This is a genomic window from Litoribrevibacter albus, assembly GCF_030159995.1.
Classification (GTDB): Bacteria; Pseudomonadota; Gammaproteobacteria; order Pseudomonadales; family Litoribrevibacteraceae; genus Litoribrevibacter; species Litoribrevibacter albus.
In genome coordinates, this window is record NZ_BSNM01000016.1 from 346,029 (window position 1) to 461,371 (window position 115,343).

At 48.1% G+C, this 115,343-nt stretch carries 91 protein-coding genes (2 of these 91 cut by a window edge); 34 read left to right on the forward strand and 57 right to left on the reverse strand.

Annotation, left to right across the window (positions count from 1 at the left end; genetic code table 11):
- The 4 genes from QQL66_RS16295 to QQL66_RS16310 all read left to right on the forward strand — a co-directional run.
- A protein-coding gene (locus QQL66_RS16295; protein WP_284382852.1) for a GNAT family N-acetyltransferase crosses the window boundary here: on the forward strand, window positions 1–449 show its 3' portion. It extends 616 nt beyond the left edge of the window; only the last 449 of its 1,065 coding nucleotides appear in the window; its start codon lies beyond the left edge, outside the window; its stop codon occupies window positions 447–449.
- Between the two features lie 19 nt (window positions 450–468).
- A complete protein-coding gene (locus tag QQL66_RS16300) occupies window positions 469–2,376 on the forward strand; it encodes an IucA/IucC family protein (protein ID WP_284382853.1) in 1,908 nt (635 codons plus the stop codon).
- Between the two features lie 76 nt (window positions 2,377–2,452).
- Complete coding sequence (locus QQL66_RS16305; RefSeq protein ID WP_284382854.1) at window positions 2,453–3,787, forward strand: lysine N(6)-hydroxylase/L-ornithine N(5)-oxygenase family protein; 1,335 nt, start codon at window positions 2,453–2,455, stop codon at window positions 3,785–3,787.
- A 312-nt stretch (window positions 3,788–4,099) separates the two neighbouring features.
- Window positions 4,100–4,594 (forward strand): HEPN family nuclease, encoded by a 495-nt coding sequence (locus QQL66_RS16310; protein ID WP_284382856.1) that lies wholly within the window; start codon window positions 4,100–4,102, stop codon window positions 4,592–4,594.
- A 215-nt stretch (window positions 4,595–4,809) separates the two neighbouring features.
- Here the strand turns inward: QQL66_RS16310 and QQL66_RS16315 are convergent, their stop codons facing one another.
- On the reverse strand, window positions 4,810–5,766 hold the full coding sequence (locus tag QQL66_RS16315) for a heme-binding protein (protein WP_284382857.1): 957 nt from the start codon (window positions 5,764–5,766) through the stop codon (window positions 4,810–4,812).
- Window positions 5,767–6,207: 441 nt separating this feature from the next.
- Window positions 6,208–7,833, reverse strand: a complete 1,626-nt coding sequence (locus QQL66_RS16320) for a GMC oxidoreductase (protein WP_284382859.1) — start codon at window positions 7,831–7,833, stop codon at window positions 6,208–6,210.
- Window positions 7,834–8,478: 645 nt separating this feature from the next.
- On the opposite strand from QQL66_RS16320, the gene QQL66_RS16325 reads away from it, so the two are divergent.
- The 3 genes from QQL66_RS16325 to QQL66_RS16335 all read left to right on the forward strand — a co-directional run bounded on the left by QQL66_RS16325 (window position 8,479) and on the right by QQL66_RS16335 (window position 12,034).
- A complete protein-coding gene (locus QQL66_RS16325) occupies window positions 8,479–9,339 on the forward strand; it encodes a hypothetical protein (protein WP_284382861.1) in 861 nt (286 codons plus the stop codon).
- An 81-nt stretch (window positions 9,340–9,420) separates the two neighbouring features.
- Window positions 9,421–10,167, forward strand: a complete 747-nt coding sequence (locus tag QQL66_RS16330) for a hypothetical protein (RefSeq protein ID WP_284382863.1) — start codon at window positions 9,421–9,423, stop codon at window positions 10,165–10,167.
- A gap of 163 nt (window positions 10,168–10,330) precedes the next feature.
- Window positions 10,331–12,034, forward strand: coding sequence for an amidohydrolase (locus tag QQL66_RS16335; protein WP_284382865.1), 1,704 nt, complete (start codon window positions 10,331–10,333; stop codon window positions 12,032–12,034).
- 16 nt (window positions 12,035–12,050) lie between these two features.
- Here the strand turns inward: QQL66_RS16335 and QQL66_RS16340 are convergent, their stop codons facing one another.
- Together QQL66_RS16340 and QQL66_RS16345 are read right to left on the reverse strand one after the other, a co-directional pair.
- Window positions 12,051–12,935: a LysR family transcriptional regulator gene (locus QQL66_RS16340; protein WP_284382866.1), complete on the reverse strand. Its 885-nt coding sequence runs from the start codon at window positions 12,933–12,935 to the stop codon at window positions 12,051–12,053.
- 29 nt (window positions 12,936–12,964) lie between these two features.
- On the reverse strand, window positions 12,965–13,843 hold the full coding sequence (locus QQL66_RS16345; RefSeq protein ID WP_284382867.1) for an alpha/beta fold hydrolase: 879 nt from the start codon (window positions 13,841–13,843) through the stop codon (window positions 12,965–12,967).
- Between the two features lie 230 nt (window positions 13,844–14,073).
- Here QQL66_RS16345 and QQL66_RS16350 point away from each other — a divergent pair, with 230 nt between their 5' ends.
- Window positions 14,074–14,961 carry a LysR family transcriptional regulator gene (locus QQL66_RS16350; RefSeq protein ID WP_284382868.1) on the forward strand — a complete coding sequence of 296 codons (888 nt, stop codon included), beginning with the start codon at window positions 14,074–14,076 and terminating at the stop codon, window positions 14,959–14,961.
- 125 nt (window positions 14,962–15,086) lie between these two features.
- Here QQL66_RS16350 and QQL66_RS16355 read toward each other — a convergent pair whose 3' ends face one another.
- The 6 genes from QQL66_RS16355 to QQL66_RS16380 all read right to left on the reverse strand — a co-directional run bounded on the left by QQL66_RS16355 (window position 15,087) and on the right by QQL66_RS16380 (window position 20,504).
- The gene (locus QQL66_RS16355) at window positions 15,087–15,404 is read right to left on the reverse strand and encodes a DUF1330 domain-containing protein (protein WP_284382870.1); all 318 of its coding nucleotides are present in this window, start codon (window positions 15,402–15,404) and stop codon (window positions 15,087–15,089) included.
- 48 nt (window positions 15,405–15,452) lie between these two features.
- Complete coding sequence (locus QQL66_RS16360) at window positions 15,453–16,205, reverse strand: SDR family NAD(P)-dependent oxidoreductase (RefSeq protein ID WP_284382871.1); 753 nt, start codon at window positions 16,203–16,205, stop codon at window positions 15,453–15,455.
- A 165-nt stretch (window positions 16,206–16,370) separates the two neighbouring features.
- Complete coding sequence (locus tag QQL66_RS16365; RefSeq protein WP_284382872.1) at window positions 16,371–17,978, reverse strand: methyl-accepting chemotaxis protein; 1,608 nt, start codon at window positions 17,976–17,978, stop codon at window positions 16,371–16,373.
- 208 nt (window positions 17,979–18,186) lie between these two features.
- Window positions 18,187–19,182, reverse strand: a complete 996-nt coding sequence (locus tag QQL66_RS16370; RefSeq protein ID WP_284382874.1) for a glutathione S-transferase family protein — start codon at window positions 19,180–19,182, stop codon at window positions 18,187–18,189.
- A 144-nt stretch (window positions 19,183–19,326) separates the two neighbouring features.
- Window positions 19,327–19,788: a DoxX family protein gene (locus QQL66_RS16375; RefSeq protein WP_284382875.1), complete on the reverse strand. Its 462-nt coding sequence runs from the start codon at window positions 19,786–19,788 to the stop codon at window positions 19,327–19,329.
- A gap of 128 nt (window positions 19,789–19,916) precedes the next feature.
- The gene (locus QQL66_RS16380; RefSeq protein WP_284382877.1) at window positions 19,917–20,504 is read right to left on the reverse strand and encodes a Tll0287-like domain-containing protein; all 588 of its coding nucleotides are present in this window, start codon (window positions 20,502–20,504) and stop codon (window positions 19,917–19,919) included.
- A 297-nt stretch (window positions 20,505–20,801) separates the two neighbouring features.
- Between QQL66_RS16380 and QQL66_RS16385 the strand changes: the two genes are divergently transcribed.
- Window positions 20,802–20,933: a hypothetical protein gene (locus tag QQL66_RS16385; protein ID WP_284382878.1), complete on the forward strand. Its 132-nt coding sequence runs from the start codon at window positions 20,802–20,804 to the stop codon at window positions 20,931–20,933.
- On the opposite strand, the gene QQL66_RS16390 is transcribed toward QQL66_RS16385, so the two are convergent.
- The 4 genes from QQL66_RS16390 to QQL66_RS16405 form a co-directional block, all read right to left on the reverse strand.
- Window positions 20,930–21,817, reverse strand: coding sequence for a DUF4382 domain-containing protein (locus QQL66_RS16390; RefSeq protein ID WP_284382879.1), 888 nt, complete (start codon window positions 21,815–21,817; stop codon window positions 20,930–20,932). The two genes, QQL66_RS16385 and QQL66_RS16390, sit on opposite strands and share 4 nt — an antisense overlap.
- 238 nt (window positions 21,818–22,055) lie before the next feature.
- On the reverse strand, window positions 22,056–25,217 hold the full coding sequence (locus QQL66_RS16395; RefSeq protein ID WP_284382880.1) for an efflux RND transporter permease subunit: 3,162 nt from the start codon (window positions 25,215–25,217) through the stop codon (window positions 22,056–22,058).
- Complete coding sequence (locus QQL66_RS16400) at window positions 25,214–26,464, reverse strand: efflux RND transporter periplasmic adaptor subunit (RefSeq protein ID WP_284382881.1); 1,251 nt, start codon at window positions 26,462–26,464, stop codon at window positions 25,214–25,216. Before QQL66_RS16400 ends, QQL66_RS16395 begins: the two co-directional genes overlap by 4 nt.
- On the reverse strand, window positions 26,465–27,928 hold the full coding sequence (locus QQL66_RS16405; protein WP_284382882.1) for an efflux transporter outer membrane subunit: 1,464 nt from the start codon (window positions 27,926–27,928) through the stop codon (window positions 26,465–26,467).
- A 283-nt stretch (window positions 27,929–28,211) separates the two neighbouring features.
- On the opposite strand from QQL66_RS16405, the gene QQL66_RS16410 reads away from it, so the two are divergent.
- On the forward strand, window positions 28,212–28,379 hold the full coding sequence (locus tag QQL66_RS16410; protein ID WP_284382883.1) for a hypothetical protein: 168 nt from the start codon (window positions 28,212–28,214) through the stop codon (window positions 28,377–28,379).
- 171 nt (window positions 28,380–28,550) lie between these two features.
- Here QQL66_RS16410 and QQL66_RS16415 read toward each other — a convergent pair whose 3' ends face one another.
- The 3 genes from QQL66_RS16415 to QQL66_RS16425 all read right to left on the reverse strand — a co-directional run bounded on the left by QQL66_RS16415 (window position 28,551) and on the right by QQL66_RS16425 (window position 30,927).
- Window positions 28,551–29,345, reverse strand: coding sequence for a thiazole synthase (locus QQL66_RS16415; RefSeq protein WP_431356926.1), 795 nt, complete (start codon window positions 29,343–29,345; stop codon window positions 28,551–28,553).
- Window positions 29,346–29,488: 143 nt separating this feature from the next.
- Window positions 29,489–29,683, reverse strand: a complete 195-nt coding sequence (thiS, locus tag QQL66_RS16420) for a sulfur carrier protein ThiS (RefSeq protein WP_284382886.1) — start codon at window positions 29,681–29,683, stop codon at window positions 29,489–29,491.
- Between the two features lie 107 nt (window positions 29,684–29,790).
- Window positions 29,791–30,927: an FAD-dependent oxidoreductase gene (locus QQL66_RS16425; protein WP_284382887.1), complete on the reverse strand. Its 1,137-nt coding sequence runs from the start codon at window positions 30,925–30,927 to the stop codon at window positions 29,791–29,793.
- A gap of 187 nt (window positions 30,928–31,114) precedes the next feature.
- On the opposite strand from QQL66_RS16425, the gene QQL66_RS16430 reads away from it, so the two are divergent.
- Window positions 31,115–31,489, forward strand: a complete 375-nt coding sequence (locus QQL66_RS16430) for a hypothetical protein (RefSeq protein ID WP_284382889.1) — start codon at window positions 31,115–31,117, stop codon at window positions 31,487–31,489.
- Window positions 31,490–31,507: 18 nt separating this feature from the next.
- Here QQL66_RS16430 and QQL66_RS16435 read toward each other — a convergent pair whose 3' ends face one another.
- A complete protein-coding gene (locus QQL66_RS16435) occupies window positions 31,508–32,641 on the reverse strand; it encodes an aminotransferase class V-fold PLP-dependent enzyme (RefSeq protein WP_284382890.1) in 1,134 nt (377 codons plus the stop codon).
- 313 nt (window positions 32,642–32,954) lie between these two features.
- A complete protein-coding gene (gene metE / locus QQL66_RS16440; RefSeq protein WP_284382891.1) occupies window positions 32,955–35,297 on the reverse strand; it encodes a 5-methyltetrahydropteroyltriglutamate--homocysteine S-methyltransferase in 2,343 nt (780 codons plus the stop codon).
- 136 nt (window positions 35,298–35,433) lie between these two features.
- On the opposite strand from metE, the gene QQL66_RS16445 reads away from it, so the two are divergent.
- The gene (locus QQL66_RS16445) at window positions 35,434–36,321 is read left to right on the forward strand and encodes a LysR family transcriptional regulator (protein ID WP_284382892.1); all 888 of its coding nucleotides are present in this window, start codon (window positions 35,434–35,436) and stop codon (window positions 36,319–36,321) included.
- A 3-nt stretch (window positions 36,322–36,324) separates the two neighbouring features.
- Here QQL66_RS16445 and QQL66_RS16450 read toward each other — a convergent pair whose 3' ends face one another.
- From QQL66_RS16450 to QQL66_RS16475, 6 genes are all read right to left on the reverse strand, one after another.
- Window positions 36,325–37,242, reverse strand: a complete 918-nt coding sequence (locus tag QQL66_RS16450) for a hydroxymethylglutaryl-CoA lyase (RefSeq protein WP_284382893.1) — start codon at window positions 37,240–37,242, stop codon at window positions 36,325–36,327.
- Window positions 37,242–39,278 (reverse strand): acetyl-CoA carboxylase biotin carboxylase subunit, encoded by a 2,037-nt coding sequence (locus tag QQL66_RS16455; protein ID WP_284382894.1) that lies wholly within the window; start codon window positions 39,276–39,278, stop codon window positions 37,242–37,244. The genes QQL66_RS16450 and QQL66_RS16455 overlap by 1 nt, the downstream gene beginning before the upstream one ends.
- Window positions 39,278–40,096 carry an enoyl-CoA hydratase/isomerase family protein gene (locus tag QQL66_RS16460; protein WP_284382896.1) on the reverse strand — a complete coding sequence of 273 codons (819 nt, stop codon included), beginning with the start codon at window positions 40,094–40,096 and terminating at the stop codon, window positions 39,278–39,280. The genes QQL66_RS16455 and QQL66_RS16460 overlap by 1 nt, the downstream gene beginning before the upstream one ends.
- A gap of 11 nt (window positions 40,097–40,107) precedes the next feature.
- On the reverse strand, window positions 40,108–41,652 hold the full coding sequence (locus QQL66_RS16465) for a carboxyl transferase domain-containing protein (protein WP_284383466.1): 1,545 nt from the start codon (window positions 41,650–41,652) through the stop codon (window positions 40,108–40,110).
- Between the two features lie 187 nt (window positions 41,653–41,839).
- Complete coding sequence (locus QQL66_RS16470) at window positions 41,840–43,006, reverse strand: isovaleryl-CoA dehydrogenase (protein ID WP_284382898.1); 1,167 nt, start codon at window positions 43,004–43,006, stop codon at window positions 41,840–41,842.
- A gap of 70 nt (window positions 43,007–43,076) precedes the next feature.
- Window positions 43,077–43,460, reverse strand: a complete 384-nt coding sequence (locus QQL66_RS16475) for a MerR family transcriptional regulator (protein ID WP_284382900.1) — start codon at window positions 43,458–43,460, stop codon at window positions 43,077–43,079.
- A 188-nt stretch (window positions 43,461–43,648) separates the two neighbouring features.
- On the opposite strand from QQL66_RS16475, the gene QQL66_RS16480 reads away from it, so the two are divergent.
- Window positions 43,649–45,310: a Na/Pi cotransporter family protein gene (locus QQL66_RS16480; RefSeq protein ID WP_284382901.1), complete on the forward strand. Its 1,662-nt coding sequence runs from the start codon at window positions 43,649–43,651 to the stop codon at window positions 45,308–45,310.
- On the opposite strand, the gene QQL66_RS16485 is transcribed toward QQL66_RS16480, so the two are convergent.
- Window positions 45,269–45,751, reverse strand: coding sequence for a thioesterase family protein (locus tag QQL66_RS16485; RefSeq protein WP_284382902.1), 483 nt, complete (start codon window positions 45,749–45,751; stop codon window positions 45,269–45,271). The two genes, QQL66_RS16480 and QQL66_RS16485, sit on opposite strands and share 42 nt — an antisense overlap.
- 105 nt (window positions 45,752–45,856) lie before the next feature.
- On the opposite strand from QQL66_RS16485, the gene QQL66_RS16490 reads away from it, so the two are divergent.
- Window positions 45,857–46,876 carry a GGDEF domain-containing protein gene (locus tag QQL66_RS16490; RefSeq protein ID WP_284382904.1) on the forward strand — a complete coding sequence of 340 codons (1,020 nt, stop codon included), beginning with the start codon at window positions 45,857–45,859 and terminating at the stop codon, window positions 46,874–46,876.
- Between the two features lie 86 nt (window positions 46,877–46,962).
- On the opposite strand, the gene QQL66_RS16495 is transcribed toward QQL66_RS16490, so the two are convergent.
- Complete coding sequence (locus QQL66_RS16495) at window positions 46,963–48,294, reverse strand: sphingomyelin phosphodiesterase (RefSeq protein ID WP_284382906.1); 1,332 nt, start codon at window positions 48,292–48,294, stop codon at window positions 46,963–46,965.
- 395 nt (window positions 48,295–48,689) lie between these two features.
- Between QQL66_RS16495 and QQL66_RS16500 the strand changes: the two genes are divergently transcribed.
- Window positions 48,690–48,962 (forward strand): acyl-CoA-binding protein, encoded by a 273-nt coding sequence (locus QQL66_RS16500; protein ID WP_284382907.1) that lies wholly within the window; start codon window positions 48,690–48,692, stop codon window positions 48,960–48,962.
- Between the two features lie 96 nt (window positions 48,963–49,058).
- On the opposite strand, the gene QQL66_RS16505 is transcribed toward QQL66_RS16500, so the two are convergent.
- The 9 genes from QQL66_RS16505 to QQL66_RS16545 all read right to left on the reverse strand — a co-directional run bounded on the left by QQL66_RS16505 (window position 49,059) and on the right by QQL66_RS16545 (window position 59,823).
- Window positions 49,059–49,661: a hypothetical protein gene (locus QQL66_RS16505; RefSeq protein ID WP_284382908.1), complete on the reverse strand. Its 603-nt coding sequence runs from the start codon at window positions 49,659–49,661 to the stop codon at window positions 49,059–49,061.
- Window positions 49,662–49,832: 171 nt separating this feature from the next.
- Window positions 49,833–50,243 (reverse strand): PaaI family thioesterase, encoded by a 411-nt coding sequence (locus QQL66_RS16510; RefSeq protein WP_284382911.1) that lies wholly within the window; start codon window positions 50,241–50,243, stop codon window positions 49,833–49,835.
- A 746-nt stretch (window positions 50,244–50,989) separates the two neighbouring features.
- Window positions 50,990–51,697 (reverse strand): sulfate transporter CysZ, encoded by a 708-nt coding sequence (cysZ, locus tag QQL66_RS16515; RefSeq protein ID WP_284382913.1) that lies wholly within the window; start codon window positions 51,695–51,697, stop codon window positions 50,990–50,992.
- Between the two features lie 783 nt (window positions 51,698–52,480).
- Entirely contained in the window at window positions 52,481–52,813 is a 333-nt protein-coding gene (locus QQL66_RS16520; RefSeq protein WP_284382914.1) for a DUF3392 family protein, read from the reverse strand.
- Window positions 52,814–52,908: 95 nt separating this feature from the next.
- The gene (gene phoU, locus QQL66_RS16525) at window positions 52,909–53,637 is read right to left on the reverse strand and encodes a phosphate signaling complex protein PhoU (RefSeq protein WP_284382915.1); all 729 of its coding nucleotides are present in this window, start codon (window positions 53,635–53,637) and stop codon (window positions 52,909–52,911) included.
- Window positions 53,638–53,776: 139 nt separating this feature from the next.
- A complete protein-coding gene (gene pstB / locus QQL66_RS16530) occupies window positions 53,777–54,622 on the reverse strand; it encodes a phosphate ABC transporter ATP-binding protein PstB (protein WP_431356920.1) in 846 nt (281 codons plus the stop codon).
- An 84-nt stretch (window positions 54,623–54,706) separates the two neighbouring features.
- Entirely contained in the window at window positions 54,707–56,386 is a 1,680-nt protein-coding gene (pstA, locus tag QQL66_RS16535; protein WP_284382918.1) for a phosphate ABC transporter permease PstA, read from the reverse strand.
- 29 nt (window positions 56,387–56,415) lie between these two features.
- Complete coding sequence (locus QQL66_RS16540) at window positions 56,416–58,689, reverse strand: ABC transporter permease subunit (protein WP_284382919.1); 2,274 nt, start codon at window positions 58,687–58,689, stop codon at window positions 56,416–56,418.
- 156 nt (window positions 58,690–58,845) lie between these two features.
- Window positions 58,846–59,823 carry a PstS family phosphate ABC transporter substrate-binding protein gene (locus QQL66_RS16545; protein ID WP_284382921.1) on the reverse strand — a complete coding sequence of 326 codons (978 nt, stop codon included), beginning with the start codon at window positions 59,821–59,823 and terminating at the stop codon, window positions 58,846–58,848.
- 236 nt (window positions 59,824–60,059) lie between these two features.
- Here QQL66_RS16545 and QQL66_RS16550 point away from each other — a divergent pair, with 236 nt between their 5' ends.
- Together QQL66_RS16550 and QQL66_RS16555 are read left to right on the forward strand one after the other, a co-directional pair.
- The gene (locus tag QQL66_RS16550; RefSeq protein WP_284382923.1) at window positions 60,060–60,605 is read left to right on the forward strand and encodes a TRAP transporter small permease subunit; all 546 of its coding nucleotides are present in this window, start codon (window positions 60,060–60,062) and stop codon (window positions 60,603–60,605) included.
- A complete protein-coding gene (locus QQL66_RS16555) occupies window positions 60,602–61,993 on the forward strand; it encodes a TRAP transporter large permease (RefSeq protein WP_284383470.1) in 1,392 nt (463 codons plus the stop codon). Before QQL66_RS16550 ends, QQL66_RS16555 begins: the two co-directional genes overlap by 4 nt.
- A gap of 123 nt (window positions 61,994–62,116) precedes the next feature.
- Here QQL66_RS16555 and QQL66_RS16560 read toward each other — a convergent pair whose 3' ends face one another.
- The 5 genes from QQL66_RS16560 to QQL66_RS16580 all read right to left on the reverse strand — a co-directional run bounded on the left by QQL66_RS16560 (window position 62,117) and on the right by QQL66_RS16580 (window position 69,944).
- A complete protein-coding gene (locus tag QQL66_RS16560; RefSeq protein ID WP_284382926.1) occupies window positions 62,117–62,902 on the reverse strand; it encodes a hypothetical protein in 786 nt (261 codons plus the stop codon).
- A gap of 278 nt (window positions 62,903–63,180) precedes the next feature.
- Window positions 63,181–64,860, reverse strand: a complete 1,680-nt coding sequence (locus QQL66_RS16565; protein WP_284382927.1) for an ATP-binding protein — start codon at window positions 64,858–64,860, stop codon at window positions 63,181–63,183.
- 47 nt (window positions 64,861–64,907) lie between these two features.
- Window positions 64,908–65,741: a winged helix-turn-helix domain-containing protein gene (locus QQL66_RS16570; RefSeq protein ID WP_284382929.1), complete on the reverse strand. Its 834-nt coding sequence runs from the start codon at window positions 65,739–65,741 to the stop codon at window positions 64,908–64,910.
- A 194-nt stretch (window positions 65,742–65,935) separates the two neighbouring features.
- Complete coding sequence (locus QQL66_RS16575) at window positions 65,936–68,689, reverse strand: DEAD/DEAH box helicase (RefSeq protein ID WP_284382930.1); 2,754 nt, start codon at window positions 68,687–68,689, stop codon at window positions 65,936–65,938.
- Between the two features lie 103 nt (window positions 68,690–68,792).
- A complete protein-coding gene (locus tag QQL66_RS16580) occupies window positions 68,793–69,944 on the reverse strand; it encodes a helix-turn-helix transcriptional regulator (protein WP_284382932.1) in 1,152 nt (383 codons plus the stop codon).
- A gap of 179 nt (window positions 69,945–70,123) precedes the next feature.
- On the opposite strand from QQL66_RS16580, the gene QQL66_RS16585 reads away from it, so the two are divergent.
- The 3 genes from QQL66_RS16585 to hemN all read left to right on the forward strand — a co-directional run bounded on the left by QQL66_RS16585 (window position 70,124) and on the right by hemN (window position 73,882).
- On the forward strand, window positions 70,124–71,509 hold the full coding sequence (locus QQL66_RS16585) for a hypothetical protein (protein WP_284382933.1): 1,386 nt from the start codon (window positions 70,124–70,126) through the stop codon (window positions 71,507–71,509).
- A gap of 262 nt (window positions 71,510–71,771) precedes the next feature.
- Window positions 71,772–72,401, forward strand: a complete 630-nt coding sequence (locus QQL66_RS16590) for a hypothetical protein (RefSeq protein ID WP_284382935.1) — start codon at window positions 71,772–71,774, stop codon at window positions 72,399–72,401.
- An 86-nt stretch (window positions 72,402–72,487) separates the two neighbouring features.
- A complete protein-coding gene (gene hemN / locus QQL66_RS16595; protein WP_284382937.1) occupies window positions 72,488–73,882 on the forward strand; it encodes an oxygen-independent coproporphyrinogen III oxidase in 1,395 nt (464 codons plus the stop codon).
- An 87-nt stretch (window positions 73,883–73,969) separates the two neighbouring features.
- Here hemN and QQL66_RS16600 read toward each other — a convergent pair whose 3' ends face one another.
- The 3 genes from QQL66_RS16600 to uvrD form a co-directional block, all read right to left on the reverse strand.
- Complete coding sequence (locus QQL66_RS16600; protein WP_284382938.1) at window positions 73,970–74,551, reverse strand: hypothetical protein; 582 nt, start codon at window positions 74,549–74,551, stop codon at window positions 73,970–73,972.
- A gap of 180 nt (window positions 74,552–74,731) precedes the next feature.
- The gene (locus QQL66_RS16605; protein ID WP_284382939.1) at window positions 74,732–75,841 is read right to left on the reverse strand and encodes a TRAP transporter substrate-binding protein; all 1,110 of its coding nucleotides are present in this window, start codon (window positions 75,839–75,841) and stop codon (window positions 74,732–74,734) included.
- 160 nt (window positions 75,842–76,001) lie between these two features.
- Window positions 76,002–78,158 (reverse strand): DNA helicase II, encoded by a 2,157-nt coding sequence (gene uvrD, locus QQL66_RS16610; protein ID WP_284382940.1) that lies wholly within the window; start codon window positions 78,156–78,158, stop codon window positions 76,002–76,004.
- Window positions 78,159–78,467: 309 nt separating this feature from the next.
- Here uvrD and QQL66_RS16615 point away from each other — a divergent pair, with 309 nt between their 5' ends.
- From QQL66_RS16615 to QQL66_RS16625, 3 genes are all read left to right on the forward strand, one after another.
- Entirely contained in the window at window positions 78,468–81,359 is a 2,892-nt protein-coding gene (locus tag QQL66_RS16615) for a putative bifunctional diguanylate cyclase/phosphodiesterase (protein ID WP_284382941.1), read from the forward strand.
- Window positions 81,360–81,635: 276 nt separating this feature from the next.
- Complete coding sequence (locus QQL66_RS16620) at window positions 81,636–81,827, forward strand: PA3496 family putative envelope integrity protein (protein ID WP_284382942.1); 192 nt, start codon at window positions 81,636–81,638, stop codon at window positions 81,825–81,827.
- Window positions 81,828–82,103: 276 nt separating this feature from the next.
- The gene (locus QQL66_RS16625) at window positions 82,104–82,655 is read left to right on the forward strand and encodes a DUF4136 domain-containing protein (RefSeq protein ID WP_284382943.1); all 552 of its coding nucleotides are present in this window, start codon (window positions 82,104–82,106) and stop codon (window positions 82,653–82,655) included.
- A gap of 91 nt (window positions 82,656–82,746) precedes the next feature.
- On the opposite strand, the gene ylqF is transcribed toward QQL66_RS16625, so the two are convergent.
- The gene (gene ylqF, locus QQL66_RS16630) at window positions 82,747–83,670 is read right to left on the reverse strand and encodes a ribosome biogenesis GTPase YlqF (protein ID WP_284382944.1); all 924 of its coding nucleotides are present in this window, start codon (window positions 83,668–83,670) and stop codon (window positions 82,747–82,749) included.
- Between the two features lie 246 nt (window positions 83,671–83,916).
- Between ylqF and QQL66_RS16635 the strand changes: the two genes are divergently transcribed.
- From QQL66_RS16635 to QQL66_RS16650, 4 genes are all read left to right on the forward strand, one after another.
- On the forward strand, window positions 83,917–85,050 hold the full coding sequence (locus QQL66_RS16635; RefSeq protein ID WP_284382945.1) for a DUF2156 domain-containing protein: 1,134 nt from the start codon (window positions 83,917–83,919) through the stop codon (window positions 85,048–85,050).
- Window positions 85,051–85,268: 218 nt separating this feature from the next.
- Window positions 85,269–87,971 carry a winged helix-turn-helix domain-containing protein gene (locus QQL66_RS16640; protein ID WP_284382946.1) on the forward strand — a complete coding sequence of 901 codons (2,703 nt, stop codon included), beginning with the start codon at window positions 85,269–85,271 and terminating at the stop codon, window positions 87,969–87,971.
- A gap of 2 nt (window positions 87,972–87,973) precedes the next feature.
- A complete protein-coding gene (locus QQL66_RS16645) occupies window positions 87,974–88,342 on the forward strand; it encodes a cupin domain-containing protein (RefSeq protein WP_284382947.1) in 369 nt (122 codons plus the stop codon).
- Window positions 88,343–88,388: 46 nt separating this feature from the next.
- On the forward strand, window positions 88,389–89,195 hold the full coding sequence (locus QQL66_RS16650) for a substrate-binding periplasmic protein (RefSeq protein WP_284382948.1): 807 nt from the start codon (window positions 88,389–88,391) through the stop codon (window positions 89,193–89,195).
- 46 nt (window positions 89,196–89,241) lie between these two features.
- Here the strand turns inward: QQL66_RS16650 and QQL66_RS16655 are convergent, their stop codons facing one another.
- The 6 genes from QQL66_RS16655 to QQL66_RS16680 all read right to left on the reverse strand — a co-directional run bounded on the left by QQL66_RS16655 (window position 89,242) and on the right by QQL66_RS16680 (window position 97,717).
- A complete protein-coding gene (locus QQL66_RS16655) occupies window positions 89,242–90,066 on the reverse strand; it encodes a substrate-binding periplasmic protein (protein WP_284382949.1) in 825 nt (274 codons plus the stop codon).
- 107 nt (window positions 90,067–90,173) lie between these two features.
- Window positions 90,174–91,124 carry a DMT family transporter gene (locus QQL66_RS16660; RefSeq protein WP_284382951.1) on the reverse strand — a complete coding sequence of 317 codons (951 nt, stop codon included), beginning with the start codon at window positions 91,122–91,124 and terminating at the stop codon, window positions 90,174–90,176.
- A 274-nt stretch (window positions 91,125–91,398) separates the two neighbouring features.
- Window positions 91,399–93,183, reverse strand: coding sequence for an acyl-CoA dehydrogenase C-terminal domain-containing protein (locus tag QQL66_RS16665; RefSeq protein WP_431356927.1), 1,785 nt, complete (start codon window positions 93,181–93,183; stop codon window positions 91,399–91,401).
- A gap of 256 nt (window positions 93,184–93,439) precedes the next feature.
- Entirely contained in the window at window positions 93,440–94,381 is a 942-nt protein-coding gene (locus QQL66_RS16670) for a sodium-dependent bicarbonate transport family permease (protein ID WP_284382954.1), read from the reverse strand.
- A gap of 3 nt (window positions 94,382–94,384) precedes the next feature.
- Window positions 94,385–96,202 carry a sodium-extruding oxaloacetate decarboxylase subunit alpha gene (gene oadA / locus QQL66_RS16675; protein WP_284382956.1) on the reverse strand — a complete coding sequence of 606 codons (1,818 nt, stop codon included), beginning with the start codon at window positions 96,200–96,202 and terminating at the stop codon, window positions 94,385–94,387.
- 99 nt (window positions 96,203–96,301) lie between these two features.
- The gene (locus QQL66_RS16680; protein ID WP_284382958.1) at window positions 96,302–97,717 is read right to left on the reverse strand and encodes an acetyl-CoA carboxylase biotin carboxylase subunit; all 1,416 of its coding nucleotides are present in this window, start codon (window positions 97,715–97,717) and stop codon (window positions 96,302–96,304) included.
- 171 nt (window positions 97,718–97,888) lie between these two features.
- Between QQL66_RS16680 and QQL66_RS16685 the strand changes: the two genes are divergently transcribed.
- From QQL66_RS16685 to QQL66_RS16695, 3 genes are all read left to right on the forward strand, one after another.
- Window positions 97,889–98,836, forward strand: coding sequence for a LysR family transcriptional regulator (locus QQL66_RS16685; RefSeq protein ID WP_284382960.1), 948 nt, complete (start codon window positions 97,889–97,891; stop codon window positions 98,834–98,836).
- A gap of 232 nt (window positions 98,837–99,068) precedes the next feature.
- Window positions 99,069–99,956: a hypothetical protein gene (locus QQL66_RS16690; protein WP_284382962.1), complete on the forward strand. Its 888-nt coding sequence runs from the start codon at window positions 99,069–99,071 to the stop codon at window positions 99,954–99,956.
- 260 nt (window positions 99,957–100,216) lie between these two features.
- Complete coding sequence (locus QQL66_RS16695) at window positions 100,217–102,241, forward strand: oxidoreductase (protein ID WP_284382963.1); 2,025 nt, start codon at window positions 100,217–100,219, stop codon at window positions 102,239–102,241.
- 103 nt (window positions 102,242–102,344) lie between these two features.
- Here QQL66_RS16695 and QQL66_RS16700 read toward each other — a convergent pair whose 3' ends face one another.
- A complete protein-coding gene (locus QQL66_RS16700) occupies window positions 102,345–102,779 on the reverse strand; it encodes an SRPBCC family protein (protein ID WP_284382964.1) in 435 nt (144 codons plus the stop codon).
- A gap of 317 nt (window positions 102,780–103,096) precedes the next feature.
- On the opposite strand from QQL66_RS16700, the gene QQL66_RS16705 reads away from it, so the two are divergent.
- From QQL66_RS16705 to QQL66_RS16715, 3 genes are all read left to right on the forward strand, one after another.
- A complete protein-coding gene (locus QQL66_RS16705; protein WP_284382965.1) occupies window positions 103,097–103,486 on the forward strand; it encodes an MAPEG family protein in 390 nt (129 codons plus the stop codon).
- 176 nt (window positions 103,487–103,662) lie between these two features.
- Window positions 103,663–104,511, forward strand: coding sequence for a DUF6502 family protein (locus tag QQL66_RS16710; RefSeq protein ID WP_284382967.1), 849 nt, complete (start codon window positions 103,663–103,665; stop codon window positions 104,509–104,511).
- Window positions 104,501–107,284: a hypothetical protein gene (locus QQL66_RS16715; RefSeq protein WP_284382968.1), complete on the forward strand. Its 2,784-nt coding sequence runs from the start codon at window positions 104,501–104,503 to the stop codon at window positions 107,282–107,284. The genes QQL66_RS16710 and QQL66_RS16715 overlap by 11 nt, the downstream gene beginning before the upstream one ends.
- 160 nt (window positions 107,285–107,444) lie before the next feature.
- Here QQL66_RS16715 and QQL66_RS16720 read toward each other — a convergent pair whose 3' ends face one another.
- Together QQL66_RS16720 and QQL66_RS16725 are read right to left on the reverse strand one after the other, a co-directional pair.
- Window positions 107,445–108,008 carry a hypothetical protein gene (locus QQL66_RS16720; protein WP_284382969.1) on the reverse strand — a complete coding sequence of 188 codons (564 nt, stop codon included), beginning with the start codon at window positions 108,006–108,008 and terminating at the stop codon, window positions 107,445–107,447.
- A gap of 2 nt (window positions 108,009–108,010) precedes the next feature.
- The gene (locus QQL66_RS16725) at window positions 108,011–109,018 is read right to left on the reverse strand and encodes a putative solute-binding protein (RefSeq protein ID WP_284382971.1); all 1,008 of its coding nucleotides are present in this window, start codon (window positions 109,016–109,018) and stop codon (window positions 108,011–108,013) included.
- A 243-nt stretch (window positions 109,019–109,261) separates the two neighbouring features.
- On the opposite strand from QQL66_RS16725, the gene QQL66_RS16730 reads away from it, so the two are divergent.
- Window positions 109,262–111,709 (forward strand): hypothetical protein, encoded by a 2,448-nt coding sequence (locus tag QQL66_RS16730; RefSeq protein WP_284382972.1) that lies wholly within the window; start codon window positions 109,262–109,264, stop codon window positions 111,707–111,709.
- A gap of 85 nt (window positions 111,710–111,794) precedes the next feature.
- On the opposite strand, the gene QQL66_RS16735 is transcribed toward QQL66_RS16730, so the two are convergent.
- The 3 genes from QQL66_RS16735 to aceF all read right to left on the reverse strand — a co-directional run.
- The gene (locus QQL66_RS16735; RefSeq protein WP_284382974.1) at window positions 111,795–112,397 is read right to left on the reverse strand and encodes a Crp/Fnr family transcriptional regulator; all 603 of its coding nucleotides are present in this window, start codon (window positions 112,395–112,397) and stop codon (window positions 111,795–111,797) included.
- A gap of 213 nt (window positions 112,398–112,610) precedes the next feature.
- Window positions 112,611–113,822, reverse strand: a complete 1,212-nt coding sequence (locus tag QQL66_RS16740; protein ID WP_284382975.1) for an iron-containing alcohol dehydrogenase — start codon at window positions 113,820–113,822, stop codon at window positions 112,611–112,613.
- A gap of 373 nt (window positions 113,823–114,195) precedes the next feature.
- Window positions 114,196–115,343 carry the 3' portion of a dihydrolipoyllysine-residue acetyltransferase gene (gene aceF, locus QQL66_RS16745; RefSeq protein WP_284382976.1) on the reverse strand. It continues 550 nt past the right edge of the window, so 1,148 of the gene's 1,698 nt are visible here — the last part of the coding sequence; its start codon lies beyond the right edge, outside the window; it ends in the stop codon at window positions 114,196–114,198.

Sequence of the window (115,343 nt, forward strand, 5' to 3'; positions counted from 1 at the left end):
TGGCTGAATTCTGGGAGTACCCATTCTCCCGTGAAAAGCTCGACGAATACTTACACAATTGCCGTAACGATGCCCACTCGGCACCGCTTATTGCCTGCTTCGACGGTGTCCCCTTTGGCTACATCGAAACCTACTGGGGCCAAGAAGATCGCCTTGGTCCGTATTACGATGCGCGCCCGTTTGATCACGGTTTTCACTTACTGGTGGGTGAGCCTGACTTCCTCGGCGGTGGCCGAGCTGAGTACTGGTTGAAAGCCGTCAGTCACTTCCTGTTCCTGTTAGATCCAAGAACCGATCGCTTAGTGGGCGAACCCCGTTCCGACAATAAGAACCTGTTGAAATGGACCGAAAAAGTCGGCTGGCGCAAAGACAAAGAATTCGACTTCCCGCACAAACGCGCGGCCCTAATGATCTGTGATAAAGCTCACTTCATTAAGCACTTTGAATAATCGCGACTCGAACAAAACCATGACGACTAACTTACTAGATCACAAGGCCATCTCTTCCCTCAACCTCCCGTTGTGGGAAGGTTGCAACCGCCGCTTAATCGCCAAGATCATTGGCGAGTGCAGCTACGAAGAATGCTTTTCGCCAACAAAGCTTAGCCCGAACCAGTATCAATTGACGCTGAAAGGCGAACATCACTATTTCTTTGAGGCCACCCCGAGCATTTGGAATTGGCTAAAGGTTCAACCCGACAGCATTCAATACCAAGGGCCGGAAACACCCTCAAGCGTTCAATCTCTGCTGGCGGCTCAGTTTCTGATTCATGCTCAGGAAGCGATGCAGCTGACCGACATTGTATTAGCCAATCTGCTGGAAGAAGTGCAAAACACCCTCTACAGCGACATGCGTTATTGGACTCGACTCAGCCAGTATTCGGCAGCGGATTTGATTCAACAAAACAGCGCGGTTCTACAAAGCTTGCTCGATGGCCACCCGAAAGCCATTGCCAATAAAGGCCGTATGGGCTGGGGCGAATCGGAACTGGCGCAATTCACGCCGGAATCCGGTGAAACCGTTCGCCCATTATTAATCGCGGTTAAAGGTGAGCTGTGCAACGCCGGTTTCTGGGCCAACGCAGAGCCCTGGGATTTAGTCTCCGAACTGCTGTCTCATGAACAACGCACTGAGATCTTATCCAGATTTGAACACCTTGATCTGGTTATGTCCCAGTATTTGCCTTTGCCGGTTCATCCTTGGCAATGGCAACGATTTATCGAGCCGCAATACCAGGCGTGGATCGCCAGTGGCGACATCCTGTTACTTGGTGAAGTGACTGACCAGTTCATGGCTCAACAGTCGATTCGCACCCTGACCAACATGGGAACGGATGGCAAGGCACCCACAGGTAAGTACGACCTCAAATTGCCACTGACTATTCTCAACACCTCCTGCTATCGCGGTGTGCCGGGCGAGCACATCGCCACCGGTGCAGCACTGTCGCAATGGTTATATGAATTAAGCCAGACAGATACTCTGCTAAAAGAGCGCGGTCTGATTGTTCAGCGCGAGATCTGCGGTGTGCACGTCAATCACCCGATGCAACAACAGATCGGCCAAGCCCCCTATCGTTATCACGAAATGCTCGGTGTGGTGTGGCGTGAATCTCTGGATCAGTTCACCCAAGCGTCCAACCAAGACAGCAAGCGCGCAGGTATTCTGATGTCGACGCTGATGCAAACCGACGCTCAGGGTCGCGCTCTGATTTCGGAGTACATTGAGGCTTCCGGCGTAACGGCCGAAGACTGGCTCACCAAACTGTTCAACACCGTGGTCGTGCCGCTGTATCACTTGATGGCGAAGTACGGCATTGGCTTAGTGTCCCACGGCCAGAACATCAGTTTGGTTTTGGATAACTACCTACCGGCACAGGCGTCCATCAAAGATTTCCACGGCGATCTACGCATGGTCGATGTCACGCAATATCCGGCGGAATTCTCAGAACTGGACGACATGCCAGAGGATGTCAATCAACGCTTAACCAAGCTGCCGGCGCACTACCTGATTCATGATCTGGTCACAGGTCATTTCGTCACTACCTTGCGGTTCATTTCGCCGTTAGTGGAAGCCCAATGTGGCGTCAGCGAAGTACGCTTCTATGAATTGCTGGCCAACGCACTCAAAGGCTATCAGGCGGAACACCCGGAATTGAGTAAACGCTTTGAGCTCTTCCCGATGTTTGACGACAGCATCCTGAAGATTTGCATCAATCGCGTGCGCTTCCGACTGGGTTACGAAGACAGTGCCGAACGACCGATCCCAGAACTCGGTACGCCGCTGCTGAACCCGCTGGCACTGACTGTACCGGCACAATCAACAAAAGCAACACAATCAGCAGAAGCAGATATTCAAGAACAACGAGAGCCGATGTAAGGCCCTGAACATAATCGCTCAACGCACATAAACACAACACTTATACGCTCAACGCACTTAGCTAACGGAAAACATCATGACACAACCACTCGACCTCGCAGGCTTGGGCGCTGGCCCATTTAACCTAAGCATTGCCGCCCTGATCGACGGCCTTAATCGCAAAGGCGAACAGATCAACAGCCGTTTCTTCGATCAAAAACAAGCCTTTAGCTGGCACCCGGGGATGCTGCTACCGGGTGTGCGTATGCAGACCTCCTACTTGAAAGACTTGGTGACCGGCATTGACCCGACCAGCGAATACACCTTCCTGAACTACTTGGTTGAGCACAAGCGCTTCTATCAATTTTTGACTGCCGAACTGTCTGCCGTCAGCCGTGTTGAATACGCCGACTACCTACGTTGGGCCGCTGAAAAATTGCCAATGATCGAGTACAACAGCAGCATCGAAGCCGTCGACTTTAAAGACAACGCCTTTGAACTACATTTCACTGACGGTCGTGAGCCAGTGAAAGCCAACAACCTCTGTTTAGGAACAGGCAAACGCCCGTACATTCCTGAGAGCGTTCGTCCTTATCTGGGCGGCAACGTTTTCCACGCCATTGGCATCGCTCAACGTGACATGTCGGTGGAAGGGCTAAAAGTCGCCATCATCGGCGGTGGTCAAACCGGCGCCGAAGTGTTTGAAAACATGATCGACCAGCTCTGGGGCAAACCGGCCAGCGTGCATTGGGTGTCTCGTCGAGCCAACTACGAACCGTTGGACGAAACCCCGTTCACCAACGAATTCTTCACCCCACAATACGTGAATGAGTTCTATCATCTGCCGGAATCAGTAAAAGCCAACATCGTTGCCAGCCAGAAATTGGCCTCCGACGGTATCTCGCCAGACACATTAAAAGCCCTGTATCAAAAGCTGTATGAGCTGTCACTGCAACAAGACATCAGCCATTTGGACATGCGCCCGAACCGTGAACTGACCGACATGAACTACCAAAAGGGTACGCATCAGATCACCGTTCAAAATGGCATGAATCACCAAACAGAAACCTTTGATGCCGACGTCGTGATTCTCTGTACCGGTTTTGAAACCGCACTACCAAGCTATCTCGATGGTTTCAGCAGCCGAATTACCACCGATGAAAACGGCCAGTTCGAATTGAACCGTGACTTCCAGGTCGGTTGGGATGGCCCACAACAAAACCGCATTTACGCCGTAAACGCCGGTCGCCACAGTCACGGCATCGCCGAACCACAAATGAGCCTGATGTGCTGGCGCTCCGCTACCATCATCAACAGCTTGTTAGGCAAAGAAGTCTACAACCTCAAACAAGCAATGAACCTGGTGAACTGGCAGCAATCACAGCCACAACAAACTCAAGCAGCACCGGCTCAGGAAGCCCTGACCGCGTAAACTCATCTCCCTGCCTCTGCGTATCTGAACTCGTTCACCCGGATCGGGTTCGGATATGCATTCTTCATCTTCTTCTATCTGCGCCTGAATTCAGAGAACAAAACTCTGCTTTTATCCCATTGCCGTCATTCGCTAAAACGTTATGTCGCTTCAGAAATAAAGCCTATTGATAAAATTAGTGGTTAACACACCTGCTGGTATGTATTAAGTTACTGTTTTAAAGATATGTGTGTGGGGTTGAGGACGCATTGTTGGAAGAAATGATATGCGTTTTAAAGATTTAGAATTAGCTGTTATGACTAAGGAAATATCATGAAGACGACGACAGACTGGAATATTTTAATACAAGGGTACATGAGCCTTATATGGTGCCAAGAAAGTACGAAACCTGAAAATCAAAATAAAAAGGTTTCAGAACTTCTTTCTGAATTTCAGAAAAGAAATAACGGAGTCCTCCCACTAAACATTGGATCAATGCTATCTGCAGCTTATATATGTTTTATGTACCCTCAGCAAAGCGAATTTGATGAACTGGACTTTTCAGCTATAGATACAAGCTGCTTTTCAATCAAGTTAGGAAAAAAAAATGATTCTAAGTATATATGCCGTAGGATAAGAAATTCTCTTGCTCATGCGCATTTCGAAATATTTAATAGTTCTTTTCGGTTTCTAGACCAAACATCTCAGGGTAAAGATCGTTTTGAAGCAGAAATTAAAATTAAAGATTTCGGAAGTTTTTTAAATGATTTTTTTCATATATCAAAGAACCAATCCTTTAATCAAACAGATAAAGGACAACCGCTTTAGAAAACGGCCAATCCATCACCTCAACCCCATCAAGCCTTTGTATAAACTCTCAACACAAACTAACCATTCCCTGAAAACCTCCTAAAACCACAGACTTCAGGCACAACAAAACCTCTGCGGTCGCCGAGCAATTAACTATTTGAAACATATGAGACAAGATCAAACAAAGCAAAGCTCAATGGCATAGCTTGCCATTGAGCTTCATTTGCAGTGCGTTACAGCTTGGTAACGGTATTGCAGGTGACGTGAGGGAAGAGGTATCCAGGCTGATCGTGAATCGTTAAGTTCATGAAAATACTTTGTGAGTACGATAAGAACGGGAAGGTTTGTCCGCCATCGGTGGATAACAACCAGTAGTCTGCCTCGTAATCATTCACGTTCGCACGACGCTGCTCGAATGGAATATTGGTGACGATGCCTTGGCCAGAAGGTAAAGGTTTCGTAGTAACCCGCCAATGAATGTAAGCGTTTGGACGTATCAGGTTCACGGCTTGCTGCAGGACACTGTTTGGGTTACGAGTAAGTTCCGGTTGAGGGTTTTGGTAGTTGTCGAAGCTATTAAGCAGTTCTTCGAACGGCGTACTGTCGAGGCCCGGTGGCGCAAACGGCGGTGGTGTGTCCGGTATTACCGGGCTTCCTGTTCCCTGAGTCACGCTCCCCAATGCCAATATGGAATTACCGTGTGGTACCGCAATTTGTTTGGCAATTTCGATGTCTTCAGGTTGTGGTGGTACAGGCCCTGGTTCTGTTCCATGTTGGGAATACGGTCCGATTGTTTGAGCGGCTGTGGTTAAGTACAGCCAAGCGCCGTTTTCCTCATGCACAATCTGTTCGATTGCCGGGCCTTCTGCAAAATGTACCTGCTGGTCATAAAACAGGGCGAATGAGTTTTGCGTGTAGTTGCCGCCACGGTTAGGTGCATTCACAGGGGTTGCTATTGCGGTACGATCGTTAAACTGTACCGTTTCGTAATAGGTGAAGTTTTTCAGAATGTAGCCATAGTCCGGTTGATTTGGCTGCGGCGTATTTTGTGGCAGTGGCATCACATTGTAAGAAAGCGGGTTACTTTGCCCCCCTTCATTATTACTTCCATTAGGAAGAGGGCGGTTTGTCCAGCGACCGACTAAGTGCTGAAATGGGTAGTTTGGCGGAAAATTTGAGCTGTATGGCATGATGGTTGATCTCCTTGAAGTAACATCACGGGTAGTTCTTTTATATTTCTTTGCCTGTACTGCTCGGCTAAAAATAATAAAAGGGATTAACTAAAAAGGCTCAAGTAAACTTTTTTAACTGAATTGTATTCAGGGGCCGCTGCAAGGCAGTGCTATTGGGCAAACCTCTAACTAACATATTCAGAATCAATAGGTTAAATTGAGCACTTTATTAGTAACGCGTTTACAGTTCTTGGTCGTATTAGGTGCTTATTTTGGCGTAGGAAAAAGATTACCCTCTGTAGTTCCCATTCCAATCACCTAACTCCATTTACAGTCCTCGAAACTAGGTTGCCTTTAGACAGCGGCAATACATGTTGATGGTGAGGACTGTTCCCTTACCGGGTCATTTAGAAGCCGAATAAAAACCTGGCCCGCTTAACGCTGGCCTGGTTTATTCAGTTAACGATTCTTAGGTGTATCCGGATCGTTTTCTTCCATTTCCCGGCCATGAATCATATGGAAGGCAACTCGCTCGGATAACGCACTGATAGTCGCAGTAGGGTTTACCGAGATGGCACTCGGCACGATAGAGCCATCAGCCACGTAAAGACCCGGATAACCCCAGACTTCGCCCCATTCATTGACTACGCCGTCTTCCTTCTTATCCGACATAACACAACCACCCAACGGGTGAGCGGTAAGCAATTTACGCGATGGCCAATCCCAAAGCGGACTATTGATAAAGTGCCCACCAGACTTCTTACTGATGTCTTTAAGGTGACCAATCATGTCATCAAACATCGCACGGCTTTTTTTGTGCTTCCAATCCAGCTTTAATCGCCCACGCCAGTCCAAATAGATTTTTCCGTCCGCAGCATCTGTGCCCATGCCCAAGTAAGGTAAGAACTTCGTCATGTAGCCGCCATTAAAAATACGTTCCGCTTCAAAGTTAGAGGTAAGACCCAGACTACGCAGTAAATAATTCTTAGCCTGATCGACCACATTCCAGAGACGCCCTGTCGTCGGCAATATTCCATTCAAATACCACATAAATGGGTCAGGAAAGCCCAAGTCTTCAATGTATATATGCTGACTGTCCCCTTTGGTATAACCGACGCCAGCCGTAATACTTGGCCCCCTGCCCGCATCAATTTCTTTATCTTTGTAATGCGTGCCGGCAAATAGAAAATCTCCGTTGCCAGAGAAGTGCTTTCCTAAACGATCAGAGAGATTAGGCAAGCTTTTGGTGCGATCACGGCACTCAAGCAATAATTGGTTGGAGCCTAGCGTCCCGCCGGAAACAACCACTTTTTTACCCTTAACAACACCGGCGACTGATGTACCTGAAACAGGATCTTCCGGTAGCTCCATAAACTCGACGTTATAGCCACCGTCGTGAGGTAAGATGTTGACGACCTGATGCAACGGATATACTTCTGCACCGTGCTTTTCAGCCAGAGGAATGTAATTTAAATCCAGGGTATTTTTTGCATTAACATGGCAGCCCAATAAACAGTTCCCACAATAGTCACATGGGCCTTGTTCCTGACCACCAGGGGATTTGGCTTCTTCGGAAAAGTGAACACAGATATCGATTTCTTCTGCTTGTTCAGACGTTGCAGCAACCGCCTCAATAAATGCACTGGTTCGCTTGGGAACCTCCCGGCCTTCTGGCGGCGTCAGCTTATTCGCTGCAAGCATGTCCTTTGCAACGTCATAGTATGGCTTCAAACTCTCTTTCGATATGGCTTTCGGCCAACGGGCCTGATCGAAGATCAACTCAGGCGGTTGAATATGTACATTAAAGTAATGCAGTGAACCGCCACCAACGCCTACGCCTTGAATCACATCCATGTTTTTAAAAGGCAAATACTCGATGAACCCTCGTCCTTCTTCTTTGTCTTTCTCATCCCAAAATGCATGATTGGCCACTTCACCGGTTGATCTGGGAAATTCTGTTTTAACCCAACGCCTGCCCTTTTCCAAAATACATACTGAGTTGCCCGCTTGCGCCAAACGGCACGCGGTAATAGCACCACCAAACCCAGAACCAATAACGACGACATCGTATTCTTCTTTCATCATTTCTATCCCTAGCAAGCCCTTTCAGAGGGTTTTGTTTTTTATCGATATGCACAGACGCACAACACAACAGGGATCAATGGAAAAAGCACGGAGAAGACAAAACTCGGATAACGCTCTTTAAAATCAATCAGGGGTACGACGATTCGTGATATACAGCCGACGATTCATTTCATGTTCATTGTAAGGTTCTCACTCAACCTTCGAACCATTGCCTAAGACCCAACGAATAACACCCAGAGGTAAAAGGCTGAACACTCGCAAATATGGCACAACACTTCGCGCTGTCACATTACACGCTATTACACGAACTTCAGTTATAAACGTCATTAGCTCCACGCAACGGCACGAACATAAGAACTATGTATGACATTGATTTTATTAACAAAATAATCAACAAGAGCGTAAACAAGAAACACATGGGCATGTATGAACTAAAATACCCTCTCTACAGTAAATGACGTGTTCACCTTATCTCGAACAATAGCCTTTGTTGGGGGCGTTGTTGGTTATCGCAACCTGTTGAAGAAATTAGTGGTTAACATACCTGTCAGCATGTATTAGGTTATTGTTTTAACGATATGTGTGTCAGGGCTTAAGACGCAGAATTAGGTGTTATGTGTAATTGTCATCTACTAAGAGCTATATATGGAATCGAGTAGCATTACAAAATTTAAGGAAGAACTAGTAAGAGTCCTGCCGTTTTTTCCGAATAACAAGGATACTCAGCAAGAACTCCTAGATCAGTCAATTTCATCTGTTATGTTTCACTACATTCATTGGGCATCTAGGTTTGTACCCAGCAGAAGGAGAAAGGTAATAATTGACCCACAAGTGACAAAGGACTCAAGGTGGAAGTTAGTAAAAGAGAGAATAAACATCCTTTTGGCCAAGGTAAGAGCAGGCGAAGACCTTACACCATACCTATCATTAAAAGCTCACACAAAAGGCTATACACCATCAGACAGAATACTAAGTGGTGAAGCGGACTGTTGGGATGATAAAGATTTTCTGCTAAACACAATGGGGTTTCACCATTTCCATTTAGGTAAAAGTATCAATGCGAAAGGAATCTCTGAACGTACGAATGAAGTAATCTTCGCGCGAGTATCAAGAGATGAGTTTCACGTCGCCGCAATCTTCGATCACTCAGTTTTTGACTCAGACAAAGACGAGCATGAGCGAATGAATGAAGAAAGAACTAGACTCTGGAAAATATATGATGACTTTTCCACTCAAGGACTTCCTCCTGGCACGGTCTACATGTCAAACCTTATTACGACATCCGGCCATCCTCTTCATATTCATGACATTACTAGAGAGTATACTCATGTACTAAACGAGCTAGACCACAAAATCAACAATAGAGAATTCGAGAACTCAGTTTATGAAGAAACTAAACTAATTAAGCCTAGAAAGAACAAGTTAGTATGGCATATCAACGACCTTGATCTAGGGCTCCTAGATAAAGCTAACCAGTTCTTCATCATTAGGTATGGCCCTGTATGAATAGCACCATTAACATAAGCGTAGGCAAGGTAACACTATAAGTACGTTTGCTGCAGGCGTTAACTATACAAGGTAATCGACATGGGTAGTCTTGATTCTTGGTCTGTTGAGTTTGAGAAAATTGGTTGGTTTATTCCTCCTTATGTGAGCATGAGCCAAATGGATAAAATCCTAAGCAAAAACGTTAAAAACCAAAGCTACATTACTCAAGCAGAGCTGGAAATAATATTGGCTGATCTATACTCTCCTCTCAATATGGCGAACCTATACGTAGAAAAATATTCCAAAACGCCTTTTATAAAAGACTATATAGAAGTCTTGGGCGATGGGCTGGAAGCCCATTTTCTTGGTTTGCATTATGCAGCTGTAGCAACCTTAATTCCGGTTGTTGAAGGTATTTCTAGAAGGTTGGCTAAAAAGAGGAATGTAGAGCATAGGTACATAAAGCAAACTATTAAAAACTTATGTGAAAGTTGTAAAACAGAAGTAAATAGCAGAAAACTAGGAGCATATGAAGAAGTAGAGTCAATGATTGATTCTTTCAAGGAATTCTCAACAAAGAAATTATATATCGATTCCAGCCAATACCCGCACAGTGACTATACTAACAGGAACGGTATTACACATGCTGCGTATGATGACTCAGATTACGGAACGCCTATTAACTTTTATAAAACAGTTGCAGCTATTAACTCGCTTTGTTTTTTATCCGAAATTGATTCCAGCTTATCTTGGTTTCCACCAAAAGAAAGTGAGTCCGGTTCGAAGATGTCTTTGTTTTTTTCTAAGTGTCAAGAGCAATCAAACATTAGAGAGAGAAGCTTTTAACAAGTACAGGTAGACTACTTCCCAACCCAGCCATCCCTAACCCCACCATCCCAAAACCCATATAGTGACTATTTTTTGCTCAGCTTTGAGCTATGGTAATTTTCAGCACGTCATTAATTCATCCTTACTACGCCCTGCTCGGTTGAGGGGTCAGGAACACTCCATGCATTTACCAACATCACTCAGTCTAATGGCTTGCTTAACTATGAGTCTCAATTCTTTTGCCAGCGATCACGCTGATACCCTGCTTACCAACGCCACGATTTACGGATACGAACAGGCCGATGCCATCGCTATTCGCAACGGGAAAATCCTCGATATCGGGGATAGCCAAACGTTGGCGGGCTATCGCACCGCCAACACCGAGGTCATTGATCTCGAACACGCCTTTGTGATGCCCGGTTTTATCGACAATCACAATCATGTCTTTGAAGCGGCGTCCGAAGCCGGGGGCAACTGTGAGTTGGATATGGATGCTCTTGCGGATGAGCAAATCCCCTATCTCAAAGCGTGCCGTCACCATGCCAACCCCGATGAGTGGCTGATGGGTTACGGTTTTTCGATTGATGCCGTACTGCATGAAGATAATCGTCATACGCCGCTGGAAGTGATCGACCGTATTTTTCCGGATCAACCCGTGGTGATCATGGAGCAGACCTCCCATTCAATGTGGGTCAATTCGGTTGCGCTGGCGGAGGCAGGCATCACCTCGCGAACGCCTGAGCCTCAAGGCGGGAAGATTCTGAAAGATGAAACCACCGGTGAATTGAACGGAATCCTGCTGGATAACGCCGGTGACATTGTGATGGAAATGGCCTGGAACAGCCTTAAGAATCAATTCGATCAGAGTTATAAAGGCTTAATGATCGGCTTGGCCGAAGCCGCTGCCCACGGCATTACCACTATTGGTGACGGTCGTTTGTATTGGAAACGCGGTTGGTATGAGGTGTGGAAAGAGGCGGAGAAAGCCGGTGATCTCACCGCGCGCGTTTCGCTTCGCCCGTGGATTTACCCGGCCGATACCATGACTCCTCAATTGGACTATCTGAAAACCATCCACACCACGGATCGCTCCGGCTTGCTGCTCACCAATCAGGTCAAAATGTACAGCGATGGTATCCTCATTAACGGCACCGCCAAAACGCTTGACCCTTACCATGATACTTACATTCCCGATGAACCGTACGGCATCAATTACATTCCGCCAAATCAGATGAAAACCTGGCTAAGTGAGTTGGCAACACTGGGCTACAGCGCCCATATTCATGCCATTGGTGACGGTGCCATTCGTGAATCGCTCAACGCCATTGAACATGTGAAACGCACACAAGAGAAACAACAAAGCACGAAACAACAAGCCACGAAATTACCCTACACTCTAACGCATGTGGAATTAGTGAACCTGAAGGATGTGCCGCGCTTTGCTGAACTGAATGTCACCGCCGATTTTCAGGTGGGTTCGGACTATGTAGCAGAACACGATCACAGCTGGGCCGAACCGTTTATTGGCAAAGAGCGCACTGATGCACTGATGAATCTTAAAGCCATTTATGACACCGGTGCTAACCTGTCGCTGAGCAGCGACTGGAATGTCCACAGCATTAATCCGCTGGTCGGCATCGCCAACAGTTTAAAGATGGGTGAGACTGGCTTACCCAATGTGCACGCAGCTATCGAGGCTTACACCATCAATGCCGCTAAGAGCCTGGGCATTGAGGACATCACCGGATCTTTGGATGTGGGTAAATCAGCAGACTTGGTGGTACTGGAAAACGATATTACTAAGCTATCGACCAGCCAAATTGCCAAAACCGAAATCTGGATGACGATGCTGCAAGGCAAGATAGTGTTTGATGTTGATAACTAGAGAAGCAACCTCTGCTCTAGATCAGAAGCTGGTGATGCTGCTGAAAAGCAGTGATCACCGCCTCGCCCCGCTTCGATAAGGCCAGTCCGTTGCGCCAGCACAGCTCCACTCGACGCTCGATGGCCTGAGTTTCAAAGTCGCAATCCAACGCCTTCAACTGACCGCTTTCGATCAGAGATGTCACAGCGTCTTTCGGCAAAAAGGCAAAGCCTTGGTTTTGGATGAGTAACTGAGTGACGGTGGAAACGTCTGAAAACACGCCATAGCTTGAGCTAAAACCATCATTCGAATCGACATCTGCGTCGCCCCACACTAACTCGCGGTACTGGCTCAATAGCGCGGTAGAGACCGTTTTCTCCTTGGCGAGCGGATGATCAGTACCGCACACCAATATCTCGTGATAACCGCCTAAACGACAATACTCAAACTGTGAGTGATGGACGATTTCCGACTCGTGAATCAGGATCAAATCCACTTCGCCAGAAACTAAGGCATCCACTAAGCCCGTTTTGTCATCACGATAGACCTCGACATTCAACGACGCCGTTTCCGAGGCTGAAAGAATCTCAGACACTGGCTGGATAAAGACGCTTTTAGGCAGGAAATGTTCAAGGCCGATGGTCAACACCGTCGGCTCTGAATCCGCCAAGGTATAAGCACTGTCGATGAAGTGATCCAGCTGACTAAGACTGTGGCTTAACGCGGGCAACAGGCGCTGCCCATCAGCAGTTAATGACGTCTTATTGCCACTGCGTTCAAAGAAGGTCACGCCAAGATCGCATTCCAAGTCCGAAATCCACTGGCTGACTTGAGGCTGCGTCTTACCTAACTTACGCGCCGCCGCAGAAATCGAACCGGTTTCAATGGCTAACAACAGGGCTTTCAGATGCAAGGTATTCATAAGCAATCAGTCTAGCGAACCATTGAGGATCAGCCCAATAACTGCTTACGCAAACGTTCAGCAATCTCTTCCGGGCGCTCTTGCATAAAGCAATGGCCGCCTTCCACTGTTTCCGCATGAAATGCCGTATGGCTTTTCAGTCGTTCAATGGAACGGGCTATGAACGGATAGGTTTTCTTCGCCGCCCAGATCTCTGTCGGTGTGGAAATGCGTTTCAACGACGGCCACAAACGTTTCGGGTAGGACGAGAATATATCGGCTTCGCGCTTCGGCGGGCACTTCAGGCTCACTCCGTCCTGGGTATCTTGCAGCGCATAATCCACATAGGATTGAAGGCATTCAGGTTGCCAGCCTTTGAAGGTGCCGCGTTCATGAAAATAGTCGTAGGCTGCCTGACGGCTTTCCCACTCTTGCGTACGAACACGCGCCTGCTTCGCCAGTGGTAGTTGTTGCAGTAAACCAAACAAGTCGATGGTCGCCATCACCCGTAACATGCCGGGCGGGAAAATCACCGGATCGAGCAAAATCGCCTGATCAAAACAGTGCTTGTCTTTGGCCATCATCAAGGAAGTAATCACGCCACCAAAGCTGTGCCCCACCGCATAAATCGGCACCGCTTGTGGTAATAAACCGGAGAAATGATGGACCACTTCCAAAGCCAAGCTCGCGCACTTGTTCCAGCCCATAAAACGGCCGCCGGTGTCGCTGTCGCCGTGGCCCGGCAAGTCGGTGATCAACAGATCGAAGTCGTTCAACAACGGCTTGAGCATAGGTAAGTAAGTGAGCCCACAAAATCCATTACCGTGCAGGAAATGAATGATCGGCTTGCCAGAAAAACGGGTTCGCCAACCTCGCAAATTAAATCCGCTACGGACTTGATACGACCACGGTTCTAATTCTGGAATCATGAAATACCCTACCTAATCACTGTTCTTGTTGGTTTGGAACATCTTAATAACTTTAAGAAGGAAATACATAACAATTGTTAAGGAACCACTGAACAGCATCCTTAAGCCAAAACAAATAACAAAATGTTCATCAGACATGTATATTACGACCAAAACATGTGAACTATTTGTTTGCATGAGTGAGATCGGGAAGATAATCGCTCAAAGATGGTTAATACGAAGGGAATGAGATGACGCTGGAACAACTTCGCGCATTGGACGCCGTGGTAATCTACGGTTCGGTGAGAGCCGCAAGTGCTCAATTGTATAAAACGGCACCGGCCATCAGTGCCTTGATTAAGAATCTGGAAACGGATGTAAACATTCAGATTCTCAGCCGCGACAGTTACCGCCCTAAGCTCACCCAGGCTGGGGAAGTCTTTTATGAAAAGGCGCGAAAAGTCCTCAACGAAGCAGAGCAACTCAAAGCCTTATCGCAACGGATTTCCGGCAACAGCGAACTGTTGATCAATATCGCCATTAACGCCATCTGCCCGATGCATCCTATTCTGAATACCCTAAAGCAGATCGAACAAAATCATCCGAATACCCAAATCAATGTATCCAGTGAACACATGGGCGGAGCCATCGAGCGGCTGAAACATGGTGAAGCCGATCTCGCCATTACCACCACCATGAACTTTGATTCCCGACTGATGGAAGCCAGCCATTTGATGGATGTCACCATCATTCCCGTTGCGCATCATTCCTATCCGTTAAGCCAAATGGAGATGATGATTCCAAGGTACGAAGTCCGAAAATACACCCAAGTGATTGTCAGTGATTCCAGCCGACACGATGAGAAGTTGTCGTTGGATGTGGTAGAAGATGGCAAACGCTGCCATGTCACTGACATTCCCTCTAAAAAGGAAATCATTCAGGCCGGGCTCGGCTGGGGCGGGCTACCCCAATACGTTGTTCAGGATGAACTTGACTCCGGTGAACTGGTGGCATTGAACGTCGAAGGCTATCCACCGCGCATTTCCCCTATCTGCCTGATCCGAAGAGGCCATGACCACGCAGGCCCGGTGGCTCAGGAAATCTGGGAAAACCTCAAGCTCCAGCTTAACGATGTATGAGCTTAGTGCGCTCATAAGGGCTGACTCTGAAAAGCAGATTCTCTAAAGAACACCAACACTGAAAAAAGCACAGAAAAACAAAAGCCCGCCGAATCAAGGCGGGCTTGCTCAAAGATATCCGGGAGTTAACCCTCGATACCAGACTCAACGTCATAGGCACGCAGCATCGCTGAATAGCCTACAGAAGGCTCGAAGTACTGTTGTCTCACCGCAAGATACTCGGGATCAGAGAAGAAGGCTTCTTTCTTCGCCTGGTCACAGAATCGGATGATGAACACCCGGTTCACCGCCTCTTCCAGCGGGCTCTTCAATAACTTATCCACAGACAGATCAAACACAAAATCGCCCTGATACTTCTGAAGAATCGGGTACATGCCTTCGCGATACGCCTGATAACCCGCTTCGTCTTCTACTCTCACGCCTACATGAATTTCATACGCCATAATCACTTTCTCCTAACAGTCTTTAATGATGAGTATCCTAAACCCTGGTTACCCTAAGTGGTGCCCGGCTACATGACCGCCATCGACATTTATGATGGTGCCAGACACAAAATCGTTCGAAATTAATTGCTCAACCATCGTCGCAATATGCTCACCTTCACCGATACGATTCAGTAAATGTAAGCCAGCCAAGCTGTCCGAATCATCAATGCCATTTCTGGCATGCATTGGTGTCCGAATGATGCCAGGTGCAATGGTGTTGACCCGAATGTTGTCCTTTCCAAATTCCGCCGCCAGCTGCACGGTCAATCCATGAATGCCGCCTTTACTGGATATCGGTGCCGTCGCCGGAACCCCGCCCAAGGCATGATTCACCAGCACTGTGCCCATGTTGATCACACTGCCACCGCCTTGTTGTTGAAGTAACGGAATAACCTTCTGTGTGAGGAAATAAGTGCCTTTTAGGTTGGTCGACAAGTACTGGTCAAGATCGGCTTCCGTCACCTCTAAAAAAGGTTTTGGTGAAAAAATCCCGGCATTGTTGACCAGCGCATCGACCTTACCAAAGGCTTCTAACGTCGCAGCCACCAACTTGGCGCGGTCGGTCTCTATGGCGACATCACCAGCTACAGTGATGACGCGTGACTTATCATCAAAACCGGCCGCAACGGCTGACAAACGTTGTTGATCTCTGCCATGCAGGGCAAGGGCATACCCCGCCTGATACAAGTGCTCGGCAATACTTACGCCCATTCCGCTGGACGCTCCGGTGACAATCACTACTGTATTTTTAATCGACATACGCGACTCCTCTCTTTGAGTTAACCGTCATTGGTTAAACCCAGAATAGAGAGAAAGCCGTGAGAGAGATATTTGCGAAATCTTTAGAGAACGTTAACTTTTAGTTAACAGGTTGAAGAGGCCCAGCATTGAACCTCTTCAGACATGAAATATTGATGAGACGGGTTACAGCTTGAATTTAGCCACCTGAACTTTCAGCTCATTCGCCAGCGCCAACATTTGCTCACTGACTTCTTTACCGCGAATGGCGTCTTTACTGGATTCATCGGCTACTTCACTGATGCGTTCAGTACTTTGGTTAATCTCATCCGCCGCCAGATTTTGCTGTTCCGCCGCGCTGGCGATCTGACAGTTCAATGCATCCAGCTCTTCGATCTGCCCTGTGATTTCCAACAACAGACTGGCCACATTGGTCACGTCTTCCGCCTTGTCACTGGCTTGCTGGCTCACCGAGGTCATCGACTCGACGGCATTTCCTGCGTCTTGCTGTAGCTGGCTGATGGTTTTTTGAATGGTATCGATGGACTCTCGGGTACGAGTCGCTAACGAGCGCACCTCATCGGCCACCACCGCAAACCCACGCCCTTGTTCACCGGCACGGGCCGCTTCAATGGCCGCATTCAATGCCAACAAGTTGGTTTGTTCGGCAATGCCGTTGATCACTTCCAGGACACTGCCCACTTCGTTGGTGCGTTCGCTCAACTCGGTGATTTTTTGGGTATTTTCAATCACCTGATCGCGAAGATGATTGATGCCATTCTTGGCGTCTTCCACCAGACTCAAACTCTCGGCAGCTTTATGGTTCGCCATCTCTGATTTCTGAGACGCTACTTGCGTGTTCTGTTGAACTTCGGTGGCCGACGCGTCCAACTCGACAATCGCCGCTGCCACCGAATCGGTGCCCTTCTTGTTATTGATCATCGAGTTCTTGGTGAGATCAGAAATTTCATCCACGGTCTCAGCCGCCTCCACCAGTCGATTCGCAGAATCCGCAACAAACAAGTAACTGTCTTTGAATTTATTCATCATGCTGTTCAACGCTTTACTGACCGCGCCTAGCTCGTCGTCATGATGAACAATGATTTCCTGATTCAAGTCGAGATTGTCTTCCACCGACTTAATCGTCTTTTGCAGACGTTTGAGACGGAATAACACCAGGCGATTGAAAATGAAGCCTAAAATGGAGAAACCGATGATGGTAAAGATCAGTTGCATGATCGCAGCTTGAGTCACTGAACTAACAATGGATTCATCCACTTCAGTCATATCGTAAGTCAATTTGACCGCACCCAGTACTTCCCCTTTGTTCACCTGGTGACAGGTTAAACAGTTGGTGCCGGAATAATCATCGGTGGCTTTGATTGGAAGAATCAACGACATCAAGCGTTGACCATCCTGTTCAAAAAATTCGAAGGACTTATCTCCGCTCAAACCACGACGCTCAAATTCATTTTTCGCGGACTGGTCGCTGTGCCCTGCACCAAACACATTGGTCACGCCTTTACCACGGATAATCCGTGCTTCCACAATGGATTTATGGCTGAGCATCTTTTTCTGCATGATCTGACGATTGGCAATGGTGCCGGTCAACATCATGGCATTGACTGAATCGAAGTAATTCAAAGCCATGTTTTCAAGGTTTTGCTCAACCAAGTCTTCGGTCAGACCTTTTTCGTCGTAATAGAAAAAGATCACCGTTGAACCCAATAAAATTAGGGCAATGCCTAATAACGTCAGTTGAATTCTGCGAGCCAGCGACATACTTGAAAACATAAGTTCCTCATCATCGATTTGATAATTGAAGGTCGGCAGGATATCGAAAAGTAGTAGACGGTTTGGTTAAGATTTGTGATTTCCATTGAACCAGATCAATAAATAATCACTTTTTAATCTTTGTTGTTATTTCAGCATCCCATGCCAACAAAAAGCCACCGGTTAACTCGATCAAAATCAACCAGTGGCTTTTCAATACATCGGCTTGTTAGGCTGCAACTTTAGCAAACCCTTCGCGATCGTGTGGTTTATCAAAGTCCAGTTTTGGCCCTTCCGGTACTACTCGGGTAGGGTTGATAGTGGCATGGCTGTAATAGTAATGGCGCTTGATGTGTTCCATATTGACCGTGTCCTTCACGCCCGGTACTTGATACAACTCGCGCACGTAGTTTGAAATGTGCGGATACTCTTCCAGTCGCTGTTTATTGGTCTTGAAGTGACCGTAATACACCGCATCAAAACGAATCAAGGTCGTAAACAGACGCCAATCCGCTTCGGTGATTTGATCCCCCACCAAGTAACGTTGCTGGCTTAATCGATCTTCCAGCCAATCCAGTGCATCAAACAAGTCGTTATACGCTTCTTCATACGCAGCTTGCGTGGTCGCAAACCCGGCACGATACACGCCATTATTGATGCTGTCATAAATCCGCGCGTTCACTTCGTCGATCTCGGCACGCAGTGCCTCGGGATAGAAGTCCTGAGTGTCACCGGTAAGGCCATTGAAGGCACTGTTGAACATCCGAATGATCTCTGCCGACTCATTGCTGACGATGGTTTCGGTCTTTTTATCCCACAACACTGGCACCGTCACACGCCCGGTGTAATCCGGCTTAGCCTTGGTGTAAAGCTGATGCATGAATTCAAATCCGTACAGTGGATCATTAATCTCACGCTCGGGATAGGTCTTTAGTTCCCAGCCGTTATCCAGCATGTCCGGACTGACTACGGTTACGTCGATATACTCTTCCAAGCCTTTCAGAGCACGGAAAATCAAAGTGCGATGCGCCCAAGGACAAGCTAATGAGACATACAGATGATAACGACCTTTTTCCGCTTTAAAGCCCGCCTCTCCGGTTGGCCCTGCTGAGCCATCTTCCGTCACCCAGCTGTGAAATTTGCTCGCTTCACGCACGAACTTTCCTTCTGAAGACTTTGTGTCATACCACTGATCAACCCATTTACCTTCAACCAATAAGCCCATAGCAATCTTTCCTTCAACGTATATGTATGATTAACAATATGTACGATTAACAATGTATTTGTATGATTAGCAATGTGTACGATTAACAATGTATTTGTATGATTAGCAATGTGTCTGAAATAGGATCAAAGCTAAGGCTTCTGATTATTCAGAAGCCAAACGTTTAGCGATGATGTTATCAATTGACAAACTTCCTGCCCCGGCAAAGATCAATGAAACGGACGCCGCCAATAACGCCAAACCGAACTCGTAGCCGTTGTTACTCAAGAACAACCCGTTTTCTAAATGCACAGTGACAATAGCCACCAGCAAAGTTAATGCTGCTACGACGGCCGCTGGACGAGTCAGAAAACCAAGAATCAAGGCCAAACCACCAAAGAACTCAGCAGAACCCGCCAATAACGCCATCAAATAACCTGGTTCTAGGCCAATCGACGCCATCCACTGACCTGTCCCTTCCAAGCCATAGCCCCCAAAGGCACCAAACAATTTTTGGGCACCATGGGCCAGTAAGATAATTCCGACCGGAATACGCAATGCCAGCGATGCAATACCTGCGTCAGTTGCTAAAAGTTGTTGGAAGAATGTTTTGTTTAATGTGGTCATGATCGTCTCCAAAGATTGTTTGTGTGCGCCGTAACGCGATAACAACCATAATAGACATCGATCACTTCGATTAAAAATACAATAAATAGACAGAATTAATCTATTTAACTGATATTTATTTAAAGCCTTTACTTAAGATCTTTGGTTAAACTAAACGCCCCTCGAAGCTCCCCCACGGAGAACCCCGTCGCCTGATCCTGTGGATACAGCGACTTAATGTGTTGCTGCAATTGAGGATTCATCTCTGACCCATGGCAGGCAAGACACACAGCCCCGGTTGGAATCGCTTTCATGTATCGGAATTCTTTATTCACCACGTCAGCGTATTCAAGCGTCTGAGGATCTGTGCCGTTAGCCAACTGGGTTTCAAATGTCTTAAGAACCTCTTGCTCCCATAGCTCAGGCCGATTGGCCGGGTTACGGACTTTGAGCGCCGTTCGAGACACCTTCCACCCTTCTGTACTGACTGATTCCGCAATGGCCGGAGCCTCAAGATTGCACACAGTAACCGCACTGATAGCGCCTTCTGACTGCAGCGTTTGCTTTAAGGTCTGTTTGAGTTGTTTACCAAAGGCTTTGACTTTAGTCCGGGCTTCCACCGTTAGATCACCGAGCGATGCCTCTGCTGGCTGCGCTTCTTGTGCTATCACCGTTAGAGGAACACTTAACAAACCACATAGAACTACCGCATAAGAACTGTTCGCTCGTAATTTCATAACTTACCCTTAATATTAGATATAGCTAATTTAGATATAACTTATACATTAAGTACTGGTCATAAATCAAGCAAAGACTAAAGACCTGCAAAGGAAACACAGACAAGTTCCCACACAGAGTTAGAAATGGCACAGCCCCATTAGGCTCTTTCTGACAGGCCGTTTATGACAGGCCCGTGATGAGCGGTTCTTGATAACAGGAAGGTCGCTTTAAGCACGCAGGCTTGGTTCGCCGTTAAAAGAAATCAGGATGAGGAAAAAGAAGGACAATACAGTGAAAGCAGGAAGCTTCACCCCATGATGATACTTATTCTTGTGATCCCATCGTTTGGCGACACCATCGTTTGGCGACACCATCGTTTGGTGACATCATCGTTTGGTGACCCACAGAATAAATATCATCCTGGACTGACAGAGTTTTATGATTAGAAGTTCAGCGTTTCAGTCGCACCAGCGGCCAGAGTCACGTCAGAGGTTCCATTAAAGGTTAAAACTTCATCTACCTCAGAGTCGTCTGCATCACAGGTATAACTCAAGGTGTAATCACCCGCTTCCAGGAAGGCCGCAGTGTAGCTATAGACACCACCTTCTTCACTGAAGTTAACAGAAGCCGAACTCAAGGGTTCAGGATCGGTGCCATCCAAATCGTCAGGCGTTACACCTGCACCGGAGAACACATACACCACACCACTGTAGGTATTTGCATCAGCACACTGCGCTGCAATCACGTTAGCATCCACTTCACCCGAAATGGTGCCCACCTCGGTGTCGTCCACTAACCGCAGAGACGGTCTTAACTTGTAGTCCCCGTTTGCAAGCACCACGGATTTTCTGAGATCAAAATCGATGGTGTAATTTGCATTGCCAGATGCCGTAATGGTAAAGCCGGAATTCAGTTTCAAGCCGGATTGAGAACCGCTTGGAATATCCAGCTCATACTGAGTGCCACCAATCTGGATGTAGGAATCCATGACATTATCTTCTTCGGCATTCACCGCCAGACGTATCCAGTTATAGTTGCCGGCTTCCAATGACTGATCACTCAGTAACTCCGCAGAACTACCATTCTGTTGCGCTAACAGATCAATGGTCTTTGGTGTATCGAAGGTGATAGTAATGGACTCGCCATCAGCGGGTTTAAGTTCAACACCGGTAAATTCCACTACCACGTTCTCAGCATCATCCACAGGAGCATCGGTAACCGATAATGAAAATGAGCCTTTTTCAGAAGAGCTTGAACTGCTGCCCCCGCCACAACCGGTTACAGCTAGTGGAAGAACGGCCAACAGAGGTAAATACTTAATTGCAGACATCAACAAACTCCATACTTTAAATCTAGAAACAGTACAGATACGACCAGAAGAGGTATCCATTATTTCTTACAAGTGTTCCATACAAGTATAGTTGGTGTCGGCAGGGCCTGAGTGCAAAGAAGATAAACGCTTTTGTAACCAGCGGTTAGCTTACGGTTTCTTTATGAATTATTGTGGACAAGCTCACAATCGACCGCTTTACATCCTTTAGGACAGAGCATAAAGCGGGCAGTAAGCATTACACCAAATTTTCCAGCGGCTTTTTGGAAGGAGGTTCTTCACCTCGGAAGAAGGCTTTGATTCTCACGATGCCCGTTTTTACATCCTCCAAAATCAGATAGTGACATGGAATCAGGATCAAGGTGATAAAGGTCGCAAACAACACCCCAAAGCCTAACGAGATCGCCATTGGGATCAGGAACTGCGCCTGCGTACTGGTTTCAAACAACAGCGGCAAGAGCCCCAGGAAGGTCGTTAATGACGTCAGAATCACCGGACGGAAACGCGCCGCGCCGGATTCTCGCACAGCCATTTCAATCGGCATGCCCTCTTTGACTTTACGATTGATGAAATCCACCAGCACCAGGCTGTCATTCACCACAATGCCCACCAGCGCCATCATACCCATGATACTCATCATCGACAGATCTATGCCCATTAACCAGTGACCACCAATGGCACCGATGAAGGCAAAGGGAATCACCGACATCACAATGAACGGCTGGCTGTAGGAACCAAACGGAATGGCGAGCAAGGTATAAATCGCAAACAACACCAACGCTCCACCCCAAAGAATGGTGGTAAAGGAATCCCTTTGTTCCGCCGCTTCCCCTTCCAACGACACTTGTACGCGAGGATACTGAAGCAACAGTTCATCCAGATAACCCACTAGGTCTTCGGTAAGCAGCGTCATATTGACCGAAGTCTTGTCGATGTCAGCGATGACATTGACTGCACGGTCTTGTTCAACGTGGTAAATGGTTGAAGGCGAACGCCCCCAGGTGGCTACCGCAATATCACCAAAGCGCGTTTGATCACCACTTGGCGTGGTAATCAGCAGTTCATCCAGATCCGATAAAGAGGCCCGTTCTTCGACCGGATACCGTACCATCACTCGGATGTCGTCCCGCCCTCGCTGAATGCGTTGGGCTTCATTACCGTAAAACGCCTGGCGTACCTGTCGGGTGACGTCACTGAGTGTAAAGCCCAAGAGTTCGGCTTCGGGCAGCAAGGTAATTTGAAGTTCTTGCTTGCCATCAGAGAGGTTGTCACTGATATCAAACACCCCTTCGTAGGTCGCCAACCTGGCTTTCACCTTATCAGCCACGTCGTTTAAGGCATTAATATCCTGACTGACCAATTGAACGTCGATCGGGTCCCCCGGACGGCCGATTTCTGCCCGGAAGTTAAGCTGATCGACACCGACAATCGGGCCAATATTTTCACGCCATTCGCGAACCAAAGTGGCACTGTCTATCGACAAGGAGCGATGCTCTGGCGGCATGATCTCGAAACGTACCGCTCCGACGTGAGATTGTCCCGAAGAACTGCCCCGGGCAACTCCCTCGGTGGCTAATACGTTTTCAATAATGCTTTCCCCGGTCACAGGGTCAATGTACTTGGCTTGTAAATCAAAGGCGGCTTGCTCAATCCGGCGCACCACCTTTTGTGTTTCCACCAGCGGCGTTCCTTCTTCCATATACAGAGTGGCACGAGCCGTTTCACTTTGAATTCGCGGGAAGAACACAAACCGGGTCCACCCTTGAGAAATCAACCCAATGGTTACCACAAACACACATACAAAAGTAAACCAGGTCAAATAACGTCGGTTCAGGCAAGCATTCACCACTGGTCGATAGATATGCTGAACGAACCAGACTAAGCCATTCGCGCAGGATCGCTGAAGGCGCACCAGTAAGGGTGGTCGACTGCCATAATCTTTCAGTTGTTTGATGTGTTTTAGGTGAGCAGGAAGAATTAACTTACTTTCAAGTAAGGAGAACAGCAGCACCGGAATCACCACAAAAGCCACTTGAGCAAACAGCACACTCAACCGACCTTCAATGAAGACGAACGGTAAAAACGCCACCACCGTCGTTAAGATGCCGAAGACCACTGGCACCGACACTTCTTTGGTACCATTAATCGCAGCCGCCAGCCCGTTGGGGTCCCGACTGTAATGACTGTAAATGTTTTCACCGGTGACGATGGCATCGTCCACCACGATCCCCAACACCAGAATGAAACCAAACAAACTGAGCACGTTAACCGTTACCCCCAAATACGGCATCAAAGCAAATGCACCCATGAAGGTCACAGGGATACCGACCACCACCCAGAACGCAATGACCGGTCGTAAAAACAAGCCCAATAAGATACTGACCAGCAACGCCCCTTGCCAGGCATTGGTCAACAAGGTCTGGATGCGGGCACGAATGATCGAAGCATCATCATCCCAGATACCGATATCAATGTTCGGCGGGAAACGTTCACGATTGTCTTCGAGATACGCGTGAACAGCATCGGACACCTGAATGGCACTCTCATCACCCACACGGTAGACATTGACCACGGCCGCCAGTTTTCCATTAAAACGGGTAAAGATCGGGTCTTCTTCGAAACCGTCATCGATGGTTGCTAACTCCCCTAAAGTCAGCTCTGAGCCGTCTTCAAATCGCTTCACCACGATGCTGGAAAATTGGCCGTAATAATACGCTTGCGCCTTGGCGCGCAGTAAAATCTCACCCGACGGAGAACGAATACGACCTGCTGACAAATCAATGGATTGAGCCTGAATCACACTCGCCACATCATTCAAGGTCAATCCAAACTGACGCAACTTATGTTCAGACACCTCAATGCCGATTTCATAAGGGCGAACGCCCTCAAGGTCTGTCTGTGTCAGCTCAGGCAAGCGAACTAATTCATCCCGAACCTGACGGGCTAATTCATTCAGTTCTTTCTCATCTAGATCCCCGAACACCACCACGCTTAATACTTCCCGTTTGATCAACGGACGTTCCACGACCGGACGCTCCGCATCGGCCGGTAAGGTCGACAAGGCATCGACACGGGATTTGATATCATTCAATAGCTTCTGAGGGTCCGCCCCTGCTCGGACCTCGGCAGTTACGGTGGCCGAGCCTTCCGAAGCGCGCGAAGACAAAGACTCGATGTCCGGTAAATCGGCAATCGCCTCTTCAATCTTATTCACCACTCCGGTTTCCATGTCTTCCGGTGTTGCGGCACGATAAGCCACCGAGACATTTACCGTTTCCAGCTCAAAGGTCGGGAAGACTTCCACAGGCACCAATCGCAGCATGGTGAAAACACCCGCAATGACGATCATCAACAGGAGTAAATTCGCCGCCACATGGTTACGGGCAAACCAGGCAATCATGGCGTGACTCCTGTACCACGAATTGAGTCCTGAGAGGTATCAGGCTTCTCCGTCTTTGCCAATAGCTCGCCATCGCGTTTTATGACCGCGACTTTTGTCCCTGAAATGGCATAACTCAACGGCGAGGACACCACTTCATCATTTTCAGAAAGCTGCTCTTTCAAAGCCGAATCCAGCTCAACCACGACGACATTTTTATCCTGCCAGGCAATCTCGACGTTTTGTTTTTGCAAACGCTGATCGGTCACTTTCCACACGTACTCGCCGTCGACCAACGCCGTTCGTGGCAACACAATCACATCATGCAACTGTTTGCCCTGAATTCGAGCCACCGCATAATCACCTGGCAACAACGGCCACTGACTGTTCTCTTGCGGTTCAATCTCGGCGATCAATTGTAATTGACGGCTTTGAGCGTCCACTTCACCGCCATCCCGAACAATACGCGCCTGCCAGAGTTGACTATGATGGCCTTCACCCACTTCCAACAGCACATTATTTAATTCACTTAGCTGGGTGCCGTTTTCAATGGAACGCCAATCCAGCAACGGACGCCAGCGCGCAGAAACGGGTAAGGTAATTTCCAGACGAAGACCTGAGATTTCGGCCAATTGATAGCCAGGCGTCACATAGTGCCCAAGATCCACCGACTGACTGAGCACAAAGCCATCAAACGGTGCCTGAATTCGGGTTCGTTCCAGATCCAGTTTTGCTTTATCCAGTTGTGCTCTGGAGGAAACCAACGCCGCCTCTGCCGCCGCCAATTGCGGTTTACGCAACACCAAATCCGGCGGTTCGGACGCCTGATTTAATGTTTTGGATAATCGCTGCCAATCGCGCAACGCCTGTTCTGCCTTGGCCTTTTCTTCATCCAGCGCCAACTGCGCCTGGCGCAGATTGGCTTCGGCCAGTGTCACAGCAACCTCATAATCTCTCGGGTCAATGGTTAGTAACCAATCGCCCTGCTTAAAACGACCGCCTTTGCGTAGCTGTTCGGAAATTGCCACCACAGTCCCTGACACTTCCGCAGCCAAGGTCGATTCTGTCTGAGCTTTCACTAGCCCGCGACTGGGCATCTCTACCTGATAGGAAGACACCTTAGCCATCACAGTTTCCACCTGAATCACGGTTTCAGCCTTTGGCGGGCGTTTCTTTGCGTCCGGTTTCAACGCCACCAACGAATAGAGAATCAAGGCAGTCAATGCAATGACTAACACAGGTAACGACAAACGAATCAATTTCGACATCTAAGGTTCCTGAACAAAAACGAGTTCATCACTGGACGCCTGACTGGCTCCATCGGATGAGGCGAACACCACAAACTGACCGCCTAACGCCTGATGTAGCTGTATGCGGTTTTGAAAATAACTGGTTTCTAATTGCATCAAACGACTGGTACGCTCAAAGGCTGTGCGTTGCGACTGCAGCCAGGTATTGAGGTTATCAAGGCCCGATAGATAGCTCTCAAAGGCTTGCTGTTCGGCTTGCTTTGAGACAGCCACTGCATCTTTGGCCGTTGCCATTTGCTGAGCAATCCAGTGATCGTTATCGATGCTTTGTTCCACTTCTGAAAAGGCCGTGAGCGCTGTTTGTCGATACTCGGCAATGGCCGCTTCCAACAAATGCTGCTGGCGTTGTTCTTCATTGGCCAACTGACCGGCATTGAAGATCGGAGCCGTCAGCCCACCCAAGGCGTTCCAGATCAACTCATCGCCCCGAAGCACATCCGACAAGGTATCACTGCTGGCTCCGACACTGCCAGTCAGGGTGAATCTCGGCAAACGATTCGCACCGGCCACCAACACATTGGATTGCTGACTCATCACCGCCGCATAGGCGGCGCGAACGTCCGGTCGTTGCTCTAGCAGTCGGGATGACAAATTCGTACGCAACGTCGGTAAGTTAATCGGTAATGCATCAGGAATATCGTTCACGAGCGAAGGATACCGGCCCAACAACACCGACAGATCCCGCAATGCCTGATTTACCGTCTGTTGTCGCTCCAACACGGCGGTTTGACCATTGATCCACTCTGCCCGAGCCGAATAGACATCCAGCGCCTCTCGAACCCCGGATTTAAACCCGTCTTCGATCACATCCAGACTGTCTTTTAAACTTTTCTCCTGAGCTTTCGCCAATTGATATTGGCGCTTACTTTCGATGGCCTCAATCCAAGCCAATGCCACCTGCGCGGCCAAGGATTGTTTTGCTGATTGATAGAGAAAGGTTTGTTCCTGATAACTCATCAACGCCGCTTGTTCGCTGTCCGACAAACGCCCCCAGACATCCAGCTCCCAGCTTAAATTCAATCCCAACGAATAGTTATTCGTGGTCATTCCTGACGCGGCACGTTGACGACGGCCTTCAAAACTGGCTTCAATTTCTGGCCATAGTTTGCCCGAGGTAATTTCAGCCTGGGATCGAGCCGCCAACACACGAGAGGCAGACGCCTTAATATCCTGATTGTGAGCCAATGCTTCCTTAATCAACGAATCCAACGACTCAGACGCAATCACTTGGTGCCAGGCTTGGCTTACGCTTTGATCAGCCTCTGCGGACCACTGCTTAGGTATCTCAAACCCGGACAACGCCTCACCGCTGGTGCCGTCAGGAACCGTCTCGGACAAGGTCGAACAGGCGCCAAGCAGGCCAACAAGAGCCAATGAAATCAGAGATCTAATAGAAAAAATGACACTTAAACGTTTACGCATTGCGTTCTGCTAGTCTTTTTAAACGGCCAAATTGGAAAATGAGAATCATTCTATAGTAAAGAATTCATTCCACCACAGACATATAATTAATCAAAGCGGCTTTACCCTTCTTTATTGTAGCTTTACGCAGCAGACATAGAATTTGGATCATCACATCCGGTTATTCATAGACAGCAAAACTAGCACAAAATTTATGGCAATTTTCCTACAGCTTACTCACCACCTGATGCAAAGGGGTTGTCTATAGTTATCTCCCCACAGGGATAAATAAGGAGACATCACAATGCCAGAATCGTCGATTCCCAGTATTCAGATTCATACGCCAACCGCGTTATATCAGGGTGATCAGAACTCAGACAAGATGAACGAATGGCAACGCCATGAAGTGGAAATTCTGAGGCAGGAACGACAGCAATTGGAAAGGCGATTAAGGCAACAGGAAAGAGATTAATAAGCGGAAAGCGCTTTCAGTAAGAATCAATGAGTAAAATCAATGGGGTCAGAGTAAGTAATAAAAATATTGGCAAAGCCAGACTTTTATTCCATCACGAATGCCTATTACTCTGACCCCATTGATATAGATATTTAACGCAGAGTAATCAAGCGCAATAGCTTTCAGGCTTTACTGTTGATGCCAAAACGGCATCCCCACCGTCGGCGTACTCGGGCTGGCGGTTTGGCGCTTCAACATCAGTCCCGCTTTATACGCCAAGCGCCCGGATTCCACTGCAGCCTTAAAGGCTTGCGCCATCATCACAGGTTCCGCTGCCTTGGCAACCGCCGTGTTAAGAAGCACAGCATCAAAGCCCATTTCCAACGCTTCTGCAGCTTGTGACGGAGCACCAATACCAGCATCGATGATTAAAGGTACATGAGTAATCCGCTCACGAATACTGCGAAGATTATATTTGTTCAATAAGCCCTGACCTGTGCCAATGGGAGCACCCCAAGGCATCAAGACTTCACATCCGGCATCCAACAAGCGCTGGCAAACCACCAGATCATCGGTGCAATACGGTAAGACTTTAAAGCCCCGTTTGATTAACTCAGAAGCCGCTTCAATCAACCCATAAGGATCAGGCTGCAGATTGTAATCGTCGCCGATCACTTCCAGCTTCAACCAATCGGTTTTAAAAATCTCTCGTGACATTTCAGCCAGGGTAATGGCTTCTTTGGCGGTTTTGCATCCGGCGGTGTTCGGAAGCAGTTTCAGACCCATTTGCTGAATGTACTGCCAAATCTCATTGGCTTCACGCTGTGCTGCGGCCGCCCCTATCCCAGAACCGCCAATACCGGAGGCTGGGGCATTACTGGCCATTTGGCGACGTAGTGACAAGGTAATGATTTCGGCGCCCGATGCCTGAACCGCGTCGTGCATAATCGCAGGAGACGGATACAAGGCCGAGCCGATTAACATACGGCTGGAGAACGTTTCACCGTAGAGCGTTAATAGATCTTGTGAAGAATCCTTATCCTGATTTATAGAGCCCTGATTTATAGAGCCCTGATTTATAGAGCCCTGATTTATAGAGCCCTGAGTAATAGCGTCTTTAGTCATCATTAGCCTCCTGCAATCGGTGATAACACATCAATCTGATCGCCCGACTGAATGGCCTGTTCGGCATACAAGGAACGAGGCACAAATTCACTGTTCACGGCCACGGCAAAATCGCCTTCAAACGCCAATTCCTTCAGAAGAGACTGCAGGGTGTCTGACGATACCTGCTTGGTTTCACCGTTAACCAGAACTTCCATTCCGCTACCTTATTCTATTGCTCGTTCTCTAAAATTTAATCGACCTTGTCATCGATCTTTTATTCTGCCGTTTAATCAGTCTTTTAATCGATCTTTTAATCAGCCGATTAATCGACCAGTGCCGGATCAATCTCGGCCAACACCTGATTCACCACCACAGGGCTCAGCAAGTAACCATGACGATACAAGCCATTGGCTTGAATTAAGCCATCTTCCACGTTCACCACGGGCAAGTTATCCAGCATAGCAGGTCGACAGTTTACCGACTGCTCAACAATTCTCGCTTCCGCAAAGGCTGGGTGAACCGTATAGAGCGCACTGCTTAATTCCAGGCAGGATTGTACACTCATTGGTGACATATCGCTGCTTTCAATTTCAGTCGCACCAATCACAAAGTGATTGTTTGGCTTAGGCGCCACGTACAGTTTATATCTTGGATGCATTAAACGTATGGGGCGGTTCAACACCACATCATGACTCTCAACGTTGAGCACTTCCCCGCGCACGCCTCGAAGCCCCTCTAATTGTGGTTTGGCACCCAATCCTCGGGTATCCAATACCAAATCAAATCGGTGTGTTTGTTCTTGATCATCAATAATCAGATTAGGCTCGCAGCGGACCTTGGTTTTGGGCACCAAAGTCACATTTAAGCGTTTTAAGTCCGCCAATAAGCCATGAAGAATACGCCGATTGTTGAGATCGCCCTCAGGCTTGAGGAACAAGGCATGATCAAAGTGCGACAGTGCGGGTTCTAGTGTTCGAATACCAATGTGATTCAAAGGATCGACCAATTCTTCCAGACCTGGGCGACCATTGGCTTCTTCATTTGCCAACTTATGTTTTAAGTCGAGGTAGAACTGTTCCAGCTCCGCCTGATCCTGGGGATGCGCCACCACCAAAGACCCGGCATGGCGAAAATGCATGGTTTGATGCTGAGTCTCTTCAAGTTGCTTTAACCAACGCGGCCAAATCGCCAACGACTGCAAACCTTTGTCATAAACTTCTCTCGGGCTATGCACCAACTCACTCAAAGGAGAGATCATACCCGCCGCAGTCCAACACGCACCTCGCGGTTGTTCAAAGGTTTCGGCCTCAAAAACAGTGACCGAATAACCTGCCCGTGCCAAGCGCCAGGCACACAAACGTCCTAACAAACCGCCACCAGCGATGCCTATGTTTAATAGGGATGTGTTTAGTGAGGGTGCGTTTAATGGAGATGTGCTTACTGCGGATTCTGAACTCAAACGACTTCTACCTTGTATAAATTACGTGCAATGACGGTGATCTTGAAAAGAACGGAGATTATAAGGGAATCTAAGCCCTACTGATAAGGCCGATGTCGTATCCATTTGTTTGAATCCACGGCTTTGTTGCGAGAGGTCAAAGCCAGTACAATAGCCCTTCAGAAAACGACGACGAAAGAACGCCTTTATGATTCACCAACACAGTTCAAACATCATTCAAGCCAATTCACAGATCACGTTATCAAACGGTGCTCCGGCTGAAACGCTGGTCTTTCATAATGAGCTAACGCTGGTCATTTCAGAGCACACCCTGGCTATGTTCAAGAGCCAACAACAGGTAAACGACCCGCTGGGTAACGGCTTGATTGACAGTGTTCAGTTGGAAGGTGATTCAACACTTAAAATTGAGAATGACCGACTGATTAAGAACTATCAATCCGGCTTTGTCGGTTTGGTCGATGGCAAAGCTATTCTGATTACACCCAACGTCATTCAATTATTCCCGTCCTCGAATGACGCCCTGCGTAATCAAAATGAATTAGCACGCCTAAACCTAGGTTAATCAGGCCAATCTAAGTAATTAGTCGGCCAGAACCTTATCGAGCCCCGCTTCCAAATTGGCAACGGTAGTCTTTGGATCATGCAATTTTTCCAAGCCAAACAAACCGATGCGGAAGGTCATGAAATCATCGCGCTCACCACACTGCAAGGGCACGCCTGCCGCTGTTTGTAAGCCTGCTTCCAGGAATTTCTTACCGTTTTGCATCATCGCATCGCTGGTATAGCTCACCACCACACCCGGCGCTTTGAAGCCTTCAGCAGCAACGCTCTTGATGCCTTTGCTTTCAAGCATCGCGCGTACAGAATCACCCAGTGCTTGCTGTTCTGATTTCACACGATCGAAGCCGTATTCCTGCGTTTCCAACATGGTATCGCGGAATGCCGCCAGTGCATCGGTCGGCATAGTCGCATGATAGGCGTGACCGCCATTTTCATAGGCACGCATGATTTCCAACCACTTCTTCAAATCGCAAGCAAAGCTGGTACTGGTGGTTTCTTCCAAACGAGCAAGGGCTTTTTCGCTTAACATCACCTGTGCGGCACATGGCGATGAGCTCCAGCCTTTCTGCGGTGCGCTTAACAGTACATCCACACCCATCGCCTTCATATCAACCCACAAAGTGCCCGACGCAATGCAATCGAGAACAAACAAGCCACCCACCGAGTGAACCGCTTCGGCCACCGCTTTCAGGTAGTCGTCAGGCAGAATCATGCCCGACGCGGTTTCAACGTGTGGTGCGAACACCAGATTCGGCTTTTCCGCTTTAATGGTGGCGACCACCTCTTCAATCGGAGCAGGCGCAAAGGGTGCGTCTTTCGCATCTTCAACCTGAGCCGCTTGCAGTACGATTTCGCTGGAAGGAATATTGCCCATCTGGAAAATCTGACTCCAACGGAAACTGAACCAACCGTTTCGAATCACCAAACATTTTTGATCGGTTGCAAACTGACGCGCCACCGACTCCATTCCGAAGGTCCCGCCGCCAGGTACAACAACCACCGCTTCCGCGTTATAGACTTTCTTCATGATCGAAGAGATATCACGCATCACGCCCTGAAACTTTTGAGACATGTGGTTTAGCGCACGATCAGTAAATACAACTGAATATTCAAGCAATCCATCCGGATCGACATCAGGTAATAAGCCAGACATGGTAACAACTTCCCTTAAGATAGAATCTTTATTATGTGTACAAAAATTAATTAGCTTTACGTTAGTAAGCCTTAGATTCGAAAGCAAGACACTTTTTAGCAACTCATCAAAGAGCTAGCTTTTAACAACCGACAAGTATTAACCATTTGGTCAATTAATTAAATTCCATTAATCACAAAAAAGGCTTACTCCGATTAAGAGTAAGCCTTTTTCAAAGAGTTCGTTCTGTTCTTAATCAAGAAATTAAGGGACCTGCCTAGAACGATCTAGATGATAACCAGAGCACCTATCATCTCTCTTACAACAGCGCACCTTATAACAGTACAACATCCAAGACACTGTCATTGGCAGATTGAGCATAACCTGCCTGCTCGGATACCACCTGATCTCGTAAGCTATACGCCGCCTCAACCATGTTTTTAAGCGCTGGAATTACTTCCTCCCACTGGCGCGTTTTTAAGCCACAATCGGGATTCACCCAAAGCCGCTCGCGAGGAATGCGCTGTTCGGCTTTTTTCATCAAGCTGACAATCTGCTCTTGGGACGGAATGTTCGGCGAATGAATGTCGTACACCCCCGGCCCGATTTCGTTGGGGTATTCAAATTCATCAAACGCATCCAGCAATTCCATATCAGAACGCGAAGTTTCGATGGTGATCACATCGGCATCCATGTCTGCAATGGCCGGCATGATGTCATTGAATTCGGAATAACACATGTGGGTATGAATCTGGGTTTCATCTTGCACGCCATTCGCACAGACCTTGAATGAATGCACTGCCCAATCGAGATAACTCTGCCATTGAGATCGACGCAAGGGTAAGCCTTCACGCAGTGCCGCCTCATCAATCTGAATCACCTGAATGCCAGCCTGTTCAAGATCCAACACTTCGTCTCGAATCGCCAACGCAAGTTGCAAACAGGTGGCTTTACGCGGCTGGTCATCCCGAACAAACGACCAATTCAATATCGTCACCGGCCCGGTCAACATGCCCTTCATCGGTTTATCCGTCAACGACTGAGCAAACTTGCTCCATTCAACCGTCATTGCGTTAGGGCGATGAATATCCCCAAACAAAATCGGCGGCTTCACGCAACGGGAACCATAGGACTGAACCCAACCAAAACGACTGAACACATAGCCTTCCAACTGCTCACCAAAGTATTCCACCATGTCGTTCCGCTCGGCTTCACCGTGAACCAGCACATCCAGACCTAAAGCTTCCTGCTCTTCAACGGCACGTTGAATTTCAGCCTTCATGTGTGACTGATAGTCAGACTCGGACAGCGTACCTTGCTTATACGCCAAACGAGCCTGACGAATTTCAGTGGTTTGCGGAAAAGAACCTATGGTCGTCGTAGGATAATCCGGTAACTGAAGTACCGCGCGTTGCTTTGCAGCTCGCTCAGTATACTCCGACTGACGCTGTCCAAGTTCAGCGGTAATCCCGTCAACCGCCGCTTTCACAGCGGGATTATAAACCCGGGTCGACTGCTGACGACTTATGATGGCCCGTTGATTGTCCCGCAGTTCTTCGGTCACTGAATCTCGCCCGTGATTCAAGGCGGATTTAAGCACCTGAAGCTCCTGCAGCTTCTGTGCAGCAAAGGACAGCCACTCGCGGACTTCGGCATCCAGGGTAGCTTCTAATGACAAATCCACAGGCACATGCAGCAAGGAACAGGATGGCGCTAACCATAACCGCTCGCCCAGCTTGGCCGCTATCGGTTCCAGCCAATCCAACGTTCTGGTTAAATCCGTTTTCCAGATATTTCGACCACTGATAACCCCCAAAGACAACACCTTATGAATCGGCAACCAATCCACCAACTTCGCCACTTCATCCGGTGCACTGATCGCATCCAGATGTAAACCCGCCACAGGTAACTGACAGGCCAATTGAAGGTTGTCCTGAAGCTCACCAAAGTACGTAGTCAGCAAGAGTTTTACAGGCGCGACTTTGAGATGATGGTAGGCTTGCTCAAAGGCCAAACGCCACGCTGAATCCAGCTCGGTGACCAGGATGGGTTCATCAATCTGCACCCACTCCACACCTTCCGCCGCTAACGCCGCCAACAGTTCGGTATAAACCGGTAACAGTCGCTCTAATAAGGCCAGTCGATCCGAACCGTCTTTCGCCTTGCTCAACCAGAGATACGTCACCGGCCCTAATACCACAGGCTTAACTGAATGACTTGGCCCGTTCACCTGTTGCGCTTCTCGTACTTGAGCCAGCAGACTATCCGGGTTCAATGAGAAGGCTGTGTCAGCAGTGACTTCCGGCACGATGTAGTGGTAGTTGGTATCAAACCACTTGGTCATTTCGCCTGCATGAACACACTGACAATCGCCGTTTTGTGCACGACCACGCGCAATACGGAAATAGTTGTCGAGATCGTCGTTATTGGTATCCACACGCTCGGGCAAATTGCCCAATAACGCACTGGTATCCAGCACATGATCGTAGAGCGAGAAATCCCCCACCGGGATCAAATCGCATCCGCTCTGATGCTGCCAATTTTGCTCACGCAAGGTGTGCGCTGTTGCGAGTAATTCTGTTCGGGAGGAGTCGCCCGTCCAATAAGATTCCAGTTGAAACTTGAGTTCCCGTTTACGGCCAATTCGGGGAAATCCGAGAGAATGTATCCTTGCCATGTTGCTGCCCTTTTCGTCATGAGAGTTGAAACGTTGAAAGCATCTTAGAGCAGCCAATCCATGAAAAATAATGGTAAATTTTCAACAATCCATTAATATTTCTCATAAATAGCCCCAAGCCTCTTTAGGAAACCTCATGATTGAACGCAGCCATCTAAAGATATTAAGAGAAGTGGATCGACACGGTTCATTAACCGCTGCCGCCAACGAATTGTTCCTGACTCAATCGGCACTCAGCCACACCATGCGAAAGCTGGAATCTCAACTGGGTACACCGCTGTGGATAAAAGAAGGCCGACATCTGCAATTGACTCAGGCCGGGCGATACTTACTGAAAGAGGCCAAACGCTTACTGCCGCAACTGGAACGACTGGATGAGACCCTGTTGCAGTACGCCCAAGGTGACAAAGGCGTGTTACGGATTGGCATGGAATGCCACCCTTGTTATCAATGGCTGTTGAAGGTCGTCAAACCCTTCTTGGCCGACTGGCCCAGCGTCGATGTAGACGTCAAACAGAAGTTCCAGTTTGGCGGCATGGCCGCGCTGTTCAATCATGACATCGATATCCTGGTGACGCCGGACCCCATTGAAAAAGACGGCATTCGCTTCTCTCCGGTCTTCGACTATGAGCAAGTACTGGTGGTGCATCAGGATCACCCCTATGCACAAAAAAATTATGTACAACCCAAAGACCTGGCTAATCAGGTGCTCTACACCTACCCGGTAGATGCCGCCCGACTGGATATCTTCCAGCTCTTTTTATTCCCGGCTATGTGCTCACCGAAACAACACAAGATGATTGAAGCCACAGAAATGATGTTGCAAATGGTCGCAGCCAATCGCGGCGTTGCCACTTTGCCCAAATGGCTGGTTGAAGAATATCAAACCAGCCTGCCAATTCAGGCGGTTCGATTAGGGAAGGACGGCATTCAAAAACAGATCCACCTAGGCATACGCAGTAACGAAGAACCAAATGCCTTTACCCAGGCGTTTTTTGAATTGGCCACAGGCGTGGAACTTTAGGATTTATTCTACAGACCGAGCCAATGCCACCTTGGATCGCTGAATCAACTCATTGTCCCGACAAAAGGCATTTGAAACGTGAATTAGCCGATCCAAATCGATTCCGCTGTCTATGCCCAATCCATTCAGCATATACACCAGGTCTTCTGTTGCGACATTTCCAGATGCGCCTTTTGCGTAAGGGCAACCACCTAAACCGGCAATGGAAGAATCTACCACGGTTACTCCGGCTTGCAGCGCTGCCAGAATATTCGCCAACGCCTGACCATAGGTGTCGTGAAAATGAACGGCTAATTGTTTCACCGGTACTTTCCGAGACACACAGTTAATCATCTGTTGCGCCTTCAACGGTGTTCCCACCCCAATGGTGTCACCCAGAGAGACTTCATAGCAGCCCAGTTCCATCAGTTCCGCACTGACTTCGGCCACTCTCTCAAGCGAAATCTCACCTTCATACGGACACCCCATGACGCAGGAAACATAGCCCCGAACAGGAATATCATGTTCATAGGCCAGGCGGACGACCGGCAGAAACCGCGACAGACTTTCCGCGATGGAGCAGTTAATGTTCTTTTGGCTAAAGGCTTCAGAGGCGGCGCCAAAGATCGCAACTTCAGACGCACCGGCTTCAATCGCGGCTTCCAAGCCTTTTAAATTTGGGGTCAGCGCCGCATAGCGAACCCCGTCCTTTCGATGCAGACGATGGAAGACATCGGATGAGTCCGCCATTTGAGGCACCCATTTCGGGGACACAAAGCTGCCCGCTTCCAAATGCGTGACGCCGGCACTGACCAGACCATCGATCAAGCGTAACTTACCATCGGTAGGGATGATGCGTTGTTCGTTCTGCAATCCATCCCTCACCCCCACTTCCACAATACGCACCTTCTCTGGCAAAGGTTGCGAAGCAAGAATGGCCATTAATTGACACCCTCTTCGACAGAGACCTCAGTCTCAACATCAGCGCTTTGCTCTTCAACTTCAAGCAGCGCCTGCCCTTCTTCCACCTGATCACCGCCTTGATAGGCGATGTGTGAAATCACACCATCGTAAGGCGCGGTTAAGGTATGTTCCATCTTCATGGCTTCCATGATCACCAACGCCTGACCTTTAACAACCTGTTCACCATTCGACACCAACACCGCCACCACATTGCCATGCATTGGCGCAATCACACCGTGTTCGTCGGCACTGTGATCCTGTAGACCTAAATCCGGCTTAGCCTGCTCTAATAACAGCTGGCTGCCGGCAAAGAATAAGGCAATGCGTGCTTGTGCCGGATCATGATAAATATGGACCGGAATCTTCTGCCCATCAATCCACACCGCATGATCAAACGTCTCACCCTGTTCGATGCGAACCTGATGTCCCTTACCGATGCGGGCCACACGATACCCTTGCTCATTCGCCGTCACCGTCACCGGATAATTCGCATCATTAGACTTGAGCACCATGGACTCACTGGCAGGTAAATTCATACGCCAGTTCTTGAGGAAGCTTGTCATTCCTTCTGAGCCGTGTCGTTGCGCCACCCCTCTTTGATCAACTAACCAAGCACTGCAGATGGCAATAGCGGTGTCTAAGGCAGGGTGATCCGCCTCTACCAAGACATCCTGGTGTTCTTCAATGAAGTGCGTGGTTAATTCGGCATTCGCAAACGCAGGTACGGACAGTATCCGTAACAGGTAATCCCGATTGGTGGTCGGCCCGACCAGATAGGTTTGACGTAACATGCCTTTGAGCCGTTCCAACGCTTGTCCGCGATCTTCCCCCCGGGCAATGACCTTGGCAATCATCGGATCGTAATGCATCGATACATCGTCCCCGGTGACTACCCCTGAGTCCACCCGAGCCCAAGCCCGATGAGAGGTTTGAGGAAACTGCAGATGCTCAATGCGCCCCACCGACGGTAAGAATTCGTTGTCCGGGTCTTCCGCATACAACCGCACTTCGATAGCATGACCACGAATCGACAGCTGCTCTTGCGTTTTAGGCAGCGTTTCACCATCGGCGACTTTTAACTGCCACTCCACCAGATCCACACCCGAAATCAACTCTGTCACCGGGTGCTCAACTTGCAATCGGGTATTCATTTCCATGAAAAAGAAATCACCCGATTGATCGAGCAGAAACTCCACCGTGCCAGCACCTTCATAACCGATGGCATGAGCCGCTCGTAATGCCGCTTCGCCCATGCGCTGCCTCAGTTCTTGTGAGACACCCGGTGCCGGCGCTTCTTCCACCACTTTTTGATGACGACGCTGAATGGAACAGTCCCGCTCAAAGAGATACACCCCTTGGCCAAACTGATCACAGAACACCTGAATTTCCACATGACGAGGTTGCAACACATAGCGCTCTAGCAAGACCTTATCGTCACCAAAGGCATTGATCGCTTCGCGTTTCGCCGCTTCCAGTGCAGTCGCAAACTCCGCTAACGAATTCACCACCCGCATACCTTTGCCGCCACCCCCGGCACTGGCTTTGATCAATAGAGGAAAGCCAATGTCCATCGCATGTTGCTTGAGCACATCCGGGTCTTGAATGTCACCGTGATAGCCAGGCACCAAAGGCACCTTGGCCTCTTCCATCAAGGCTTTGGCTTTGGACTTCGAGCCCATCGCCGCAATGGCATTTCCGCTGGGGCCAATGAACTTAATGCCAGCATCATCACAGGCATCGGCAAACGCCGCATTTTCAGAGAGAAACCCATAGCCCGGATGGATTGCCTGTGCTCCGGTACGTTGAGCGGCTTCAATCACCTTAGCCATCACCAAATAGCTTTCTTTGGCAGGCGCCGCCCCCAGATAAACCGCTTCATCCGCCAACTGCACATGTTGTGCGTTGGCATCGGCGTCGGAATACACCGCTACCGTCTGAATACCCAGTTTCTTGGCTGTTCGAATCACTCGACAGGCGATTTCCCCTCGGTTCGCGATTAAGATCTTCTGGAACATTAAGGGTTCTCCTTCAAGCCAGGGATGTTGGTATGCGCCAGCCAATCCGGTTTACGCTTATCGAGAAACGCCCGCAGCCCTTCCTGTCCTTCAGGCGAAATACGCACTTTGGCAATCCACTCAGAAGTACAACGCAGAATGTCTTCGGACAGAGGACGCGCCACCACATCACCAATCAATCGTTTGGATTCGCTCATCGCATGAGGGCCATTAGCCAACAAACCATCGATCCACAGCTGAATCTGGGCATCCATTTCTGCCTCGGTCTCCACCACTTCATGCAACAAGCGCATGGCGCTGGCGCGCTCGGCAGTAAATGTTTCAGCGGTCTGGAAGAAACGTCGCGCATTGCGTTCACCCATCGCTCGAACCACATAAGGACTGATGGTCGCAGGAATCAAACCGATTTTGACTTCGGATAAAGCAAAGGTCGCCGACTTCACCGCCACCGCCATATCACAGCAACTGACCAAGCCAACACCGCCGCCAAAAGCTGCACCCTGAATCCGGCAAATGGTCGGTTTCGAACAGTGATTCAAGCGGTACAGAAGGTTCGCTAACTGCAAGGCATCGAAGATGTTTTCCTCATAGGAGGCGTCTTTCATCGACTTCATCCAATTCAAGTCTGCGCCCGCACTGAAGTTTTTCCCCGACGATGCCAACACCAGCACCCGGATCTCGGGGTCACTTTCGGCCTTATCCAGTTGTTCCAACAAATCATTGATTACTTCATCGTTGAAGGCGTTATGGATTTCAGGACGATTGAGGGTTAACCAAAGCACGCCCGGTTGTTTCTGCTCTACAAGTACCAAGGACATCACCTTCCCCCTTACATTCTGAATATGCCGAATCGAGTATCCTCGATCGGTGCGTTTAATGAGGCAGACAAACACATGCCTAAGACATTTCGGGTTTCGGCGGGATCAATCACCCCGTCGTCCCACAAACGGGCACTGGAATAATAGGGATGACCTTGTTGTTCATAGCCTTCAACAATAGGTTGTTTGAAGCTTTGTTCGGCTTCATCAGACCAACTTTCACCGCGTTTTTCCATGCCTGCGCGTTTCACCTGCGCAAGTACGCCTGCCGCCTGCTCACCGCCCATCACAGAGATGCGGGCATTCGGCCACATGAACATAAAGCGAGGATCATAAGCGCGACCACACATACCGTAGTTTCCGGCACCAAAACTGCCACCGATGACTATGGTAAATTTCGGCACTTTGGCACACGCCACCGCCGTCACCATCTTGGCACCATGACGGGCGATACCTTCAGACTCGTATTTTTTGCCCACCATGAAGCCGGTAATGTTCTGCAGGAACACCAACGGGATCTTGCGTTGAGCACACAATTCCACAAAATGCGCGCCCTTCTGAGCGGATTCCGAGAATAAAATGCCATTATTAGCGACGATGCCCACCGGCATCCCGAAGATACGGGCAAAGCCGCACACCAGAGTCGTGCCAAACAAGGCTTTGAATTCATCAAATTCGGAATCGTCCACCACCCGTGCGATCACTTCCCGCACGTCATACGGGGTTTTCAGATCCCCTGGGACAACGCCATGCAATTCACTGGGGTCGTACTTCGGCGGCTTGATCTCGGTAATATCCAATTGTTGAGGTTTGACCCGATTCAGACGACTCACCGACTGACGCACTAAGGCCAACGCATGGTGATCGTTATTGGCGTAATGATCGGCAACACCGGAGGTTTTACAGTGAACATCGGCGCCGCCCAGCTCTTCGGCTGTCACCTCTTCGCCCGTGGCCGCTTTCACCAACGGTGGCCCGGCCAGGAAAATCGTGCCTTGTTCTTTCACAATGATCGACTCATCCGCCATCGCCGGTACATACGCACCACCTGCGGTACAAGAGCCCATCACTGCGGCAATTTGCGGAATGCCTTTGGCCGACATATTGGCCTGATTGAAGAAAATACGACCGAAGTGCTCGCGATCCGGGAACACCTCATCTTGTCTTGGAAGGTTGGCACCGCCTGAGTCCACCAGATAAATACAAGGAAGGTTGTTTTCATCGGCAATGGTCTGTGCTCTCAGGTGTTTCTTCACCGACAGTGGATAATAAGAGCCACCTTTGACCGTCGCATCGTTAGCAACGATCATGCATTCTTGGCCAGACACATAACCGATACCGGCCACGACACCCGCAGCGGGGACCTCTTCGCCATACACCTCATGGGCCGCCAACTGACCGATCTCAAGGAACGGACTGCCTGGATCAAGCAATTCATTAATACGCTGACGAGGTAACAGCTTTCCTCTCGCCAAATGACGCTGCTGCGCTGCTTCACCACCGCCTTCAGCGATCTTCGCCGCCAGGGTATTCAGATGATCCACCAAGGCTTGCATTTTCTGTTTATTTTCTGAAAACGTCGGAGATTTTGTATCTATCTTGCTGGTAATTTGCAACTTACACCTTCCAACAACTGTTCTTAGTAAGTGTCTTAAGTGAATCCTGTGCTGCAGCCTTTAAAGCAAAAGGGAGATCTTTCCATCTCACCAAGCCAAAGTACTGCACACACCACATAGAGCGTTATCAGGACTCCTGAAACAACTCACGACCAATCAACATACGGCGAACTTCCGAGGTACCGGCGCCAATTTCATAAAGCTTAGCATCGCGCAGCAAACGTCCTGTCGGATAATCATTGATATAGCCATTACCGCCCAGAATCTGAATCGCGTCCAACGCCATTTGCGTGGCCGTTTCTGCGGTATAGAGAATCACACCGGCCGCATCTTTACGGGTGGTTTCACCACGATCGCAAGCCGACGCGACGGCATATAAGTAGGCTTTTGAAGCATTCATTCGGGAATACATATCGGCGACCTTGCCCTGAATCAGCTGAAATTCACCGATCGCTTTACCGAACTGCTCGCGCTCATGAATATAAGGTACAACCACGTCCATACAGGCCTGCATGATGCCGGTCGGGCCACCAGACAAAACGACGCGTTCATAGTCCAGCCCACTCATCAACACCGCAACGCCTTTATCGACTTCACCCAGCACGTTCTCTTTCGGCACGATACAATCATCGAAGAACAGCGGCGCCGTGTTCGAACCACGCATCCCTAATTTGTCGAGTTTCTTGCCTGTGGAAAAGCCTTCAAATTCACGCTCAATGATAAAGGCAGTCATGCCATGCGGCCCTTTGGAGGCATCGGTCTTGGCATAGACCACCAACACATCGGCATCCGGGCCGTTGGTGATCCACATTTTGCTGCCGTTCAGTACATAGTGATCGCCTTTATCTTCGGCAGACAACTTCATACTCACCACATCGGAGCCCGCATTTGGCTCGCTCATCGCCAAAGCACCGATCCATTCACCCGCCACCAATTTTGGCAGATACTTGGCACGCTGTTCCGCATTACCGTTGCGGTAAATCTGGTTCACACACAGATTGGAGAACGCGCCATAGCTAAGTGCGATCGAAGCGGATGCCCGGCTGATTTCTTCCATCGCCACCGCATGCGCCAGATACCCCATATTGGCGCCGCCGTATTCTTCCGAAACGGTTACGCCCAGCAGCCCCATGTCGCCAAACTTTTTCCACAACTCGTTCGGAAACTCATTCGACTTATCCACAGCTTCTGCAATGGGTGCAATTTCACGTGCCGCAAATTCATTCACTTGCTCACGTAGCAGGTCTATGGTTTCACCGAGACCAAAATTTAAACTGGTGTACTGACTTTTCATGGGGTGCCCTCCCGTTAGGTAACGGTATTCTTATTGTTAGTTCAGGGAATCATGTTGTTACGAACGATGGTTAACTGTTCTCAAGCATTGCGTGCTCTACCCGCGCTTGATGCTCATCCAGCTCCAGCATCAGTAACTCAATGTCTCTGCGCTGTTGTTCTAAACGCTGCCGACTGTCTTCGATTTTCTCTAGCACTTGTCGGTACTGCTCCCGGTTACGTTCTTCCGGATCATAGAGATCGAGTAAGGCTTTGCTTTCTGCCAACGACCAACCAAGGCGCTTGCCACGCAATATCAACTTCAGCAATACATAATCTTTCTGGTGATAAATACGCTTCTGCCCTTCTCGCTCAGGGTTCAGCAACCCCTCTGATTCATAGAAGCGAATCGCGCGTGGGGTGATATCAAACTCGGCGGCTAAATCACTGATCGAATAGGTCTTCGACTTACTCATTTACTACTACCTAATAACTTCTGAATTAATTTACGTTAACGTAAAGGTAAACCTATCATCAATATAGCCTGGAATTCAAGAAAAGACTCTCTAGAAAAATGGGAATAAACGTTGATCTGAGCGCGACAAAATCAGCCAGAATAAACGATACTGAACAGATCAACTCACTGAGAAAAGGACATAGTGACGTGTTTGATGGTGTGGATTTATGGGGTCTGCTATCAGGACTCGGGATTTTCCTGTTTGGAATGATGACGCTGGAAGACGCATTACAAAAGCTCAGTACCAATTCCTTTCGGCAGTTTCTCAGACGCTCCACCAACAATGCCTTTTCCAGTGTTTTCAGCGGCATCATCACCACCGCCATTGTCCAAAGCTCTTCCATGGTCAGCCTTATGGTACTGGCCTTTGTCGGCGCGGGCATGATCCCACTCTACAATGCCATTGGCGTGGTCATTGGTGCGAACCTGGGTACGACTTTCACTGGTTGGATCGTTACCACCCTGGGTTTCAAAATGCACTTGTCGGCATTAGCCATACCCACCGTAGGCATCGGTTGCTTACTGGCAGTCAGTAGCGACAAAGAGAAACGCCTGAACCAGATCGGGCTGACATTCCTCGGCTTTGGATTACTGTTATTTGGTCTGGATCTGATGAAGACCAGCATTGAATCCGTCGCTGAGAATCTGAACATAGAGTTACTTCGGGGCTGGCACCCAATCACCTATCTGCTGGCAGGTGCACTGTTCACCGCCATCATTCAATCCAGTTCCGCCAGCATGATGATCACCCTGAGTGCACTGAATGCCGGCATCATCGATTTGCCCTCCTGCGCGGCTTTAATCATAGGCGCGGATTTAGGCACCACCAGCACCACGGCCCTCGGAGCCCTCAAGGGCAGCATCACCAAGAAGCAAGTTGCGATGTCGCATGTGCTGTTTAATCTGGTGGTCGATCTACTGGCCTTTATCTTACTTCTGCCATTGCTCCCCAGAATCATGGGCTGGCTGGATATCACGGACCCACTGTATAGCCTGGTGGCCTTCCACAGCCTGTTTAATTTCCTTGGAATTCTATTGTTTCTTCCGCTTCTTCAGCGCTTTAGTCGTTATCTTGAGCACCTATTCGTGGATGATGACGAAGTTCGTAAATACATTCAAAACGTGCCCACAGATACCATTCCAGAAGCCTTGCTTGCAGTTGAAAAGGAAGTCTGCCGTTTGTTCATTCAGTCCAGCGAAATCAACCTTCGCAATCTCAAGATTAATGTCCAGCAGCTGACGATCCCTACATCACTGAAACAAGACATTGAGTCAGCCTTTGATTCGGCATTGAAATATCAGGAGCGTTACAACCGACTGAAAACCCTTGAAGGAGAACTGGTCGAGTACGCCAGTACCTTACAACAAGGATCGCTATCAAAAGGTGATGGAAACCGATTACTGCTGTTATTGCAATCGGCCAGAAGCGCTGTCTATGCAGCCAAAAACCTTAAAGACATCCGCGACGATCTGGCATCCTTCAGACACCCCGATCGGACAGGTTTGTCCGATTACTTAAACAATCTATTAGGCATCGAACAACACTTTTATCAACACATCCTGACGCTCTATCAAGACGTAGAACATATCGATAAGGAAGACATCCGGGATCTCTACGACAGCCTGCGAAAAATGCACGACGCATTCAGCCATCTGCTCTATCAGGAAAGTCGGGAGAAAGGCATTAGCGAGCTGGACTCCTCCACCCTGTTGAATGTAAACCGGGAATTGCTCAGCTCAAACCGTCAGATGATTGAGAGCCTTCGACTACTCAAACGCAGTACGAAAAATCTCGGGCACATGAGCTAACTTACGCTGGTGATAGTCAAAGAAGACCACGCCGTTTTTGGCCTGAGCCACCAGCGTCTGGACTTGACTTGTTTGCCCTTGATTTGTTTGCTCTTGATTTGTTTGCTCTGGATTTGTCTGGCCTTCATTTTTAGTGACACGATAAATGACATCACAGCCATACTTATTGAAGTCCATCACCCCAACTTCGAAGGTCAGTTCCTCACCCGCAAAACACTCGGATTTATAGATGGTCGCCAAATCGGTCACCATCAACCCCAGGCCATCGATGTCGGACTCGGAAAAGCCAAAATGAGCGAGAAACTGGCATCGGGCTTCATGCAGTAACGAAATCATCGCATCGTTGCCTAAATGATTGGCATAGTTCAAATCCGTCACTCGAACCACCTGTTGGCATGAAAAAACAAAGGTTTCAGGCAACTCCAAGGTTAACCGCGCCATGAATTTCTCCTAAATGACATTAATCAAGTTTAATTGCCAAAGATTGGCTAAACTCTAGTGTACTTGCTTTGATCTTTTCTTTCTTTGTCATAATGAATGGATGCTATGAAATTTTCTGAAACCGTAAAAGATGCTGCAGACCTCTTAAAAACCGCCATACCGGAGATGACACAACACAAAGTACCAGTTAATCCGTATAACTACGGCATCTGGTATGCGTATGCATCCGGAACATATCAAGGACTGAATAAAGAGCTTCAACAACTTCTAAAAGCGCAAGGTAGTATCACGCCTCAACAAACTCTGGATCTGTACAAGAAATACATCATCAACGACTTATTGGTGGTGGATAAAAAGCTGGAAGACAGCTATCAATCCGTGATGAACAGCATGAGTGAGTCGGCCAATAAGACTCAGCAGAGTACAGGCGATTTAGAGAAGCAACTTGCTCACTCCCTGAAACAGTTGGACGACCCAGGCACTCAGGCCGATTTAAGAACCGTCATTAATACGATTGCGGAAAAAACCCGTCTGGTGAGTAAAAACACTCAGGATTTCCACCATGTGTTGGACGATGCTCAGCACGAAATCACCCGCCTTAAAAAAGAGCTGAAAGAAGCCCGTGCAGCCGCAGAAACCGATCCATTGACCAAACTCTACAACCGGCGCCATTTCGACAGCAGCTTGTCGGTGGCCTTTGCCGACAAGGATTCATCCAATTCACTGGCTTTATTGTTAGTCGATATCGACCACTTTAAACAGTTCAACGATAACTATGGCCACTTAATGGGTGACTTGGTATTAAAAGCCATTTCTCAAGTGTTACACGATGCCTGTGAAGAAACCCATCACATTCCCTGCCGATTCGGGGGCGAAGAGTTCGCTATTCTGATGCCAAAAACCACCATGCGGGAAGCAAAAATACTGGCGGAAAATACCCTCAAGCGTATCGCGTCTTTAACCCTGAAAGACAAAAAGTCCGGCACGTCGGTTTCCAAAGTAACCGCATCACTCGGTCTGTCCTTTGCTGGCCCGGACGATACTGAACTTTCGTTGATCGATCGCGCCGATAAGGCCTTGTACAAGGCAAAAGATAACGGTCGGAATCAAGTTGTGAGCTTATAAGGAAGGCATAAAAAAGCGGCTAGTACACAAGGTAATAGCCGCAAACGAGATTAAGGGAAGATAATAACGACGTCGTTATTCAGTACTTATTTACCAACGTATTCACTTGGTAATGGGAACTCAAACTCACCCGCCACTGGGAAGTGGTCAGACAAATCCCAAGATCCCCAATGTTTTTCTTCGATGCTACGCGGTGTTAGCAGCTTGTTCGTTGAGTAGAATGGCGCCAAATGCTCGTTTGAATAAAGCACATAGTCCAGATACTCATTGAACTCGTCATCCGCATACACATTCACCGGACCCGCATAAGAGTACTCGTACTCGCCAATCGCTTGTGGCTCAGTCGCATTCAATACCGTCAAGAAATCCTGATGTTCAGCCGGGAAGTGAATCTTATCCACATTGAAGTCACCCGCCAGGATCACTGGCTCGTAAGATGGGATTTGCTTACCATCAACGAACGCCTTAAGTTGCGCCAGATGTTGGAAACGAACAGCAATGTCTTCTGCACCGGTATACGCATGAGTGTGCGTACCGAAGATATGATAGTTGTTGCTGCCTTTCACGATTTGAGCATAGTTCATGCCCTTCGCAGCCAAACAACCGTCGTTACGACACGCATCGTACACATCGCTGTCTTGCTGAACGATCGGCCAACGGCTAGCAATGAAAGAACCACCGTTCAACACTTTGCCGAATTCCCAAGGAATGTCAGTCTGGAATGGGTACTCATCACGCAACGCAGAACGGAATTGAGCCGTTAAGATTGGATCGAACACTTCTTCAAAGACCACAACGTCATAGCCTTTCACATATTCAGCAATGGTATCCAAACGATCACCGGTGTTCTTAGCAATGATGCCAGGTAGCAATGCCCACGTGTTGTAGTTCAATACTTTCAACTGGTTGCTGTAGTCCGCAGTTGTTTCTTTTTCAAAGTTATCGTGGATAACATAACGAATGTCATCGCCAGAGATACGTGCAACTTCTGATTTAAACGCCAAGTCAGTACCTGTACCTTCATCATTCACACGAATAGAGTGAATTTCACGGTCGTAGTACCAAGGATCAGACTCCGCAGACAGCCACATTTTAGAGAAGGTCATAGTACCTTCCAGTTTTTGTCTTAGGGTATAACTTTCACCACCACCGGTTACTGTCGTAGTGAAGTAGTAATCTTTACCCCACTTGATGCCGTCATCACGATTGAATCGCAAGAATTTTACCGTCCCCAATGGAGGAACTTCTGTTGCAAGCTGTTCCCACTCATTACCGTGAGTAATGTTGGTGTGTCCGGTTTGGGCAGTATCAATGGATAAGGTATCCATTGTGTTGTTAGTCAAATAGATGTAACTCTCGGCCGAAACGAGCGGGCTGAGAACGAATCCAATAAGAAGAAGTAATCGTCTAAGAGCCATGTGTTTGCTTCCTTATACTGTTTTTTAGTTATTTTTATTTACAAACTTGGTTAGTTTATGAACAAAAGTGGCGACAATCTAAGGACAAATCATGACACTAAAGAGACAAATGAAGTCATATTCGGACAATTAGGCACTTCGGCCCATAAAATTGTCACTTATTACCTGCTTTATTAAACACCTATTCAACAAACATTCTGATTACACGACACAAGAATGTCTGCTATTCCCTAACTTGACCGCTGAAATCATTGCATGTATTTCGAGGCTGGCTACAATGTTTGGCCTATCTGACATAACTCGTCATTTATTTAAGTACCGTTAGAAGTGATGGACACTGTTTTAGAAGATCAAGCCGATACAGTGTCTCGGAATAATTACAACAGGAGATTACGATGTCTGATTTAAAAGCGACCTTTGAAGCCGCAGTAAACTACGTACAAACCGCAGAAGGTGATTTCAAACCATCTAACGAACTAAAACTTGAGCTGTATGCATTGTTCAAGCAGGCATCTGAAGGCGATGTAAATGGTAAGAAACCTGGCATGACTGATTTCGTTGGTCGCGCTAAGTGGAACGCTTGGGAAAAACTAAAAGGCCAATCGTCTGATCAAGCGATGCAAACCTACATCGACCGCATCGAAGAGCTTAAAGCAAACGTAGGCTAATCAGTCTTCTTTGCGATACACAAAAAAGCCGATGTTCACTAAGCGTGAAACATCGGCTTTTTAATGCTCTTGATATTCTTCTTTTATGCTTGGTATTTATGCCGCATTCAGCACAACCCGATCCGAATCCACATAGAGACGCTTCAACTTATCTGACACCACACGCTGAATATCTGAACGATCGAACTCAGATAATTTAGCTAAATAGTCTGGTCGAATCCGATGAAGATGCATGTAGGGAAGCTTCTGGTTAAATTCCCTCAGATCCCCTTTTACCAGTACAGGTAAAAATGTATCCCCGACTTTTTTGTGACTGTTAACCACATGTGCAATGGCTTTCTTAAACGGCACAGGTTTATTAGAGACGTGCTTATTTTTCACCAACACCGTCACATGCAAGCCGCTTTTACCAATCAGCTCGCCCGGTAACACTACAATCCCCGTTGGTTTGATCGCTTCACAATTAATATGGCTGATGGTGTCGTGATAAGCATAAGGATTGGGCAACACCACCATTTTGGAATTATTGTCTGACGGAAAATTCATCGAGTAGTTGGTATACAACTGCTCAACAGATTCAGAATAAACACAAAGACGATTTTCAAAGAGCATGGCGAACTGCTTTGCCAATTGCTGCTTGGCAAAATCATCCAGGTTCCAGATCAGATCTTCATTATTATTGGACTGCTCTTCATTCATAATGCTTCTCAGCACGCACTCTTATCTAGGAAGTTAGTATTGATCGTTAAACTTACTCTAAATATAGCTACTAAAAATGTGATGGAAAGCAGAGATTAACAATCCTATACGCCAGGAAAAAAGTTTTTTACAGTTCGATTACACAAATAGGGGATAAACCGATCTGTAAACTCACTTTATATGCGGAATTGCATAGGTCACCGTAGAAAACGCCACAGGAGTGTCATCCCCTTCGCTGTAGAGGCGAACTTCCCCCACCACCAAACGCTTTCCAAGTTTCAAAATTTCAGCTTTGGCAATCAAATCACCATGCTTAGGCCGATTTAAAAAGTTGATGCTCAAGCTCGATGTAACACTGTGGAAGCCTTGCATCCCCTTTTGCGCAATGATGGCTACCCACATGACCGCATCGGTTAAGGTCATCATGGCTGGGCCAGACACGGTGGCACCCGGTCTTAAATGCTTTGTATTAGCAGGAAGCCGCATCACGGCCCAATTATCTCCTACTTCTTCAATAACAGCTTTACTCCCAGGAAAACCCTCTGAAAAAATCTTAATTACTTCATCTTTTGTTAAACACATAGTTCCACCCACACAATCATTTCTGCCACTATACTGCACTTCCAAAAGAAACAAATTGGCCAAAGTTAGGGGATTTGTTGTCTTTGATGCACACTTTCTAACCATTAAGAGACATTAAGTCTCCTTTATAACTGTATGATTTTTATACAATCATCAGAAATCACCCTCCTCCCGCGTGAGATATATCCTACATAAAAGTAAGAAATTACTATTAATTACCTAAATAAAAGTAGAAAAACCACTGTGATAAATATCTAACCAATTGTTTTATATAACAATTATTTTAACCACTTCTTTCCATAATGAAGAGTACTCAAGATTCGACTACCCCTAAAACATCTTCGAACTGATATTATTTCTCTCGTGGTCAAGGAAATGGAAGCAGACCACAACCAAAAGGACTTGTAAGGAACAACCCTAGGATAGGGTTTAGCAAGGACACTGCTTAACAAGGACGTATCACGGATTGATACAGACTCAAGGTTGAGTCAGGTACGGATAGCAAAGAATAATAACAAGGAATAGCACACACCGGATGGTGTTTATTGTCTGCCTGAAGACACATCCTAAGATCGACGGAATGATCTCTTGTAGTACGGATGATATCGGCAGGACGCTGATCGCAAAAGGAATGCGGTAGCTGATATGACAATGAGCGTTTGAGAAATGTTTATTGTCATATCAGCAGCTTACTTATCTTCTCTCTTCCCTAATTTTTTCTCTCTCAAATTTTTACTTCCTCTTTCTTAAGCTTTTTGTTCTTCCAACCACAGAAGTGTTGCCCAGACCACGCATAGCGGCATCATAAACAAATTCACTCCCGGTATCATAAACAACACGCTGGTTACACTACCAAACGACAGTGAACGCACGGGTCTGGAATGAATCCACGCTCGGCTTTTTGCAAAATCATACCGACGGTTATCCAGCGGGTAATCAAAATACTGGAACGCCATCAACCAGGCACCAAAGGCAAACCACAAGAAAGGTGCAACCAGATTTACTCCCGGAATAAATGAGATAATCAGTAAAACCAAAAATCTCGGTAAATAGTAAAGTAACTTTCTAAACTCACGAATCACCGCATGAATCGCTTCCTGAGCAATGGTTCTTTCTTCGGGAGCCACATACCGCTCTCCCAACTCCAGCTTCTCGACCTTTTCACTTAGGAAGGCATTCAACGGTGCCGCAAGAATATTGCCAATGATATTAAAGGTTGAGATCCCAACAATGATCACGGCCAGCACCACCAAAGGAGCAATCAACCAGCTTAACCAGGCCAACCACTCAGGAAATAACCCTTGAGCCGCCATCATCCAATCGGGAATCCAACTAAAGATATACAGCCCAAGACCAGCAAACACAGTGATATTAATCAGTAGTGGGCCAAGTACGTACCAGCGCAAATCTGAACTGATCAAAAGACTAAAAGAACGTTTTAACGATGCAAGCATGATTTCCCTTCCAAGTGGATGCATAGCTATTTATTTATAGATATTAACTTTATATGCATTAACTTCCCTCATTTAAAGCCCAAATCTTCATCAAATACGGCAAACCGCCCATCAGGCCATTTTCTCCATGTAAGACATTTGCCATAGAACATGACTGATATTTCTGAAAAAAGCACAACTAAAGTATTATAACTTTTTGTTTTTATTAGACTTTTATTTTTCCATACTTTCTTGCTATGCAAAGTAGGAATCAGGTCACAAATCTGTCATCTAAAAGCATTTAAATTACACACATCGACAGGACGTCGACAAGTAAAGCAAGGATGTTTTACTTATAAGGATACGCTTTAGATTAAGCACATCGACAGGACGTCGACAAGTAAGGCAAGGATGTTTTACTTACAAGGATACGCTTTGGATTAAGCACATCGACAGGACGTCGACCAGTAAGGCAAGGATGTTTTACTTACAAGGATACGCTTTAGATTAAGCACATCGACAGGACGTCGACAAGTAAGGCAAGGATGTTTTACTTATAAGGATACGCTTTAGATTAAGCACAAAATGGAACTTTACTAAAAGGGACTTCAGCACTGGATGTGCTCACGTCAGCAAGCTCAGGGAGAGCATCATCTGCAGGATGCAAATCTGGCGACAAGGTCACGGAAAGACCTTAAGGAATACCACCACATATAATAACGATACAAGTGGTGTGGCCTAACATAAGAGATCGGTGACGTCTGTCACCGAATACTCTTTTTCTTCTCAGACAGATCTCACAACTTACGCGTGCCGCTTTCTTTCTGCCAATACACTCAATACCAGATACGTCACAATTACGATACCGGCAAACCAGTCTTTGCTGATATGTAATAAAGCAAAGTTAATTCCCAACTGACCATACACCGCCAGCGCACCATAGCCAAAGGTACACAGCAATATAAAGGCCGTCATTCGCATCATCACGTGATACGGCTGCATGATACGTCGTACAACCGCATTTAATTCACCACCGTAGATTACCAGCAATACTGCCACCCAAGAGGTAATCAACAGCTGTCGATAGCCCCAGAACCACCCTGAGAGATCTGAATTAAGCGACCAAAACCACTCCATACCTTCACCTTAAATCGAATCGGTTGAGCCCATAACGAACAGACAATAAAAAGCCGCAGTATTCTGCGGCTTCTCAGGATGGATCTCAAGCTCGATTATTTCTCAACCGACTCCAACTGATCCTCTACCTGCTCAACGTCCATATGGCGTACGTCCAGCCCTTTCGCCAGATAAATCACATACTCACCAATGTTCATCGCATGATCACCAACGCGTTCAAGTGCACGCAAACACCAGATAATGTTCAGCACACGCGAGATACTGCGAGGATCTTCCATCATATAGGTAATCAATTCACGAACGGTGCTGCGGTATTCCATATCCACCGTGCGATCTTCATGAGCCACTTTCAATGCAGAATCCACATCCAGACGGGCAAATGCAGTCAGTGCTTGCTGAATCATCGACGACACTTCGTCACCAATATGACGAACTTCAACAAACCCTTGCTGAGAATCGCCCTGACCACTTAACTCAATGGCCAGACGTGCAATCTTGGAAGCCTCATCACCAATACGCTCTAAATCACTGATGCACTTGGACACCGCCAGCACCAGGCGTAAATCGCTGGCCGCCGGTTGACGCTTCGCCAGAATCTGGGTGCATTCTTTATCAATAGTTACTTCCATGTTGTTAACCAGTTCGTCTCGTTCCCGAACCAGTTCAGCCAACTGAACATCTGCGTTGATCAATGAACGAATCGCATCACGAACCTGCTTCTCAACCAGGCCACCCATCTCCAACATGCTCTTTTTAACGCCTTCCAGCTCTTCATTAAATTGTTGAGAGATATGATGCGTATGTGCGTCTTTAATTGTATCCATTGTTCTCCACCGCTTGTGAGCGCCTCTCCTAATCAAAACTGTATATACATTTTAAGAATAGACGCTTCTGCAAGATGCTGTATTAAATTTATATGTCAAAAATACACTATCCGAAAACCCGTTAACGGTCGATACGAAATTAACCGTAACGACCAGTAATGTAGTCTTCCGTTTGTTTTTTACCTGGGTTGGTAAAGATCTGGTTCGTATCACCAAACTCAATCAAATCGCCCATGTACATGAATGCGGTGTAATCAGAAACACGTGCCGCCTGTTGCATGTTGTGGGTTACGATGACGATGGTGTACTCATTTTTCAGCTCATTGATCAACTCTTCAATCTTAAGCGTAGAAATCGGGTCAAGTGCAGATGCAGGCTCATCGAGCAGCAATACATCCGGTTTTACCGCAATGGTACGAGCGATCACAAGACGTTGCTGCTGACCACCAGACATTCCAAGTGCACTGTCATGCAAACGATCTTTTACTTCATCCCACAGTGCCGCACCACGAAGTGACTGTTCAACCACTTCATCCAACACGCGACGGTTGTTGATCCCTTGAATACGAAGGCCATACGCCACGTTCTCATAAATGCTTTTTGGAAACGGGTTTGGCTTCTGGAACACCATACCAACGCGACGACGCAATTCAGTCACATCTACTGAGCGGTCATAGATGTTTTCGTTATCCAGCATGATTTTGCCTTCGATCCGGCAAATATCCACCAAGTCGTTCATACGGTTAAAGCAACGCAACAACGTAGACTTACCGCAGCCGGATGGTCCGATGAACGCAGTCACCCGGTTTTTAGGGATTTGCATGTTAATACCATGCAGAGCACGCTTCTCACCGTAATAAAGTTGAAGATCTTTTACTTCCAGGCACATCTCTTCCTTGGCCAAATCACGCTGTTCCGTATCACGGCCCAACGCTGTAATGTCAACTGCATGCGTTGGTGTTTCGTTGATCGTTTGGTCTGTCATAGCTATATACCTAACTAAACTGTTAATTCTTTAAATTCGTTTCTTAATGTTGGAGCCGGTCGATCTGTCGACCAGCCTATTCGCCTAGTGCTCCAACGATTTGTATTTTTCGCGTAAGTTATTTCGAATGGCGACCGCAGCTAAGTTAAGCACAGCAATCACAACCACCAATAACAAGGCCGTTGCGTAAACCAAAGGACGCGCTGCTTCTACGTTCGGGCTTTGGAAACCAACGTCATAAATATGGAAACCTAGGTGCATGAACTTTCGATCCAGATGCAGGAATGGGAAGTTGCCATCCAACGGTAATGACGGCGCCAGTTTCACCACACCAACCAGCATCAGCGGAGCCACTTCACCTGCTGCACGGGCAATCGCCAGAATCACACCGGTCATGATTGCCGGACTCGACATTGGCAGTACCACTTTCCACAAGGTTTCAAATTTCGTTGCGCCCAGCGCCAAGCTACCTTCACGAACCGCACGAGGGATTCGGGACAAACCTTCTTCCGTCGCTACAATCACCACAGGCACAGTCAGGATCGCAAGTGTTAAAGATGCCCACAATAAGCCCGGTGTACCAAAGGTCGGTGCAGGCAAAGCTTCAGGGTAGAACAGTTGATCGATCGAGCCGCCCAGGAAGTAGATGAAGAAACCTAAACCAAACACACCGTATACAATAGAAGGTACGCCCGCCAGGTTGTTCACCGCAATACGAATGATGCGAGTAACCGGGCCTTGCTTCGCATACTCACGAAGGTATACCGCGGCCACCACACCGAACGGCGTCACCATGATCGACATCAACAATACCATCATCACGGTACCGAAGATCGCAGGATAAATACCACCTTCGGTGTTCGCTTCACGAGGATCATCCAACAGGAACTCCCCTAACTTAGCGATATAATGAAGGCTCTTTTCGAACACGTTCATGTTGTTCGGAGCATAGGCCAACACAACTTTGCTGATCGCCATTTCCACCGTCTTACCATCGATGGTTTTAACCACTACCTGATCACGCTGTGATTGTTGATACAGACCATTCAGCTCTTGTTTCAGTACTTCGTATTCGGCATCCAGCTCAGCACGTTCTTCTGCCAGCAGCTGCAATTTAATCGGATCAAGATCACCACTCAGTTCCAGACCACGCTCTTTTAAACGCAGACGCTCCAGACCGTAGTTGATCGAACCAATCTCACCCTTCTCAATAGAGTGAATTTCATCGTGCAGCGCCAGAGCACGCTCAAGACGGGCCTCAAGCTCAGCCCAGGTACTTTCAAAGCCTGCCTTACTGCTTTCACTGACCACATTGCCCGATTCTTTTACAGCGACCAAAGAACCATAGAAATTACCCCACTCACGACGCTCAAGAACGATTAAATCCTCAACCGTCTGCTGACTGGAAATGCTGCTGTCCAGCACCCACTGGAAGTCCTGGCCATAGACATCGCGGTTACCCACTTTCAGCAACTGACGACCAATGTATTCCTGGCCTTCAGGCACTTGGTAACCCGCTGACTTTAGCTGCACTGCAGACACCAACTCATGGTCTGCTTTCTCACCTAATACAGTACGGACTTCGCCGGAACGGTTTTGATACTCAGTCACATAGATATTGCTTGGCCAGAAGTGCCCAAGGCCGCGTATCGCGATCAAACCCAACAGGCTCAACACCATAATGACACACAATGACACGGCACCGGCGTTTAGCCATACCCAGGGAGAGCCGCTCTTAAACCAATCTTTTACTGATACATTCATCTCTTAATACCTTTATCCAAGCGACCGGTTTACAGCGAACCGTATTTATTACGTAGACGTTGACGAATTAATTCAGCCACAGTGTTCACCACGAACGTAAACATAAAGAGTACAAAAGCAGCCAGGAACAGAACTCGATAGTGCGTACTGTGTACTTCAGACTCAGCCACCTCTACCGCAATGTTGGCCGATAAAGTACGCATCCCTTCAAAGATATTCCAATCCATCACCGGCGTATTACCTGTAGCCATCAATACGATCATGGTTTCCCCTACTGCACGACCCATACCGATCATCACCGCAGAAAAAATACCAGGGCTTGCCGTTGGCATAACCACTCGTACCAAGGTTTGCCAAGGCGTTGCACCCAAAGCCAACGAACCGTGGCTCAAGTGCTTAGGCACACTGAAGATCGCATCTTCAGCAATGGAGAAGATCGACGGAATCACCGCAAAGCCCATCGCAATCCCAACCACCAAGGCATTACGTTGGTCGAAGTTAATGCCTAGATCGTTTGAAATCCAGGTACGCATATCACCTGCAAAGAACAGCTGCTCGATCGGAGTGGCCACCGCCATGCTCAACCAAACCAGGAACAACAATACAGGAATCAACAAGGCCGCATCCCAACCATCCGGCACTCGGTGACGAATCGCTTTTGGAAGATTTGCCCAGATGAAGCCAAACACGAGTATTCCTAACGGTAAAACCAACAGTAGGGTAAATACCCCAGTCAAATTTGTTTCAATGAACGGCGCCAGGAACAAGCCGGCCAAGAAACCAATGATTACAGTAGGAAGTGCTTCCATCAATTCAATGACAGGCTTCACTTTACGACGCCATTCAGGTGCCATGAAATACGCCGTATAAATTGCCCCACAGATCGCTAAAGGCACAGCAAACAACATTGCATAGAACGCTGCCTTGATCGTACCAAAGGCTAGTGGCGTCAAACTCATCTTAGGTTCGAAATCATTGGTCGCCGCTGACGATTGCCAAATGTAATCCGGCTCATCGTAGTTCTCGTACCACACTTCTTCCCACAACGAACTCCAAGACACTTCAGGGTGTTTGTTTTCGACTTCCCATACTTTCAACATGTTGTTGGATTCGATCAGGAAGGCATCCGCTCGTGGTGCAACCGTCATGAAGTTCGCCTGACCTTCAATCACTTGTTCTTCCAACAGGCTGCGATGAGCGGTAGTGTTGTAGATGTTCAATACACCCGTGTTATCGATGGTATAGAAGCCCTTACGACGCTCTTCGACAGACACCAGATCGATGGTATTGCTGAAATCTTCGGCATGGAACGAACGCACTTGCATAAAGTCACGCTCACCCGACTCATCACGCGCCATGAACCACTGTGCCGTTTTGCCAGAGGTGTCTGCTACCAACACCGAAATGCCACCCAACAGCGGGCGGAACTGAGTCAGACTTTCGCCTTTGGCAATAATGCGCTTAGGCTCGAAGCTCTCAACTGAATCTACGTCTTCGATATTGAAACGTTCCATTTTTCCTGAACGGTTTGCAGCAAACAATGAATCCATTTCAGCGTCAATCACCAGAAAATCAGCACGCTGAGACAACTCAAAGACTGGCGCATCATAACGCTCCAGTTCAAACCCTTCGCCAAACAAATCTGCTTCTTTTTCAAAACTTACTAGTTGCACGGTCGACGAATTGCCCGATGCCGCCAAGACCATGTTTTCTTCGTCTTCGTTCATGGCTAAAGAGACGATTGGCTCATCCAGCAGATCAATGGCCTCTTCACCGTATGGGAAAACAATTTCAGGAATCAAAGTACGATTGCCGCCTTTATCGTATTCAGCAATGTATTTATGTTTGAAAATGAATGCCTGACCATTCTTTAAGCCCAGAACCACGGTACGACTACCGATACGCCCTTCTGTCACGAAACTGACTTCACTGCCCACATCTGACAAAAGCTCAACTTGTTCCATGATGGCGCCGGTCTTCAAATCAAAGAACACCGCATTGCCTGAAGCCGTTACACGCAGCCCGATTTCGGCTTGCTCTTCCGTGGCCAGATAAACCGTTCTGGTACCAGGTTCTTCAAGCAAAAACGCAGGAACCGGATATTCAGCCACTTCTTCAATAGAAGCCGATTTAAACATCGGTGCTACTTCATACAGCAGATACAAAAAAATCAGCATAATGGTGACAATTACGCTGATACCGCCGATTCCAATTCCATGGGTTGCAACTCTATCCGTTAGATTGCGGAGTTTGCGCTTCCGCGCAAGAGCAGGAGAATTTAGATCAAGATTCGCTGAGCTCATGGGCATACATCTCAGGGTTAAAAAGTAACGGTTACTAATCGCTTAGTTTGATGGCAGCCAAAATAAGACAAATGTGTTACAGAAATATTACAGTCGATAATCAAAAAAAAGGGGAAGTTTCCTTCCCCTTTTTATTTAAGCCGGATAATCGAGTGATTATAGGCCAACTGCTTTCAAAGTTTTGTTTAAAACTTTGCCTGGTAGCGGGATGTAACCGTCTTTGATTACGATCTCTTGACCTTGCTTAGAAAGAACCATTTTCAAGAACTCAGACTCCATTGGAGGAAGAGCTTTGTTTGGCGCTTTGTTCACGTATACGTACAAGAAACGAGATAGTGGGTAAGTTTTGTTTACCGCGTTGTCTGGAGTCGCTTCAACGAACGGCTGACCTTCCTTCTTAGCTAGAGGCACTGCACGAACGCTAGACGTTTTGTAACCGATACCAGAGTAACCAATACCATTGATAGACTCAGAAACACCTGTTACTACTGAAGAAGAACCTGGCTGCTCGTTTACGCTAGACTTGTAGTCACCTTTACAAAGCGCTTTCTTCTTGAAGTAACCGTAAGTACCTGATGCAGAGTTACGGCCGAACAATTGAATGTCACGGTTCGCCCACTCACCATTCAGACCAGTTTGACCCCAGCTATTGATGTCTTCGGCATTTTTACACTTACGCGTAGAAGAGAAGATCGCATCAACTTGAGCAATAGTCATCCCCTTGATTGGGTTATCTTTGTTTACGTATACCGCTAGAGCATCGATAGCTACTGGGATAGCCGTTGGCTTGTAGCCGAATTTTTTCTCGAACGCTTCAACTTCCTTGTCTTTCATCTTACGAGACATAGGACCGAAGTTAGAGGTACCAGCAGTAAGCGCTGGAGGAGCAGTAGAAGAACCTGCTGCTTGAATCTGAATGTTTACGTTTGGATAAAAACGTTTGAAGTCTTCTGCCCAAAGCGTCATAAGGTTTGCCAAAGTGTCAGAACCCATAGAGCTGAAGTTACCAGATACACCAGACGTTTTTGAGTATGCTGGGATGTCTGAGTCTACTTTAGCGCCAGCAACTGCTTGGCCACCGAAAGTAGCAGCGGCAAATAGAGATACTGCTGCGAAAACCTTCTTCATTTTCATAACTACTCTCCAATATAAGTAGGTAGATTTAATTTGATTCGTTCAAAACTATTTGATGACGGTCAAGATACAAGCGGTTTATGACAACAATGTTACAAATTTATCGGCTTTCGCCTTTTTACAATGATTATTTCTTAATCAGAAAGAAGAGCGCCTAATCCCTATGTGATCACTGTCACTTCATCTGCAGCTTCTCTATAATGCTTCCAAAAATAATCACAGCATTGGATTCTTTTATGCATGACATATTTACAGCCATCTATCAGAGGCTGTCATCCATCACCGAAGGCATTGGCCGGGCCGTTTCCTGGCTTACCCTGATCATGACCTTAGTGATGTTTACGATTGTAGTGTTACGATACGTCTTCAACTTCAACCTTATCTTCCTTCAAGAATCCGTACTTTATTTACACGCCATCGTTTTCTTACTCGGTGCGGGTTACACCTTCAAAGCCAATGAGCACGTTCGAGTGGACATCCTTTATCGAACTATGTCGGAACGAAAACAAGCGGCGGTTAACCTGTTTGGCTGTGTCTTCCTGCTGTTACCGATGATGGTGTTTATAGGAATCATCAGCTGGGAATACATCAGCTTTTCCTGGTCCATTCAGGAAAAATCCCAGGAAGCCGGCGGCTTACCCTTCGTTTATTTATTGAAATCGGTGATTCTCGGCATGGTCTTCTCCGTCTGTTTACAGGGCATTGCCGAGATTTTCAGGTGTCTGGCGCTGTTAATGACCCCGGACCATCAAGCCCCCGAAGATAAACAGGAGGCCAACTGATGGAATTCATGCCTCTGATCATGTTTATCTGCATCTGCCTGGTGTTGATGCTTGGCTTCCCTGTGGCCTTTACCTTGGGTGGTACGGCCCTGGCCTTTGCAGGAATTGGCCTACTGACCGGCAGTTTCGATGCAGCGTTTTTGGAAGCCCTGCCCAACCGCCTGTTTGGTTTGATGAGTAACCAAACGCTAATGGCCGTCCCCTTCTTTGTCTTTATGGGGGTAATGCTTCAAAAATCGAAAATTGCCGAGGACTTGCTAGAAAGCATGTCCATCGTGTTTGGTCGTTGGCCCGGTGGTCTCGGGATTTCTGTGACTGTCGTTGGCATGTTGATGGCAGCCAGTACCGGTATCGTGGGTGCCACTGTGGTGACCATGGGCCTTATTTCTCTTCCGACGATGATCAAACAGGGCTATAGCCCTAAATTAGCCACCGGCGCCATTTGCGCCACTGGTACTCTGGGACAAATCATTCCACCGTCCATCGCATTGGTGATTCTCGGTGATGTGCTTTCCAGCGCCTATCAACAAGCTCAGTTGAGCATGGGCATTTTCTCGCCCAAGACAGTCTCTGTCGGCGATCTGTTCGTCGGGGCGATCATTCCTGGTCTGATTCTGGTCTTGCTGTACGGCCTGTACATTTATCTGGTGGCATTATTCAAACCCGAAACAGCGCCAGCCATTGATCGTAAAGAGTTGATTGCTCAGAACAAACACGACCACCTCGGTTTAATCATTTTATTTGGTCTGATCCCGCCGCTGTTACTGATCATTGCGGTATTGGGTTCAATCATCGCGGGGATTGCCACACCAACCGAAGCCGCCGCCGTGGGTGCGTTCGGTGCCACATTATTAGCAGCATTAAGAAGCAAGCTTGACCTGACAACCCTACGCGACGTGTGTCAGCAGACCACTCAAGTGACCTGTATGGTGTTCATGATCTTCATCGGTGCCGCCATTTTCTCATTGGTATTCCGAGGGTTTGGCGGGGAAGAGTTGATTCAGTCCGTCTTTACCGACATTCCTGGCGGACCCTTCGGAGCCATGCTGGTGGTGATGCTGGTGATCTTCCTACTTGGTTTCATCTTGGACTTCATCGAGATCACTTTTGTGGTAGTGCCGATTGTTGCACCGATTCTACTGGCAATGGGTTTAGATCCGGTATGGTTAGGCATCATGATTGCGATTAACCTACAAACCTCATTCCTTACCCCGCCTTTTGGTTTTGCGCTGTTCTATTTGCGTGGTGTGGCACCCAAATCGGTGGCTACCTCAGACATGTATAAAGGCGTCATTCCTTTCATCATCATTCAGTTGTTATTGCTGGTGGGCTTGGCCATTTGGCCGGAATTGGCTACCTGGCTGCCAACACAGGTGTATGGCAATTAGAAGAAAATCCATCGCTGTATAATAAAAACGCTCCTCATTAGGAGCGTTTTTATTGGCATAGATAGACATAGGTGCAGTTAGGAAACGTCTTGCAAAGCCAAAGAGAACTTGTTCAACTTCTCACTAGAAATGGTATGCCACAGTGACCGTTCCAAACGCTTGCAGTCCACCGGATTCGTCTTCAATGTCACTGGCTTCTGAGTTGAGATCGTTCTGACTTAAATGCCCAGCCGGATCTACCGCCACCAATGTCACATCCGGATCGTTGAGTTGATAGGTCAAACCCAACTCCACCATAAAATCAAAGCCGCTTTCACCATCGATTTCATTCCCCCAGCCGAGACTGATGTATGGCAGCACGCCACTGGAATCGATCTCGGTTTCCAGAGAATTAATATCCCCCGGATTCACTGTCGTAGACCCCACAGTAAAGCGGCGATCCATATCGGCATTGGCTGAAAACTCGGAATCAATGTACATCAATCCCCCCGAGAGGAAAAATTCACGCGTCCACCCCTCACTGGTGATCGGATACCAATCCACGCCTAATTGCAGAGCGGTGATGGAATAATCTGCGTCTTCGTATTCGATGTCAGACAACTCGATGTCGCCATCATCGACTTCCAAATCCATGCCGCTGATCATCGCTCGCCATTGCACACGATCACCATCCGTCAGGTGCCACTGGGTGGTACCGCTGGCCGTAATGCCTACGCCCAAAGCCCCTGCTGACACGCCCAATGACGTTTGTGCCGGTGAAGCAGGCATTTGTATTTCCTCTGCTTCTACATAGCCACCAACGGCCAACAACCCTGCCAGCCCAAACGCAAGGCTTAATGGCAGGTTCGCCTTCGTCAATCGACGAACTTCCAAGGGGTGATGTAGATTCGTTTTATTCAATTCCTTCATTACAGTCTCCTTATCTCAAAAGCAGACAACACTTGCGCTGTCGATACAGGGACATCATGAAGAATAGCGGAAGAAAGGTCTGTGGTGATTGTGGGACAAACTCCGCCGAAGTTGGACAGAATGTGACAAGACCTCTCAGCCTGAGGCTAGTAACAACAGAGCGGACTTACTCAAAGGCTCACACAGATTCACTCACAGAGATTCACTCACAGAGATTCACTCACAGAGATTCACACAGAGGCTTACACAGAGTTTCATACAGAGACTTGCACAGAATTTTAATAAGCCATTGGCCAGAGGACACAAAAACAGGCGCCACCTAGCGGGCTGTCTTCTACCCAAACTTCGCCGTTGTGCCATTGTATGATTTGGTGAACGATGGCCAAACCCAGTCCATGCTCTTTGGACACTTCCCGTTGTTCATTATTCAGCTGTTTGAACGCTTCAAACACTCGCCGTTTATCGCTATCCGGAATACCTGGTCCATCGTCTTCGACCTTTAATAAGTAACCGTTTGACTGCTCCGTCAAGGTCACCTGAATGTGTGAAGCGGCATACCGACAGGCATTGGCTAACAAGTTATTCACCAGCCGCTGCATGGCCCTGAGATCCAGCCTCATCATTGCGTTGCTGAGCGCTGGGGAAATGGTCAGATCAATGGCTAATTCCGGATGTTCAATTCGGCACTGTGAAATTTCCTGAACCAACGAGGGCGCAAAGCACACTTCCCGAAACTGGGTCAGATCGGCCACCCGACTGTAACGGGACAAGGCGAGAATTTGCTGAATCAAGTGATCGAGGGTATCAATACCGGACGCAATGCTTTGTCGATAACGCGCTTGCTCCTCTTCGGTAATGTCCGACGCCTGCAGCATTTCGAAAGCAAAACTGACGCGCGATAGCGGCGTCCGCAGATCGTGCGCCATCGCATTGGTGAGCTCCCGCTGGCTGTGAATCATGCCTTCAATCTGATCAGCCATCCGGTTATAGGTCTGGGACAGCTCGGAAATCATCGAGCCTTTCCTGACCTCTGCCCGGTGCTGTAGGTTACCCTTACCAAATTCAGAGGTCGCCGCTTTCAGGCGATTCAATTCCCGCCACAACAACATCACAAACAGGAAAATACCGAGACTGATGCTGCCTACCAGAATCATCAACGCGAGCGCCAGAATGGTTAACTCAGGCCCCGGCAAAGGGATCTTATCCGCCACCAGCACCAGAGGGTCTTCAACCGCTTGTTGATCAGGCAACCGTTGGTAGATCACAGTCTTCTCATCGTCCGTTAGCGACCAGGTCATGCCTTCATTCATCAATTGGGCCTGTTTTGCAGACGACAATGACAGCTGACTGAACGAAGCCATTGCCAATTCAAAACCAAACTCAGGCTGCAATTGCGAGATCAACATTGACCAAGAGGAGGCGTCGGTATTTCGAAAACGTTCCATCAACAGATGCAGTGTCCCCCGGCTCTGATTTAAGGTATCCAGATGCTCCGACTCATCCAGCATCATGTACAACCACCAGGAAGAATCACCTAAACGCTTTACCAGTACATCGCTGTCGTTGTCCGCCAGAATCAACAGGGTTTCGTCCGGTTGTAACGCCAGTAAAGAGGCTCGATTCGAATCACTCAATGTCGCGCCGATCGGTGCTTCCCAAATGTCCTGCGAACTATTCTGCAAAGGCTCCTGCGGCGGCTGGATCTGCTCGCGAGACAACAAATAGAGTTCATAGCCAAACGCATCCGCCAAACTATTAATGTCATCCCGCCACTGATCTTCCGGTAATGCCGCTAACCGCTGCTTAATTAAATAGAAGGTGCCCTTGAAGGTGTCGTTGACCCGATCCGAAACAAACCAATGATTCATGATTTTGATCGGATTCATGGATTCAGAGAACAGTAAGAAGCCCAAAGGAATGAAGACCAAAATCCAAATCCGAAAAAAGGCTTTTAGCATGGAATGTCCTTAATAGATGAGGTGCTGGGAGGCAGAGAGCAGAGCCATTAACGAATCTCCGCCGGCAGACTTAATAAGTAGCCTTTCCCTCGAATGGTTTTAATGATGACGGGTTCAGACGGATTATCGCCCAGTTTCTTCCGAACCCGTGAGATCCGGCGATCAATGGAACGATCCAGGCCGTCATAATCAAAGCCTCTCAAATTCCGGACAATGTCATCCCGAGAAACAATCTGCCCCTGATGCTCGGCCAGTAACACCAACAAATCAAACTCGGCAGTGGTCAGGTGCACCGAAGCCTGACAACACATCACCGATCGCGCACTGAGATCAATAACTAATCGCTCGTTAACTGATCCCTCGTTAATTAAACGCCCATTAACCAAGCTTCCCGCTGTTGAGGATCTAGCCCCCAATACAGGAGCAGAAACCGAATCTTCCGCCATATGTGATGTATTTGTCGATATCACGCCCTGAGCCACCTGCCGATCGGTTTCCACACGCCGTAACAAGGCGCAAATACGAGACAACAGCAGTCTGGGTTTTACCGGCTTAATAACGTAGTCGTCCGCCCCCAGCTCCAAGCCCAGCATCTGATCCATGTCTTCATCGAGTGCCGTCAGCATCAGAATCGGCTGGTAGAAGAACGGCCGTACCTGTTTACAGACTTCCATGCCAGACAGACCTGGCAACATCACATCGAGAATCACCAGATCTGGCGCGTGTTGCTGAATATAATGGACGGCGTCACCCCCATGACTCAGATGAGTGACATCAAAACCGCTTTTGATCAGAAATTCACAAATTAACCCGGCCAACTCCTGATCATCTTCGACCAACAGCAAACGGTAGCTGGGTGTGTCTAATGCAAAGTTATCCATAGAGATTTTCTTATTACGTGGCATCCCATCCGGTTACAGAACAAAAAGGGCGTTAGAATCATGATCCCTTGTACCCTTGTTACAAGTCATGCCTTTAGATTCCCTTTTTCAAAACCATTCGATAGTGCCACGATTTTTGAAAAAGCACTTCGTGTAAAGTGTGACAGTTTTGGACACCGCCGGATTATGCACGATTATCGATCTGCGCCATCCATCAGAGACAATAGCTGATCATTAATCATCTTCAGACACGCTTCCGGCTGCTGAAGCCAGACGCTGTAAGGCATAGGCAACACACGAATGCCGGAACGAAACAAGCTCTTGTAGGTTTCTACATCATAGCTGTCATGAAAATCACCAGGGAAACCAATCAAATCAATTCCTAACAGCTGGCCTTGTTTTTGACAGAGCACATCAATTTCAACCCCGGCCACTTCGAAGCCTTGCCAACACTGATAGCCCTCTTGCACTAACGCCGCACTCAGTGTCTCCGCAAACTCACAACGGGCTTGATTAGCTCGCCCCTCACTGGCTTGAAGGTGATTGTGCTCTAAATAGCGCCGGAATAAGTTGTCTCTGGCCAGCGTGGTCGCGGCTACCGAATGATAAACATGCATTCGTTCTTTGGCCCGAGTCACCGCCACATTAAACATGTCTTCCCGATTGAGATAGGCGGCCGCCCGAGCCGAATTCTCATCTATCGCCATCGACAGTAACATCAGATCGCGCTCTTCACCTTGGAAACCATAGGGCGTGTCCACTCGAATCTTGTGAGCCTGTATGTCCGATTCGGAAAAGGTCGAAGCAATGGTTTTTTCCAGATATTGGGCCTGCTCACGAAACGGCGACAACACACCGATACTGGGTTTAAGGCCGGAGTCCGCGTATTTCTCAACAAACGATTCGATGTGTTGAATCACCTGCCGCGACTCTTCGCTATTTCGTCCGGTTCGGGTGCGTTCACCTTCCACCTGAGTGAACGACAACGCCGGTTCTATCAATTCACCGGGACGACTGCGCATCACTTTTAAACGATCCTGATAGAAGTAGCGATTACTGAAAGAAATCAGGTCGGTCTTTCCTCGATAGTATTCATCCAACAGACACACGGCGGTTTGCTTTTGGATGGTGTCGGACGCTAGATCCAACAACGATTGTTCCCGATAATTGTATTGTTGTGCGTAGGCCGGATTAAGCCGACAATAATCAAAAATCGACTGCTGTTCTCGTCGGGAGACAAAGGAAACATGCCGAAGCTGTTTTCCATCCCCCACAATCACAGCCCGCTTGGCCCGTTGTAAGGCAGGAATTGAAGTCGCTATGTCACACTGAGTGGCTTCATCGAATATCACCACATCAAATAACTCGGCTTGCAGCGGCAGCACCCGATTCAATTCATTGACATTCACCAACCAGATCGGAAAGGCCCCCAGCACATCCCCGATGTTGGTTTGGGCAAAGCGCTCTTCCTGCATCTTGGAATCCCTCGCCTTCAACGCCTGTAAGAACTTGGTGACCTCACCCCGCCGGGTATTCAATAAGGTATCTAACTGCTGGACGCGATAGGCATTAATGTAGTCGGCACATAAAGATTCCCGACGCTCTTGGAGCGTTCCGATCTCTTCCGGACTGCGCCAAAGCACGGCCGGATCTTTACGTGCGCTGAGCCAGGACAGCACGCCGTTCAGCATTCGCCCCCAAACGCCGCTGCGCTGAGACGACTGAGCAAGTCGCCCACTGATCCAGCGTGACCAATTCAACTGTTTCTGAAAGGTTTGGGAGACACCATCCAATTCCCGCTTCACGTCGGTCAGCTGTCTATGAATACGCTCCGGATTGACGCGGGAAGCCACGCCCATCGACAACAAGGCATCCAGATACTCTTTCATCGACGTCTGGAAATTTCGCTGTGTGGTATGAACATAGCCCTGTTGTAGATTGAAAGTCTCATTGAGCTTTTCGCCCACCACTTTGATCGCTTGCTCACTTTTGGACACCACCAGCACAGATTCACCATGCAACATGCGGTCAATCGCAATAGCCGCAATGGTGTAACTCTTACCCGTACCAGGCGGCCCGGAGATCAGGCTCACCGTTTCTTTTGCGGCATTTTCCAGCGCCGTTAACTGTGGTCGGCTTAGCAAGCCTGGAATCAAATCCGGCTCGGTTGCTGATGGCGCAGATAAGACCTCATGTGCCTGCCCCAATAAGGCCGACAAGGCTGAAGACACGGTTCCCGGTTGGGATAACACGCCCAGCTCATGCAAGACACCCCGAGATCCCTTGGCACGTTCAGCCAACAATAAAGCACATGCACAACGCACGGTGATACGATCGCCCGATGACTCAGCACTATCCGAAGCGGTCATATCAGAGGAAGCCGTCAAGGTCGGCCAACGTCCTAACTCCTCAAGGTTTACAATCACAGTATGCTGTCTCAGCCATTTGCTGACCTGGGCAACGGACTCCATCGCCAGGGGCCATTCAACAACAGGAAAGGATTCGAGCTCGGCACTGTCGAGATCCGGTTTCAATAACTGACGTAATAGCGGGCGGTTTACCCGAAGGTCGGACTGATCTATCGATAAATAATACGCACCACTGGTGTCTTGTGGATGAATCTGGGCAGGAAAATAAATCAGCGGGGAATTCAGTGTCCTTGAAGAAGAAAAGCCGGAGGTGGTGGTGACTTTCCCACGAACAAAGAAACAGCCATAAATCAGCAAACGCTCTTTCTTATACTTCTCAGTCTGTGTATACAGCTGCTCAACGTTCGCCTCAACCAAGGGCAATTTCGGCAAGCCACCCGACGCAAGTTCATCGTGGCCATTAATCTCCAAATGTCGGTTGCTACGAAGACGAGACACATCACTGATTGAAATACCGTAACTGTCCGCCCGGTAACAACGGCGAAAATAATCAATCAACTGTGACGATGTGTGTTCCATACCAAAAATTCCATCTACGTCCGGTGCAGGCAGTATTACTAAAAAAACAGCCTCAGGGAAGGAAACACATCATACCCAAGCGAACTAATGCACCAGTACTTAATTAATGCATCAGCGCCGACAGAATCTGGCTTACCAGTTGCCCTTGTCGGTTTAAGCCGGTTTTCTGAAATACCTGTTTCAGGTAAGAACGCAGTGTCGCCTCTGACTTATGCCGGATCTCAGAAATTTCTTTCAGACTCAAACCGACACAAAGATCTTCACACAACAGAGCCTCAGCCTGAGTTAACGAGAAATACTCGGCAATTAAACGAGCGCCCGGTAAGGATCGAACCTGAGGGTCATACAGGGTCACCATCGCACCACCACGATGTTCACTTAACCCTTCGATGGGGTTCACACACAACACCAGACTTGAACGATCTGCCCGTTCAACAAACAAGGAATCGGAACTGAATAACTGCAATCCCATACTGGCCCGGATACTTTCTGTGGCGTATTGCATGTAATGCCACTGAGTCTCTTTATTTTGGAAAGACAAACGATCATCCACCAGCGTGATGGTTTTTTCTGTCTCAAGTATGCCTTGTGCAGCCTTGTTGACATGAACCACGTTGAGTTGATCATTTAAGATCAGGGTGGCGATCGGCAATGCATTAATCACGGCCGCAAAGGACGCCGCCTGTTCCATTTGTTTATTGGTTTGCTGATACAGCTGCACCGCCTGACGAATGTAGGGCACCAAGCGATTCAGCCGCTCCAGTTCCGGTTCGGTATAAGGCCCCTGCTGATAGGTCCGCTGTAACGCTAAAATCAGGGAAGAAGAATCTTCGGCATGGGCCACCAACCAGGCAGAATCGAGCATATTCTGATCAGACTCCCAACGCTGATAATCGTCTTTAGGAGGCGATTGTTCCAGGATAGGCAAAGTTGAATGGAACACACCCGGCGATTGAGAAACAGCATGATTCAACACCGCATCGTGCTCAAGCATATTGTTATTGCCATACCACTCCATGAACCCTTCAGGAAACCCCGTATGCCATATATATTCAATGGCCATCGGCTCTCGTCGAAGATTCACCAAAATGCCTGAACAGGCATTAATCGCCTGCACCAAGTCCGCTAAAAACGGATGAAAGCCCTCTTTATCGGTGAGAGATGCGTACAACCGTTGAATGAGTGCCGGTTCGTCAAACACATTGTCTCTTTGATAATCACCATTCTCACCCTGAGAAATAGAAAGATCACTCATACACCCCTGTTCTCCCTGTCTGAAGAATTTACCCCGCCCTATTCTAACGTCAGGTACTTTTCTCTAGCAATGAACCGCTAAAGCAATTACCCCCATATGAGGGTAGTTGAGTCTATTCCGCTTGTGTTGCAATTCAAAAGTTTTCACAAACATCGAGAAATAGTGCGAGGAATAGAACTATGAACAAAGGGAAAACAATCAGTCGCAGTGTCGCAATATGCGCACTAGGTACTTTAATGGTGGCCTGTAGTGACGGTGGGTCCAGCGGCGGTAGCAGCTCAAACAACTCATCAAGCACAACCAATACAGGGCAATTTGTTGATAGTGAAGTAGTAAACATCGCCTACCGAACGGAGACGCAGTCAGGCTTCACAGATGAAAACGGAGAGTTCAAATTTAAAGATGGCGAAACTGTTACCTTCATGATTGGTGACATTGAATTGCCAGCTACAGACGCCAAAGACCTGATCACACCACTGGATATTGCCGATACCACCGACGTTAACGACACCAGCGTGGTGAATATCCTTCGCTTATTGCAAACACTGGATACCGACGGTGATCCAGACAATGGCATTACCATTGCTGATCTTGCTCACGATAACGCAGTAGGCTACGACATCGATTTCAGCAGCGGCACCTTTGACGATGACATCGAAGCCTTGATACCCCTCTCAGGTTCAGACAATACTACTCTGGTTGATCAAGCCACTGCGGTTGCTCACTTTCAGTCTTCCATTGACACACTCACCTCCGCCTTTACTCCAAGCCTGTTCACCAACGGTGAAGCCTACAATGTGTTCGAAGACGACACCTGGGTAATCGCCGGCTTTACCTTTAAGACCGATGGATCATTGGCCTGGGATTACGCAGGCGAACAAGGTACAGGCAGCTACGAATTCAGCCACGATAACAAAGTGATCATCCTCGATGACGATGAAGACTTTAATGAGTTCGTGGTCTTCAAGTCGTTCGATCTGGAAACCAATATGTACAGTGTCTGCTGGTACGACGATGAAGACGTGGCCAGTGCCGACGCGGCCCTGGAAGACTGTGAAGGAAAAGAAGACGCGATGGATGAACTGATCGTCTTTGATATTCAGCAAGCCATCGACCTTGTTGTGGAAAAAACGACAGGAAGTAATGGCGACTCAACCAGCTCCTTTGCCCAATTCGAAACAGAAAAATTCATCGGACAGACAATCTATGACGCCTATTCCGACGACGATGTCTGGGCGTTGGGAAGCCTTACGTTCACAGCGAACGGCGAGTTTACCTATTCTGAAGACGGCGAAAATATTCCAGGGGAATACACTTTCTCAGACAGCAACCGTGTTCTGAATCTCACCTTCGAAGAAGACGGCGAAGCTCAGCACAACTACTTATTGGTCTATGAAATCGACACCACCAACGATGTTTATAGCATTTGCTGGGTCGATGAAGCGACCGACATGGTCGATGCCAAGAGCCAATGCGGTCAGGAAACCAATGACTGGTCAGAACTGTTTGTCTTTGACGAAGCGCAAGCCGAGCAAATCGTCGCCAACGAAGGGCTTGCTCAATAACTCACTTGCGCTTTCGTAAAAAGCTAACCGCAGAAGTAACTGAGCTGCGAAAATTATTAAGCTGCGAAAGCGCTGATTGTGTCATAAAGATAACCTGCTGCAGAGACAAGGTTCGCCTTGTCTCTGCCTCCATTCACGCCAATAGTTTCCACAACCGATCCCTGTCTGATAACCCCATCCTTACCTACCTATAAGTAGGCACACAAAATGCTTACCCACCAATAATTCATTATTTTATATGCTCAGACTGCAAGGATTTGCCATGACCATTCAACTTAACAATTCGGTGGTGAACAACGCCAACGGCTCAAACACCACCAAAAAGACCACAGGGAACACCACGTCTGCGGAAGCGCAACAGAACTCAAGCAACGACGACGATATCAAGTTATCCACGCGCGCCCAGAAGATCCAGAAACTTAACGAAGAGTTCTTTCCGAATGGTCCGGGCAGCTTACGCATCACCGGCGATTTCATTCAGCGCCTGTACGATTATGGGTTTATCTCACAATCCGAAGCCGAGCACTTAGGCGGCAGGGTTTCAAACACCAAAGACTTACCCGATTCATTGGAGAAGATTTCCAATAACCTCAGCATCATCTCTGATCGGGTGAAACTGATTGATAGTGAGGATTCGTTGATCGATATCCTGAAACGATCTGATGCTATTCTGAACAACCTCGACGGCTCTAACCCCAGCGAACTGGCCAAAGACATTACCTCAGTGAATGCCGAACTGACCAGTTATCTGAAAAGCGATGAGGCCGAGAAGTTAACAGAGGATGAAGTAAAAGCGCTGAAAGAACTCAGTACCGCACTACGTATTGCGGATCGCATGAACCCCGCGAACCTATCAGCAGGAAAGCTCAATCAGTACTTGTCTTTTCTCTAACTGATCACTCCTTGACGCATATCAAAACGCCCTGGCCACATCACTCTAAAATTAACCTCACATAATATGTGGTGAGGCTATGGGCTATGACAGAACTATCAACTGATTTCTCTAACTTTCATTGGGACGATGAAATGATTCGTCGCTATGAAGGTAAAGGCCCGAGATACACGTCCTATCCCACCGCCTTGAGTTTCACACCGATCAAACACGATCAGTTCACTCGTCATGCGGCACAGTGCCAAGACGTTAGTGATCCGATCTCCCTGTACGTACACATTCCATTTTGTGAGCGCCTGTGTTTTTACTGCGGCTGCAATAAGATTGTGACGCAACAGAAAGAAAAGGCCGATCCTTATATCACGGCATTGAAGCAAGAGATGGAAATGATCAGTCCGAGCTTCAAGCATCGCCCCGTGCATCAGCTGCACTTCGGTGGTGGTACGCCTAACTATTTGACCAAAGAACAATTTCAACAGGTGATCCATCATTTGGAGAAGTTCTTTGATCTGGATATGACTCGGGAAGGCGAGTACTCCATTGAGGTTGACCCAAGAACACTGACCACCGAACAGGTGTCGCATTACCGTAAACTGGGCATCAACCGGATCAGCATGGGCATTCAGGATTTCGATCCGAAAGTGCAACACGCCATTAACCGCATTCAGACTTACGAAGAAGTGGAAGAAATCGTGCGTGCCGCCCGTGGTTGTGGCTACCAATCCATCAGTTTCGATCTGATTTATGGTTTGCCGTACCAATCCACAGAGACCTTTGCCAAGACGCTGGAACAGGTAGTGGAACTGAACCCGGACCGCATTGCCGTGTTCAACTACGCGCATTTGCCGGATCGCTTCAAAGCACAGAAATTGATTGATTCAGACTCCATTCCAACCAGTGCAACCAAGTTGGATTTACTTCATCTAACCATCCGTAAGCTCATGGAAGCCGGTTACGTGTACATTGGCATGGATCACTTTGCAAAAGCCGATGACGAACTGTGTGTCGCTCAACGCTCCGGCACGCTTCAGCGTAACTTCCAGGGCTATTCGACGCACAATGAGTTGGATTTGGTTGGTCTGGGCGCTTCGTCAATCAGTTTGGTTCAAGGGCTTTACAGCCAGAATGCCAAGGGCTTAAAGCTCTATCAGAACTTCTTGGCACAAGGCATTTTACCAACGGAAAAAGGCTATCAGCTGAACGAAGACGACGAGCTGCGTAAAGAACTGATCATGACGCTGGCTTGTCAGTACAAGCTGGATTACACCAAGTTTGAGGAAAAGTACGGTATTAACTTCAAAGAGTACTTTGCGAAAGAGCTGGCTTCGCTGGCCCACTTTGCAGAAGACGGTATGGTGAACCTGGAAGAAGATCGCTTGCAGATCAATCAACCAGGCCGTTTGTTGATTCGCTCAATCTGTATGGCATTCGATGCCCACATGAACCCGGAGCTTCAACAGCGCTTCTCGAAAGTGATTTAGTGTCGCCCATATTCAGAGTGGGCCACAAACAAAAAAGGGATCGATACAATATCGATCCCTTTTTTGTTTCAACCAACCGTAAGAGGCTTATGGCATCTCAGGCTCTGCTTCGTCTTCGCCCATTGTGCGTAACTGAGACAAGTACGGTTTGATTGCATCAATGTCTGCCTGAGGTACGTTCTTAGTCGACTCGTACATGTTCTTACTCTGTCTCATGGCATTCTTCATCATTTCTTTTTGCTCCGCCGGGATCTGATCGTTATCCATCATCGCCTGCATCTGAGCCATCATTTGTTTCATTTGTGGAGCCTGTTGATTCATTTCCAGCGACATATAAGCGGTCATGATCTGAGCGCCCACTTGCGACCATTGCTCCGGTGAATCAAAACCAAAACCATCAACAACACCATCAAATTCGTTATAGAGTCCGGTTTTTTTCAACGCCACAACACCTTGTCTAAAGGCTTCTTCCAGTGATTCCTGCTTTTCAATATTGGCATCGAAAGGCTCTAACTTGGATTCGTATTTATCACCAAACACTTCAACCGCTTTCTGACTCTTAATCCATTGAGCAACCAGGTTGCCAGTCAGGTTGTCAGCCAGCAAAGTCGACGACCAACCTAAGCACAGAGCCAGTACAACGCCGCCGAAACGTAACATGGAGTTCATAACATTGTCCTTAATTTTCAATGAAAGAAAAATCATATCCCAAGCCTTTCGAATCACATACGAAAAAGGCGATCATTTGTGATCGCCTTCAGCTTTCTAACCGGGATTGGGAATAAATAACACCTATCAAGTCCGATTCAAACCCGGTAGGTGTAGATCCCGTACGATTAAAACCGACCCTTATTGGGATCGCGCATTAATGTAAGCTTGCTCCGACAGTTTATGCCAGTTGCTGACGCCGTCTCTGAAGGCAATAAACGACTCATAGACTTTTTGCGTCAACGGATCGGTTTTAGCCACTTCCGCAACCACTTCATCCGAAGTCGTCTTCAATACCGCCAACACTTCATCCGGTAAACGACGAATCTCAACGTTGTGCTTGTTCACCAACTCGCTCAATGCGGCATTGTTACGCGCCGTGTACTCATCCAGCATGTCCTGGTTAATGGCCTTGGTCGCCACTTTCAGAATTTCCTGAAGGTCGGCCGGCAATGCATTCAAAGCCGTTTTATTGATGGAAAACTCCATCATCGAACCTGGCTCATGCCAGCCTGGGTAATAACAGAATTTCGCCGCTTTGTAGAAGCCAAATGCCAGGTCATTGTACGGGCCAACCCACTCGGTGGCGTCAATGGCACCGGTCTGCAGCGCTGTGAATAACTCACCGCCAGGAATGTTCACCGGCGTACCGCCAACGCGTTTCAAGACTTCACCACCCAAACCTGGGATACGCATTTTCAGACCTTTCAGGTCTTCGATGGAATTGATTTCTTTATTGAACCAACCCGCCATTTGCACTCCGGTATTCCCACCCGGTAACGGATAGACATCGTGCTCTGCGTAGATTTCTTCCCACAGCTCCTGACCGCCGCCGTAGTTGATCCAGGCGTTGATTTCCTGAGCGGTTAAACCATAAGGCACCGAGGTGAAGAATTGTGACGCAGGAATTTTACCTTTCCAATAATACGCGCCACTGTGCCCAATTTGAGCCGTACCACGAGACACCGCATCAAATACTTCTAACGCAGGCACCAACTCACCGGCACCGTACACCTTGATCTTTAAACGTCCGTTAGACATGGAATCAACCAACTTCGCCAAACGCTCAGGCGCCATACCCAGGCCAGGGAAGTTTTTCGGCCAGGAAGTCACTAGCTTCCATTCAAATGTCTGTTTTTCTGCCGTTGTGGTGGTTGCTGGTCCGTTGTCACATTCCTGTTTTTGACACCCTGAAAGAGCGACAGCGGCTGCCCCCAAACCGGCGGCCGTTAAAAGATCACGACGTTTCATTCTGTTCTCCTTGTCGATACGACTCATACACGCTCAGATCAATTGCTGTGTCGTGCTGTTCCTGTGCCGTACTGTTGTTTTTGTTATGGTTTGGTTTCTGTAAATCCGTTGTAATTGAAGCCAGTCACGACAGGTTATGCAAGTGCTCTTTGGACATTCGTTACAACATCTGAAGATTGGCGTAGGCCAACATCAACCACTTGCTGCCTTCGTCAGAGAAATTCACCTGAACCCGTGCATTGCCACCACGACCTTCACAGTTCAAGACAATACCTTCACCGAAGATTTCGTGATACACCCGCTGACCGAGAGGGATCAGATCTGAATCGGGCTGACCAGCAGACATCCCAAAGCTCGCCATCGCCGGTTTGGTAATCGGCGCTTTCACTCTCAGTTCATTCAAATGCTCGTCAGGAATCTCATTTACAAAGCGCGACAAACGATTGAAGTTTTCCTTACCATGCAAACGACGACTTTCCGCATAAGTAAGCACTAACTTAGTCATTGCACGGGTAATGCCCACGTAGGCCAAACGGCGCTCTTCTTCCAAACGACCCGGTTCGTCCGCAGACATTTTATGAGGGAACAAGCCTTCTTCCATGCCCACCATGAACACCAATGGGAACTCCAGGCCTTTTGCCGAGTGCAGGGTCATCATCTGCACGGCCGACTCATACTCGCTGGCTTGAGTATCACCGGCATCCAACGCCGCACTATCAAGAAAGGCCACCAACTCGGACGAATGATCGGTTTCGTTGCGGAATTGTTTAGCGGCACTGGCCAGCTCCTGCATGTTTTCTACACGGCTGCGACCGGCTTCGCCTTTTTCTTTCAGGTGATGTTCAATCAAACCACTGCGTTCGACCACCTGACTGACGATCTCATCCAAAGGCAAGCCATCGGTGGTTTGCGACATTTGATCAATCATCTGGATAAATCCGTCCAACGAATTCGCCGCTCTCGCAGAAAGCAACTTCAATGACAGCATTTCATTGGCGGCATGCCAGAGCGATACATTTTGCTGACGGGCAAAGTCGCGAATCTGCTCTGCGGTTTTGTTGCCGATACCCCGTGCCGGCACGTTCAGTACACGGTCAAAGGCAGGATCATCATGACGGTTTGATAGCAATCTCAAGTACGCCATCGCATTACGGATTTCCAAACGATCATAGAAGCGCTGACCGCCGTAAATGCGGTAAGGGGTGCCGGAACGTAGTAACGCTTCCTCAAGCACTCGCGACTGAGCATTGGAACGATACAGAATGGCAATTTCATCCAAACGATGTCCGTCCGACTGAAACTCATCAATGCGGTCGGTGACAAAGCGCGCTTCCTCTTGTTCGTTGAAGGCTTCATATAAGTCGATCTGCTCACCGTCGCCATCGTCAGTCCACAACTCTTTACCGAGACGATCCGGGTTGTTTTCAATCACCGCATTGGCGGCTTTCAGAATGTGACCGGTGGAACGGTAGTTTTGCTCCAACCGAACCACTTGCGAACCGGCAAAATCCGCCTGGAACTGACGAATGTTCTCAATCTTGGCACCACGCCAGCCGTAGATCGACTGGTCATCATCCCCCACAGCGGTGAGATGTACACTTTGCCCCGCCAGGACGCGTAACCAGGCGTACTGGATGGTGTTGGTATCCTGGAACTCATCCACCAGAATATTACTGAAGCGTTTTTGGTAGTGCGCCAACACATCCGGGCGCTTTAACCATAATTCATGAGAGCGCAACAACAGCTCACCGAAGTCCACCATGCCGCCGCGTTCACAGGCTTGTTCATACGCCTTATACAACTCAATCATACGGTTGTAATAGGGATCATAAGACGGCGGAATGTGATCGGCTCGCAAGCCTTCATCTTTCTGGGAGTTAATGTAGCTCTGCACCTGACGTGGAGGCCATTGTGACTCATCCATCTGCTGTTCACGCAAAATACGTTTAACCAGACGCAGTTGATCGTCGGAATCCAGAATCTGGAAGTTTTCCGGTAAACCTACGTCCTGATAATGCAGCTTCAATAGACGATGGGCCAACCCGTGGAAAGTGCCCACCCACATGCCTTGAATGGAGGTTCCCAGTAGTTCTTCAATACGACCACGCATTTCACGCGCGGCTTTATTGGTAAAGGTCACCGCCATGATGGAATACGGCGATACCTGCTCAACCTGCATCAACCAGGCAATACGGTGAACAAGCACCCGGGTTTTACCCGAACCCGCCCCGGCGAGTACAAGTTGACTGCCCTGTTCAGAAGAGACGGCTTGACGTTGTGCATCATTAAGGTGATCTAAGAGATGGCTAATATCCATAATTGAGAACTGGTTCCTGCCAAAATAGCATTTTTGAGCTGAATTTTACGTTAAAAACAAAACTTTATTTCAAGCATAATCAGTGAGTTATAAAAAACTCTTCGACTTTATCTGAATATCTTGTTACATAAGTTTACATCCACCAGGAATTCAGTCATTATCCTGATTATTAATAATAACTATGTCTTTGGTGTAGTGACGTACGCTTAACAAACTGAAGTAGTCCAAGACTACTTACAAAGCCGACAAGTATCCAATAAAAGAAGATCGGCCACCAGCACACAAAGACGAATAGCTTAAATCAGCACTATGCAATCAACGACGGCAACAGTAAACGACAGTACTCTGCCTGATTTTCGCTCGGGTGAACATCAGCTGCTCAAGGCTCAGCTAAAACGTTTAGCAGTGGAGTCTAAGGCGTTCTACACCCTGTCGTTATTGGCCAGTCTCGTCGTTGTGATCACCTTCTGGCGTCATCTACCTTCCTGGCAGACCATTAGCTGGCTGGCATTACAATGTGCCTTGCCCCTCGGACAACTGGCGTTTTATTCTTTCATTGCCAGTAACCGCCAGGTTTCGATGCGGCTCAAGAGTCTGTTTACCACTGCCGGTGCGGCCTTATCCGGGCTCGCCTGGAGCAGTATTTTTGTCGCCATTGACCCCATCTCCACCAATGATCAGGCGTTATTATTCTGTTTATTAGCCTCGTTGGCTGTCTATGCCACGGCCGCCTTTTCAGCTTACATACCTGCATTTATCAGCTTTACCATCGCCATTCTGATGGCGCCGTTTGCCCATCTGATACATAACTACGATCTGTCACACAGCAACCTGATTTTTGTGGCTGGCTTATTCTCTGTGTTCCTTTGCTACAGCGCCGTTCGTATTAACCGTTCAACCGTGGTGGCACTCAAGTATCGCGCTGACAAAGAGACGCTGATTGATAACCTGACCCACTCGATGACTCAATCCGATCAGCTCAATCAGGAACTGATTCAGGAAGTACAGCAACGGGTAACGGCTGAGTTGAAACTCAAGCGAGCACACGAACAGCTGGAACAAACCGTCGATAACCGTACTCAGGAATTGCAACAAACCAATCATCTGCTTGAGCAGGAAATGGCCCTGCACAAAAACACCACCAAGGAATTGTTAAACAGTCAGAATCGTTTATCGAAATCCATGGAAGTCAGCCAGCTCGGTTTATGGGAATGGGATCTTGAAAACGACTGCATCTATCACTCGCATTTCCACAAGCTGTTTGGCAGCAGCAACACCACAACGACGCAATTCCTGAAGCATCTGAAATCCCATACCCACCCGGAAGATTTCAGAGCTGCCCGCAAAGCACTGATCGAGCACATGCGCGGCAATACTGAACAATATCTGGTGCGCTACCGCATTCGTCAGGAAAACGGCAGCTGGCTGTGGTTTGAAGATTCAGGGCAAGCGGTAGAGTGGAACGAGAAAGGTCGGGCAACCCGAATTCTGGGGACTCGACGGGAAGTAACCCAGGTTATGGAACACACCGAGAAACTGCGCCTCGGTAACATCGTATTCCAAAACACCACAGAAGCCATTGCCATTCTCGATCGAAACTTTAAGTTCATTACGGTCAATAACAGCTTTATCACCATGACCGGCTATGAACTGAACGAAGTCATCGGTAAAACGTCTGTCGAACTGGATGATTCCGTTGAAAAACTGGAGACCTTAAAAGCCATTGGACGCGAACTGGCCCATAACGATTTATGGCAAGGTGAGATTACCGATTACCGCAAATCCGGTTCCGCCTATCCTATGTGGCTGAAAATTAATCTGGTGCGTGATAGCAGTGGCTTACCCTCCCATTACATCTGTTTGTTGTCAGATCTGACAGCACGTAAGGAAATCGACCGTAAGCTTCGCTATCTGACGCATTACGATAAACTGACCGGGCTGGTGAATCGCGACCTGTTCCTTGATCGTTTACACACGTCGATGCAGCACAGCCACCGTACCGAAACACCGCTGGCGCTGTTCCTGATCAACCTGGACCGCTTCAAGCTGATCAATGACACCTTCGGCCACGGCGCCGGAGACAAAGTCCTTCGAACGGCGGCCGAGCGTTTATCGCAAGTCTTTAGCGACGCCGACACCGTTTCTCGCTACAACAGCGATGAGTTTGCAATTGCCATCGAATATTCGGATGACATCCGCACCATTCAGGCAAAAGCGAAGCGCGCCATTGAGCTGCTCAATCAGCCGGTCAAAGTGGCCGATAAAGAGCTGATCTTATCCGCCAGTATCGGGATCAGCCTGACACCTACCCACACTAAAGACATGCACACCTTGCTTAATCAGGCGGAACTGGCCCGAAACCAGGCCAAAGGCATGGGCGGTAACGTATTTTATCTCTTCGAAGAACACCTCAACGACAGCTCGGCTGAGCGGTTACATCTTGAGAATGAGCTGCATAACGCTTTGCTGAAGAACCAGTTTGAAGTCTTCTATCAGCCGAAGCAGAACCTGAAAGACAATTGTATCGAATCCGCTGAGGCCTTGATTCGCTGGAACCACCCGGAACACGGCTTGATTCCTCCGGTGAAGTTTATTCCTCTGGCCGAACAAACCGGCCTGATCAACAAAATTGGCGAATTTGTACTGAGAACCGCCTGCCAACAAGCGCGTTGGTGGTCACTTAAAGGCTTTGGCGATATTAAAGTATCCGTGAATTTATCGGCTCAGCAGCTCAAAGCCGATGGTTTTATGTCGTTACTCACCAGCATTCTGAAAGAGACCAATCTCGAACCAGAGCGCTTGATTCTGGAAATCACAGAAAGCCTATTGATGGACGATGTGGAAGCCACCATACGCCAGTTACAGGAAATCCGGGATCTCGGTGTCGGGTTATCCATCGATGACTTCGGCACGGGCTACTCTTCCCTGAGTTACCTTAAACGCTTCCCGATCGACATCTTGAAGATTGATCAGTCGTTCATCAAAGAAATCAATACCAATGCCGATGATGCGGCCATCACCAAAGCCATCATTGCCATGGCACACAGCCTCGACCTCCGCGTAATCGCCGAAGGTGTGGAAACGGAGGAATCCCGTGAATTCTTGCGAGACCAAAACTGCGATCTCATTCAGGGCTATCTTGTCAGCCGCCCACTGACCAATGATCAAATGCAACGCATGCTGGCCAATTTCGCCGCCTGATTTTTACTGTTTATTCTTCACACTCACCTTTGTCTAAAGCGCGATCAAGTCCACACCATTTCCTTGCCTGAATCCAAGAAAAAACCTTGCCAATACTCAGTGTTAATGCGGTTTTGTAGGAAATTATTGGAAATTCTTCACAGTGATCAATTAAAAACCAGAATAATGTTTGATTTTTAAACAATCCATTGGTATTAAAAAGTAATGAAGGTTACATAAGACCGTCATATTTCTGCTTTTAAATTTCGAATTATTGATCACTCAAGGAGGCACAACATGATCAATGGCGAAAAAGTAAGCGAAGTGAAAACCGAAATACTCAACGCAAGCATGAATGTTGAGCTGGATGATAAGAAAGCAAAGGAGAGAGAACGTTCTCGGAAAATGCGTGCCGCACGCCTATCCATCGAACTGTATCGAGAAGAGCAGGAACTGCGACACCAAATCGAAGAGTTTCCTTTTGAGTAAGTAAGACACCGGATCATATTGATCTCTGCTTAAGCGCCCAATCGCTTAAGAACAACAAGGTTTTCAGCCAATACACAGGCATTGGCAGTTGCCGTTATCGCCAAATTTTCTGGCCTCCGATTCTCATGATGGCCACGTGTGCTTTTCGCGCTTTAAAATTCTCTCCGTGATTAATCAAATATACATTTCATCTAGGAAACCAACTCGACACAATGAGGACTAATCTAATATATTGGAAAAGGCCGGAACGACCTGAACCAGCTACGGAATCCCATCATGAAGATCATTAGACTCAGCCTCTTAATCCTACTTAGTTGGAGTCTGATTGCCTGTTCCCCATTTACCATCTCCACCGACTACAACCCCGCTCTGGATACTCAACACTGGCAAGGTTTTCAATGGCAGCTAGATGAGATCTCCAGCAAAGATCCTTACGATAATGACTTAATCCGCAAGCGAATTGTTCAGGCGATGAATCAACAACTGACGGCTAAAGGATTTCAGCTCTCGGATACGCCACACACCGACTTCACTGTGTCCTACTTCTTTTTGGTGGAACCCAGATTAGACGTTCATCGATTCTACAACCACCGCTGTCCCTGGGTTGGCTGTCAGGATTACCGCTTCGAGACCTTTGTCAGCGAATACCAGTTCGGCTCAATCATCATTGATATAAAGAATGGCAAGAGTGGTGAACTCGAATGGCGTGGTATTGTAGGATCACGCATCACAGAAGGGGCCACACCAGAAGAACGGGAAGAAACGATTGAGCAGGCAATCAATGAACTGATGCTGGCGTTTCCACCAACACCAAAGATTGTGCATTGAAAACAGCTATAAGTTTCGCCAAGAGAAACTTATAGGGAGAACAAACCAGCACATTATTGGATTCTAAGAACGCCGAAAAAGGGACTGAATCTTACCGCTTGCGCTTCTTACGTTTAGCTGCTTTTTCAGCCTTCTCGGCTTCTTTCTGGGCACGCAGTTCTTCCATCTTCACTTCTTCAGCCTCAATCATTGCAGGGGTTTCGAAGGTCAGTTGACCCAAGGTGCCGGCACGCAGTTCATTCAAAAGAATCTCGGAGGCTTTGTGAAGATCCACCATGCCGCCCGAACGACGACAGCCGCGCTTGTGACCGATGGCTTCCAGCAATTCCAGATCACTGCCTGGCAGCTCGTCGAGTTTGTAACGCTCAACCACCCGATCCGGATACGCCTGAAGCAGATAGGCACAGGCGTACATAGCCACGTCTTCAAATTCCATCGCGGTGTTTTTAACCGCACCGGTGACAGCCAGTCGGTAGCCACTGTCCGGATTTTCGAATTTTGGCCATAGAATCCCCGGTGTGTCTGAAAGCAGAATACCGTTACCCAAGTTGATCTTTTGCTGACGCTTGGTTACCGCCGGTTCGTTGCCCACTTTGGCGATGACCTTTCCGGCCAGGGTATTGATCAGGGTGGACTTCCCTACGTTCGGAATGCCCATGATCATTGTGCTGATGGGTTTGAAGGAGCTTTCTTTCTCCGGCACCAATTTTCGGCACAGATCCATAATCTGACGCGCTTGCGAGGGTTCTTCAGCCGTTAGCGCCAGCGTCTTTACACCTTTTTCCTGCTCTAGATAGGTTTGCCATTCGCGGGTTTTCTCCGGATCGGCCAAATCACTTTTATTGAGGATCTTGATGCAGGGTTTCTCTCCACGGAGCGAAGGCACCATAGGGTTATTGCTGCTGTAGGGAATGCGGGCATCCAATACTTCAATCACCAGATCCACCTGCGGCATGATCTGACGAATTTCTTTCTGGGCCTTGTGCATGTGCCCCGGATACCACTGAATGGCCATAATGTCCCCTACGCTACTGGTGCTGATTCGAAGCAGGCATTCTACCTAAATCCCCCGTCAGCGAAAACTCATCCTTTTTTATCCTAATATCCACCTTTGGGTGGATCATCTCGTTCGATTCCGGTTTTAGCATAGACCCATAACAATAAAAACGATGCCAGCTGTCGGTGACTCCGTAATAACGCCTTTCCTTGATTCGTTACCGGGCATTCATAAAAACAAAATATGACGAGATAAGGACGACAGATGGAGACCCTACTGAAAGAGCGTCTCGGGACGCCCAACGAACAACCAAAGCCCTCGAATTCAACCCGCGTAAGCTCAGAAAATATGCAGGCAACAACGCCCTTATCACTGGCGAAAGTATTGCAATTCCCGGAATCACTACGATGGGAGGATCATGAATTCACGCTGTCAGAGCGGGTTCAATGGTTGGAACGCTTTGGCAACCACTGTATGTCGTATTCCACCTTGCAGCCTAAGATGCAGTATTTTGATCTTCCGGGTGTAGGTTTTATCGCTTATCGGGATTGTTTTGGTGAGCGCATCGTTCTATCCGACCCGATCTGTGCGCCACATTTACGCGTATTACTGATTAGCGAGTTTCTAAGACGCTCACCGAAACGCACATCGTTCGTGCAGATCACACCACCAGTCGCTCAGATATTGGCTCAACAATTTCAGATGTTCACTACGGAATTCGGGCAAGAGACCACCATTGAGCTGAACGACTGGTCGCTGAGAGGGAAGAAGAAACAGATCTTTCGCACCGCACTGAATCAAGCGGAAAAGATGAACATCTCAATCATGGAAACCTTCTCTCATCACCTCGAAGACAGAATTTCAGAAACCTGGTTGAACACTCGACGCTGTAAAAACAACGAGATTAACTTTCTGATCCGTCCGAAAACCATGCCCTATCAAAAAGATGTCCGTCGGTTCTATGGCTATAAAGACCTGCAGCCCATCGGCTTCATCCATTTCGACCCGATCTATCAGCATGGCAAGATCATCGGCTATGTACCCAACATCTCACGCGCCAACCATATGTTTAAACAAGGGTTGTTCTACGCGATCATGGCCGTCGCCCTTGAGCAATTCAAACAAGAAGGTTTGAAGATTGTGAACCTGGGGTTATCGCCGCTGCATCTGAAGAACGACATTGAAGAGACTCAGACCTGGAAGCTGACTCCTTCTACCGCACTGACTCGCCTGTTCAAGCTAACTCATCGATTCGGACAGCGTTTTTATAACTTTCAAGGCATTCAATTCACCAAACAACGCTTTCGAGCCACGGAACAAACTACCTTTGTTGCCAGCCGACAAAAGGTTCCCCTGAAAGCCTTCCTGGCTTGCTTCCGACTAAGTAATTTACTTTAGGGGCCAATCAGTTTACTAACCGCGAAACCCTTCGCTTGGTACTCCAAAACGGTGTCTTTAGACATTCTCGCTTGGCGCCAAAGGTCCCATCTCCTTTGGCGCATTTTTTCTAACGGTTTCGTTATACACGCATATTTCAGCAGATGTACAAATTCACAACAGATGAACAATCAACATAGGCGATATGGATAAGGTTTGATATGGTAAGCAGATCAAGGATGGATAACGCGTTCCGAAGTATGCTAATAAAAACTAAAATCTCGCCGCCCGCTCACTTTCACGATCTTGTTGAACGACAACGCCTGATCGATCGACTCAACAAGGCCAAAGGCGGACAATTGATTTTGTTAACTGCCCCCACCGGCTATTCGAAAACCACTCTGGTGAGTCAATGGCTGGTCACGACACAACGCACCTTTGCCTGGTTAACGCTGGATCACAAAGACAATGATCCGGGTCGCTTCTGGCGTTATGTTTTTTCCACCTTATCCAATCAAGGCATTGCGTTACCGGAATTGACACCGGATCTGATCACAGAGCACTGCCCAAGTACCATTATCAATGCCTTTGATGATTTAACGGCGTCTCAACCGAATCACCCGATCAGCACCTCCGAGACACCCTTCACCTTGATTTTCGATGATTTCCAGTGCCTATCTAATACAGTGCTGCTTGATCAATTAAACGAATTGCTGGACTTTCTGCCCACCAATTTAAACGTGGTCATTACCAGTCAGATATTTCCGGAGTTGAAGCTCTCTCGTCGTCGCTCAAAACATCAAATCATCGAGCTCGATCAAAGCGCTCTGGCCTTTACCGAAGAAGAAAGTCAGGCATACCTCAGCCATTTGCTAGAGCACCCGATTACACCGCACACCCAAAAGGATGTGCATCGGAAAACCGAAGGCTGGCCGGCCGGAATTCAGCTCTTATCCATCGTGCTGGATCAAGATCATCAGTCACCCCATCTGCTGGATTTGAGTACACCGATCTCTTTCTTTGATGAGGAAGTCCTGGCGACCCTGCCCGAAGAGTTACAAGCTTTCTTGCTTCACACTGCGTTTTTACCCTGGTTACACCCCTCGTTATGCAATGCGGTGTTGGGTATAACGCATTCGGATCAGCTCATTGAACAGTTAACCGAAAAGAATTTGTTTTTAGTGAAATACGGCGAAACCTGGCGCTTCCATGATCTCTTTAAAGAAGCCCTCAACAGCCATGACCAGGTCACAGACGCACATCGCCAACGCGCCATCGACTGGTTTGAAACAAACGGTTTTATTTCTCGTGCCATTGATCAATGCGTTCCGCTCAAAGACTGGCAACGCGTCACCCGTTTAATGAACATCGAAGCCAGAGAAAAACTCACCAACGGTGAACAGATGACCGTTGATGGCTGGCTGCGTATTTTGCCAAGCGATATGCAACAGGATCGCCCTCGTTTGATTTTGTTACGAGCCGCAATATTCCTCACCAACAGCCACACCGAAGAAGCCGCCGAGTATCTCGAAAAAGCCAAGCGCCAATTAGAGGTTTACCGAAACTCTCCGGAAAAACAGGCCGCCGCCGAGCTGACCGAATCCGATCTCGAAGACACCAGCAAAGAGATCACCATTATGGAATCCTTTGTTGCCATGTTTCGGGGGGATTTCAAAAGTGCCCATTCCTTATCGGAAGCCGCACTGGCCACCCCTTCTGCCGCAGGCCACCTGGATCTCTACGCACAGATGCCGATGTGCCACGCGCTGATACATCAAGGAAAGCTGGTAGAGGCCATGCACCTGTCGGAAGCCATCATTCGACAAGGCATGCAGGACGGTTTGGCATTCCCCGTTCTGATCGGCATTTCAAACCTCGTTCCAACCTACATGCTGTTAGGTAAGCTGGATAAATCAATCCAACTGCTCGATCAGGTAGAGCACTGGCATGCACAACAATCTGCGCCTTCGCCCTACGCCCCCTGGATTGATGGAATGAGAGCGTTAATTTACCGGGAACAAGGCAAGCTACCGGAAGCGTTAACCTTAATTCAGACCTTGCTTGATTACATTCCGGAAACCACCGACCCCTTCCAGATTATTCCGATTTACGCCATCGCCGCACACGTTTATCGCAGTAATCATAGATTTGAAAAGGGAGAACATTTTCTACAGCAAGGGTTACTGGTTCAACAACAGCACTTGCCTGAAGAGTGGCCGTTTTCCTTTCCAAGGCTCAGCAGTCTGATCCTGGTCAGCGCACTCATTCAGCAAGACACCGAAAAACTGATGGTTTGGCTGGAGGACAATGAATCCGCCCTCAAAGACCGAACCGACTTTTTATCCGAATCCGAACGCTTGCTTCTGGCCAAACTCTACCTGGCGGTGGGTCGTCATGAAGACTGCCAACAACTGTGCGAGGCCATCAAAGAACAGGCAGGAGCAGGTCACCGCGTTCAGAACAAAGCAAAAGCCCTGGCCACCCTCACTACCTGTGCTGCGGCCCAAAAGGACTTTGTCACCTGCATCCAGCATCTTCAGGCTGCGCTGTTATTATGTGAGCAGCATGGATTTACCCAATTGCTGTTGGACGAAGGCCCACACATGACGCCAATTATGAAAATGGCGCAACCCTATTGCAGTCATCCGGAATACATTGATGAACTGATTGCCTTGCACGCGCAACAACAGCCTTCATCCCAAGTAGAAGGCAACGCAGAGTTTCAACAGAATCAAACGTTAGTCGAACCCCTGAGCAAACGGGAAAGCCAAATTCTTGCCCTGATTGCCGAAGGTTTTAAGAATCAGGAGATCGCCGATCAGTTGTTCGTCTCTATTACGACGGTAAAAACCCACGTTCATAACATCTATGGCAAGATGGAAGTACGCAACCGCACGGCAGCGGTAGCTAAAGCTCGTGAACTGAATTTATTGGCAGGATAAGAATGGCAACCCTATTTAAGTACGATCCGGATGCAGAGTTCTATACCGACGAAGGCTGCTTCATCACTGAGCTGAGTAATTCCTCCGAAGACGATGGCTGCTCCATCGCCCTGGCGCGGGTAAAACCTGGGGTCACCACCGAAGTCCACCAGCTCAGAGGAACGATCGAGCGCTATGTGATTCTCGAAGGGGAAGGCCGGATCGAAAGCGGAACGCTCGCCGGTACAGTACTGCGTCCGAAAGATACCATCGTCATTCCGGCCGACGAACCTCAAAGCATCCGCAACATTACAAGTAAGGATTTAGTCTTCTTGTGTGTTTGCACCCCAAGATTCCAACCAAAGAATTACACCACAACAGTGGCAGAATGATTGAAAAAAACTAGGCTGTATAAGTCAGTTTCAATTAGGTGCCACAATGAATCACCGAGCTACTCCGTTGATTTATCTATTACTATCCCTGTGTTCGCTCGTTACGTTTTCCAACCTTAGTTATGGAAAACTGCCCGTTAACAAACAGTGGTCTGTCCACATGCTAATGCAGGACTCCCAACCCAAATATTTTCTGCCTGAAGAACCGGCGTCTGATGCCAGTCCCTCCCGCCCTATCGGCTTGTGTGTGGAAATCTATCAGGCACTGAAACGAAGACTTGAAGAGCAACAGATTACCGCCACCATCTCCTCAAAGTTTCTGCCCATAAAACGGATTTTGAAACGGGTAGAGCAAAATCCGAGCGAACTCTTCTGTGGCGCGGGTCGGAACGCCAAACGTGAGGCACGCTTTATATATTCGAAAACGGTGGTCTATAACGTCAGTAATGTGGTCGCAGCGCATCGCAGTTTTGATAAGACAGTCAACGGATTTGAAGACATCCAAAACCAGCAACTCACCGTTGGAGCTCTCTACGGTACCTCCTCGGCAGGTTTTGTGAAAAAGCAGGTCGGCGTTCCGGTAAACGACTCCTTCCTGAATCTGGAAACAGGGTTACAGGCTGTTGCTAATCAACGTATTCCCTTGTTCTATTACCACGATTTAGGTCTGAACTTTCTCATTAAGGATTGGCAACTTCCATTGAAGGTATTGCCGCATAAATTCCGCACCGTGCCTCAATGGATCATTTACAGCAAAAGCATTGATCCCGGATTATTGAGACACATTGAAAGCGCACTGGAAGGGATGGAACAAGACGGGGAAATCAAAGAAATCTGGCGTAATTATTTTTAGCCGTACAGCTCAAATGCAACAACTAGATGTTATTACTTCCTGAATGCTATTTGTTCGCCGGCCTGTGTTGTTGTTCATTCCATAGCGCCAGAGCACGCTCTAGATACCACGCCATGCGTTCCTGTTGATTGAACTTTGCCACTATCTCGGTCAACGCCTGTTTGATTTCAGGAGTATTGCATGGGGACTGTTTAGAGAGAGTGAAATACAAGGCTTCACTGGATATCTTGGTAGGCAAGGCCTGCAAATTCTTAATCCCTAACTGATCAATATAGGCACGACCGGGATTCTCTTCGTAAATCAGATAATCAACCCGCTTGAGACTCAACATCCCTAGCCCTTGGCTTAACTGCCCGACTTCTTCGATGGTCAGGAATTTCTTGGCGTACTCATCAAAGCCTTCACCGAAACTGTTATTAATTACGGTAATGCCCTGATACGGGATGAGATCTTTCCATTCGTTATATTCAAACGTCTTGTCTTCATTCACCCACACCGCCGTATTCGTACCCTGAAACTTGGGATAGATGTAATCCATGTATTCAGTGCGCGGAGTTGTAAAGAAGGCGCCCGTAATCATGTCGATAAAACCCGCTTTTACTTCGGCCTGGACTCGTCCCCAGGAACCTTCGTACTTGAGATCGATATCAATGCCCAGATAAGCGGAAACATCTTCCACGAGAAAAGCGATTGCTCCGGTCAACTTGTTCGGGTGCCCAGGCTCACGCCACAAATAAGGCGGGTATTCCGAATTTCCGCTGGCTTTAATCCGCTGACAGGAGGTGGAGGCGTTGCCTGTTTCACTGGCCAACACCGTCGTTGTGATACAAGACAACCCTACAGCCAAACACATCAAGACAAAACGTTTCATTGCCTAAACTCGACTCTATTTAGTATCCATAACTATAGTCAAAAACTGCGCGCTTTTAAGAATCAACCAAACACAGATTAGTTACTGGGCACTGAGCCGAAGAAGCGTTAATCACGACGTGTCGAGACATTGTTTGACTGCTCTTGGTTTGACTGCTCTCGGTGCGACTGCACACGGTGTGATTGCAGTCTGTGTGATAGTACTCGGTGCGATAGTACTCGGTGCGATAGCACTACCTGAACATTGGCTAAAATAATCAATGTCGCGCCCAACACCATTTGCCAAGTAATCTGCTCACCCAAAAAGAGTACGCTCATAATCATCGCCTGAGGAATGTACAGGTAATAAATTACAGCGGTAAAATAGCCAGGCAGCTCTGTACTGACTTTATTCCAAAGCGTGTGCGCCACGAGCGTACACATCAGCCCCAGCACAATCAATCCCGTCCAATCCTGAGACGTAAGATCCCACTCGGTCATTGACCATAGACAAGAAAATCCCACTAAACCAAAGCCAAATTGCCCTAGCGCACGATAATTTGTCGATAAGTGGGCGATCTGTCGGTTAATCGGTGGTAAACAGGCGTACAAGAAACCGCTCAAAAGACCGGAGAGAAACCCATACACCTGAATGTCAGTGCCCGTTTCAAAAGGCGTCGCAATATACACTCCGGTGAAGGCCACACACACCGCCAGGAAATCCGCTCTTCGAATGGGTTCTTTAAAGAACAAACGATTCACAAACAACAAGTGGATACCAAAGGTACAAACAGCAATGGCCGCCAAAGACGCCCCTGCCCGCTTGATCGAATAGAAATACAAATACCAGTGCACCGCAAAGGTTAGCCCAAGCACAATCAACCAAAACCAATCGCGCCGGCTAAGTTTATGAAACTGTCGGCCAACCAGCATGATCAACGCAATGCCCGCCGCAGCGATCGCCAAACGCACCACCCCAATCGTCGCCTCATTGGCTGAAATGCCATAGATAAGCACAGGCACAAAGCCCATTGTGAAGATGGCTAACAGAGCCAAGGCTATTAAACGAAGATTAATCACAAAGCTTACTTTCTCTGTAAATGACCGCCTCTTGAAATAACGGTCTTTCAAAATGAGCGGTCAGCATAGCACTGATTCCTCATTCACATAACTGAAGCCGTCTAATCGCTAAAAATAAGACAAAAAAAGGCTCCGAACCCGGTGAAGGAACGGAGCAAACTTGGTGAGGAGCCTCAAAGAGGCGACTCGAAGGAAATCATAGAAAGAGACAGACTACCGAGGTGAACACACCCTCGCAGCCTGATCTGAACTAATTCATCTGAACTAATTCAGATTATCCGATTAACTGAGACTCGGTAATGTCCATGATGCTCGCTTTACCAGCCAACATCATTTCTTTGTGTGCACGGGCACGAGGCAAGATACGCTCGAAATAGAAGCGGGCGTTTTTCACTTTGGCATCGAGGAAATCACGATCAAAGGTTTCGCCATTAGGATGACGAGTACCGTCCAATAGCTCTTGCGCCACATTCGCCATCTTCAACCAGAAGTACGCCAGGCTGACATAGCCGGAGTACATCAAGAAGTCATAACTGGCAGCGCCCACTTCTTCAAAATCACCAATGGCTTTGGAGCCCACTTGTTTCGCCAATTGCGGCCACTCTTTTGAATAGCCGGACAAGGTATCAGCCAGATCACCCAACTTCTCACTTGACGTCTTTTTGCTCAGAACATGCATCAACTTGGTAAAGCTCAACAAGCTCTTACCCTGATTTGCCAGCACTTTACGGCCCAACAAATCCAGCGCCTGAATGCCGGTGGTTCCTTCATACAAAGTCGAAGCGCGGCCATCTCGGAATAATTGTTCTGCGCCAGTTTCTTTAATGAAACCATGACCACCGTACATCTGAATGGCTAAATCCGCCGAGGCCAACCCGGTATCGGTTAAGAAGCCTTTGGCTATCGGCGTCAGTAAACCAAGCAGTTCGACACGCTCTTTATCTGCACCCGGCTTATGCGACTCATCCAACAAGTCCGCACAGAATTGAGCCATCGCACGACCGCCTTCGGCCAACACTTTTTGCGTTAGCAACATGCGACGAACGTCCGGGTGAACAATGATCGGATCGGCTTCTTTTTCCGGCGCTTTAACACCACCCAAACTACGCATTTGAGTGCGCTCAACCGCATACTGAAGGCTCTTCTGGAAGCTGCGCTCGCTCAGACCAATGCCTTGAAGCGATGCGCCCAAACGCATTTCGTTCATCATGGTGAACATGGCGTTAATGCCTCGATTTGGCTTACCAATCAGGTAACCTTCGGCGCCCTCAAAGCTCATCGAACAGGTTGGGTTGGCGTGCATCCCCATCTTTTCTTCGATGCCGATACAATGCACTTCGTTCTTCTTGTTCCATACACCGGCTTTGTTTTTCAACTTGGCTGGCACCAGAAACAACGACAAACCTTTGATGCCTTTCGGGGCGTCTTTCAAACGAGCCAACACCAAGTGAACGATGTTATCAGCCGCATCGTGTTGCCCGGACGAAATAAAGATCTTATTACCCTTGATGCGATAGACACTCTCAGACACTTCTTCGGCAGACGTGCGAATCAAGCCCAGGTCCGAACCACAATGCGCTTCGGTCAAACACATGGTGCCCGTCCAAGTACCGGTTAATAACTTCTCAAGATAGGTTTCTTTCAGTTCGTCAGAACCGTGCCCGATGATCGCACGCGAGGCAGACATGGTCAGCGCCGGCGTCATACTGAACGAGTGGTTAGCCGACGTCAGGATTTCTCCCACAAGAGTAGACAAACGTTCAGGAAGACCTTGGCCACCGAATTGTTCCGGCATCGACAAGCCCATCCAGCCGCCTTCGGCGTAAGTACGGAAGGCATCACGTAACTTGGCAGGCAGGGTGACTTTGCCATTGTCGAAGACACAGCCATTGGTATCGCCATCCTGATTGATCGGAACCAGTTCTTCTTCGGCAAAGCGTGCTGCTTGTTCCAGAATGAAAAACAGATCTTCATTAGTAACGCCGTCCGTCCCTTGGTCATCCGACATTTCATTCAACAAAAACTGCATGTCCTTCAACGGGACTCGGTATTCTGGCAACTGCTCCGCCATGACTGGCTCCTCACTGTCGTTCGTAATTGTTCTTAGTGAGCGGATTATCAGGAACCACGAAAAAATCAGCCTTAACATTTGTTAAGCGACGGGATTTTCAATCAAAGGGAAGGTCAGAAAGGGAAAAAGACCATACTCCAAACAACTCAGGTAATACCTATGTTTAGTAATACCTAAGCTTTATCGCGGAGTATGGTCGGGGGTGAAACAATCTGAAAGGTTGGTTTAAGGTGAAACGACCGCCCTAGAATACGCTGATCAAGTGGTGATACAGCGGAATCCCGACAATGGCGTTGAATGGGAAGGTGATCCCCAACGACATCAACATTGCCAAGCCAATATCGGCGTTTGGAATCGCCGTTCGGATGGCCGCAGGTGCCGCAATATATGACGCACTGGCGGTTAACGTTGCCAACACCACCACAGAGCCTTCGGCCAAGCCCATCGCCATACCGGCACTTAGCCCAAGCAACGACAAACTCGGTGGAGCCAGTAGAGCAAACAACAGCAAACGCCATTTCTTCCAAGGCACTGGCGATAAGGTCTCTGCAGCCGTTAAGCCCATTTCCAACAAGAACAAGGCCAACACTGCTTTAAAAGCACTGGTGAAGAGTTCTGTTACACCGGCACCCTGAATCGGGCCGTACATAAAACCAATGATGACACCACCCGTAAGCAGGACCACACCCCGGTTGGTGAAGGTTTCACGCCAAAGCTCACTCTGAATCACGCCGGTATCCGGTTTGTTATTACCCAGTTTCCGGTAAAGGGTTAACGCCACCAAAATCGCTGGCAATTCCAACATAACCAGATACAAAGTCACTTCCGGATCAATCGGCAGATTAAGCGTATCCACATACGCCAGTGCCACCGCAAAGGTCCCGGCACTGACCGAGCCGTAGTGTGCCGCCAAACTCGCGGCATTGGCCCCATCCACTTTTGCCAGCTTGGTGAGCACCGGAATCACAATCAAAGGAATGATTGCCCCCAAGGCGGCTACCATCAACAACTCAAAGACCAAGGCCCACTCAAGGGAATCATGAAGTGCCATCCCCCCTTTCAAACCAATGGTTAACATCAATAACAGGCTCAGTGTTTCATAGGCCGCTTTGGGAATGCTCAAGTCAGACTTGAGCAACCCGGCGACCAAACCGAGCACAAAGAACATGACAACAATATCAGGCATTACTTAAGACTCCGGGGTAATTTCCACCAGAATTTCACCCGGTGTAACACGATCGCCTTTCTTCACGTGGACATGAGTAACCGTACCTGCGATGCCCGCTTGAATTTCGTTTTCCATCTTCATCGCTTCGGTGACCAGAATGCCCTGACCGGCTTTCACCTGATCGCCTTCTTTGACCAAGACATCCACCACATTGCCAGGCATGGCCGTGGTTACGTGACCAGGATCCGTCGCCCGTTGACGCTTGCTGCCACCGGCTTCACTCTGGTAGGAGTTAAGCGGCTCGAACAAGGTTTCTTCAGGCATTCCATCCAAAGAAAGATAAATTTTGCGCTTACCACTGTCCGCATCGCCGACACCGGTAATCGCCACTTCATAGGTCTCACCATGAACATTGATTCTGAACTCGGTCGGAGTACCACCCTGTTCTTGTGGAATCTGACCCGTGCCGATTGGCAGCAAGACTTCCGGCTCAAGGATGCCATCACGACGTTGCTCAAGGAACTCTTTCCCAAGATCCGGGAACATGGCGTAGGTCAGCACGTCTTCGTCTGATAACGCAAGATCACCAATTTCCGCCTTGAGCTTGGTCATCTCCGGCTTCAAATGATCTGCCGGACGGCCTTCGATCACCTCTTCATTGCCAATCGCACGTTTTTGCAATTCAGCATCAACCGCTGCCGGTGCTTGACCATAACCACCCTGCAGATAGCGTTTCACTTCATTGGTGATGGTTTTGTAGCGATCGCCACTCAATACGTTATACACCGCCTGCGTCCCGACAATCTGCGAGGTTGGTGTCACCAGTGGCGGATACCCCAGGTCTTTACGAACACGAGGAATTTCATCGAACACTTCGCGAATACGATCCAACGCATGCTGCTCTTTCAGTTGGTTCGCCAGATTCGACATCATTCCGCCCGGTACTTGGTTGATCTGTACCGACACGTCTTCATGGGTAAATTCGCTCTCAAACTGGTGATACTTCTTGCGTACTTCACGGAAGTAATCAGCAATTTCACCCAGCAACGTCAGATCCAAGCCTGTGTCGTATTGCGTGCCTTTTAATGCCGCAACCTGAGATTCGGTGGACGGATGGCTGGTGCCATTAGCAAAAGATGAAATGGCGGTATCGATACGATCCGCGCCTGCTTCAATGGCCTTCAACTGACACAGCCCGGCCAGACCCGCCGTTGAGTGACTGTGCAGCACAACCGGTAAATCCAACTCGGATTTCAGTGCCGTCACCAAATCAAAAGTCGCGTAGGGAGTTAACAGACCCGCCATGTCTTTAATGACGATGGAATCTGCGCCCATATCCTTCAACGTCTTCGCTTGCGTCACAAAGGATTCAGGGGAATGCACCGGACTGGTGGTATAACACAGCGTGCCTTGAGCATGCTTACCGGCTTTCTTCACCGCTTTCATTGCCGTTTCAAGGTTACGCACATCGTTCAGCGCATCGAACACACGGAACACGTCCATGCCATTGTCCGCCGCTTTCTGAACAAAGGCTTCCACCACGTCATCCGCATAATGACGGTAGCCAAGCAGATTTTGACCGCGCAGTAACATCTGCAGACGGGTATTTGGCAAGGCTTCACGAAGTTTACGCAGACGCTCCCACGGATCTTCTTTCAGGAAGCGCACACAAGCATCGAAGGTTGCACCGCCCCAGGCTTCCAAAGACCAGTAGCCCACCTGATCCAGCTTTTCACAAATCGGGAGCATGTCCTCTGTACGCATCCGCGTAGCGATCAAGGATTGATGCGCGTCGCGTAAAATTACATCAGTAACTTCAATTTTTTTACTCGCAGTCATGAGAGTGTCCTTAAAATTTTGTCATCTCTAATTCTGTTGAATCCGTCGTTATCAACCGACATCTACCAACCACCATCTACCAACCGGTATGGGCACTTATTACCAACCGGCGTGAGCCGCTACCGCCGTGGCAATGGCTAACGCAATTTCACTCGGATGCGTCTTTTCGGAGTACTTCAATAGCTCTGGATGATCAGGCACAAAGCTGGTATTAAACTCAGCCCGTTTAAAATCCTCATGGGCCAGAATTTCTTTGTAGTAGTTGGCCGTGGTTTTAATGCCATGCAGTCGCATGTCGTCGAGCGCACGCTGACCTCGGGCAATCACTTCGTCCCAACGTAATGCCCACACCACCAATTTGAGACACATGGAATCGAAATACGGCGGGATCTCGTAGCCGGTATAAATCGCGGTATCGACACGAACCCCGGGGCCACCCGGCGCGTAGTAGTGACTGACACGACCAAAACTTGGTAGGAAATCATTCTTCGGATCTTCCGCATTCACCCGGAACTGCAAGGCATAGCCACGGTACTGAATGTCTTCTTGTCGATAACTCAGAGGCAACCCCGAGGCGATCTGGATTTGCTCACGAACAATGTCCACACCGGTAATTTGTTCGGTAATGGTATGCTCCACCTGAACACGGGTATTCATTTCCATGAAATACACCTGATTGCCGGTCAGCAGGAATTCCACCGTACCGGCGTTTTGATAGCCCACCGCTTGCGCCGCTTTCACCGCCAACTCACCGATGTAATTACGCTGTTCAGGCGTCAACTGTGGACTTGGCGCAATCTCAATCAGCTTCTGGTTACGACGTTGGATCGAACAGTCACGTTCGTACAAGTGAATAACATTGCCTTGGGAATCGGCCAACACCTGAACCTCAATGTGCTTAGGATTCACGATGCATTTTTCGAGGAACACTTCGGCACTGCCGAAGGCTTTGGTGGCCTCACTGATCACACGAGGGTATTGAACGGTCAGCTCTTCCGCCGAGTCACAACGTCGAATCCCTCGACCGCCGCCACCCGATGTGGCTTTCAGCATCACCGGATAACCGATCTCCTCCGCCAGTTTCAGCGCTTCATCGAGGTCTGCCAGATTGCCTTCCGAACCGGGCGTCACCGGCACACCTGCCGCCCGCATGCTGTCCCGTGCTTGAGTCTTGTCGCCCATCTTGTGGATAACGTCGGATTTAGGCCCGATGAAGACCAAGCCTTGCTCTTCACACAGACGCGCAAACTCGGCATTTTCAGAAAGAAAGCCATAACCTGGGTGAATCGCATCACACCCCACTTGCTTCGCCAAACTGACAATCTTGTGCGGGTCCAGGTACCCAGCTAATGGGTCCTCTCCAAGAGAATAAGCTTCGTCCGCACGTTTCACATGCAGCGCATGACGGTCGGGTTCGGTATAAATTGCCACCGAACGCACGCCCATTTCGGCACACGCACGGATGATACGCACTGCAATTTCACCCCGGTTAGCAATCAATATTTTCTTTAGCATTGGTTTATTCCCTAGCAAAAAATGCCCAGAGTTTTAGTTGTAGAACCTTATGCTCTGGGCCATCGAGTCATTTTTGGTAAGGATAGTGTCGATATCTATAATGTAAAATTGTTATTATTTAGCTTAGATATAAGCTTTTACTTATAGATAAGTATTTCCTGGAGAATTCACATGCCGTTATCGGTTCAAAAATTAGCCAACCGACTGACTTTCCGACAACTTCAGGTATTTCTCGGTGTATATCAGGCCAAAAGCTATTCCAAAGCAGGGGAAGTGTTGGGCCTGAGCCAACCAGCCGTCAGCAGCCAAATCCGACAATTGGAGAGTGCGCTAGGCGTTCCTGTGTTTGAATACGTGGGACGAAAACTCTACTGCACCGCCGCAGGGGAAAAGCTTGCAAGCTCCATTCAAGTGATCTTTGAAGAACTGCGATTCCTCCAATCCAACCTGGCTGAGATGAAGGGGCAAGTGGCCGGTGATTTGAATCTGGTGGCGGTGAATACCGCGCAATACGTGGTGCCCTATTTGCTGAAAGATTTTCTCTCAGAACACCCGGCTTTAAATGTCAAAGTCAGTGTGGTGAATCGCTCGGAAGCCTTACGTCGATTGAACAAAAACCAGGATCACTTAGTGATCATGGGTATGGTACCCGAAGAGAAACCGCTCGCCTCCCTGCCCTTTATGGACAACGAATTTTTGCCAGTGGCACATGCCAATCACCCAATCCATCAGACCAAAGATCCAAGCATTCAGGACTTCATTAATGCCGGTTTGTTATCGAGGGAAATGGGCTCGGGCAGCCGACTGGCGTTTGAACTCTATTGCCACGAAAACCGCATTCGTTATAAACCTGTGATGGAATTAGGCTCCAACGATGCGGTGAAACACGGTGTTTTGGCCGAGCTGGGGGTCGCGGTGCTCCCCAAGTTAGGTATTCTGCCAGAACTCAAATTGGGTCTGTTGAAAGAAGTGAAAATTCCGGGCTTTTCATTAAAACGTTCGTGGTGCGTGGTTTACCCCAAAGCCAAACACCCTACGCCTGCGATGTCGGCCTTGCTGGACTATATTCACAATAATCTCGATAGCTTTGAGCAGCATCCAATGCATTTACACACCTAATGCCTCAAGATATCTAATACATTAAGACATCTAATACATTAAGACATCTAATACATTAAGACATAGAAACATCCGGTAGATGAGAAAAGTCACGGTGAGAACGGCCATAATGAGAACAACTGTCGAGTGAGAAAAAGAATCCGTCCGATTCACTTTCGACAGCATCCGCGCAATCTTTTACAGTAGAGCCAGATAACAAGCCATATAACAATAATTCGTAGAGTTGATCCTTGTGAAGAAGTCGAACTTAATCTGGTACAGCATCGCCGCCAATGTCCTGCTGGGCATTCTTGTTTTGTTTGCGTTGTTCAATCCGTTGTTTTTCTTAAACTTCAACATCAAGCTCAATAAACCTGTGGATATCGCACTGGATCAAGACATCCCGTTTAAAACCAATATCCAGCAAGATCTGATCATCGACATTCCGAAAGCCTTAAAGGGCGATGTCATGCTCGATAACAACATCGATGTCACTCTGAATGAAACCCTTCAAGTGCCGTTGGATTTTGAGTTGGATGTCGCACTCAATACCACATTAGATTTTGAAACCACCACCAAACTGGACGTGGTGTTGCCGGTGGATATCCCCATCAGCAAAGAACAACTGACCTTCAATACCCTGACCGTGGCCCTGAGCGACGGCGTGATGATTGACGATGAAATCGAAGTAAATACGGTACTGCCAGTGGATACAGAAGTGACCACAGTTGCCGGTATTACGTTACCGATCCAGGCCAATATCCCCGTCAACATTCGCGTGCCAATTCATCAACGGGTTCATGTTTCGGAAGCCGTCAATGCGGACATCCATGCTCTGGATGCTCGTTTGCACGCCACAATCCCCGTCAAAGCCGACATTCCGATTCAAGGCAGTGTCGATGTCAGCGGCTCGGTAAAAGTACCGGTGAAACATGTGGTATCAGTGCCCGTGGCCCAAGATCTTAGCCTACCCGTTACCTCTTCGGTGCCGGTCAGTATCAAGCTGACGCAAGGTATTCCAGTGAAATTAAACTTTGATGTCGACAGCCAGGTTCAGTTGAATGAGACCATCCCGGTATCCATTAATGGCGACTTTTCGATCATGGCCGATGATGTCAAAGTTGAGGTGTGGCAGCGCTAACTAATCACCTCCGTCGCTATTGAGAGAAAACGACAACTTCATAAAAACCACCCCCTCTTTAACAAATGTTAAGGATCAATTACCTAACTCCAAAGATACTAGCCCCACATTCGGTGTGGGCAAATCGGTGCTGATTGTCTTTTTAGCGGCGGCACTCCCAGAAGAAAGCAATGCCCCTACACCTCTCGTAGTACACGAGACAAACAACAGACTAGAAGAATACAGCGGCCTCAAAGAAAGGCTTGTGAAGGAGTTATGTTATGACCAACCCACATTTTCCAAAGTTGATGGAACCATTAGATCTTGGCTTCACCACACTAAGAAACCGAGTATTGATGGGCTCTATGCACACTGGCCTTGAAGAACACAAAGACGGCGTCAACCGTATGGCGGCGTTCTTCGCTGAACGTGCTCGTGGAGGTGTTGGCATGATCGTAACCGGTGGGTTTGGCCCGAACGCCGAAGGCGCGACGCACCCGCACACCAACCTGATCAAAAGCGATGAAGACGCGCTGAAACATAAGCCAATTACCGATGCAGTACACGCCGAAGGCGGTAAGATCTGTATGCAGATTCTTCATACCGGTCGTTATGCTTTTAACCCGAATTCGGTAGCCCCTTCTGCGATTCAGGCGCCGATCAACCCGTTCAAGCCAAAAGAGCTGAATAAAGAGGGAATCGACCAGCAAATTCAGGACATCGTTAATATGGCCAAATTCGCGCAAGTGGGCGGCTACGACGGTGTTGAAATCATGGGTTCGGAAGGTTACTTCATCAACCAGTTCCTGGCACAACGTACCAACCAGCGTGACGACGAATTCGGCGGTGAATACAAAAACCGTATGAAAGTAGCCATCGACACCGTTCGTCGTACCCGTGAAGCAGTCGGCGAAGAGTTCATCATTATTTATCGTCTGTCGATGCTGGATCTGGTTGAAGGCGGCAGCACGTACGAAGAAGTGGTTGAGCTAGGTAAAGAAATCGAAAAAGCCGGCGCAACCATCATCAATACGGGTATTGGCTGGCACGAAGCGCGTATTCCTACTATCGCCACCAAAGTACCTCGCGCGGCCTTTACTTGGGTAACCGCGAAATTCCGTAAAGAATTGAGCATTCCTGTAATCACCTCTAACCGTATCAACACGCCGGAAGTAGCCGAAGAAGTGTTAGAGCGTGGTGATGCGGACATGGTATCGATGGCGCGTCCATTCCTTGCTGATCCGTTCTTCGTTCAGAAAGCAGAAGAAGGTCGCAGCGACGAGATCAACACCTGTATCGGCTGTAATCAGGCGTGTTTGGATCACGTATTCAGCGGCAAGATGACCAGCTGTTTAGTAAACCCTCGTGCCTGTCACGAAACAGAAATCGTCATCGAACCAGCGAAAGAAATCAAAAACATCGCGGTTGTGGGTGCAGGCCCGGCCGGTCTTGGTTTTGCAACTACTGCAGCCTCTCGTGGCCATAAAGTAACAGTCTTTGATGCGTCTGCTGAAATCGGCGGTCAATTCAATGTGGCGAAGCAGATTCCTGGTAAAGAAGAGTTCTACGAAACCATTCGTTACTTCGGTAAGCAAATCGAATTAACCAGCGTTGAGTTGAAACTGAACACCCGTGTAACAGCGGAAGACCTGAACAACGGCAACTTCGACGAAGTCGTCATTGCAACGGGTATCGCACCACGTACACCAGACATCGAAGGCATCGATCATCCGAAAGTGATGAACTACCTCGATGTTCTGAAAGACAAGAAGCCGGTTGGTAAGAAAGTAGCTGTGATTGGTGCCGGCGGTATCGGTTTTGACGTATCTGAATACCTGACACACGAAGGTGAAGCCACCAGCCAAAACATTGAAGCCTTCATGAAAGAATGGGGTGTGGATATGACGCTACAAGCTCGTGGTGGTATCGAAGGCGTTGAGCCGGAAGTTCACGCATCGCCACGTGAAGTCTTCCTACTTCAGCGTAAGAAATCCAAAGTGGGTGCCAAGCTGGGTAAAACCACAGGTTGGATTCACCGTACCGGTCTGAAGAACAAAGGCGTTCAGATGGTGCCGGGTTGTACTTATGTGAAGATCGACGACCAAGGTCTGCACGTGGAAGTGGGTGATCAGAAACAAGTACTGGAAGTCGACAACATCGTTGTGTGTGCCGGTCAGGAGCCACTTCGCGAATTGGTTGAAGGCTTAGAGAAGCCACATCACCTGATCGGTGGTGCCGACGTTGCGGCAGAGCTGGATGCGAAGCGTGCCATAGATCAAGGCACTCGTTTAGCTGCTGAGATCTAACCTTTCGTTAGATTTCTGTTCAAAGCCTTGTAAGAAAAAAGCCCCATCACCGAAAGGTCATGGGGCTTTTTTTATAGCTAAACCGTCTCGACTCTAACCTCTTCTAGCATCGCCCTTTCATCTCAAACAACCCTTGAAGCTTATCCAAACACCCGGTCCATCCCTGAAGATGGATATCCTTATGTTCTTGCTCAACAAACCCCTGATGAGCCAAGGAAATCAGAGTCTTGTCCTGCTCCACTTGGGAAAAAGAAATCGCGACCTCAGACGTCCTGTCGCCCTGACCCAGCTGCCAACTGAATCGCAACGCTTCATTTTCAACAATTTCGAGATATTGGCCACGCACGATACATAGATCTCCGGTGGGCTCCTGCCTCACGACACAGAAGCGACCATCCCTTCGGAAATCCAAAATCGCATCGGACACCATCATGTCGCCAGGAGCAAACCAGTGAATGACCAAATCAGGTTCTGTAAATGCATCAAACGCCAGCGCCGGGTTTGTGGCCAATTTACGCTCTAGGTTGAGAGAGAACATAAAAATTCTACCGAGTCTGTACAAGTGCTCTCAGTGTAGACACTTTCAGCCACTGTACACTGCGATATATCAATACAACGCGCTCCCGCCGGCCAAGGGGCGGTTTTGCCTGATAAATGACGAGATACACACTGTTCTGATACCTGCAACCAAGATATTTTCGAATCACTGATGTCGTCTATTTATTTGATCTTTACAGGCGGGCTGGTCATGCTCTGTTTCAAACAGTTTTCCATAATTGATTTGATCCTCAATGATCCGATTTATAACAAGAAGGTCGTACCAACGGATCAATCTAAACAACAAAAGGACTCACTATGACCGTTATCGTCAGTGTAATGATCTTCGCTATTTTGATGATTGTGATTACCAAAGCGCCAGTTGCTCTCGCTATGGCAAAGCAGGAAAAAGGTTATGACAACCGTTATCCGAGGGAACAGCAAAAGCAACTGACCGGGTTTGGGCAACGCGCCCTGGCCGCCCATCTTAACCACTTTGAATCACTGCCAGTCTTTATCGGTTCACTGGTGATGGCACTGATTGCGACACCGGATGTTCCCACCATCGAAACTCTGGCTCTGACCTACGCCGGTGCGCGTATCGCCTATACCCTGTGTTACTGGGCTGATGTCCATTGGTTGCGAAGCCTCAGCTGGGCTGTTGGCTTCGGCTCGTGCATCGGTTTGCTGGTGATTTCATTGCCGTAGACAGTTACTCAAAACTTATTAGGTCACATCTCCCTATTCAAAAATCTCGCTCCGAACATACTTCTGTATGACTTAGATGGTTTTTCAAACCGTTTCTAAGTCATATCAGCCTCTCTTTGTTGCTATTTGTAAATTTTGGGAATATATTCCCAAATATCTTGGACGATAGCTAAATCATGGACGATTCCCAAAGCAATTTAGAAAGAGCAGTCAAGAAACTGCTCACACCGCTTATTCGCTTACTCATACGCTCAGGTGTGGGCTTTGCCTCATTTGCAGAATGGGCAAAAGCTATCTATGTCTCAGAAGCAGAAAAAAGCTTTTCCATTGAAGGAAAAAAGCAAACGACCTCACGCATTTCGATTCTGACGGGCTTACATCGGAAAGATGTCTCCCGACTTCGCACCGAACAAGTAAATGGCAGTCAATCATCCAACAGCAATGGATCTAATCGGGCTGAGCGCGTCATTCAAGGCTGGCTAAGAACAGCGGGATATTCAGACGATTCAGACACACCGATAACCATTCCGGTAACGGGCTCTCATCCAAGCTTTGAAAGTTTAGTGCAGCAAACCAGCGGTGACATGCCCTATGTTGCCGTTCTGGATGAACTCAAGCGTATTAATGCTGTGGTGGTAAACGACGAAGGCGTGTCATTAGTTTCAAAAGGCTATGTACCTTTTCATAACGACCAGGAACGACTCAAGATCATGGGGCAAAGTGGCTTTGATCTCTTGAACACACTGGAACACAACCTCAACCCGCAAACCGACAAACCCAAAATGCAGCTCACAGTGGCCTATAACAACTTAACCAAACAGGATGTGGAAGAGTTCGAACGACTGAGCCGAGCGGAATCGGAACAGCTGTTGTTGAAATTAAACCGATGGCTCGCAGCCAGAGACAAAGACACAAATAATTCACGTGCGAATGAGCACGACACGAACGATAAAACCCGCCACAGAGCAGGTATCGGTATTTACTACTTAGAGAACCTAACGAAGGACGATAGCAATGAAATTTAAACTGGCATTGGCCATTATGGGGGCAAGCTTTGCCATTTTGACAGGCTGCTCCAGCGGCGGAGGCAGTGGCTCTGACGAAGGCGGTATTACAGGCACCGGCTACAGTGTTGAAGGAACCGCTCAGAAAGGGCCATTCTTATTGGGCTCAACGGTCAACGTAACGAAACTTACTAACGAAGGCATTTCGACCAGTACCTCTTTGGACACTCAAACCGAGGACAATTTAGGTAACTTCAAATTCGTTATGAACAGCACCGGACCAGCCATTATTACGGTGAACGGCTACCACTATAACGAGCTTACCGGCGCCATTTCTGATGATACTCTGACGTTAAGAGCTGTCTACGAAATTTCAGACAGTAATGAACAACAGGCTAACGTCAACCTCCTGACCCACCTTATTCATGGCCGGGTATTAGAACTCATGTCTCAAGGTCAACCAGTCAATCAAGCCATTCAACAAGCACAGCAAGAGTGGGTGACAGAGCTAGAGCCAGTGGTTGATTCTGAGGTAACCGCCGAGTTCACCAAGCTGAACATTTACGACGGTGAAGACGCCAGCAGTGCCGCCGACAACGCCTATTTACTGTTCGTCTCGGCAATGTTCTATCAACACGCAACCAACCTGGCAGACGCACAAAATACCAGTCTGGAGGCCAAGCTGGTTGAACTGCTCAATACCACGGCGAGCGACTTCAGAAACGATGGCGATATCGACGCTCCAGATTTACTGGATGATTTACGTGTGGCAGCTACAGAACTAGACATCGAAGCCGTTCAAACCAACCTCGAAAGCTTCAGCGAAGGTGAAACGGGTACTGCAATTCCTTCTGCTAGCATCGGTGACTTGCAAAATCAGGTAGTCATTTTATCGCCTGCCGAGTTTTCAAATATCAATGCAACGACTCAGGTACGATTCTCTCTCCCGAATCAAACAACTAACGTCACCTATTCACTACTCGTCGATGGCGAAGTGGTTGCGACCAAACACATTAACGAAGCAACACAAGAAGAGCTGGACGCCGGTATTTTAAATATCACCTGGCAGCCTTACTTTTGGGGCGAGGCCGTATCCTCTAATCATTCGTTACTGGTACAAGCCTCAGTAGGCAATAAACGCGCGAACTCGAATTTAGTCACCGTCACCGTTGATCCAGAGGTAAGAAATGAACTATCACTGGTCTCCCCCGTTAATGGCGTAAGCTTCCAAAACCAGAATTCAGCAACACTGAGCTGGAACGCAATTGACGGTGCGACAGCTTACACCGTTCAGTTATCGAAAGATGGTTTCTCAAATATCCTTCGTGAACAAACTACCCCTACTACCTCGTTTGAAGTAACGAGCTTATCCCTCGGCGATTATCAATGGCGCGTTCGTGCAACCAACGTACTAGATCAAACAGGCCCATGGAGCAACAGCAGATCCTTCACGATTGCACCACTAGATGCCCCCGGCAACTTAACCTCTAACGTAGTTTCAAACGAAACAGATTACGACGTAACACTTAACTGGGGTGCAGTCGGTCAAGCTCAGTCTTATAACATTGAAATTTCGCGTGATGAAACCTTTACTACAGCTTCAGCCATCAGCACCAACTCCCAGGCAACTCAAGCGGTTGAAACTCTAACCATAGGGGAATACTACTGGCGGGTTCAAGCTGTAGATCAGAATGGTTTGGGAGGAGAGTGGAGTGAGGCTCAAGTGCTCCCTGTTGGGGTGTTTAGAACTCAACTTGGGGGAAGTGGTTTAGAATATCTTAGAGATGCAAGTCCTTCAATCCAAGGTGGATATTTACTTCTTATAGCAACTAATTCCCGTGATTTAAATCCCAATGTGAGTGGTTATGACGACTGGTTAGTATATATAGATGAGACTGGAAACATCATAAATGAATATTTCTCAATTGCCTCAGGAGATGTTCGATTTAGAGAACTTTATGAGTCCCCTACTGGTTATATATATCTAGTAGGACGAGATAACTCCAGTGGCCAAGCCATTATTATTAAATTAAACCAAAACCTCGAATTAATCTGGGAAAGTTTATATAAACCCGACAATTATAATGAATATATGTTCTTCAGCTTGACAGAGTGGAACAACGAACTCTATGTAACATCAGGTGAATGCTTACATAAAGTTGATATTAATAATGGTGAAATAGGAGCACCTATAGTATTTCCCGAAATCAATCCTATAAGTATTCTGCACATTAATAAATTATTAACATCAAGCACTAACAATTTGGTGCTTTCAGGGGTGGCAAAGGATAGTAATATTACCGACTACATAAAAGATCTTGATGATGGAGCAATTATACTTCAATTAAACTCAGATTTTTCTGTTTTGAGCCAATGGAATAATAGCGGTGATCGTTTACATCTTAATGTTGGTCAAATAACTGAAATTACAGATCAAAAATATGCTGTGATTGGTCAAAGTGCTTTTGAAGGGTTAAGCTTATCAATAGTCGATAGGAATACGGAATATCATGCTCAAGAAGAGCTTCTGAGCGAGGGTGGATGGTATGAATATGGCTCCGTTATTGGTAAAAATAAACAAGGAGGGATCACGGGCTTGTTTCCTGCATATAACTTAGAGAATTTTTCATTAGTATCCTATGATAGCCATGCCAATAAAATATTTAATCAAGAGTTCACAGATACTTATGGAAAAATTAGCCATGGAGGAGTTATAAATAGTACTGAAGATTCAGTAATCTTAGCATATACAGTAAATAACCAAGTAGTTATCAACAAAATTGCTTCACCGTAAAATTATTACAGTATTAAAAGCCTAAATTCAGACCTGAATTCAGATAATAAGTGCAACACTCATGGTTGAACTGGTGAGAAGAGACTAACTGCCTGTTGGTGGTATTCTTTAATCACCACAAAAAAAGATAATCACCATGAGTTACAGGCAGCTAGTCAGCTTATTCAATCACCAGCTGCAATTCGGCCATCATGTACCCTGTATTACTGTGCAAGTTAATCAGGGTACGGCCGTTGCCCACCACTTGATATCCTCGATCCAGCGCCGTTAAATACAGCTGATGCCACGCCAGCATGAGTTCGGTTTGGTTGCCTTTGAATTGGGCGACCAGGCAATGAGCCTCTGGTTTTAATTCGGATTTAAATTCATCCTTGGGCTCCCCTTCCCGTTTCACCCACCACCCCAATTGAATCATGGTGTCTTCTTTGAGGATGGAGTCGACGGTTGCGCCTTCCACCACCAGCGAAAAAGCACCGTCAATTTCAGTGGTTGTTTGGAACGCAATGGTCTGAGCCAAGCGTTTGGCCAAGGCTTCGGTGGTCGGTTGGTCTTTGGCTTGCTGGATGCTGTATTCACCGAAATACCAATGACGAGCAGGAATATCTTTCACTTCAAGACTGGTTAAGTCTAACCCGGTGTTCAAAGTTGGAGACGCGAAGGCAGAAGAGAGATTCAAAAGAAGTACAAATACTGGCAACACTACCAGAGAAATAAGACGTGTCATGATTATTCCCTCCCGTCTGAACATTCAGGGTTGCTTGGATTTTGTTTACAACGAATACGTTTGAATAGCTTGAGTGCTTTCGGGTCATAGACCTCATCGCGCATCAAGGCTAATCGAACTTCTTTAAGCATCAGGTCATAGGACTGTCGGTTCTCTTCTTCCGGCTCGATCCAGTAGCTTTTCTTGATCCGATTCTGAGCGGTCGCCACAATTTCGAAGGCCATATCGAATCTCGGTACGGCAAGTTCTCTGGCCTTTTGACCAAAGCTCGGCGGGAAACGGTCAGGGTGAATCAACATCTGGAAGTTCATCTGGGCAATGGGGTAATTGAAAATACCGCCGTTATCCCGAACGCCTTTTTCCATTTCTAACGGCTCAAACGCCACCAAAGGCGCGTAGGCAATATCGGCTGTTCCGTTATTGAACAGTCCGGCAAAGGTGGCGGAACTAGCATTGACAACCGAGCCTCCCACATAGCGCACCATCGCTAAGGACGCGGCATCATTTTCTAACGTCGCCACTCGTTGCCCTTGCAGCTTGGTAACATGGTCAATGGTTCGGTCACGGGTTAACAGGTAGATGGCGCCCGCAGGGTAAATACCTGCCACCTCGATGCCGTTTTCAACCAACAGCGGATAAGCCTTCGGCTGCATCAAGGTTTGTAATACCAGGCGCATCGATTCTAAGGTCGGAATCGCGCCCATTGCCTCAATTGATCCGGTGAATTTATTGAAGTTACGAGCACGAGTGCCGGTCAGTAATACCGCATCACACTGCTTGGCGCGAAAATCCGACTCCGCCACACCTTCATCGGTGTAGGCTGTCATCTTGAGTTCAATCCCCCAATCCAGAGCCAACACCTTGGCTTCTTTCATAAGATTAAACAAAGGGCCTTTATGACCCACCGGGTCGAAGACACAGAACAAGCGAGTAATTGGATCTGCTGAAACAAACGTAGAGACAGATAGAATACAGCTCAACAGCAGGGATTTAATAAGTAACCATTTCATAGGCAGTTTCCCGATATTTATTATTGTTTTGGCAGCTTAACAATAGGGCCTGTCATCAAAGTTAGGAATACACGACCTCAGGTGTGAATTGTCGACTACTTAACATTTATCACGCCAATCTGTCGCAGAGAAGCAGACCACGGCCATACAAAACATTGTTCGAAGACGCCAAGGTTCATAGAGTCTTAATTCTGGTCAAGATATGACCAATTCAATAAAAATAACAACAATTAGGGAACAATTATGACTCGACGATTCAGAGATACACGAGGGCGTCGCAGTGCACTCGCCTTAGCTATCATGCTGGGATCAGGCACCGCCTTCGCCACCCTCCTCAACCCGCTTCCGGGTGAATTTCCACATCAGGATGACCTCTGTACAACCGACATGGTCAGAGAACAAGCTCGGGCGGATTCCGCCTCCCAAGCCTTTAGCCAGCCGGTAATTGATGTAATCACAGTGAATGGCGAAGTGGCCTGGACACGCATCGGCAATCAAGCCATCACACTCATCCCTGGAGATACCGTTACCCTCTCAGGCAGCGGTTTTGGTCAAGGCACCGAAATCGATTTCAGTAAGATCATGCTGGGTAATACCCGCATTCTTGAGACCGATTTACGGATGTTCGATCAGAAGTTATCCACAGCCGATCAGGTCAATTACGAAACCGACGAACAAGTCGATGACTGGCCGAAGAATGTGTTGAACTGGCAACCTCACGAGATTCAATTTCGCGTACCTGATCATGCCAGTAGCGGCCCGTTGATCGTACAAGTCCAAAAACGGCTCGGCGCGAACGAATCGTTAATGCATCCTGGGCAGACTCATAACGTCATTGATGCACAAACCTCTCGAATCATCAGCGATACCTTTCAACATCAATGTGACGTGGTGTCGGGCCTGAGTGAAGCCAAAGCCAGCGATCCCATCTCTGTCACAGTGAATAACCCGGACTTTGATCATCTCGTCCAAAAAGGGCGTGAAATTTTCTGGTCTTACGATTACAACATCGGCGTTGCCCATTGGGTGCGGAATCTCGATTGGCCAGCCATCTTTAGCTATCGCGCCTTTGACCCCATTGCAGGCGGATACGCCGACCCAAGGAAGCTATTTGGCGCCTATAAAACAGTCGAAGGCCAGGTTCCTGAAGAAGCAATTAAGGATGTCTATTTCGACGCCTACCCGATGCCAACTCCGATCCCTGGTTTCTTAACACTGGCCCCCGCTAAATTTGAAGGCAACACTAAAAACACCGGCTGGGTCGGATATCGCTATGCCGAAGGCAATGCCCCTTACACCGGCCCGGGTGAATTCATCGGCTTCAACTGCGCGTCCTGTCACGGCTATCAAATCACCTATCAAGACACCACCGGCGAAGATGTCACCAAGGTCTTTCCTGGCCTGCCTAATCCCGAGTGGTCAATGAAGTGGACAGTTCTACAAACCTTGTTCAAGAAGTTTAAGGGCATCTACGAGAATGAACCGGGGCCAGCCTGGGCCGAAGGGGAAGAACGTGTTGCCAAAGACATGTTGCTGTATCACATGCCATCCGGTGCCGGAGAGCACAACATGGTTCGCATTAAAGGAGAAGGCAGTCATACCGACAACGATTACCAATTCTCCCCAATTGCTATTCCGAACGTAACCAACTACATGGGTGTGCGTCGCTCGCTTTCGCACACTGAATCATACGTTGGCTTTGAAGGCTCCTACATTCACTCCGAAGAACCAGACGGAGCACAAGGGGCCATGCGTAAAGCACCATTGGAACAGCTAACAGCCTACATGACGCAACTGGATTCAAACGACGACCTACTCAGAACCGTGGGTATGTACCGTTGGCTCAAGCAAAAAGGGTTACTGACAGAACAAACCGATACCGAGATGCGAACCGAAACCTATACCGAATGGGTGCCACAACCGAAGAAAAAGAACTGGCTCGGCATTTGGGTGGATCAACCGGATCTCGAAGTGACCAAAACACGAGAAGTTCCTGTACTGCAGGAAGGCGAGTTCCTCGCATCGGGTTGGCAAGCTTATCCGAAAGTGCTCTCAGCAATTGAGCGCGGTAAAGCCACCTTTGACCGGGATTGCGGAAGCTGCCACAACGACGGTGTTGGTCTGAACTCCAACGAACAGATGATTCGTTTGGACGAAGTCGGTCGCTTCTTCTCCCCGACCATTTATCAAAAAGAAACCGAAGCCATTCGCGCCACCTTCCTGCGCGACATGTATTGGGTACAAAACCGGGGCTTGCTGTCCGATGGTCACGTCCGCAACATGACCGATCTGGTCAACCCAGGACGATGCGACGAGGGCTCCGAGTTGTATCAGCAATACTACACCCTGCACCCTCCGGTGCGTCCTGAGCCTGGATCAATGGATCAACCCATGACCACACCGGATCTCAACCGTCGTGGTGATGTCTTCCGAGTACCTAAATCCGATTACCTTACCAAGCTGGATCGCGGCTATAAACGCAACCTGTTCATTGAACGGCACAAGTACTTCACTACCGTGGAGTGGGATGAGGATCACTACTATTGGGATTATCAGAAAATGCGTGCGGAGTTTGGCCCGGATGAAATGGGAACACCGGAACCGATTGGAATGCCTGCGGCGCCCCACCCTTGGTGTGCAGGAAGTGATGAAGAAGTCAGTGATTTGGTTCAGTACATCATGACGCTCTAAGCACCTTTTCATTGTTCTGTTGGAGCAACGCCAAACGAATGAGACAGGCTTGAAAGCCTGTCTCTTTTTAGAATCAATGACCGCCTTACTTCACTTCCGCTTTCTTACGCAAGCGAGACAAAGACACCGGGGTAATCCCCAGAAAGGACGCAATGTGATATTGCGGAAGACGTTCAAGCAACTCAGGGTATTCTTTACAGAACCAGCGGTAGCGTTGCTCTGCATTGCCAAGAAGTAGTCGCGCCTCATGACGCGCATTCTTAACAAATACGCGCTGTAGCATTTTGATTTCCAACCGCAACCACTCAGGATGCTCGTTACCGTAATCAGACAGATGGTTATAATCCGCCAACATCAGTTTCGACGGTTCCAACGCCTGAACATAATACTGACAAGGCTCGTCGCTGATAATCGCACTGATCGGCGCAATCACTTCATTGGCTTGATAGAAATGTTGGTTTACTTCGTTACCGGCATCGTCGATGTAATAGACACGCAACAAGCCATCCAAAATAAAACAGAATTCATTACAGAAGTCGCCCGCCTGAATCCAATGCTCTTGAGGCTTCATCTCACGATACACAAACTTGGTGCCCAACTCAGACCAGTCAGCCACACCTGTCCCCAGCTCGCGCTCAAAGGCCGCAAACAACTTCTGATATTCTGGATTGGATTTAGAGCTTGCCATAAGCGACCTTAAATCAATAACTTAGAAAACTTAGTTAGACCAAAAGAATATGAGTTTCACGTGAATCATTGAAATTCAATAGTGCTATCTACTATAAACGAATTAAACGCCTTTTCGATCTGTTTTTCTATTCATTTTCGGACAATCACGCATAAAAAAATCCCTACCTAAGGTAGGGATTTTTCAATCACATCACGATAAAGAAGCGATCAATTATGCCACTAACATTTGGCTAATGAACTGCTCACAGGTCGGTTGATCCATGTAACGAGGCACTGGGTAGTTCAAGTGCGCTTCCTTCAGTGCCAATTTAGCAATCGCTGGAATGTCTTCTTTCTTCAGTGCTTCCAGATGACCTGGAATGCCGAACTTGCTGTTCATTTCACGAATGCGGTCAATGAACTTCTGAGCCAATTCCAGATTCGTCTCACCGCCTACTGCTAAACCGCTCACTTCAGCCAACTTAGCCAAACGGTCAGCCGCTGCTTCTTTGGAGTAGTCCAACACATAAGGAAGAACAATCGCGTTGCCTAACCCGTGTGGCGTACCGTATTTAGCACCGAAGTTGTGAGAGATCGCATGAACATAGCCCAAGCTTGCTTTAGTGAACGCCAAGCCAGCGTAGTAAGACGCCAACGCCATGTTTTGACGACCTTCGATGTCATCACCCTTCTCAACCACTTTCTCAAGGTTTTGCATGATCAAGCGCGTCGCCGCCACCGCATAGCTGTCGGTGTCCGGGCTAGCGTTCATTGAGATGTAGGCTTCAACCGCGTGAGTTAATGCATCCATACCAGTAGCAGACGTCACATGCGGTGGAAGACCCGTCATCAAAGACGCATCCAAAGACGCCATCATAGGCACCAATTTCGGGTCCATTAATGGCGTTTTCTGGTGAGTAACCGGGTCAGAAACCACAGCAGCAATGGTCACTTCAGAACCGGTACCCGCCGTTGTTGGAATTGCAAAGAAAGGCGCTGGTGCTTTCCATACTTTGAAGAAACCAGACAATTTCTTAATTGGACGATTGTTGGTCACACGCGCTGCGATCACTTTCGCCGCATCGATAGGAGAACCACCACCCACAGCAAGAATCGCTTCACAGCCATTCTCTTTGTACATCGCCAAGCCCGTTTCTACTTGGTCGTAAGTTGGATCAGGAAGGATGCCGTCATAAACGACGAAGTTAATACCGTTCTCTTCAAGAGATTTTTTGATGTTGTCCAAAATGCCTAGTTTATGAAGCACTTCATCCGTCACGATCAGGATGTTCTGAGTGCCCATCTGAGCAATGGCTTCACACAATTCCAATGATGAACCAGGGCCACTGAATAATGTTGGCTTAGGCATTGGAAGAACTTTCGCCGCCACTTTCAGTGCGTTCATCACACCACGATACCCTTTCACTTGAAGAGAAAATAACATGTTCTTTAACCCTTTTAGCATTCCAAAAACCCGTGATACTGCGCTAGCGTCTTTGCTAATTTATTAATTTAGAGTAATTACTCTAACACGAGACGCAGATCATGAAAAGTAACTATCCATGTTGGAATGATAAATTAGGTGTTTCACCCTAATTTTGTCCGGAATCAGCAAAGCCAACTGGTGAACAAAGTTTTCTCATGTGAAAAAGACAAACCTGCCTCTGCTGTGCAGTTCATTTTTAGAGTATGCAGACGTTTAAAGAGGACGGTTGATGGGAGCAAACCTCAGAATGAGGCTCGCCTTTCCCAAACAACCAAGAAGATAAAAAAAGGTTATGTGCCAGGATACCCCCTGACACATAACGGAGGAAGATCTATAAAACCAGGTTACGAATGTCACCCAGCAGCTCACTTAACAGTGAGGTAAATCGAGCGCCATCGGCACCGTTTACGGCTCTGTGGTCGTAAGACAGTGACAACGGCAGGATTAAGCGAGGAACAAAACCTTCGCCATCGTAAACCGGCTTCATCGCAGCTTTAGATACCCCTAAAATTGCGACTTCGGGAGCGTTTACGATGGGAGTGAAGGCTGTTCCTCCAACACTGCCCAAACTGGAAATGGTAAAACAACCGCCCTGCATATCGGACGGCAATAACTTCTTGTCTTTGGCTTTTTTGGCCAGCGCCATACACTCTTCAGCGAGTTGCCAAATGCCTTTCTGATCCACATCGCGGATCACCGGCACCACCAAACCGTCCGGCGTATCCACGGCAAAACCAATATGGATGTAGGATTTTTGGATAAATTCCTCTTTCTCCATATCCAATGAAACATTGAACTGAGGGTATTGCGCCAAAGCATACGCACAGGCTTTCAGAATGAATGGCAACGGCGTCAGTTTGACGTTACGCAGTTCCGCCATCTTCTTCTGTTGTTTTCTGAAGGCTTCCAGCTCGGTGATGTCCGCCTCATCGAACTGGGTTACATGCGGAATGTTCAGCCAATTGGCAGACATATTCGAAGCGGTGATCTTATGGATACGGCTCATGGGTTGACGTTCGACCGCACCGAACTGACTAAAGTCAGGTAACTTGATCGCAGGGATACCGGAACCAGCAACCACATTCGAGGCGCCGCTTTGCGCTTTCTGCATCTGAGCTTTTACGAACGCCTGAACGTCGTCTTTGACGATGCGTTGTTTTGGCCCAGAGCCTTTTACCAAGGTCAAATCGACACCCAGTTCACGAGCAATCTTACGCGCCGCTGGGCCAGCATGAACTTTGCCCGACGACTGATTCAACTCAGTGGCGGCTTTTTCAGCCACAGCGTTGGTTAGCGATGGCGTATTCACTGACGCAGTGGATGCCCGCGTCTGTTGAATCATTGTCTGTTGAATCACTGTCTGTTGAGAAACCGGAGCAGATTTTTCTGAAGTGGCGGCTTCAAAGCGAGGTTCACTGTTCGCATCTTTAATAGCCGCTGATTTAGCAACACCACCAACAACCATTAACTCGGCAATCG

What these genes read in the sequence shown, in the direction of transcription:
- QQL66_RS16605 (WP_284382939.1), bottom strand. Translation starts at nt 75,841, where the DNA reads ATGAAACGTCGTGATCTTTTAACGGCCGCCGGTTTGGGGGCAGCCGCT.
- QQL66_RS16740 (WP_284382975.1), bottom strand. Translation starts at nt 113,822, where the DNA reads ATGTTATTTTCTCTTCAAGTGAAAGGGTATCGTGGTGTGATGAACGCA.
- QQL66_RS16490 (WP_284382904.1), top strand. Translation starts at nt 45,857, where the DNA reads ATGAAATTTTCTGAAACCGTAAAAGATGCTGCAGACCTCTTAAAAACC.
- uvrD (WP_284382940.1), bottom strand. Translation starts at nt 78,158, where the DNA reads ATGGATATTAGCCATCTCTTAGATCACCTTAATGATGCACAACGTCAA.
- QQL66_RS16685 (WP_284382960.1), top strand. Translation starts at nt 97,889, where the DNA reads ATGCCGTTATCGGTTCAAAAATTAGCCAACCGACTGACTTTCCGACAA.
- QQL66_RS16360 (WP_284382871.1), bottom strand. Translation starts at nt 16,205, where the DNA reads ATGTCGATTAAAAATACAGTAGTGATTGTCACCGGAGCGTCCAGCGGA.
- QQL66_RS16510 (WP_284382911.1), bottom strand. Translation starts at nt 50,243, where the DNA reads ATGTGTTTAACAAAAGATGAAGTAATTAAGATTTTTTCAGAGGGTTTT.
- QQL66_RS16580 (WP_284382932.1), bottom strand. Translation starts at nt 69,944, where the DNA reads ATGAGTGATCTTTCTATTTCTCAGGGTGAGAATGGTGATTATCAAAGA.
- QQL66_RS16450 (WP_284382893.1), bottom strand. Translation starts at nt 37,242, where the DNA reads ATGGCCATTCTTGCTTCGCAACCTTTGCCAGAGAAGGTGCGTATTGTG.
- QQL66_RS16400 (WP_284382881.1), bottom strand. Translation starts at nt 26,464, where the DNA reads ATGTCGAAATTGATTCGTTTGTCGTTACCTGTGTTAGTCATTGCATTG.
- QQL66_RS16405 (WP_284382882.1), bottom strand. Translation starts at nt 27,928, where the DNA reads ATGCGTAAACGTTTAAGTGTCATTTTTTCTATTAGATCTCTGATTTCA.
- QQL66_RS16380 (WP_284382877.1), bottom strand. Translation starts at nt 20,504, where the DNA reads ATGAAATTACGAGCGAACAGTTCTTATGCGGTAGTTCTATGTGGTTTG.
- QQL66_RS16320 (WP_284382859.1), bottom strand. Translation starts at nt 7,833, where the DNA reads ATGATGAAAGAAGAATACGATGTCGTCGTTATTGGTTCTGGGTTTGGT.
- QQL66_RS16650 (WP_284382948.1), top strand. Translation starts at nt 88,389, where the DNA reads ATGAATCACCGAGCTACTCCGTTGATTTATCTATTACTATCCCTGTGT.
- QQL66_RS16705 (WP_284382965.1), top strand. Translation starts at nt 103,097, where the DNA reads ATGACCGTTATCGTCAGTGTAATGATCTTCGCTATTTTGATGATTGTG.
- QQL66_RS16415 (WP_431356926.1), bottom strand. Translation starts at nt 29,345, where the DNA reads ATGTTAATCGGCTCGGCCTTGTATCCGTCTCCTGCGATTATGCACGAC.
- QQL66_RS16355 (WP_284382870.1), bottom strand. Translation starts at nt 15,404, where the DNA reads ATGGCGTATGAAATTCATGTAGGCGTGAGAGTAGAAGACGAAGCGGGT.
- QQL66_RS16430 (WP_284382889.1), top strand. Translation starts at nt 31,115, where the DNA reads ATGATTCACCAACACAGTTCAAACATCATTCAAGCCAATTCACAGATC.
- metE (WP_284382891.1), bottom strand. Translation starts at nt 35,297, where the DNA reads ATGGCAAGGATACATTCTCTCGGATTTCCCCGAATTGGCCGTAAACGG.
- QQL66_RS16570 (WP_284382929.1), bottom strand. Translation starts at nt 65,741, where the DNA reads ATGGATAACTTTGCATTAGACACACCCAGCTACCGTTTGCTGTTGGTC.
- QQL66_RS16500 (WP_284382907.1), top strand. Translation starts at nt 48,690, where the DNA reads ATGTCTGATTTAAAAGCGACCTTTGAAGCCGCAGTAAACTACGTACAA.
- QQL66_RS16315 (WP_284382857.1), bottom strand. Translation starts at nt 5,766, where the DNA reads ATGCCATACAGCTCAAATTTTCCGCCAAACTACCCATTTCAGCACTTA.
- hemN (WP_284382937.1), top strand. Translation starts at nt 72,488, where the DNA reads ATGACAGAACTATCAACTGATTTCTCTAACTTTCATTGGGACGATGAA.
- QQL66_RS16345 (WP_284382867.1), bottom strand. Translation starts at nt 13,843, where the DNA reads ATGATTCCAGAATTAGAACCGTGGTCGTATCAAGTCCGTAGCGGATTT.
- QQL66_RS16340 (WP_284382866.1), bottom strand. Translation starts at nt 12,935, where the DNA reads ATGAATACCTTGCATCTGAAAGCCCTGTTGTTAGCCATTGAAACCGGT.
- QQL66_RS16615 (WP_284382941.1), top strand. Translation starts at nt 78,468, where the DNA reads ATGCAATCAACGACGGCAACAGTAAACGACAGTACTCTGCCTGATTTT.
- QQL66_RS16410 (WP_284382883.1), top strand. Translation starts at nt 28,212, where the DNA reads ATGCCAGAATCGTCGATTCCCAGTATTCAGATTCATACGCCAACCGCG.
- QQL66_RS16325 (WP_284382861.1), top strand. Translation starts at nt 8,479, where the DNA reads ATGGAATCGAGTAGCATTACAAAATTTAAGGAAGAACTAGTAAGAGTC.
- oadA (WP_284382956.1), bottom strand. Translation starts at nt 96,202, where the DNA reads ATGACTGCGAGTAAAAAAATTGAAGTTACTGATGTAATTTTACGCGAC.
- QQL66_RS16725 (WP_284382971.1), bottom strand. Translation starts at nt 109,018, where the DNA reads ATGAAATGGTTACTTATTAAATCCCTGCTGTTGAGCTGTATTCTATCT.
- QQL66_RS16730 (WP_284382972.1), top strand. Translation starts at nt 109,262, where the DNA reads ATGACTCGACGATTCAGAGATACACGAGGGCGTCGCAGTGCACTCGCC.
- QQL66_RS16350 (WP_284382868.1), top strand. Translation starts at nt 14,074, where the DNA reads ATGACGCTGGAACAACTTCGCGCATTGGACGCCGTGGTAATCTACGGT.
- ylqF (WP_284382944.1), bottom strand. Translation starts at nt 83,670, where the DNA reads ATGGCCATTCAGTGGTATCCGGGGCACATGCACAAGGCCCAGAAAGAA.
- QQL66_RS16385 (WP_284382878.1), top strand. Translation starts at nt 20,802, where the DNA reads ATGATGATACTTATTCTTGTGATCCCATCGTTTGGCGACACCATCGTT.
- QQL66_RS16625 (WP_284382943.1), top strand. Translation starts at nt 82,104, where the DNA reads ATGAAGATCATTAGACTCAGCCTCTTAATCCTACTTAGTTGGAGTCTG.
- QQL66_RS16485 (WP_284382902.1), bottom strand. Translation starts at nt 45,751, where the DNA reads ATGGCGCGGTTAACCTTGGAGTTGCCTGAAACCTTTGTTTTTTCATGC.
- QQL66_RS16445 (WP_284382892.1), top strand. Translation starts at nt 35,434, where the DNA reads ATGATTGAACGCAGCCATCTAAAGATATTAAGAGAAGTGGATCGACAC.
- QQL66_RS16600 (WP_284382938.1), bottom strand. Translation starts at nt 74,551, where the DNA reads ATGAACTCCATGTTACGTTTCGGCGGCGTTGTACTGGCTCTGTGCTTA.
- QQL66_RS16390 (WP_284382879.1), bottom strand. Translation starts at nt 21,817, where the DNA reads ATGTCTGCAATTAAGTATTTACCTCTGTTGGCCGTTCTTCCACTAGCT.
- QQL66_RS16475 (WP_284382900.1), bottom strand. Translation starts at nt 43,460, where the DNA reads ATGAGTAAGTCGAAGACCTATTCGATCAGTGATTTAGCCGCCGAGTTT.
- QQL66_RS16575 (WP_284382930.1), bottom strand. Translation starts at nt 68,689, where the DNA reads ATGGAACACACATCGTCACAGTTGATTGATTATTTTCGCCGTTGTTAC.
- QQL66_RS16550 (WP_284382923.1), top strand. Translation starts at nt 60,060, where the DNA reads ATGCATGACATATTTACAGCCATCTATCAGAGGCTGTCATCCATCACC.
- QQL66_RS16335 (WP_284382865.1), top strand. Translation starts at nt 10,331, where the DNA reads ATGCATTTACCAACATCACTCAGTCTAATGGCTTGCTTAACTATGAGT.
- QQL66_RS16365 (WP_284382872.1), bottom strand. Translation starts at nt 17,978, where the DNA reads ATGTTTTCAAGTATGTCGCTGGCTCGCAGAATTCAACTGACGTTATTA.
- QQL66_RS16655 (WP_284382949.1), bottom strand. Translation starts at nt 90,066, where the DNA reads ATGAAACGTTTTGTCTTGATGTGTTTGGCTGTAGGGTTGTCTTGTATC.
- QQL66_RS16545 (WP_284382921.1), bottom strand. Translation starts at nt 59,823, where the DNA reads ATGAAAATGAAGAAGGTTTTCGCAGCAGTATCTCTATTTGCCGCTGCT.
- QQL66_RS16645 (WP_284382947.1), top strand. Translation starts at nt 87,974, where the DNA reads ATGGCAACCCTATTTAAGTACGATCCGGATGCAGAGTTCTATACCGAC.
- thiS (WP_284382886.1), bottom strand. Translation starts at nt 29,683, where the DNA reads ATGGAAGTTCTGGTTAACGGTGAAACCAAGCAGGTATCGTCAGACACC.
- QQL66_RS16300 (WP_284382853.1), top strand. Translation starts at nt 469, where the DNA reads ATGACGACTAACTTACTAGATCACAAGGCCATCTCTTCCCTCAACCTC.
- QQL66_RS16495 (WP_284382906.1), bottom strand. Translation starts at nt 48,294, where the DNA reads ATGGCTCTTAGACGATTACTTCTTCTTATTGGATTCGTTCTCAGCCCG.
- QQL66_RS16670 (WP_284382954.1), bottom strand. Translation starts at nt 94,381, where the DNA reads ATGCCTGATATTGTTGTCATGTTCTTTGTGCTCGGTTTGGTCGCCGGG.
- QQL66_RS16715 (WP_284382968.1), top strand. Translation starts at nt 104,501, where the DNA reads ATGAAATTTAAACTGGCATTGGCCATTATGGGGGCAAGCTTTGCCATT.
- QQL66_RS16700 (WP_284382964.1), bottom strand. Translation starts at nt 102,779, where the DNA reads ATGTTCTCTCTCAACCTAGAGCGTAAATTGGCCACAAACCCGGCGCTG.
- QQL66_RS16590 (WP_284382935.1), top strand. Translation starts at nt 71,772, where the DNA reads ATGACCATTCAACTTAACAATTCGGTGGTGAACAACGCCAACGGCTCA.
- QQL66_RS16460 (WP_284382896.1), bottom strand. Translation starts at nt 40,096, where the DNA reads ATGTCCTTGGTACTTGTAGAGCAGAAACAACCGGGCGTGCTTTGGTTA.
- QQL66_RS16585 (WP_284382933.1), top strand. Translation starts at nt 70,124, where the DNA reads ATGAACAAAGGGAAAACAATCAGTCGCAGTGTCGCAATATGCGCACTA.
- QQL66_RS16640 (WP_284382946.1), top strand. Translation starts at nt 85,269, where the DNA reads ATGGATAACGCGTTCCGAAGTATGCTAATAAAAACTAAAATCTCGCCG.
- QQL66_RS16540 (WP_284382919.1), bottom strand. Translation starts at nt 58,689, where the DNA reads ATGAGCTCAGCGAATCTTGATCTAAATTCTCCTGCTCTTGCGCGGAAG.
- QQL66_RS16465 (WP_284383466.1), bottom strand. Translation starts at nt 41,652, where the DNA reads ATGCAAGCCTTGGTGGATCATCTGAATACCCTGGCGGCGAAGATCGCT.
- QQL66_RS16520 (WP_284382914.1), bottom strand. Translation starts at nt 52,813, where the DNA reads ATGGAGTGGTTTTGGTCGCTTAATTCAGATCTCTCAGGGTGGTTCTGG.
- pstA (WP_284382918.1), bottom strand. Translation starts at nt 56,386, where the DNA reads ATGAATGTATCAGTAAAAGATTGGTTTAAGAGCGGCTCTCCCTGGGTA.
- QQL66_RS16330 (WP_284382863.1), top strand. Translation starts at nt 9,421, where the DNA reads ATGGGTAGTCTTGATTCTTGGTCTGTTGAGTTTGAGAAAATTGGTTGG.
- QQL66_RS16375 (WP_284382875.1), bottom strand. Translation starts at nt 19,788, where the DNA reads ATGACCACATTAAACAAAACATTCTTCCAACAACTTTTAGCAACTGAC.
- QQL66_RS16310 (WP_284382856.1), top strand. Translation starts at nt 4,100, where the DNA reads ATGAAGACGACGACAGACTGGAATATTTTAATACAAGGGTACATGAGC.
- QQL66_RS16455 (WP_284382894.1), bottom strand. Translation starts at nt 39,278, where the DNA reads ATGTTCCAGAAGATCTTAATCGCGAACCGAGGGGAAATCGCCTGTCGA.
- QQL66_RS16305 (WP_284382854.1), top strand. Translation starts at nt 2,453, where the DNA reads ATGACACAACCACTCGACCTCGCAGGCTTGGGCGCTGGCCCATTTAAC.
- QQL66_RS16635 (WP_284382945.1), top strand. Translation starts at nt 83,917, where the DNA reads ATGGAGACCCTACTGAAAGAGCGTCTCGGGACGCCCAACGAACAACCA.
- QQL66_RS16560 (WP_284382926.1), bottom strand. Translation starts at nt 62,902, where the DNA reads ATGAAGGAATTGAATAAAACGAATCTACATCACCCCTTGGAAGTTCGT.
- QQL66_RS16620 (WP_284382942.1), top strand. Translation starts at nt 81,636, where the DNA reads ATGATCAATGGCGAAAAAGTAAGCGAAGTGAAAACCGAAATACTCAAC.
- QQL66_RS16395 (WP_284382880.1), bottom strand. Translation starts at nt 25,217, where the DNA reads ATGATTGCCTGGTTTGCCCGTAACCATGTGGCGGCGAATTTACTCCTG.
- QQL66_RS16720 (WP_284382969.1), bottom strand. Translation starts at nt 108,008, where the DNA reads ATGACACGTCTTATTTCTCTGGTAGTGTTGCCAGTATTTGTACTTCTT.
- QQL66_RS16710 (WP_284382967.1), top strand. Translation starts at nt 103,663, where the DNA reads ATGGACGATTCCCAAAGCAATTTAGAAAGAGCAGTCAAGAAACTGCTC.
- QQL66_RS16505 (WP_284382908.1), bottom strand. Translation starts at nt 49,661, where the DNA reads ATGAATGAAGAGCAGTCCAATAATAATGAAGATCTGATCTGGAACCTG.
- QQL66_RS16735 (WP_284382974.1), bottom strand. Translation starts at nt 112,397, where the DNA reads ATGGCAAGCTCTAAATCCAATCCAGAATATCAGAAGTTGTTTGCGGCC.
- QQL66_RS16565 (WP_284382927.1), bottom strand. Translation starts at nt 64,860, where the DNA reads ATGCTAAAAGCCTTTTTTCGGATTTGGATTTTGGTCTTCATTCCTTTG.
- pstB (WP_431356920.1), bottom strand. Translation starts at nt 54,622, where the DNA reads ATGACAGACCAAACGATCAACGAAACACCAACGCATGCAGTTGACATT.
- QQL66_RS16695 (WP_284382963.1), top strand. Translation starts at nt 100,217, where the DNA reads ATGACCAACCCACATTTTCCAAAGTTGATGGAACCATTAGATCTTGGC.
- QQL66_RS16680 (WP_284382958.1), bottom strand. Translation starts at nt 97,717, where the DNA reads ATGCTAAAGAAAATATTGATTGCTAACCGGGGTGAAATTGCAGTGCGT.
- cysZ (WP_284382913.1), bottom strand. Translation starts at nt 51,697, where the DNA reads ATGCTTGCATCGTTAAAACGTTCTTTTAGTCTTTTGATCAGTTCAGAT.
- QQL66_RS16435 (WP_284382890.1), bottom strand. Translation starts at nt 32,641, where the DNA reads ATGTCTGGCTTATTACCTGATGTCGATCCGGATGGATTGCTTGAATAT.
- QQL66_RS16370 (WP_284382874.1), bottom strand. Translation starts at nt 19,182, where the DNA reads ATGGGCTTATTGGTTGAAGGTAAATGGGTTGATCAGTGGTATGACACA.
- phoU (WP_284382915.1), bottom strand. Translation starts at nt 53,637, where the DNA reads ATGGATACAATTAAAGACGCACATACGCATCATATCTCTCAACAATTT.
- QQL66_RS16470 (WP_284382898.1), bottom strand. Translation starts at nt 43,006, where the DNA reads ATGAAAAGTCAGTACACCAGTTTAAATTTTGGTCTCGGTGAAACCATA.